The organism is Streptomyces sp. NPDC046379, from assembly GCF_055587785.1.
Map to the genome: position 1 here is coordinate 169,812 of NZ_JBVJFP010000013.1, position 89,356 is coordinate 259,167.

The following is an 89,356-nucleotide window of genomic DNA, read 5'->3' on the forward strand; positions in this document are numbered from 1 at the left end:
TCTCGGTCGCGTTCGTCAACCCCGAGGTGTACACGAACGTCGGCCTGGACAAGCGCGAGGCGATGGCCCAGGTCAAGGCCAGCGGCCACCGCCGGGAGGTCATGCAGACCGGGTCCAAGCGCCTGACCGACTTCCTGGACGACATCGGCGTGCTGCGCGGGGTCGGGCGACGGCTGTGGAAGTCGTCGGGGCTGCTGGCCTGAACGCGCCGCACGGGGGCGTCGTGTGGACGGCCGGTGGAGGACCTGCGGACGGACGTGCGGTTACGCTGCCGCCCATGACCCCGCAGGTCCCCACCCCCGCCTACCGCCGGCTCAGCGTCGAGGAGCGGCGCAGCCAGCTGCTCGACGCGGCACTCGGCCTCTTCGCGCACCGCGCGCCCGAGGAGGTCTCGCTGGACGACGTGGCGGAGGCGGCCGGGGTGTCCCGGCCGCTGGTGTACCGGTACTTCCCGGGCGGCAAGCAGCAGCTGTACGAGGCCGCGCTGCGCTCGGCGGCCGAGGAGCTGCGGCAGTGCTTCGACGAGCCCCGGATCGGGCCGCTGCTGCCCCGGCTGCACCGGGCGCTGGACCGCTATCTCGCCTTCGTCGACGGGCACGACACCGGTTTCGCCGCGCTGCTCCAGGGCGGCAGCGTGGTGGAGACGTCCCGGACGACCGCCATCGTGGACGGCGTGCGGCGGGCCGCCGCCGACCACATCATGAGCCACCTCGGCGTCGCCGACCCCGGCCCCCGGCTGCGGATGACGGTCAGGATGTGGATCACGGCGGTGGAGGCCGCCTCGCTGATCTGGCTGGACGAGAACAAACAACCGCCGCTGGAGGAGCTGCGGGACTGGCTGGTGGAGCAGTTCGTCGCGGTCCTGTCGGTGACGGCCCGCCGGGACCCCGCGACGGCGGCGGTGGTGCACGCCCTCGCCACGGAGGATGGCTGAGACTGGAGGGGTGAAGAGCGAAGACACCCCGTTCGAGGGCGGCCCGATGGACGGCCGGGTGCTGCCCGTGCTGCTGGGCATCACCGGGCACCCTCCCAAGACGTACCGCATCCCCGTCCCCGACCCGGCCGGCGGTCCGCCCACGGTCCTGGTCTACCGCCGCGTCTCCCTCGGCCAGGGCCGGCTGACCCGCCGCTGGAAGTACGTCCACGACCCGGAGGGCGAGACGGGCCGCCGCCGGAACCGGCCCTGGCGTTAAATCCCCGGGCGCGGGGCGCGCGGGGCCACGGCGATCCGCCCCGCTGCGAGGTTCCCCGCGCGGGGACACCGCCCTCGGCCGGATCGGCCCGTGCCCACCCGTCCGTCTCGTCCCGCCGCCACGCCGCCCGGCAAGTCGGACGACGCCCACGGGTGACCCCCTTACGCCATCCCGCGCACACCCGCCGCGCGGACCCGCCCGGGCGGCCGCATGCTCGCGGTGCGGAGCGGACCGTCCGCGTCGCACCGGAGGTGATGTCGTGTCAGGAAGGCTTCTGCGACTGGCCTGTACGGCGACCCTGGCCGCCCAGGCCGTGCTCGTGCCGCTGCCCGCCGCAGCCGCCCCCGAACCGGGCGGGCGGCCGGTCGCCGCGCTGCTGACGGACCTTCAGCGGCTGTACCGCGACGCCGAGAAGGCGACCGAGACGTTCAACGCCACAGAGGAGCGGCTGAAGCGGCAGCGCGCCGAGGTCGCCCGGCTCGACCGCGCGCTGGCCCGCGCCCGGCTCGCCCTGCACGACAGCCGGGGCGCTGCGGGCCGGCTCGCCCGCCAGCAGTACCAGGGCAGCACCGACATCTCCCCGTACGTCCGCCTGCTGCTCGCCCGCGATCCGCAGCACGCCCTCGACCAGGGCCATGTCATCGGGCGGCTGGCGCGGGGGCGGGCCGCGACGGTGCGGGAGCTGTCCGACGGTGAGCGCCGCGCCGACGCCCTGGCCCGCCGCGCCCGCGCCGCCCTCGACCGGCAGCTCACCCTCGCCGAACGGCACCGCAGGGCGAAGGACGACGTGCGCGACCGGCTGAACGCCGTCCAGCGCACGCTCGCCTCCCTGAGCGCCGAACAGCTCACCGCGCTGGCCGAGTTCGAGCGCAAGGGCATCGCGAGGGCGCAGCGCCGGTTCATGGCGTCCGGCGCGGTCGGCCGTACCGCCCGCACGCCCTCGCGAGCCGGGGAGCGGGCGCTGCGGCACGCGGTGCGCCAACTGGGGAAGCCGTACGCCTGGGGCGCGGAGGGGCCGGCGTCGTACGACTGCTCGGGGCTCACCCAGCGGGCCTGGGAGCGGGCCGGGACGCCGATCCCGCGTACCAGCCAGGAGCAGTGGGCCCGGCTGACGCGCGTCCCGCTGGAAGAGCTGCGCCCCGGCGACCTGGTCGTGTACTTCCCCGAGGCCACCCATGTCGCCCTCTACCTCGGCGACGGCCTGGTGGTGCACGCCCCGCGCCCGGGCGCCCGCGTCAAGGTCTCCCCCATCGCCGCCAACCCGGTCCTCGGCGCCGTGCGCCCGGACCCGGACGCCGCACCGCTGCCGCGCTACACGCCGCCGGAGCTGCCCGAGGGCGCCCGGGCCGGCTCGGACGAGGGGTACGCCGCTCCCGCGGCGGACGCCCCGGGCGAGGGCCGGACGGCGGACGCCCCGCGCGCGGATCAGGCGCCGGACGCGCCCGAGACCTCCATGAGGTAGGCCTCGGTCTTCTGCGGGTCGTAGAAGTACTCCTCGAAGTCCGCGGGGTTGTTGAACCCGTTGGCGAAACGGTCCGCCACCGGCTGGAGCTGCCCGGCCGCGCCGATCAGGTTCAGCACGTGCTCGGGCGGCGGCGCGAGCATGGCGTTGGTCCACTTGGTGACGTGCTGGGCCGTCTGCCAGTAGCGGTCGAAGGTCTGCTGCATCCAGGCCTCGTCGAACGGCTTGTCACCGTGCTCCAGGATCGAGGCGAGGTAGGTGGCGGCGCACTTGGACGCCGAGTTGGAGCCCTGCCCGGTGATCGGGTCGTTGGCGACGACCACGTCGGCGACGCCGAGGACCAGGCCGCCGCCGGGCAGCCGGCCGATGGGGTTGCGCACGGTCGGGGCGTAGCGGCCGGACAACGTGCCGCCCGCGTCGGTCAGTTCGACCTTGGTGGCCCGCGCGTACTCCCAGGGGAGGAACTTCTCCATGAGTTCCAGGGTCAGGGAGAGGTGTTCGGCGGGGTCCTTGACGCCGTTGAAGACGTCCAGCGGGCCGCCGGGTATGCCCTCCCAGAACAGGATGTCGGCGCGTCCCGAGGTGGTGAACGTCGGCATGATGAACATCTCGCCGACGCCCGGCACCAGGTTGCAGCGGACCGCCTCCATGTCCGGGTGCTCCGGACGCGGGCCCAGCCCGTGGACGTAGGCCACCGCGAGGGCGCGCTGCGGCTCGCTGTACGGGGAGCGGGAGGCGTCCCGGCCGAACATCTGCACGAGCTCGCCCTTGCCCGCGGAGACGAGCACCAGGTCGTACGCGCGGGAGAAGTAGTCCAGGTCGCCGACCGCCGCGCCGTGGATGACCAACTGGCCGCCGCGCTGCGCGAACGTCTCCATCCAGCCGGCCATCTTCACCCGCTGGTCCACGGACTGGGCGAACCCGTCGAGCCGCCCCACCCAGTCGATCGCGCGCTGCGTCGGCCCGGGGTCGTGCGAGCCGGGCGCGGCGACCGAGACGCCGAGGCCCTCGATCTTCGGGGCCTGCGACTCCCAGAAGTTGAGCTGGAGGTCGCGCTCGTGCTGCAGCGCCGTGTGGAACATGCACTGCGTCGACATGACCCGGCCCGAGCGGATCTCGTCCGCGGTCCGGTTCGACATCAGGGTGACCTCGTACCCGTGCGACTGGAGGCCGAGGGCGAGCTGGAGACCGGACTGGCCGGCTCCGACGACGAGTATCTTCCGCATGACGGGCTGTCTCCTACTCGGGGGTTTCGTCGAGCGCGTGGCCCACCAGGGCCAGGAGGGTCTCGATCACGGAGATCCGGCGGCGCGCATCCATGATCATTACAGGTATGTGCTTCGGGATCGTCAACGCCTCCCGCACATCCTCCGGCTCGAACAGCTCACTGCCGTCGAAGTGGTTGACCGCCACGACGTACGGCAGGCCGCAGCTCTCGAAGTAGTCGAGCGCCGGGAAGCAGTCCTTCAGCCGCCGGGTGTCGGCCATCACGACGGCGCCGATCGCGCCGCGCACCAGGTCGTCCCACATGAACCAGAACCGCTGCTGGCCCGGCGTGCCGAACAGGTACAGCACCAGGTCGTCGTCGAGCGTGATGCGGCCGAAGTCCATGGCCACCGTGGTGGTCAGCTTCTCCGGCGTGGCGCTCAGGTCGTCGGTCTCCTCGCTCGCCTCGGTCATCAGCGCCTCGGTCTGCAGGGGCGTGATCTCCGAGACGGCGGTGACCAGCGTGGTCTTGCCGACGCCGAAGCCGCCCGCCACCACGACCTTGGTGGCGATCGGCGCCCGGGTGCGGTCCGTCTGCCAGGACTTGAGATCCTCGTCGGGCTCGGCGACGAGGGGGGAGACGCCCCGAGCGGCGTCAGAGACGACGGAGTCCACTCAGCACCCTTTCCAGCAGCGCGCGGTCGGGCCGGCCCGTGCCGTGCCCGGTTCCCGTGCCGTACACACGGATCTTTCCCTGGTCCGCCAGGTCGCTCAGCAGCACCCGGACCACGCCGAGCGGCATCTTCAGCAGCGCGGCGATCTCGGCCACCGTGCGCATACGGCGGCACAGTTCGACGATGGCCCGCATCTCCGGCATCACCCGGCTGGAGAGCGAGCCGTTGGTCAGCTCCTTGCGCTCCTCGGGCGCCTCCAGCTCGGCCGTGGTCGCCACGAAGGTCTCCACCAGCAGGACGTGCCCGAAGCGGGTACGGCCCCCGGTGAGCGAGTAGGGGCGCACCCGGGCGGCCCTGCGGTCGCCGCCGCGCACCGGCAGCTGCTGTTTCGGCTTTCCGGGCCTGCTGCTGCTCATCGGGCACTCCCCGCCGAGTCGGACTCCAGTGATTTCCGCAGCTCACTGCGGAGTTCGGGCGTCAGCACATGCCCGGCGCGGCCCACGAACAGCGCCATGTGGTACGCGACCACGCTCATGTCGCAGTCGGCGGAGCCGTACACGCCGAGCAGCGAACCGTCGCTGATCGACATCACGAACAGGCTGCCCTCGTCCATCGCGACCATGGTGTGCTTCACGCCGCCGAACTCCAGCAGCTTGGCGGCGCCGATGGTCAGGCTGCCGATGCCGGAGACGAGCGTGGCGAGGTCCGCGGAGGAGCCGCGCGGGCCGGCGTTCCTGCCGTCCCGGGCCCGGCGTGCCTCCTCGTGCCGCCCTGGGTCGGACGAGAGGAGCAGCAGCCCGTCGGAGGAGACGACGGCGACCGAGAGGATGCCGGGCACCTCCTCGACGAGGTTGGTCAGCAGCCAGTGCAGATTGCGGGCCTCACTGCTCAGTCCGAAGGTACTGGGCGCGGTCAACTGCTTGCCTCCTCGACTGTGCCCCCCGTGGCTTCTTCGCTCCGTGCTGGTCGTGCGTGCGGCGCCCGGTCCGTGCGCCGCTCGGCGAGTTCCGCCTCGACGTCCCGGCGGCCGGCCTGCGCCCCCTGGTGGAATCCCCCCAGCCGGCGGCGCAGCGCCTCGGCGTCGACGCCCCCGCCGTGCGCACGGGGCGCCGCGGCGGGCGCGGTGATCTTCGGGGTGCGCTTGGGCAGCCCCTTGTCGGTGACGCGTTCCTCCCCCTCGTCGGGGGTGCGCTCGTGGGCGTCGGGACCGATGGCGTAGGGGTCCTGCCCGTCGCCGGGCGCGGCGGCCGGGGCGTGCGCTGCCGCCGGGGCGGGCTCCGGGTCCGGCTCGGTCGCGGGCGGCGCGGAGTCCGTCCCGGAGGCGCGCTCCGGCGCGGACGCGGTGTCCCGCTCGGCGGTCGGCTCCGGACCGGTTCCGGGGTCCGACGCCACCTCCGGGAGCAGCAGCTCCATCGTCGTCTCGGCGGGGCGTTCGGCGGGCTCGGCCGCCGTGTCCTCGGCGGACTTCGCCGTCACGGCCTCGGCGGATTCCCCGTCCTGCGCCTCCGCGTTCCCGGCCGCCTCAGCCGCCGCGGACTCCGGTGCTGCGGAGTCCCGGGCCGACCGCTCGCGTACGGCCTTCTCCGCCAGCGCGACCAGCGGGTCGCCGTCCTTCGGCCGCCCCGTCAGCACGTTGGAGTTGGCCTCCGCGTCGGCGCCGGGCAGCGAGAAGGACTGCGTGCCGGAGGACGGCTGCGAGGCCGACGGGACCGCGGCGGGCGTCCCCTCGGTGAGCAGGGAGCGCGGCAGGACGACGACGGCCGCGACCCCGCCCTGCTTCTGCTCGCGCAGCTGTACCCGCACCCCGTGCCGGTGGGCGAGCCGCGCGACGACGTAGAGGCCGAGCCCGAGCCCGTCCTCGGCCTCGTGGTCGTAGGGCGCGTCGGGGTCGAAGTCGGCGAGGCGGGCGTTGAGCCGGGTCATCCGCTCGTCGGTCATGCCGATGCCCTCGTCCTGGACGGAGAGCATGACCTCGCCGTTCTCCAGCAGCCAGCCGGAGACCTCGACGGGCAGGTCGGGCGGGGAGAAGGAGGTGGCGTTCTCCAGCAGCTCGGCCAGCAGGTGGCTGAGGTCGTCGGCGGCGAACCCGGCGATGTGCGCGTGCGGCGGCAGCGCTGCGATCCGCACCCGCTCGTACCGCTCGATCTCGCTGACGGCGGCCCGCACGACGTCGACCAGCGGGACGGGCCCGGCGTGGTGCTGACCGTGCTCGGTGCCGGCCAGCACGAGCAGGTTCTCGCTGTGCCGGCGCATGACGGTGGCGAAGTGGTCCAGCTTGAACAGCGTGGCGAGCCGCTCGGGGTCCTGCTCGCGCTCCTCCAAGCCCTCGATGACGGCGAGCTGCCGTTCGACCAGGCCCAGGGTGCGCAGGGCGAGGTTGACGAAGGTGCCGCCGATGCTCTCCCGCAGCCGTTCCAGGTGGGCGGTGGCTTCGGCGAGTTCGTCGCGCAGCTCCTCGCGGGCGTCGGCCATCTTCTGCCGCTGGCCGACCAGGTGCTTGCGGTCGGCCTCCAGCGTGTTGACCCGCTCCTGGAGGGCGACGGCCTGCGCGTGCAGGGCGTTGACGGAGCGGACGACCTGGGCGAACTCGTCGTTGCGGCCGGTGAAGCGGACCGGTTCCTCGGCGGCCGGGTGTTCGGCGCCGGCCAGCCGGGCGGAGCCCAGGCGCAGCACCGCGAGCGGGCGGGTGAGGCTGCGGGCCATGCCGGTGGCGACGCCGACGGCGAGCAGCATCAGGGCGCCGAGGACGGCGATGCGGATCTCCAGCGCGGTGACGTCGTCGTCGCGCAGCTGCTCCAGGGCGTCGGTGCGGCGCTCGTACAGGGAGGACTCCGCGCCGCGCATGAGGTCGACGCGGGCGGAGAGGGCGGCGTCCAGCTTGCCGGTGTCGGTGCCGAGTTCGTCGTCGGTGAGGGCGGGCTGGTCGGTGAGGGCGGCGAGGTACTTCTCGGCGCTGTTGACCTCGGGGCCGGTGACCGTGGAGTCGTAGGTGGTGCGGGCGGCCTTGGTCGCGGTGTCGGCGAAGCCGGCGAGGGCCGCGTCGGACCGCAGCCGGGCCTGCTGGGCGGCGGCGGTGAGCAGGGCGCGCTGCTTGGCGTCGGCGTCCGAGGTGGAGGCGACCTCGGTGGGCAGGCCGGTGACCGGGTCGATGACCGTCTCGGTGCCGCGCGGGACGCCGAGGGCGGCCAGCAGCAGGCCCCGGGCCGCGGCGGCCTGCTGGACGGCCGTGTCCAGCTCGGCGAGGGCGTACGCGCCGGCGCCGGCGCGGGGCGGCAGCCGCTCGGCGAGGTCCTCCGCGAGGCGGTGCAGCTCGGCGATGGCGTCCGAGTAGGCCTCGTGCGCCTCCAGAGCACTGCTCTTGCCGGTGAGCGCCGCTCTGCGCACGGCCGCGATGCCGTCGAGGTCGGAGCGCAGCGCGGCGGGCGTGTCGGTGTCGGCGCGCAGCTCCTCGACCTGCCGGTCCACCCGGGCGCTGCGCTCCTCGGAGGGCGCCTTGTCCTTGGGGCGGCCGGCGGCGATGTACGGGGTGACCTCGTCGCGCTCGTCGGCGAGGGAGTGCGCGAGGACGAGGGCGTCCTGCGTCTGCTCCGCCAGCGTCACCAGGTCCTGGCTGTCGCTCAGCTGCCCGGAGGCGGCGATCACCGAGGGCGCTCCCGCCCCGGCGATGGCGGCGGCCACGACGGCGACGGCCACGATCAGCCGGTTGCGTACGTGGGTCGGACGGCCCTTGCCGACCGGGGTGCTCTCGGCGCCCCCTTCCGAGGCCGCCTGCTTGCCTGTGCGCCGAGGCCGCGTCTTCTGCACCGGTGCTCGCATTCCTGACTCGTGTACCCATGGGCCCGGGTGACGTTCCGTCAACTGGTGTGCGCACCCGGTGCGGTTCCGGTCCCCGACCCTCCCAGTGCCGGTGGTCAGGGGTCGCACATCGCCCGACCCGCCACCCGAAGGAGTGAACATCCTCGGGGAGTTGGCGGGCAAGTTCCTCCGGCGTGTGCCAGGGCGCGGCGCGGCGAGCCGGTTGGACGTGGGCGGCGGGCTTTGGCAGTATTCGCCGCCACGCTTTCCCGGAGTGCTCCATTCCGACCCAAAACCGGCGACTGACCTGCGGGTGTGCAGCGTTTCCGTGACGACCGGCACCTGTTCGCGGGCGGTGTGAAGGGCTCGTGCAGACTGGCCGGATGCGCACGGAACTTGTCTCGGAGCCCGGCGACCCGCAGTACCCCAACGAGGACTTCGCCGGTGTCGGACTGCCCGCCTCCGGGCAGGGCGGTTCCCTGGTACTGCTGGACGGGGTGACCCCGCCGAGTGGCGGGACGGGCTGTCTGCATTCCGTTCCCTGGTACACGGCCAGGCTCGGCGGAGCGCTGACCGAACTGACCGTTTCCCTCCCGGATGTTCCGCTGGCCGAGGCCCTGGCGCGGGCGATCGCCCGTACCGCGGCGGCGCACGCGGAGGACTGTGACCTTTCTCACCCCCGCACTCCGCAGGCAACCGTCGCCGTGGCCCGCTGGTCCCCGGCGGCCGTCGAGTACCTGGTCCTGTCCGACTCCGTCCTGCTGGTCCGCGCCCCCGACGGCACGGTCACCCCGTACCTCGACGACCGGCTGGCCCGGCTGCCGCGCGCCGCCCTGGCCACCGACGCCCTGGTCGACGCCACCCTGCGCAACAGGGAGGGCGGCTTCTTCACGGCGGCGGCGGATCCGGCCGTGGCGGCGCGGGCGGTGACGGGAACCCTGCCGCGCGCGGAGGTGACGGCGCTGGCGGCGCTCACGGACGGGGCGGCGCGGTGGACGGAGACGTTCGGGGAGGGCGACTGGACGGACCTGTTCGCCTTCCTGGAGAAGCGGGGCGCGCAGGCGCTGGTGGACCGGGTCCGCGCGCTGGAGCGGGCCGACCGCGGGACCCGCGTGCGCCTCGGGCGCGGCAAGACCCACGACGACGCGACGGCGGCGCTGGTCCACCTGTGAGGCGCACCCTCCGGTGAGCCCCGCCTCCCGGTCGCCCCCTACGTCCCCTGCGTCACCTCTCCATGCCCACGTTCAGCTGGTGGAGCAGCCGGGCCAGCTCGGCGACCTCGCGGCGGTCCCAGTCGGCGAGCTGGCTGACGTACCGGGCACGGCGGGCCTCGCGGACGCGCTGGACGCGGGTGCGGCCCTCGTCGGTGAGGCGCACCAGGGACGCGCGCCCGTCGGCGGGGTCGGGTTCGCGCGCCACCAGGCCCAGCTCCTCCAGGGCGCGCAGCTGCCGGGACATGGTGGCCTTGCCGATGCCGATGTAGGCGGCCAGTTCGGTGGCCCGCTGCCGGCCGCACTCGTCCAGCCGCACCAGCAGCCCGTACGCGGCGCTCTCCAGGTCCGGGTGGACCGCGCGGGCCATCTCGCCCTGGTTGGCCCGCACCCGGCGCATGAAGACGGTCAGTTCCCGCTCCAGGGAGAGGAACTCCGGGTCCACACCGCCCGGCAGGCCGCCGTTCTGGTCCTCGCGCACGTCAGCACCCCTGCTCCGGTTTTCCCGCTGCTGAAAGTTCTCGTCAATGCCCCGCGTCGCCGCAGCTCCGCCAGTATTTCGCAGGCGTAGACCAACGGCGGCCACCGGCGCCCCTTCCCGGCGGCCCTCTCCGCGCGTAGCGTCACGACCGGGCCGCGTAGGCATGTACACGACACCAACCGAGTACGGACGGCCGTACGCGCACGACCGTCACCCCAACGGCCCGCACTCCCCTGCTCCCCCCACCGCGCACCACCGAGTCCACGGAGGCACGCTGATGCCCGTGCACAGACCCGGAACCACCCGCTCCCGCCGCCTCGCCCTCGCCGGGGCCCTGCTCGCCGCCCTCTGCCTCGTCCCCGCCGTCCTGTCCGCCCCGGCAGCGGCCGATGCCGACGACGTCCCCGCCCGCGGCACCGCGTACATGGGCATGGGCGTGCTGGCCCACGACGGAAGGCACGGTGTCCCCACCACCAGGGCCGTCCAGACCGAGGGCGTCGACGTCAGCGGCCACCAGGGCAACGTCGCCTGGACGACCCTGTGGAACAGCGGCGTCCGCTGGGCCTACGTCAAGGCCACCGAGGGGACGTACTTCAAGAACGGGTACTTCGCCCAGCAGTACAACGGCTCCTACAACGTCGGCATGATCCGGGGCTCGTACCACTTCGCCACCCCCGACACCACGACCGGCGCCGCCCAGGCCCACTACTTCGTCGACAACGGCGGCGGCTGGTCCCGCGACGGCCGCACCCTGCCCGGCGCGCTCGACATCGAGTGGAACCCGTACGGCGCCGCCTGCTACGGCAAGACCCAGGCGCAGATGGTCGCCTGGATCCGTGACTTCCTGAACACCTACAAGGCCCGCACCGGCCGCGACGCGGTGATCTACACCGCCACGAGCTGGTGGACCCAGTGCACCGGCAACTACTCGGGATTCGGCGCCACCAACCCCCTGTGGATCGCCCGCTACGCCTCCACCGTGGGCACGCTGCCGGCCGGATGGGCGTACTACACGATGTGGCAGTACACCTCGACCGGGCCGACGGTGGGCGACCACGACAAGTTCAACGGCGCCCTGGACCGGGTGCAGGCGCTCGCCTACGGCTGATGCCCGGGAGGTGAGCGGGGCCCGGTTCTCCCGCGCGGGAGAACCGGGCCCCGCAGCCGTCACGCCGCGACCGGCACCTCGGTGGTCGTGGTCGCCGGGGTCAGTGCCAGGTCCAGGACCTGGCGGACGTCGGTGACCGTGTGGACGTCGAGCTTCTCCAAAACCTCCGCGGGCACGTCGTCCAGGTCGGGCTCGTTGCGCTTGGGGATGATCACCGTGGTGACGCCCGCCCGGTGCGCGGCGAGCAGCTTCTGCTTGACGCCGCCGATGGGCAGCACCCGCCCGGTCAGCGAGACCTCGCCGGTCATGGCCACGTCCGTGCGGACCAGGCGGCCGGAGAGCAGGGACGCCAGGGCCGTCGTCATCGTGATGCCGGCGCTCGGGCCGTCCTTGGGGACCGCGCCCGCCGGGAAGTGGATGTGGACGCCCCGGTCCTTCAGGTCGCCGACCGGCAGTTCCAGCTCGGCGCCGTGGGAGCGCAGGAAGCTCAGCGCGATCTGCGCGGACTCCTTCATCACGTCGCCGAGCTGGCCCGTCAGGGTCAGGCCCGCCGCACCCGTCTCCGCGTCGGCGAGGGACGCCTCGACGTAGAGGACGTCACCGCCCGCGCCGGTCACCGCGAGGCCCGTGGCCACGCCGGGCACCGCCGTGCGCCGCTCGGCCGGGTCCTGGGCGGACTCGGGAACGTGGTGCGGCCGGCCGATCAGGTCGCGCAGATCGGCGTCGGTGACTGTGAACGGCAGCTTCCGCTCGCCCAGTTCGTGCTGCGCGGCGATCTTGCGCAGCAGCCGGGCGACCGAGCGCTCCAGATTGCGCACGCCCGCCTCACGGGTGTACTCGCCGGCGAGCTTGCGCAGCGCGCTCTCGTCCAGGGTCACCTCGTCCTTGCCGAGCCCGGCGCGCTCCAGCTGGCGCGGCACCAGGTGGTCACGGGCGATGACGACCTTCTCGTCCTCGGTGTAGCCGTCGAGGCGGACGATCTCCATGCGGTCGGCGAGCGCCTCGGGGATGGCCTCCAGGACGTTGGCGGTGGCCAGGAAGACGACGTCGGAGAGGTCGAGTTCGACCTCCAGGTAGTGGTCGCGGAAGGTGTGGTTCTGAGCCGGGTCGAGGACTTCCAGGAGGGCCGCCGCGGGGTCGCCGCGGAAGTCGGAGCCGACCTTGTCGATCTCGTCCAGCAGCACGACCGGGTTCATCGAGCCGGCCTCCTTGACCGCGCGCACGATCCGGCCGGGCAGCGCGCCGACGTAGGTGCGGCGGTGGCCGCGGATCTCCGCCTCGTCGCGGACGCCGCCGAGGGCGACGCGGACGAACTTGCGGCCCATGGCGTGCGCGACGGACTCGCCGAGGCTGGTCTTGCCGACGCCGGGCGGGCCGACCAGGGCGAGCACCGCGCCGCCGCGCCGTCCGCCGACGACGCCGAGGCCCCGCTCGGCACGCCGCTTGCGCACCGCGAGGTACTCGGTGATGCGTTCCTTCACGTCCTCCAGGCCCGCGTGCTCGGCGTCGAGGACGGCCTTGGCGCCCCGGATGTCGTAGGCGTCCTCGGTGCGCTCGTTCCACGGCAGTTCGAGGACGGTGTCGAGCCAGGTGCGGATCCAGGAGCCCTCGGGCGACTGGTCGCTGGCCCGCTCCAGCTTGTCGACCTCCTTGAGGGCGGCCTCGCGGACCTTCTCGGGCAGGTCGGCGGCCTCGACGCGGGCGCGGTAGTCGTCGGACTCCTCCCCCTCCTTCTCGCCGTTCAGCTCCCGCAGCTCCTTGCGGACGGCCTCCAGCTGGCGGCGCAGCAGGAACTCGCGCTGCTGCTTGTCGACGCCTTCCTGGACGTCCTTGGCGATGGTCTCGGCGACGTCCTGCTCGGCGAGGTGGTCGCGCAACTGCTGGGTGGCGAGCCGGAGGCGGGCCACCGGGTCGGCGGTCTCCAGCAGCTCGATCTTCTGGTCGGCGGTCAGGAACGGCGAGTAGCCGGAGTTGTCGGCGAGCGCGGAGACGTCGTCGATGGCCTGGACGCGGTCCACGACCTGCCAGGCGCCGCGCTTCTTCAGCCAGGCCGTGGCGAGGGCCTTGTACTCCTTGACGAGTTCGGTGACCTGTCCGGGCAGCGGGTCGGGCAGGGTCTCGTCGACGCGCGTGCCCTCGACCCACAGGGCGGCGCCCGGACCGGTGGTGCCGGCGCCGATGCGCACCCGTCCGCGCCCGCGGATCAGCGCGCCGGGGTCGCCGTCGGCGAGCCGTCCGACCTGCTCGACGGTGCCGAGCACGCCGGTGTTGGCGTAGGTGCCGTCGATCCTCGGGACGAGCAGCACCTTGGGCTTTCCGGGCTCCGACCGGGCGGCGGCCTGCGCGGCCTCCACCGCGGCCCTGACCTCGGCGTCGCTCAGGTCCAGCGGAACCACCATCCCGGGCAGGACGACCTCGCCGTCGAGCGGCAGCACGGGCAGGGTGAGCGGTGTGAACGGCGCGGACTCAGCAGCCATGATCTCCCCTTCGGCAGTCAAGTTGAGCTATGCCGACTCAATGCTCGACGGCGGCCCGATGTTCCCGGTCCGGCGTTCGCTCTCAGCGATCAGCTCGTCTGCCCCGCACCGTCACACCCCGTCAACTCCGGGTCCGCCCCTCGGTCGTCGTTCGGTCAACAGGCCACCGCGAAAGTGCCAGGATGGGCGGATGCCCACCGTCTACGACATCCCCGAAGTCCTGGACCGTCGCGAGGGGCCCTACGGCGAGGTCGTGCTGCGCCGTCACGGCGAGCTGCTGCAGATCATCGCCAACGGCTGCTTCCTGATGGACACCTCCGACGGCCGCTCGGAACGCCTGCTGGTCGACGCCGCGCTGGACGCCCTCGACGACCGCGCCGCACCCCGCGTCCTGATCGGCGGGCTCGGCGTCGGATTCTCGCTCGCACATGCCGCGGGCAACCCCCGCTGGGGCCGGATCACGGTGGTGGAGCGCGAGCCCGCGGTCATCGACTGGCACCGCGACGGACCCCTGGCCGCCCTCTCCCGCGACGCCCTCGCCGACCCGCGCGCCGAGGTGGTCGCAGCGGACCTCGTCGCGTACGTCAATGAGACTTCCGCCACGTTCGACGCGCTGTGTCTCGACATCGACAACGGGCCGGGATGGACCGTCACGGACGGCAACTCGGGGCTGTACTCCCCGGCCGGACTCGCAGGCTGCGCACGGGTGTTGAGGCCGGGCGGGGTGCTCGCCGTATGGTCGGCGCAGCCCTCCCCGCAATTCGAAGAAACCTTGCGGAATGCCGGATTCCGGCATGTGCGTACCGAAGAGATCCCCGTTGCCCGGGGCGTTCCCGACGTCGTGCACCTCGGCGTCCGACCTGGATAGCCGAGGTGCGGCGACTCCCCGTACGCTGCTTCCCTGACGCCGATCATTCAAGCGTCAAGCGCAGTCATGGGATCACCCCACGGATTCCGGAAAGCACACTTCAGGGGCGGGCGATGGAGCAGACACACACCTCCCACAGCGGCACGGCGGCGACCCCGGGCGCACAGCGCCGGGTGCTGGTGGTCGAGGACGACCCGACGATCGTCGACGCCATCGCGGCCCGTCTGCGCGCCGAGGGATTCCTCGTGCAAACGGCCGGCGACGGCCCGGCCGCGGTCGACACGGCCGAGGCGTGGCAGCCCGACCTGCTGATCCTCGACATCATGCTGCCCGGCTTCGACGGCCTGGAGGTGTGCCGCCGGGTGCAGGCCGCGCGGCCGGTGCCGGTGCTGATGCTCACCGCGCGCGACGACGAGACGGACATGCTGGTCGGGCTCGGCGTCGGCGCGGACGACTACATGACCAAGCCGTTCTCCATGCGGGAGCTGGCCGCCCGCGTGCACGTCCTGCTGCGCCGCGTGGAGCGGGCCGCGCTGGCCGCCGCCACCCCGCGCAGCGGCATCCTGCGCCTGGGCGAGCTGGAGATCGACCACGCGCAGCGCAGGGTGCGGGTGCGCAGCGAGGACGTCCACCTCACGCCCACCGAGTTCGACCTGCTGGTGTGCCTGGCGAACACCCCGCGCGCGGTGCTCTCCCGCGAGCAGCTGCTCGCCGAGGTGTGGGACTGGGCGGACGCCTCCGGCACCCGGACCGTCGACAGCCACATCAAGGCCCTGCGGCGGAAGATCGGCGCCGAGCGGATCCGCACGGTGCACGGCGTCGGCTACGCCCTGGAGACGCCGACGCCATGAGCCCGGACCGGGATGCCGCCCGCCGCAGCGCCCAGGGACCCTGGGGCGGCATCCGCCCGTTCTCGATCAAGACCAAGCTGGGCGCGCTGGTCGTCATCGCGGTGCTCATCACCACCGGCCTGCTGATGATCGCCGTGCGCACCGAGACCGAGCTGCGCTTCATCACCGTCTTCTCGATGATCGCCACGCTGCTGATCACCCAGTTCGTCGCGCACTCGCTGACCGCGCCGCTGGACGAGATGAACGCGGTCGCCCGGTCCATCTCCCAGGGCGACTACACCCGCCGGGCCAGCGAGAACCGCCGCGACGAACTGGGCGACCTGGCCGTGCGGATCAACCGCATGGCCGACGACCTGGAGGCCCAGGACCGGCACCGCAAGGAACTGGTCGCCAACGTCTCGCACGAGCTGCGCACGCCGATCGCAGGGCTGCGGGCGGTGCTGGAGAACGTGGTCGACGGCATCGCCGAGGCCGACCCCGAGACCATGCGGACCGCCCTGAAGCAGACCGAGCGGCTGGGCCGGCTGGTGGAGACGCTGCTGGACCTGTCCCGGCTGGACAACGGCGTCGTCCCGCTCAAGCAGCGGCGGTTCGAGGTGTGGCCGTACCTGTCGGGGGTGTTGAAGGAGGCCAACATGGTCGCGTCGGCCCGCGCGGGCATCGCCTCCGGGTCCGGCAGCCACACCCGCACCGACGTCCACCTGCACCTCGACGTCTTCCCGCCCGACCTCACCGCGCACGCCGACCCCGAGCGCATCCACCAGGTCGTCGCCAACCTGGTGGACAACGCCGTCAAGCACAGCCCGCCGCACGGCCGGGTCACCATCAAGGCGCGGCGCGGAGCGCGGCAGGACTCGCTGGAGCTGGAGGTCCTCGACGAGGGACCGGGGATTCCGCGCTCCGAGTGGCACCGGGTCTTCGAGCGGTTCAACCGCGGCGCGGTGACCCGCCCGCACGGACCGGGCAGCGACGGCGGCACCGGGCTCGGGCTGGCGATCGCCCGGTGGGCGGTGGATCTGCACGGCGGCCGGATCCGAGTGGCCGAATCCGAACGGGGCTGCCGGATTCTTGTCACACTCCCGGGCCTGCCGTCCGTGCCAAGTTGACGTAAAGTTCGAAGCGGAGCCACATGATCCATGAACGTCCGCGCTGACGGACACGTGTGATCAGGCAGGGGCCCGCGTCTCGTGCGCGCGCGGCCGGGGCCGTCGTACCCGTTTTCCCCGGGATCCCACCGGAACCGCGTTTGTTTCCCGCCATATTCAGCCCCGAAACACGGTTTCCGATGTGACTTACGCGACGATGAACGGGCCGGGCCTGACCTTCGCGGTCTTGGAGGCGTAGCCTTAATTCCCGCTGTCCATCACCTTGTGAAGCGGAAGAGGGCGGTTGCCGCCGTGTCGCCACAGTCCCCCAGTAACGCATCGAGTGTCTCGACCGAAGCCGACCAAGCGGGCAAGAACCCCGCCGCGGACTTCGGACCCAACGAGTGGCTCGTCGACGAGATCTATCAGCAGTACCTCCAGGACCCGAATTCGGTAGACCGCGCCTGGTGGGACTTCTTCGCCGACTACAAGCCGGGGGCCCCCGCGGCCTCGGCTCCGGCGGGCACCGCGGCCTCGGGGGCCGCGGAGACCACCACGGCTCAGCCCCAGGCCGCCCCCGCGGCCCCGGCCCCCCAGGCCGCCCCCGCTGCCCCGCAGCAGCAGACCGCCGCTCCGGCGCCGGCGCCCGCCAAGGCCGCGCCGGCCGCGGCCCCCGCTCGGGCCCAGGCTCCGGCCCCGGCGAAGCCCGCCGCCGCGAAGCCCAAGGCCGAGCCCGCCGCCGAGGCCCCCGAGGGCCCCGAGCTGGTGACGCTGCGCGGCCCCGCCGCCGCGGTCGCGAAGAACATGAACGCCTCGCTGGAGCTGCCGACCGCCACCTCGGTCCGCGCGGTCCCGGTGAAGCTGCTGTTCGACAACCGCATCGTCATCAACAACCACCTCAAGCGGGCCCGGGGCGGGAAGATCTCCTTCACGCACCTGATCGGCTACGCGATGGTGCAGGCCATCAAGGCCATGCCGTCGATGAACTGGTCGTTCGGCGAGAAGGACGGCAAGCCGACGCTGGTCAAGCCGCCGCACGTCAACCTCGGCCTGGCCATCGACCTGGTCAAGCCCAACGGCGACCGCCAGCTCGTCGTGGCCGCCATCAAGAAGGCCGAGACGCTGAACTTCTTCGAGTTCTGGCAGGCCTACGAGGACATCGTCCGCCGCGCCCGCGAGGGCAAGCTGACGATGGACGACTTCACCGGCGTCACGGTCTCGCTGACCAACCCCGGCGGCCTCGGCACCGTCCACTCCGTGCCGCGCCTGATGCCCGGCCAGTCCGTGATCATGGGCGTCGGCTCCATGGACTACCCGGCGGAGTTCCAGGGCACCTCCCAGGACACCCTGAACAAGCTCGGCATCTCCAAGGTCATGACGCTCACGTCGACCTACGACCACCGGGTCATCCAGGGCGCCGCCTCGGGCGAGTTCCTGCGCGTCGTCGCCAACCTCCTGCTCGGCGAGAACGGCTTCTACGACGACATCTTCGAGGCGCTGCGCATCCCCTACGAGCCGGTCCGCTGGCTCAAGGACATCGACGCCAGCCACGACGACGACGTCACCAAGGCCGCCCGCGTCTTCGAGCTGATCCACTCCTACCGGGTCCGCGGCCACGTCATGGCCGACACCGACCCGCTGGAGTACCGCCAGCGCAAGCACCCCGACCTGGACGTCACCGAGCACGGCCTCACCCTGTGGGACCTGGAGCGCGAGTTCGCCGTCGGCGGCTTCTCCGGCAAGTCGATGATGAAGCTGCGCGACATCCTCGGCGTGCTGCGCGACTCGTACTGCCGCACCACCGGCATCGAGTTCATGCACATCCAGGACCCCAAGCAGCGCAAGTGGATCCAGGACCGCGTGGAGCGCCCGCACGCCAAGCCGGAGCGCGAGGAGCAGCTGCGCATCCTGCGCCGGCTGAACGCCGCGGAGGCCTTCGAGACCTTCCTGCAGACGAAGTACGTCGGCCAGAAGCGCTTCTCGCTGGAGGGCGGCGAGTCCGTCATCCCGCTGCTGGACGCGGTGCTGGACTCGGCCGCCGAGTCCCGCCTCGACGAGGTCGTCATCGGCATGGCCCACCGCGGCCGGCTCAACGTCCTCGCCAACATCGTCGGCAAGTCGTACGCGCAGATCTTCCGCGAGTTCGAGGGCAACCTCGACCCGAAGTCGATGCACGGCTCCGGCGACGTGAAGTACCACCTGGGCGCCGAGGGCACCTTCACCGGACTGGACGGCGAGCAGATCAAGGTCTCGCTCGCCGCGAACCCCTCGCACCTGGAGGCGGTCGACCCGGTCCTGGAGGGCATCGTCCGCGCCAAGCAGGACATCATCAACAAGGGCGGCACGGACTTCACCGTCCTGCCGGTGGCCATCCACGGCGACGCGGCCTTCGCGGGCCAGGGCGTGGTGGCCGAGACCCTGAACATGTCGCAGCTGCGCGGCTACCGCACCGGCGGCACGGTCCACATCGTCATCAACAACCAGGTCGGCTTCACCGCCGCCCCGGAGTCGTCCCGCTCGTCGATGTACGCGACGGACGTGGCGAGGATGATCGAGGCCCCGATCTTCCACGTCAACGGCGACGACCCCGAGGCCGTCGTCCGCGTCGCCCGGCTGGCCTTCGAGTTCCGCCAGGCGTTCAACAAGGACGTGGTGATCGACCTCATCTGCTACCGCCGCCGCGGTCACAACGAGTCGGACAACCCGGCCTTCACCCAGCCGCTGATGTACGACCTGATCGACAAGAAGCGCTCGGTGCGCAAGCTCTACACCGAGTCCCTCATCGGTCGCGGCGACATCACCCTGGAGGAGGCCGAGCAGGCGCTCCAGGACTACCAGGGCCAGCTGGAGAAGGTCTTCACCGAGGTCCGCGAGGCCACCTCGCAGCCGGCCGCCGCGGTGACCTCCGACCCGCAGGCCGAGTTCCCGGTCGCCGTCAACACCGCGGTGACCACGGAGATCGTCAAGCGGATCGCCGAGTCCCAGGTCAACATCCCCGACCACATCACCGTCCACCCGCGACTGCTGCCGCAGCTGCAGCGCCGGGCGGCCATGGTCGAGGACGGCACGATCGACTGGGGCATGGGCGAGACGCTCGCCTTCGGCTCGCTGCTGCTGGAGGGCGTGCCGGTGCGGCTGGCCGGCCAGGACTCCCAGCGCGGCACCTTCGGCCAGCGTCACGCGGTGATCATCGACCGCAGCACCGGCGAGGAGTACACGCCGCTCCAGTACCTCTCCGAGGACCAGGCGCGGCTGAACGTCTACAACTCGCTGCTGTCCGAGTACGCGGCGATGGGCTTCGAGTACGGCTACTCGCTGGCCCGCCCCGACGCGCTCGTGCTGTGGGAGGCGCAGTTCGGCGACTTCGTCAACGGCGCCCAGACGGTGGTGGACGAGTTCATCTCCTCGGCGGAGCAGAAGTGGGGCCAGACGTCCGGCGTCGTCCTGCTGCTGCCGCACGGCTACGAGGGCCAGGGCCCGGACCACTCGTCCGCCCGCCCGGAGCGGTTCCTCCAGCTGTGCGCCCAGAACAACATGACGGTCGCCATGCCGACGTCGCCGTCGAACTACTTCCACCTCCTGCGGTGGCAGGTGCACAACCCGCACCACAAGCCGCTGGTCGTCTTCACCCCGAAGTCGATGCTGCGCCTGAAGGCCGCCGCGTCGAAGGCGGAGGAGTTCACCACGGGCCAGTTCCGCCCGGTCATCGGCGACGCCTCGGTGGACCCGGCGGCCGTCCGCAGGGTCGTCTTCTGCGCCGGCAAGGTCTACTACGACCTGGACGCCGAGCGTCAGAAGCGCGGCGTGACGGACACGGCCATCATCCGCATCGAGCGCCTGTACCCGCTGCCGGGCGCGGAGCTCCAGGCGGAGATCGCCAAGTACCCGAACGCCGAGAAGTACCTGTGGGCCCAGGAGGAGCCGGCGAACCAGGGCGCGTGGCCGTTCATCGCGCTCAACCTCATCGACCACCTGGACCTGGCGGTCGGCGCGGACATCCCGGCCGGCGAGCGCCTGCGCCGCATCTCCCGCCCGCACTCGTCGTCCCCAGCGGTGGGTTCGGCGAAGCGGCACCAGGCGGAGCAGGAGCAGCTGGTGCGCGAGGTGTTCGAGGCCTGAGCCGCCACTGGGCACGGCTGAACCGACGGGCGGGGCCCGTCCCCCGGCAGGGGGGCGGGCCCCGCCCGTTCGGGTGAACGCCGCATAACCTGGAGGCGTACGACCGCAGGCCGACCGGCCCAGCCCCAGGAGAACAGGCGTGTACTTCACCGACCGAGGCATCGAAGAGCTCGAGAAGCGGCGCGGCGAGGAGGAGGTCACCTTCGAGTGGCTCGCCGAGCAGCTGCGGACCTTCGTCGATCTGAACCCGGACTTCGAGGTGCCGGTGGAGCGGCTCGCGACCTGGCTGGCGCGGCTGGACGACGAGGACGACGAGTAGGCGGGGCCGCCCCGCGTCCCCTGGGGGAGACGGTGCCGCTCCGCGGACGGGTATCGCGTCACCCTCGCGAGTGTCTTGACTTTCCATGACCGCGATATATCGTGAAGAGTGAATGACGCGATATGGCGTGTCTAGGAGGTCTGCACCATGTCCGAATGGTCCGTCGCGGAGCCGACCAGGCTCACTTTCGACGAGCCCGTGCGCGAGCTTCAGGTACGGATCGTGAACGGCGCGGTGAACGTGGTCGGGACGGCTGAAGCCACCGCCCGCCTGGAGGTCGGCGACGTCGAGGGCCCGCCCCTGGTGATCACCCAGCGGGACGGCACGCTGACCGTGGCCTACGAGGACCTGCCCTGGAAGGGCTTCCTCAAGTGGCTCGACGGGAGGGGCTGGCGGCGCAGCGCCGTCGTCTCCGTGGCGGTGCCGGCCGGCACGCGCGTCGAGGTGGGGGTGGTCGGCGCCTCGGCGGTGGTCTCCGGCATCGAGGGGCGCGCCGAGCTGAAGGGCGTCTCCGGCGACTCGACCCTGGTGGGCCTGGCGGGTCCGGTCCGCGCGGACACCGTCTCGGGGAACGTGGAGGCGCAGGGCCTCAGCGGCGACCTGCGCTTCAACTCCGTCTCCGGGGACCTGACCGTGGTCGAGGGCGCGGGACCGGCCGTGCGGGCCGACTCGGTGAGCGGCTCGATGATCGTCGACCTCGATGCGGCGAGCGGCGCGACCGACGTCAGCCTGACCAGCGTCTCCGGCGAGATCGCGATCCGGCTTCCGCACCCGGCCGACGCGGAGGTGGACGCCAACACCGCGAGCGGGACCGTCTCCAACGCCTTCGAGGACCTCCGGGTGACCGGCCAGTGGGGCGCCAAGCGCATCACCGGCCGGCTCGGGGCGGGCACCGGCCGGCTGAAGGCCACGACCGTCTCCGGCTCCATCGCCCTGCTGCGCCGCCCGGAGGGCAGCCCGAACGACAAGAAGGTGCTCTGACATGCCCCCCGTCTTCGCGCACGGCCGCCTGCGCCTCTACCTGCTCAAGCTGCTCGACGAGGCCCCGCGCCACGGCTACGAGGTCATCCGCCTCCTGGAGGAGCGCTTCCAGGGCCTCTACGCCCCCTCCGCGGGCACGGTCTATCCGCGCCTGGCCAAGCTGGAGGCCGAGGGCCTGGTCACCCACACCACCGAGGGCGGCCGCAAGGTGTACGCCATCACGGACGCCGGCCGCGCCGAGCTGGCCGACCGCAGCGGGGAACTGGCCGACCTGGAGCTGGAGATCCGCGAGTCGGTGGCGGAGCTGGCCGCCGAGATCCGGGCCGACGTACGGGGCGCCGCGGGCGACCTGCGCCGCGAGATGCGGGCGGCGGCGAGCAAGGCCCGCGCGGAGGGGGGCGCCGCGGAGCCGGGGGAGAACGACGCGTGGCGCGCCGCCAAGGAGGAGCTGCGCCGCGTCAAGCAGGAGTGGAAGGACCAGGCCCGGCGCGCCAAGGACGAGAGCCGCCGAGCCCGTGAGGAGGCCGAGCGGGCCCGCCGCCAGGCCCAGGAGGCCCAGGACCGCATGCAGCGCATAGCCCAGCGGGTCCAGCAGCAGGTCCAGGACGGCTTCACCCGCGGCGACTGGCCGACGGGCCTGCGCGAGGGACTGTCCGAACTGGCGAAGGAGTTCGGCGACTTCGGCAGGACGCACGGCAAGGACTGGGGCAAGGACTTCGGCTTCGGCCGGTCGGCCACCGCCACGGACGACGTCCGCGCCGCCACGGAGGACGTCCGCGCCGGTGAGAAGGACGTCCCCGTCGGCGAGGAGCCGTCGTGGGCCCACGAGGCCCCGACCGACGACCCGGCCCGTGACCTGGAGCGCCTCCTGGACCGCTTCCGCGACGACATCCGCGACGCGGCCCGCGACCACGGCGTCACCCCGGCCCAGCTCCGCGAGGCCCGCCGCCACCTCTCCACGACGGCGGCCCACATCGGGGCACTGCTGCGCACGGAGAAGCGGTAACGACGGCCGCGGGAACCGCCCAAATGAGCGCGGGAGAAGGAGCGGCTTCTGGTGCGTGCGATCGCAAGGCACCGGAGCGCCCTCGTAGCGGAGCTACCAGGGCGGTTCGGCAACGCGGTTGGGGGTGCCCCCTCTGGGGGAGGGCGTGCCAGAAGCCGCGACGCCGCGGGCATTTGTCAGACACCCCCTAGGCGGGCCCCACGCGGCGGGGGGCATCAGGCGGCCGCGCGTCGCCCTCGCCGGGCACGCGCCGGCCGCCCGGGACGCGCGGCGCCACCGAGCAACCGTCGCGGCACGTTCACCCCGCGCGACCGGCCCACCGGCAGACGCCCGAGTACAGCCGGCCGGCGGTCGCCAGCCGGGTCGCGCCGGCGTCGAGCAGGGCGCAGACGGTGCGCAGCGGGCCTGCCGCGCACCGGTAGAGGCCGTCGACGCCGTGCGGCAGGCCCCGCCCACCGCCCCCGCCAGGCTCGCCCACCGGGCTCGTCCATCGGCCCACCAGGGTCGTCGCGGCCTTGACGCGACCGGGCCCCCGCATCTCACCCGGCGCGCCCGGCCCCGCCTCATCTCACCCCGCCTTGGCCGCGCTCCCCGCTCCCCCCTCCCCCAGCACCCGCGTCACCGACTCGTACGTCACCCCGTGGTCCGCGAGGACCTCAGCGGCGACGCCGGGGAGGGTCGTGAGGGCGAGCAGGATGTGCTCGTCGCCGATGTAGCGCTCGCGGCGGGCGAGGGCGACGCGCAGGGACTTCTCCAGCACGTCCTTCGCGTCCCGGCCGAAGGAAGGGCGACGGCGCCCCGGCCGCCACGCCCCCGACAGGGCCCCGACGCCGTGCGTCTCCTCCACCCGCGCGACGACCTCCGTGACGTCGATCCCCAGCCCGGCCAGCGCGTCCGCCTCCGCCTGCGTCAACCCCGCCCGCCGCCGCGCCTCCTCCAGCGCCCGCGTCACCGAGTCCGTGCGCTCGGCGAGCCCCAGCGCGGCCAGCGCGAACGCCCCCTTCCCCGCCCCGTGGTCCAGCAGCGCGAGCAGCAGATGCCCGGCGCCCACGGTCCCCGCCCCCGACCGCTCGCAGTGCTCCAGGGCGCCCTTCACCACGTTGCGGGCGTCCTTGGTGAACCGTTCGAACATCATCGCCTCCCGTACTTCTTGTGCACGGCCTGCCTGCTCACTCCCAGCTCCGCGGCGATCTCCTGCCACGACCAGCCCTGTTGGCGCGCACTGCGCACCTGCACGGCCTCCAACTGCTCCAGCAGCCGGCGCAGCGCGGCGACCGCCCGCAGACCGACCCTCGGGTCACGATCACCGGCCCGCTCGGCGAGATCCGTCGCATCCGTCATGGTGTCAACATAGGTTGACACCAGGGGTCGCGTCAACCGAAGTTGACAGCGCGGGCGGGAAAAACGGCGGACACGCAAACGGCGGGCCCGGAACCCCGGACCCGCCGTACGTCGACCCGCCGCTCAGGACGCCGTCAGGGCACCCTGACGGCCGTCAGAACACCCTCACGACCCCGTCAGCACGATCTTCCCGAACTGTTCGCCCGCCGCCAGCCGCTCGAACCCCTCACGGGCCCGGTCCAGCGGCAGCACCTCGTCGATGACGGGACGCACCCCCGTGGCGGCGCAGAAGGACAGCAGGTCCTCCAGTTCGTCCTTCGTCCCCATCGTCGACCCGACGACCTTCAGCTCCAGGAAGAAGATCCGCGTCAGCTCGGCGTGCGACGGCCGGTCCCCGCTGGTCGCACCGGAGATCACCAGCGTGCCTCCGGGCCGCAGCGACTTCACCGAGTGCGACCACGTCGCCGCGCCCACCGTCTCGATCACGGCGTCCACCCGCTGCGGCAGCCGCGCGCCCGGCTCCAGCGCCTCCACGGCCCCCAGTTCGAGCGCCCGCTTCCGCTTGGCCTCGTCCCGGCTGGTGGCGAACACCCGCAGCCCGGCGGCCCGGCCGAGCACGATCGCGGCCGTGGCGACACCACCGCCGGCGCCCTGCACGAGCACCGAGTCCCCGGGCCGCACCCCGGCGTTGGTGAACAGCATCCGGTACGCCGTCAGCCACGCCGTCGGCAGGCAGGCGGCCTCCTCGAAGGACAGTTCCTTCGGCTTGGGCAGGATGTTCCACGTCGGCACGGCGACGCGCTCGGCGAACGTGCCCTGGTAGCGCTCGGTGAGGATGGACCGCGGCTCCTTCGGCCCGACGCCGTGTCCGGTCTGGCCGATGACGGAGTGCAGGACGACCTCGTTGCCGTCCGCGTCGATTCCGGCGGCGTCGCAGCCGAGGATCATCGGCAGCCGATCCTCGGTGAGGCCCACACCGCGCAGGGACCAGAGGTCGTGGTGGTTGAGGGAGGCGGCCCTGACGTCGACCGCGCTCCAGCCGGGCGGGGGCTCGGGAGCCGGTCGCTCCCCCAACTCCAGGCCGGTGAGCGGCTGGTCGCGGTCGATTCGGGCGGCGTAGACAGCGAACATGGGAGCGACGATAGGGTTCCGCCCCGCCGCAGGGAACCGCGTGGCCCTGTGACACATGCCCTCTTGCCACCCGGACGGCCGTACGCCCCGGTAAAAACCCGCACAGGCCGGGCTCCGAATCCCCTCGACACCTGCTCGGCCTGCTCGACGCACACGGGAGGAGGCCCCGCCCGTTCTCGGGCGGGGCCTCCTCCAGGCCGGTTCGGCGGCTCGCCTCACGGCCTCACGGCCGTGCCGTCACCGTGTCACCGCCGCGCCACGCCCTCCGCCCGGGCCGCCGCGGCCACCGCCGCGGTGACCGCGGGGGCGACCCGCTCGTCGAACGGCGAGGGGATGACGTAGTCGGCCGCCAGATCGTCGCCCACGACGCCCGCCAGCGCCTCGGCCGCCGCGAGCTTCATGCCCTCGGTGATCCGCGACGCCCGCACCTGGAGCGCGCCCGCGAAGATGCCGGGGAACGCCAGCACGTTGTTGATCTGGTTCGGGAAGTCCGACCGCCCGGTCGCCACGACCGCCGCGTACTTGTGCGCCACCTCGGGGTGCACCTCGGGGTTCGGGTTCGCCATGGCGAAGACGAACGCGCCCTCGGCCATCGAGGCCACCGCCGCCTCCGGGACCGTACCGCCGGAGACGCCGATGAAGACGTCGGCGCCGGCCAGCGCGGCCTCCAGGGACCCGGTCAGCCCCGCCCTGTTGGTGAAGGAGGCGAGTTCCCGCTTGACCGGCGTGAGGTCGTCCCGGTCGGCCGAGACCACGCCCTTGCGGTCGGCCACCGCGACGTCCCCGACGCCGGCCTCGACCAGCATCCTGGCGATCGCGACGCCCGCCGCACCGGCGCCCGAGATGACCGCCCGCAGATCGGCGAGACCGCGCCCGCTGAGCCGCGCGGCGTTGCGCAGCGCGGCCAGCGTGACGACGGCCGTGCCGTGCTGGTCGTCGTGGAAGACCGGGATGTCCAGCCGCTCCTGGAGCCGGCGCTCGATCTCGAAGCACCGGGGCGCCGAGATGTCCTCCAGGTTCACGCCGCCGAAGGACGGGGCGAGGCGGACCACGGTCTCGATGATCTCGTCGACGTCCGTGCAGGCCAGGGCGATGGGGACGGCGTCGACGCCGCCGAACTGCTTGAAGAGGATGGCCTTGCCCTCCATCACGGGGAGGGAGGCCTCGGGCCCGATGTCACCGAGCCCCAGCACGGCCGTGCCGTCGGTCACGACGGCGACGACGGACGACTTCCACGTGTAGTCGTGGACCAGGTCCGGCTGCTCGGCGATCGCGGTGCACACCTTCGCGACCCCGGGCGTGTATGCGAGGGACAGGTCGTCCTTGTCGCGGACCGGCACGGTGGCCTGCACGGCCATCTTGCCGCCGCGGTGCAGCGCGAACGCCGGATCGAAGGAATCGAGGGGCTCCGCCCCGCCCTCCTGCTCCGTACTGCTGTCGCTGCGAGGATTGACGATCTCCGCTGCCACTTTGTCGTACCCCTTAAATCTTCATCGGTTGAGGGTGGGACCACTCCTGGTGAGGGGTGGGCGGGGACGCGCAGAGCCCTGTCGTTGATGCAGGTGGACGTCTGCGCGACGGGCGCGCCGCACACGCGCCCTGAGCCCCGGATGAGGGGTGTGAAGAACCTTCTTACCGGACCGAGGGTGCCGCCGACGAGTCCATAACGTGAAGGTCACCTCCCGGTGACATGACTCATACCCGGGCGACTGGACAGGTCCATATTCCAAGACGCCCCCGAAGATTCTCCGGCCGGAAGCACGGATTCCCGTAGATGGTCCGGTCGTGATGTACCGGATGGTGTGGTTCGGGGATCACCCGTTATCCGATTTTGACATGGGCGGTCACCTGAATGGTTCCGTCCGAATGGCAAGATGCCCTAATCACACGGGGTCGCGACACTCGAAGGCGTGTGTTCTTGTCGACCCACGGCATCTGCCGAACCCATCGGCCGGTGCCGGCCCCCATCGGCACACCACCCATCCGCCGGAGGAACCCACAATGACCGCAAGCACCACCCGTCGTCCGACCGCCGCGCGTTCCCGGCTAGCAGCGGTCGGTGCGATCGCGGTCGCAGGCACCCTGCTTCTCACCGGCTGCGGTGACCAGACGGAGGACGGCGGCTCGGACAGCGCGGACACCGCATCCGCCGCCGCGGCCCCGCTGGCCGACAAGCTGCCCAAGGAGATCCGCGACAAGGGCGTCGTGAAGGTCGGCTCGGACATCGCGTACGCGCCGGTCGAGTTCAAGGACGAATCCGGCAAGACGGTGGGCATCGACCCCGACCTCGCCGCGGCGATGGGCAAGCAGCTCGGCGTGACGTTCGAGTTCGAGAACGGCACCTTCGACACCCTTCTCGGCGGTCTGCGCTCCGACCGCTACGACATGGCCATGTCGGCCATGACGGACTCGAAGGAGCGGCAGCAGGGCATCGACCCCGAGACCGGCAAGCAGGTCGGCGAGGGCGTCGACTTCGTCGACTACTTCATCGCCGGCGTCTCGATCTACACCAAGAAGGGCGACACCCAGGGCATCGAGACCTGGGCCGACCTGTGCGGCAAGAAGCTGGTCGTCCAGCGCGGCACGACCTCCCACGACCTCGCCAAGGCCGAGGCGAAGAAGTGCCCCGCGGGCAAGAAGCTTGCCATCGAGGCCTTCGACAACGACCAGCAGGCCCAGACCCGCCTGCGCTCGGGCGGCGCGGACGCCGGTTCCTCCGACTTCCCGGTCGCCGCGTACGCGGTGAAGACCTCCGGCGGCGGCAAGGACTTCGAGCTGGTCGGCGAGCAGGTCGAGGCCGCCCCGTACGGCATCGCCGTCGCCAAGAACGACACGCAGCTGCGGGACGCGCTGCAGGCCGCGATGAACGCGATCATCGAGAACGGCGAGTACCAGAAGATCCTCGAGAAGTGGGGCGCCGAGGACGGCGCCATCGAGGAAGCCACCATCAACGGAGGCAAGTGACCGACGGCTCGGCCGGCGGCACTGAAAGGCAACACCCGTGACTGTTGACATCGACAAGTCGGACGGCCCGGCGGGCACCCCGCCGGCCGGCCCGGAGGCCATCAGGGCCGTCCCGGTCCGGCACTACGGCCGCTACGCCTCCGCGGCGATCGCCCTCGCCATCTTCGCCTCGCTCATCTGGGCGTTCGCGAACGGCGACATCAACTGGGGCGCGATCCCCGACTACTTCTTCAACGACCGCATCCTCACCGGCGTCCGCGAGACCCTCTGGCTGACGTTCCTGTCCATGGTCATCGGCATCGCCGGCGGCCTGCTGCTGGCCGTGATGCGGCTGTCGAAGAACCCGGTGACGTCGTCGATCGCCTGGTTCTACATCTGGTTCTTCCGCGGCACCCCGGTCCTGGTCCAGCTGTTCGTCTGGTTCAACCTGGGCTTCGTCTTCGAGTACGTGAACCTCGGCCCGTTCTACAAGGACGAGTGGTCGGACTTCATGACGCCGTTCCTGACGGCGCTGCTCGGCCTCGGCCTCAACGAGGCCGCGTACATGGCGGAGATCTGCCGCGCCGGTCTGCTGGCGGTCGACGAGGGCCAGACCGAGGCGGCGCACGCGCTCGGCATGAGCCATTCCAAGACGCTGCGCCGGATCGTGGTCCCGCAGGCGATGCGCGTGATCGTGCCGCCGACGGGCAACGAGGTCATCAACATGCTGAAGACCACCTCGCTGGTCGCGGCGGTCCAGTACTACGAGCTCCTGCGCTACGCCCAGGACATCGGCACGACCTCGGGCGCCACCGTCGAGATGCTGTTCCTCGCGGCGGCCTGGTACCTGATCCTCACCTCCGTCCTCAGCGTCGGCCAGTACTACGTGGAGCGCTACTACGCCCGCGGCTCCAGCCGCCAGCTGCCGCCCACCCCGTGGCAGCGGGTCCGTGCCCACCTGACGTCCTTCTCCAGCCGCAAGGGGGTCACGGCATGACGAACGCGATGGTCAAGGCCGAGGGCGTCCACAAGTCCTTCGGCCAGGTGGAGGTCCTCAAGGGCATCGACCTGGAGGTGAAGGCCGGCGAGGTGTTCTGCCTCATCGGCCCCTCCGGCTCCGGCAAGTCGACCTTCCTGCGGTGCATCAACCACCTGGAGAAGATCAACGCCGGGCGGCTGTACGTCGACGGCGAGCTGGTCGGCTACCGCCAGAAGGGCGACAAGCTCTACGAGCTGAAGGACAACGAGGTCGCGCTCAAGCGCCGGGACATCGGCATGGTCTTCCAGCGCTTCAACCTGTTCCCGCACATGACGGCCGTCGAGAACATCATGGAGGCGCCGGTCCAGGTCAAGGGCGTCGGCCGGCAGCAGGCCAGGGACCGCGCGATGCAGCTGCTGGAGCGCGTGGGGCTGGCCGACAAGGCCGGGAACTACCCCTCGCAGCTCTCCGGCGGCCAGCAGCAGCGCGTGGCCATCGCCCGGGCGCTGGCCATGGAGCCGAAGCTGATGCTGTTCGACGAGCCGACCTCGGCCCTGGACCCGGAGCTGGTCGGCGACGTCCTCGACGTCATGCGCGACCTGGCCGAGTCCGGCATGACCATGGTCGTCGTCACCCACGAGATGGGCTTCGCCCGCGAGGTGGGCGACAGCCTGGTCTTCATGGACGGCGGCGTGGTCGTCGAGTCCGGCGACCCGCGCCAGGTCCTGACCGACCCGCAGCACGAGCGGACGAAGGCGTTCCTGTCCAAGGTGCTGTGACGGCGAGCGCCACCGAGGGGCGGTACGGAGCCGGTCTCCGTACCGCCCCTCGCGCGTACTCTGCGGACCACCCGCCGGCCGGGTAATACGCTGGAATCAGCACCGCCCATTACGCCCACCGACCGTTACGTTGAGGACCGAAGTGGAACTGGCCTACTACTCGGACTACGCCGTGCGCCTCGTCAACAGCGAGGAGCCGGCCCGGGGCAAGGACGCGCTGACCTCGGTGGAGGCCGTCCGGGAGCTGTTCGTCAACCAGTCGGCGGCCCGCCGGGCGACCGAGGCGGACGTCACCCGGTTCCGGTCGGTGCGGGCGCGGCTGCGGGCGGTCTTCGAGGCGGCGGACGCCGGAGACGAGACCCTGGCGGTGGATCTGCTGAACTCGCTGCTGCTGGAGTTCCCGGTGAGCCCCCAGATCTCCGGCCACGACCTGCGTGACGACGACGGCCGCCCGCTGTGGCACATGCACCTGGCGGACCACCCGTCGAACGCGACCGCCGGCTACGCGGCCATCGCCGCGATGGGCCTGGCCTTCCACCTCACCGAGCACGGCGTGGACCGGCTGGGCCTGTGCGAGGCGGCCCCGTGCCGCAACGCCTACCTGGACACGTCCACCAACCGCTCCCGGCGCTACTGCTCCGACCGCTGCGCGACCCGCGCCAACGTCGCCGCCTACCGCGCCCGCAAACGCCTGGAGGCCGACCGGTCCGGCCGCACCGGCCTGACCGCCGAGAGCGCCCAGCGCGCCACCGCGAGCGGCGACCGCTGATCGGCCCGGCGCGGCCGGTACCGCAGCAGCACCCGCCCGAGGACCAGTTCCTCCGGTACGACGCCGTAGTCCCTGCTGTCGCCCCCCGCGTACGCGTTGTCCCCCAGCACCCACCAGCCGGCCTCCCGGCGCTCGGCGGCCCGCTTGACGACGAGCAGGTCCTGCTGGAAGGGATGGCGGAGCACGATCACGTCCCCCGGCCTGACCCGGGCGCCGTAGCGCACCACGAGCTGGTCGCCGTGGTACAGCGTGGGCACCATGGACGGCCCGGTCACCTCGGCCGGCCCATAGCGCGGCCCGCCCCGGCGCTCGCTCTCCTGCGACAGTTCCGGCATGCCCGGCACCTCCCCGGTCCGTTACTCCACCAGTCCCAGTCTCACCCCGGACTTTTGTCCTAAGCCCAAGGGGGCACCCGCGAAAACCCGTGGCGCAGGGAGTAATGTCCCACCTGAGAAGACGATCACGAGGAAGGAATGCTCCATGCTTTCCCGCCTGTTTGCCCCCAAGGTCAAGGTCAGCGCGCACTGCGACCTGCCCTGCGGCGTGTACGACCCGGCCCAGGCCCGCATCGAGGCGGAGTCGGTGAAGGCCGTGCAGGAGAAGATGGCCGCCAACGACGACCCGCACTTCCAGGCGCGTGCCACCGTCATCAAGGAGCAGCGCGCCGAGCTGGCGAAGCACCACGTCTCCGTGCTGTGGAGCGACTACTTCAAGGCCCCGCACTTCGAGAAGTACCCCGAGCTGCACCAGCTGGTCAACGACGCCCTGAAGGCCCTCTCGGCCGCCAAGGCGTCCACCGACCCGGCGACGGGCCAGAAGGCCCTGGACTACATCGCCCAGATCGACAAGATCTTCTGGGAGACGAAGAAGGCCTGACCCGAGGCCCTGTCCGCACGACCCGCGATCGGTGCACCATTGCAGGTCGCAGCGGCGACAACCGGGACGGCCCGACCGCGACAGGCGGTCGGGCCGTTCTGCGTTCCGGGTTCGTTCGTCGAGGTCCGGCGCGGCCCTACGCTTGCCGCCGTGAACAGACGCAGGCGGAAGAAGCTGGCGCGCCGGCTGGTCGGGGCGGCGGTGTTCGAGGACGTCCGTGCCGTGGGCGCGCTGGTGCGGGCGGGGGCCGATCCCGAGGGGGCCGACGCCGACGGCACCACGCCGCTCTACGCCGCCGCGGTCGGGGGAGCGGCCGAGACCGTCGCCCGGCTGCTGGAGGCGGGGGCGTCACCGAACCGGGAGAGCCGTGGGGAGACGGACGGCACCCCGCTGTGCGCGGCCGCCGCGTGGGGGCACGTCGACGTGGTGCGGCTGCTCCTCGCCCACGGCGCCGACCCGTTGCTGCGCGAGGACGACGGGGAGGGCCTGTCTCCCCTGGAGTGGGCCGAGCGCGGTGGTCACGCCGAGACGGCCGCGGTGATCCGCGCGGCCGGCGCCTGATCGTCGTACGGCTGCCTCACGGCCGGGCATCGGCGCCACCGGGTTCCCCGTCCCCCAGGCGGGTCGCCCGCGCGTACAGGTAGCGCTGTTCCGGCAGGCTGAGGGTGTGGCGCGCCGCCGGCTCGTAGGCGGCGCGTGCGGCGTCGTACGCGCCCGTGCGCTCCAGCAGGTGGGCCCGGACGGCGTCCAGGCGGTGGGAGACCGGGGTCGTGTCGCCCGCCAGGGCGTCGAGTTCGGCCAGGCCCGCTTCGGGGCCGTGGGCCATGGCGACCGCCACCGCGCGGTTCAGGCGCTCCACCGGGCCCGGCACGAGGCGGACCAGGACGTCGTACAGGCCCAGGATCTCCGCCCAGTCGGTCTCCTCGGCCGAGGGCGCCTCGTCGTGGACGGCGGCGATGGCGGCCCGCAGCTGGTACGGGCCCGGGCGGCCCGCCGACAGGGCGTGCGTGACCAGGGCGACGCCCTCCTCGATCGCCGCCCGGTCCCAGCGGTGCCGGTCCTGCTCGTCGAGCGGGACGAGTTCGCCGTGCGGGCCGGTGCGGGCGTCGCGGCGGGCGTCGGTGAGCAGCATCAGCGCCAGCAGACCGGCCACCTCGCCGTCGCCGGGCAGCAGCCGGTGCACGGCGCGGGTCAGCCGGATCGCCTCACGGGCCAGCTCCCGCCGCTGGAGGGCGGCGCCCGAGGTGGCCGTGTACCCCTCGTTGAAGATCAGATAGAGGGTGTGGAGCACGGCCGGCAGCCGCCGGGGCCAGTTCTCCGGCCGGCCGAAGCGCACCCCGCGCAGCTTCTGCTTGGCCCGGCTGATGCGCTGCGCCATCGTCGCCTCGGGGACCAGGTGGGCGCGGGCGATCTCCGCCGTCGTCAGGCCGCCGACCGCGCGCAGGGTGAGGGCGATCTGCGCGGGCTGGGTCAGGCCGGGATGGCAGCACAGGAAGAGCAGGGAGAGGGTGTCGTCCTCGCGCGGGGCCCGGTCCGCGCCGGGCGGCGGGACCGTGAACGCGTCCCTCGGGACGAGGGCCGCCGCCCGCTCCTCCCGCTGCCGGCGCGCCTCCTCGCTGCGCAGGGCGTCCGTCAGCCGCCGCGAGGCGACCCTGATCAGCCAGCCGCGCGGATTGTCGGGGACCCCGTGCGCGGGCCACTGCCCGGCCGCCGCGAGCGACGCCTCCTGTACGGCGTCCTCCGCGGCGTCGAAATGGCCGTACCGCCGCACGAGCGCCCCGAGGACCTGCGGCGCGTGACGGCGCAGCAGGTCCTCGATGCCGTACGGCACTCCCACGACGGTCGGCGGCCCGTGCTCAGCACAGGTCGCCGGAGCCGTCCTGGATGGGCCGGATCACCACCGGGTAGTCCTTGGTGCCCTCCGGGACGGGGCACCGGGTGATGCGGTCGGCGATCTCCGTGACCCGCTCCAGGCTCGCGCAGTCCAGGACCCAGTAACCGGCCAGCAGTTCCTTGGTCTCGCCGTACGGCCCGTCCGTGACCACCGTCCTGCCGTCCTCGCCGCGCGTGACGAACCGGGTCCGCTCGGGGTCGGTCAGGCCCTGGGCGTCGACGAGTTCGCCGGTCTCGGAGAGGTCGTCGTTGATCGCGCCCATGAAGGCGTACATGGCCTGCAGCTGTTCCTCGCTCCAGGCCGGCGCCTCCGGGGAGCCCTTGCCGCGCATCGCGTCGTAGTCCGCCTGCGATCCCTGCACCATGACCAGGTACTTCATGATTCCGCTCCTTCGGCCGGGCCGCCTCCGTCGGGCGGCTCTCACAGGGGACGTCGGAGCCGGTCCCGGATTCTCGACACGCAGCCGGGTTCCTTCGGGCTCTTTTTCCGTGGCGTGTCCCGCGGCGTGCTCGTGCTGTGGGGCGCCGGGACGGTCAGCCAGCGGTGGGGCCGGGCATGCGGTCGGCCTTGTTCCCGGCCGGCTCCGTGGTCCCGGCGCTCTCGGCGGATGCCGCGGGTTCCGGGGGTTCCGTGGTGTGCGGGTGCTGGTGTTCGTGCTCGCCGCCCTCGGCGTACGCCGCGCACTCCGGGTTCCGGCATGGGCCGGGGACCCACTTCGGCACCCATGCGCCCAGCGTCCTGTGACGCCGGACCACACTTTCGACGGGCTGTCCGCAGTCGGGACAGACGTGCTTTCCTCTGTCCATGTCCTCAGAGTAGGGCCGGGCGGGGCTCAGCGCTCCCTGCTGTACGTCCGCACCACCACACCGGGGCCGACCGTGCGCACCGAGTCCAGGGCGAACGCGTCCACCGCGAACCCGGAGCCGAACATCGGCATGCCGCTGCCCAGCACGATCGGGTACGTCTTGATCACCAGCTCATCGATCTCGCCGATCAGCTCACCGGCGAGCCGTGAGCCGCCGCAGAGGTAGATGCCGAGCGGGCCGTCCTCGGCCTTGAGCTCCCGGACCCTGCCGACCAGGTCGTCGGAGACGATCTCGACGTTCGGGTCGGGCGACCGGGTCAGGGTGCGCGAGGCGACGTACTCGCGCAGGTGGGCGTACGGACTGGTGACGCCCTCGTCGAGCGCGAGGTCGTAGCTGGCGCGGCCCTGGACGATGGTGTCGAACCGCTTGTTCGGCAGGTCGTCGACGCCGAGCGCCCGGCGGCTCCGGGTGGGCAGCGTCTCCGGGTACTCCGCCTTGACGTACTCCAGGAACTCCGCGTCCACGTAACGGAACATGGCGGAGGCGTCGCCGCCCGGGTCGCCGATGAACCCGTCGATCGAGCAGGCGATGTAGTAGGTGAGCTTTCGCAAGCTGTTCTCTTCTCGTAGGCTGCGGGCGTCCAACCACTTCGGTTGTCGTGCTTCAGTTGTAGTACTTCGACTGTAGTGGTGGCAAGGGGTTTCACGCCGGCAGTGCTCGGCCGAGGAAAGTGGGAGAGGGGATTCCGCATGGCGGGTAATCCGGAGCGCCGGGCGGCGCTCGTCGACGCCGGGATCGAGGTGCTCGCACGGGAGGGGGCGCGAGGGCTGACCTTCCGCGCGGTGGACGCCGAGGCCGGGGTGCCCGTGGGCACGGCCTCCAACTACTTCGCCTCCCGCGACGACCTGCTGCGCCAGATCGACGGGCGGCTGCACCGGCGTCTCGCGCCCGACCCGGAGGTGCTCGGCGACCTGATGACGGCGCCGAGGGACCGCTCCCTCGTCGCCGCCCTCATGCACGACCTGATGTCCCGCGCGACCGGCGACCGCACGGGCTATCTGGCGCTGCTCGAACTGCGGCTGGAGGCGACCCGGCGTCCGGAGCTGCGCGCCTCGTACACCGAGTCGGTGCGCGGGGACCTGGAGTTCGGCATGCGCTTCCACCGCGAGGCCGGGCTGCCGGGCGGCGACGAGACCGTGGCCGTCCTCTATCTGGCGATGCTCGGCCTGTGGGTCGACCACTTGACGCTGCCGGGCGTGCTGGACGGGGTGCTGCCCGGCGTTTCGGTGCCGGAAGGGCTGGTGGAGCTGATCGTGGGGGCGGTGGTGCCCGAGGGGTAGGGGGCGGCGGCCGGGAGGTGGGGCGGTGGTTGCCCAGGTACGGGGAGGAGGGCTCCGCTTCGGGGGGGTGTGGGTGTCAGGTGCTGGGCTCGCGCCACATCGGCTACGTCGGAGCCGTCGGGCAACCGCAAGGGCTGCCCGGGAGTGCGAAGCCGCGGCGCTCATACAGGCGGCGGCTGCCCCTGTCCGCCGGCCGACGTCTGCGCACGGCGGTTGAGCCCGGCTGCCGACGGCTGACACGGGTGGAGGCGGGGGACGGGGCCCGCACACCGTGGGGATGTGCGGGACCCGTCGGGGCCGGAGCCGTCGGCGGGCGTGCGGGGTCAGGAACCGCACGGTCCCGGTGGCTCCGGGGTCTGTCGGGTGCTCTCGGCTCTCAGGTGCTGCGCCGGGTCACGAGCTGTGCTCAGGTGGTGCGCCGGGTCACGAACGCCGCCAGGGAGAGCAGGCCGGCCGCCCGCTCCGGGTCCGGGAGCGCCCGGGCCAGCTCCCGCGTCGCCCGCGCCATGTGCGTGGCCGCCCGCTCCTGCGCCCAGGTCAGTCCGCCCGCCCGCTCCACGGCGCGGATCGCGGGGTCCAGGTCGCCGCGGTCGTACGGGAGCGCGTACAGCTCGGCGAGTTCGGCCGCCGCCGGGGTGCCCGACGTGAGCGCCGCGACCACCGGGAGGGACTTCTTGCGGGCGGCCAGGTCCGCTCCGGCCGGCTTGCCGGTGCGCAGCGGGTCACCCCATATGCCCATGATGTCGTCGATGAGCTGGAAGGCCAGCCCGGCCTCCCGGCCGAACCCGTCCAGCGCCTCGACGTCCGCGGCCGGCGCCCCGGCGTAGAGGCCGCCGATCGCGCATGCGCACCCCAGCAGCGCCCCGGTCTTCGCCTCGGCCATGGCGAACACCTCGTCGAGGGCGACCTCCGTGGGCTGCCGCCGCTCCAGTGCCGTGTCGGCCTGCTGACCGGCGCACAGTTCGACGACGCAGTCCGCGATCCGGGCCGTCGCGGTCAGGGACGCCGGGTGCGGGTCGCGGGCCAGGATGCGCTGTGCCAGCGCGTGGAGCGCGTCTCCGGTGAGGACGGCGTCGGCGTCGCCGAACACCGTCCAGGCCGTGGGGCGGTGGCGACGGGTGGTGTCCCGGTCCATCAGGTCGTCGTGGAGCAGGGTGAAGTTGTGCACCACTTCCAACGCCGCGGCGGCCGGTACCGACGCCGCCTCGGCCTCTTCCCCGCCGAAGGCGCGGGCCGCGGCGAGGACGAGGGCGGGGCGTATCGCCTTGCCGGCGCCGCCCGGACCGCCCGCACGCCCCCGGGCGTCGTCCGCGGGCCCCGGGCCGCCCGGGCTGCCGTCCGCGGCGCCGCCGGTGTGCTCCCAGCCGAAATGGTGGAGCGCGACCCTGCGCAGCGGGGCGGGCAGCGACTCCAGGGCCGAGCGCAGCGCGGGATCGACGGCCGCCCGTGCCCGCGCCAGGAGCGTCCTCGCCTCGTGCCCGTCGGCCGGCCCCGGACCCGGACCGCCGTCCGGGTGCGGCGCTGCGACGGCGCCCGGGCCCGCGGGCGCCGTCAAGGAGTCGGTCATCGGATCGAGTTCTCCCCTCGGAGAGTCCCCGGACGGCGGCCGTCCCACCGGGCGCACACTCCGGAGGTCTACCCGTCTGAAGGGCCTGGGACACGCCGGCACGGGACGCGTCACCTCCAGCGGCCGATCTCGACGTTCTCCAGGACCCCGAGCGCGTCCGGGACGAGGACCGCGGCCGAGTAGTAGGCGGTCACCAGGTAGTTGATGATCGCCTGCTCGTTGATGCCCATGAAGCGCACCGACAGGCCCGGCTCGATCTCGTCCGGGATGCCGGACTGCCTCAGTCCGATGACGCCCTGGTCCTCCTCGCCGAGGCGCATGGCGATGACGGAGGTGGTGCGGGCCTCGGTGACGGGAATCTTGTTGCACGGGTAGATCGGGACGCCGCGCCAGGTGGGGATGCGGGTGCCGCCGACGTCGATCGTCTCCGGGACCAGTCCCCGCCGGTTCAGCTCCCGGCCGAACGCGGCGATCGCGCGCGGGTGGGCGAGCAGCAGCCCGGTCCCGCGCCGGCGGCTGAGCAGTTCGTCCATGTCGTCGGGGCCCGGCACGCCGTCGTGCGGCTGAATGCGCTGGTCGTACTCGCAGTTGCGCAGGAGACCGAAGTCGCGGTTGTTGACCAGCTCGTGTTCCTGGCGTTCCCTCAACGCCTCGACGGTGAGCCGAAGTTGCTGTTCGGTCTGGTCCATGGGCTGGTTGTAGAGGTCGGCCACGCGCGTGTGGATGCGCAGCACGGTCTGGGCGATGCTCAGTTCGTACTCGCGCGGCCGGGCCTCGTAGTCGACGAAGGTGTGCGGGATCCGCGGCTCGCCGGTGTGGCCCGCGGCGAGGTCGATCTCCTTCTCGCCGTACGGGTTGGTGCGCTGGGCGGGGATGGACCGCTGCCGCCGCAGGTGCGCGCGCAGCGAGTCTGAGCGCGCCGCGACCCGCTCGACCTCCTGCCGGCTCAGCACCAGGACCGTGCAGGGGGTGACCGCCCGCACGGTGTACTCCCAGATGGCGCCCGGGTCGAGCAGGGCCTGCTCGCCGAGGTAGGCGCCGTCGGCGAGGACGCCGAGGCTCTCGTCCTCGCCGTAGGGCCCCGTGCCGATCTTCTCGACGCGGCCGTGGGCCAGCAGGTACACCTCGTCGGCCCGGCTGCCGAAGCCGGTGATCACCTCCCCGGGGGCGATCTCGCGCTGTTCGCAGCGCCGGGCCAGTTCGGTCAGCACGTCGTCGTCCGCGTACGCGCGCAGCGCGGGCAGCTCGGCCAGTTCGGCGGGGACGACCTCGACGCGGTCGCCGGTCTTGACGAAGGTGACGCGTCCGTCGCCCACGGCGTACGTCAGTCGTCGGTTCACCCGGTACGTGCCGCCCTGCACCTCCACCCAGGGCAGCATGCGCAGCAGCCAGCGGGAGCTGATCTCCTGCATCTGGGGTACGGACTTGGTGGTCGTGGCCAGGTTCCGTGCGGCCGCCGTGCCAAGGCTCTGCTGCGGCCCGTCCTGCTCCGCGCGGACCTCTTCGCCTACCGACATAAGGAATTGCCCTCCCGTCATGCCCTGGCGGCGGTCTGCCGCCGGGCATCGATCTCACGGGCAACCCTTCCATCACCCAGTGTGTTCGTTCCATTACCCGAAAGAGCGGGAATGGATCATTGCGGGCTGGGCATGCCCGCGAAACCGCCGCCTCCGGCCGTGACCGACAATGGAGCCGTGACCGGCCCCGACGCCCTCGCCGCCCTGGGTCCCCGGCTGCCCTCGCCGGTCCTGGAGGTGCGCGACGAACGGTTCGACCGGCGCGGGATCCGGCTGCTCCTCAAGCGCGACGACCTGATCCACCCCGACCTCGTCGGCAACAAGTGGCGCAAGCTGGCTCCCAACCTCGCCGCGGCCGACGGTCGTCCGGTGCTGACCTTCGGCGGCGCCTACTCCAACCACCTGCGGGCCACCGCCGCGGCGGGCCGCCTCCTGGGCCTGCCCACGATCGGTGTGGTGCGCGGCGACGAACTGGCCGGCCGGCCGCTCAACCCCTCTCTCGCTCGGTGCGCGGCCGACGGAATGCGCCTGCATTTCGTCGACAGATCGACGTATCGATGCAAGACCGAGCCGGACACGCTCGCGTCGGTGCTGCGCGCGGCCTCCGCCGAGGACGCCCTCGTCCTGCCCGAGGGCGGCAGCAACGCGTCCGCCGTGCGCGGCTGCCGGGCCCTCGGCGAGGAGCTGCGCCCGCTCGCCGACGTCGTCGCGGTCGCCTGCGGCACCGGCGGCACGCTGGCGGGCCTTGCAGCGGGCCTCGCACCCGACCGGAGGGCCCTCGGCATACCGGTCCTCAAGGGCGGCTTCCTCACCGACGGCATCAGGGCCCTCCAGCAGCGGGCCTTCGGCGGGCCGCGCGGCGACTGGCGCCTCGACGGCCGCTTCCACTTCGGCGGCTACGCCCGCACCACCCCCGAACTGCACGTCTTCGCCGACGACTTCGAGCAGCGCCACGGCGTGCCCGTCGAACGTCTCTATGTCGCCAAAATGCTGTACGCGCTGGCCGTCCTGGCCGAGGAAGGCGCCTTCGCCCGCGGGACGACGGTCGCGGCCGTCGTCACCGGCCGCCCGTTTCCCTGAGCACACCGCTTCCGCCCGCACGCGGCGCGCTGCTCCCCGCCCGCGCGCCGCCTTCCCGACGCCGCCGATGGTCCCGGGCGCTCCGCTTCACGTCGTCGTCTCCCGGTACGCCGCCGCCTCCTCCAGGTCGAGCCTGCGCAGCAGGGAGCGGAGCATCTCGTCGTCGATGTGTCGCAGGTCGCGCAGCTTGACGAAGACCTCGCGCTCGGCGCCGATCATCTCGCGCGCGAGCCGGCGGTAGGTGTCGTCGGCGGTCTCGCCCGTTACGGGATTGGCCTGGCCGAGACGTTCCCAGACGGCGTTGCGGCGGCGTTCCAGAACCGAGCGCAGCCGGTCGGCGAGGGGCTCGGGCAGGGCGTTGCGCTCGTCGGCGAGGAGGGCGTCGAGGCGCTGCTCTGCGGCGCGGGAGGCCTGCGCCTGGGCGTTGGCCTCGGCGAGGGTCTCGGCCTGCCGGTCCCGGCCGGGCAGTTCGAGCAGCCGGATCAGCGGCGGCAGCGTCAGTCCCTGGACGACGAGCGTGCCGATGACGGTCGTGAAGGTGAGGAACAGGATCAGGTTGCGGCCGGGGAAGGGCTCGCCGCCGTGGACGGTCACGGGGATGGAGAACGCGATCGCGAGCGACACCACGCCCCGCATCCCCGCCCACGAGATGACGAACGCGCCCTTCCATGTGGGGTTCTCCTCCCTCTCGCGGATGCGCGCCGACAGCATCCGGGGCAGGAAGGTCCCCGGGAACACCCACACGAACCGGGCCACGACGACCACCAGGAACAGCGCCACCGCGTACCAGGCGGCGTCCAGGCCCTCGTACTCCCCGAGCCCCTTGAGGACCACCGGCAGTTGCAGTCCGATCAGCGCGAACACCGCCGACTCCAGGACGAACGCGACCATCTTCCACACCGCCTCCTCCTGGAGGCGGGTCGCGAAGTCGACCTCCCACGCGCGGTGCCCGAGATAGAGGGCGACGACGACCACCGCGAGGACGCCGGAGGCGTGGAACTGCTCGGCGACGCCGTAGGCGACGAACGGGATCAGCAGGGAAAGGGTGTTCTGGAACAGCGCCTCCTTCACATGGGTGCGCAGCCAGTGCAGCGGGATCATCAGGACCAGCCCGACGCCCACACCGCCGATCGCCGCCAGCAGGAACTCGCCGATCCCGTCGGCCCAGGTGGCGCCCTCGCCGACGGCCGCCGCGAGGGCCACGCGGTAGGCGGTGATGGCGGTGGCGTCGTTCACCAGGGACTCGCCCTGGAGGATCGTGGTGATCCTCGACGGCAGGCCGACGCGGCGGGCGATCGCCGTCGCCGCGACCGCGTCCGGCGGGGCCACCACCGCGCCCAGCACGAGGGCGGCGGTCAGCGGCAGCCCCGGCACGAGCAGATAGGCCGCCCAGCCGACGGCGAAGGTCGCGAACAGCACGTACCCGACGGACAACAGCGCCACGGGCCGCAGTTGGGCCCGCAGATCGAGGTAGGAGCTGTCGACGGCGGCCGTGTGCAGCAGCGGCGGCAGCAGCAGGGGCAGCACGATGTGCGGGTCGAGCTCGTAGCCGGGGACGCCGGGGATGTACGAGACCACCAGTCCGGCCGCCACCAGCAGCAGCGGCGCGGGCACCGGGGTGCGCCGGCCCGCCGCGGCGATCGCCGCACTGCCCGCCACCAGCAGCAGCAGTGGCATCACGTCCATGATCTCGCCCGCCCTCGTATTCCGCGCGGCACCGCGCGCAGCCGTCGTAACCTGGCAATCATGAAACAGTGCACGCACGCCGACGCGCTGCCGCACCCGGAACCCGCTCCGCTCACCGACACCTGCCCGGAGTGCCTGGCCTCGGGCATGCATCCGGTGCAGTTGCGGCTCTGCCTCTCCTGCGGTCACGTCGGCTGCTGCGACTCCTCGCCGGGCCGGCACGCGACGGAACACCACAAGGAGTCCGGCCACCCGGTGATGCGGACGTTCGAACCGGGGGAGAATTGGCGTTGGTGCTTCGTCGATCACGTGCTCGTGTGAGCGGTCCGGTGTGAGTAGGGTGCGAGTCCGTCCCCTGCGGCCGGTATGCGGCACCGATCCGACGGTTCGCGCGTCTGACGTGTGGGTACGTCAATGCGGCGCGCGCTGTTCCCAATTGGGGCCGCCCACCCTCTAGCCACTGTGCGTATTCATGTGTTTACTATGAGTGACAGCAGGGGTTGGGGTCCCGGGGACAGGAATGTCGAGAGCGCGGTAGCGTCACCGCTGCACCACACGCGCGTTACCCCCGGGGGGCGACCCTCGGCCCTGTAGAGCTTGTACCACCTTGGAGGTGAGGGTGTCCCAGATCGCAGGCGAGCCCGCGACCCAGGACTTCGTGGAAGTCCGGCTGCCGGCCGCGGGTGCCTACCTGTCGGTGCTGCGGACGGCCACGGCCGGCCTCGCGGCCCGTTTGGACTTCACCCTCGACGAGATCGAGGACCTGCGCATCGCGGTGGACGAGGCCTGCGCGATCCTGCTGCAGCAGGCCGTGCCCGGCTCGGTGCTCAGCTGTGTCTTCCGGCTCGTCGACGACTCCCTGGAGGTCACCGTCTCGGCGCCGACCACAGACGGCCACGCGCCCTCGCGGGACACCTTCGCCTGGACCGTCCTGTCCGCCCTCGCGGGCAAGGTCTCCTCCGCCGTGGACGACGACAGAACCGTTTCGATCAGCCTCTACAAACAGCGCGGCGCGGGACCCGGGCCGGCGTGAGGGACGGGGACGGGCCGGTGCGGGACGAAGAGCGCGACACACGGGAGCTGCCTGCCGAGGACACCGGCGGCGCGGGCGGTGCGAGCGGTTTCCGGCGCATGGTGGACGGCATCGACGGCATCCCCGAGCAGGCCCGGCCGCATCCGGAGGACGACGCCGACGACACCGCGAGGGCCGGTCTCCCGGGCGACGGGCCCCTGGATCGGGAAGGCGCCGCGCGGGGCGCGTCCGACGAGGAGCGGCGGATCGGGGGCACCCCTGTCCGGGCCGAGACGAGGCCCTGGGGAAGGGCGACGGGCGGGACGATGAGCGAGCACGAGCGATACTCCGAGGACGAGGCGCCGGCCGCGCCGAGCGCGCAGGCGGTCACCCAGGTCACCCAGCCCGTCACCCAGACCTCACCGGCCGCGCATCCCGCTCCCCAGGACCGCAGCGGAGCGCGCGCCATGTTCGTCGAGCTGCGCTCGCTCCCGGCCGGCAGTCCGGAGTACGCCGAGCTGCGCAACCAGCTGGTCCGGATGCACCTGCCGCTCGTCGAGCACCTCGCCCGCCGGTTCCGCAACCGGGGCGAGCCGCTGGACGACCTCACCCAGGTCGCCACCATCGGGCTGATCAAGTCGGTGGACCGGTTCGACCCGGACCGCGGCGTGGAGTTCTCGACGTACGCCACCCCGACGGTCGTCGGTGAGATCAAGCGGCACTTCCGCGACAAGGGCTGGGCGGTGCGCGTCCCGCGCCGGCTCCAGGAGCTGCGCCTGTCGCTGACCACGGCGACGGCCGAGCTGTCCCAGCTGCACGGCCGTTCCCCCACGGTCCACGAGCTCGCCGAGAAGCTGGCCATCTCGGAGGAGGAGGTCCTGGAGGGCCTGGAGTCGGCCAATGCCTACTCCACGCTGTCCCTGGACGTCCCCGACACCGACGACGAGTCCCCGGCGGTCGCCGACACCCTCGGCGCGGAGGACGAGGCGCTGGAGGGCGTGGAGTACCGGGAGTCGCTCAAGCCGCTGCTGGAGGACCTCCCGCCGCGCGAGAAGCGGATCCTGCTGCTGCGCTTCTTCGGCAACATGACGCAGTCGCAGATCGCGCAGGAGGTCGGCATCTCCCAGATGCACGTCTCCCGCCTGCTGGCCCGCACGCTGGCCCAGCTCCGGGAGAAGCTGCTGGTGGAGGAGTAGGCCGGGACGACGTCCGGGTCCGCCGCCCGGGCAGCCTCCAGGTCCGCCTCCCCGAGCCGCGGCCGGCCGGCGCGCCCTACCGGCGCCTCCAACCCGGCCGCCCGCACCCGCGTCCACGCCCGACCGCGCCGGGCGTCCGCGCCGGGCGTCCCTCTACTACCGGGACCGCTTCTTACGCTGCTGCTTCCCGCCTGGCCTGCCGGTGTTCCCGGCGGGCCCGCCGCTCTTCGGGCCGGAAGCGCCGGAACCACCGGCTGCGCCGGATCCGCCAACCCCGCCGGAAGCACCGGCCCCTCCGCGTGCCTCCGTCGCGGGCGGCTGGGCCGCCTCGCCCGGGCCTCGGATGCCGAGGGCCCGGTTCGTCTCGGGGTTGACCAGGAGCAGCAGGCCCGCGACGGCCACGGCCGCCAGGGCGATTCCCGCGGGGATGGCGATGCTGTCGGCCTGGAGGAGGTTGTAGGCGACGGGCAGCGCGATGATCTGCATGAAGACCGCCGGGCCCCGGCTCCAGCGGCGTCGGCGCAGCAGCCCGCGGGCGGCGAGCAGCGGCAGCAGCGCCAGCACGAGCAGGGTGAGGCCCCCGGTCACGGCCTGCTGCCGGTTGTCCGCGCCGTCCGTCAGACCGAGCACGGCGATCCAAACGCCGCCGACCAGCAGGACGAGCCCTTCGAGCGCGACCAGCGCGGCGGCCGCGGTCAGCCGCACGGGACGGGGGCCCGCCTCTTCGGCGGCTTCGGGGCTGGGGTTGGCTTGAGAGCTCACGCCAGAAGGGTAGCCGTCGCGCCCCGGCCGCCCGTGTCGAGGTTCACGGCCCGATCCGGCCCCGAACCCCGGTCCGGCCTGTGCCCGGTACCACCCAGTAGGTACCCTGCCAGTCATGCGTGCACTTCTCGTGGTCAATCCGGCGGCAACCACTACGAGCGCACGTACGCGCGACGTCCTGATCCACGCCCTCGCCAGCGAGATGAAGCTGGAGGCGGTCACCACCGAGTACCGGGGGCACGCGCGTGACCTCGGCCGGCAGGCGGCGGAGAGCGACGAGATCGACCTGGTCGTGGCCCTCGGCGGTGACGGCACCGTCAACGAGGTCGTGAACGGACTGCTGCACGCCGGACCCGACCCGGACCGCCTCCCCGGCCTCGCCGTGGTCCCCGGCGGCTCCACCAACGTCTTCGCCCGCGCGCTGGGCCTGCCGAACGACGCCGTGGAGGCCACCGGCGCGCTGCTGGACGCGCTGCGCGAGGGTCGCGAGCGTACGGTCGGCCTCGGCCTGACCTCCGGCACGCCGGGCACCGAGGACGAGGCCGTGCCGTCGCGGTGGTTCACCTTCAACGCGGGGCTCGGCTTCGACGCCGGCGTGGTCGGCCGGGTCGAGCAGCAGCGCGAGCGCGGGAAGAAGTCGACGCACGCCCTGTATGTGCGCCAGGTGCTGCGCCAGTTGCTGGGCGAGCCGAGCCGGCGGCAGGGCCTGATCACTTTGGAACGCGCGGGTGAAGACCCGGTGACGAATCTCCTGCTGTGCATAGCGTCGAACACGGCTCCGTGGACCTTCCTCGGCAACCGGCCGATGTACGCCTCGCCCAAGGCGTCGTTCGACACGGGGCTGGACGTGTTCGGTCTCAGCCGGATGTCGACGGCCTCGGTTGCCCGGTATGGGACGCAGTTGCTCACTTCGTCCCCCGAGCGCGGACCCCATGGCAAGCACGCGGTCTCCCTGCACGACCTGACCGACTTCACCTTGCATTCGAAGGCGCCGCTGCCCCTTCAGATGGACGGCGACCACCTGGGACTGCGCACCAGCGTGACGTTCACAGGCGTACGCCGTGCACTGCGTGTGATTGTGTGAGCGGAAAACGCCAAAGTCCTTTCACTCGAACGTTTAGGCCAGGATCCACCCCATGGAAGTACGGCTGTGACCTAGTCGACACCGAGGAATCAAAAAAAACTTTTCGGAAGGGGTTGTATCCGCCGCCGAGGTTTGCGAGTCTCTACATGGCGATCGGGACGGCCCGCAACACCGGCCTCCAGAGATCACCGGAACCCCTCACAAACCACGGACCACGCCGGGAAGATCCGGCGGGCGGCCCTTCACTTGTTGAGGGATTCGTGAAAGCGTTCACATTCACAAGCACTAGCACGTAATACCCAAGGAGAGGTAGCAGCCATGGACTGGCGTCACAACGCCGTTTGCCGCGAGGAAGACCCCGAGCTCTTCTTCCCCATCGGCAACACCGGTCCTGCGCTGCTGCAGATCGAGGAAGCCAAGGCCGTCTGCCGCCGCTGCCCGGTGATCGAGCAGTGTCTGCAGTGGGCGCTCGAGTCCGGTCAGGACTCCGGCGTCTGGGGTGGTCTCAGCGAGGACGAGCGCCGTGCGATGAAGCGCCGCGCCGCCCGCAACCGGGCCCGTCAGGCCTCCGCCTGACACAAGCCACCCCGCTGACAGCCTGAGCTTGGCGGCGCGTACAGCGAGTACGCACTCCCCCGCCTCCGAGTCGCAGCGCGCAGTACCCTGATTGCGCTTACGCTTCAACGAGCACGGCGAGCACTGGCCTCGGACCGACAAGGTCCGGGGCTTTTTGCTGTGCCGGCACTTCCGTACCGGCGCTTCCGGCGCGCCCCACGTCTCCGGGCGTCACCGGCGCCGGAAACCACCGGCCTGCCGGACCACCGGCGTGCGCGGCTCACTTCTGCGGGCGCACCGGGATGTCCAGGACGACCTGCGTGCCCCGCTCCGGCGCCGGGACCATGTCGAACGTGCCGCCCAACTCGCCCTCCACCAGCGTCCGTACGATCTGCAGGCCCAGGTTGCCGGAGGTGTGCGGGTCGAAGCCCTCGGGCAGGCCGACGCCGTCGTCCTGGACGGTGACCAGCAGACGGGCCTCCTTGGTGGTGCCGCCGCGGACGGCCGAGACCTCGACGGTGCCGGTGTCGCCCTCGCGGAAGCCGTGCTCCAGCGCGTTCTGCAGCACCTCGGTGAGGACCATCGACAGCGGGGTGGCGACCTCGGCGTCCAGGATGCCGAAGCGGCCGGTGCGCCGGCCGGTCACCTTGCCGGGGGAGATCTCGGCGACCATCGCCAGGACGCGGTCGGCGATCTCGTCGAACTCCACGCGCTCGTCCAGGTTCTGGGAGAGCGTCTCGTGCACGATGGCGATGGAGCCGACGCGGCGGACCGCCTCCTCCAGGGCCGCCCGGCCGCGTTCGGACTCGATGCGGCGGGCCTGGAGGCGCAGCAGGGCGGCGACGGTCTGGAGGTTGTTCTTCACCCGGTGGTGGATCTCCCGGATGGTGGCGTCCTTGGTGATCAACTCCCGTTCGCGCCGCCGCAGTTCCGTGACGTCGCGCAGGAGCACCAGCGAACCGATGCGGGTGCCCTTGGGTTTGAGGGGGATCGCCCGGACCTGGATCACGCCCTCGGAGGACTCGATCTCGAACTCGCGCGGGGCCCAGCCGCTGGCCACCTTGGCCAGCGCCTCGTCCACCGGACCGCGGGAGGGGGCGAGTTCGGCGGTCGTACGGCCGAGGTGGTGGCCGACGAGGTCGGCGGCGAGGCCGAGGCGGTGGTAGGCGGAGAGGGCGTTCGGGGAGGCGTACTGGACGATGCCGTCCGCGTCGAGCCGGATCAGGCCGTCGCCGACGCGGGGCGAGGCGTCCATGTCGACCTGCTGGTTGGCGAAGGGGAAGGCGCCGGCCGCGATCATCTGGGCGAGGTCGGAGGCGCTCTGGAGGTAGGTCAGCTCCAGGCGGCTCGGGGTGCGTACGGTGAGCAGGTTGGTGTTGCGGGCGATGACGCCGAGGACGCGGCCCTCGCGCCGGACCGGGATGGACTCGACGCGGACGGGGACCTCCTCGCGCCACTCCGGGTCGCCCTCGCGCACGATCCTGCCCTCGTCGAGCGCGGCGTCCAGCATGGGGCGGCGGCCGCGCGGGACGAGGTGGCCGACCATGTCGTCCTGGTAGGAGGTGGGGCCGGTGTTGGGCCGCATCTGGGCGACGGAGACGTAGCGGGTGCCGTCGCGGGTGGGGACCCACAGGACCAGGTCGGCGAAGGAGAGGTCGGAGAGCAGCTGCCACTCCGAGACCAGCAGATGGAGCCACTCGAGGTCGGAGTCGTCGAGGGCGGTGTGCTGGCGGACCAGTTCGTTCATGGAGGGCACGTCTGTGAGCGTACCCGTGCGGTTGTACGACGCTGAACCGTACGGCCCGGGAGACACCCGCGGGCCGCGGCGCCTGGGAGGGACCCTCAACCCTCCCGGCACCGCAGCCCGGAGCAATCATCGGCCGTGGGGTGTGCGGTCCCGATCGGCCGAAGGATGAGGAGCCGGGGCAGTCAGGGCAGAGAGCTCCGGTTCCTCGGTCCGCCTTCCTGTGCGGGGAAGACGGAGGCTGTGCGTCCCGCTGCGATTCCCTACGATTGTGGACTAGACCAGTGTCCGTGTCCATGCGCCGGGAGCCGCTTGTTGCCGGGGCCGTGCGTCGGAGGCTGTGCGGTTGTTCGCGCTTGGAAGCGTAACCCGGCCGGGTGGCCAGCGGGGCCACTTGGCGAGGGGAATTTTGCTCGCGATCCCCACTTCTTCCGGACGCTCCCGAGCCCACGCCCGCAATGTCCGATCGACGCCGCTCACCTGATCGAAGCCCTGCTCAGAGGGGGTGCGCACGGGTCGGTCGTATACAGCCGGCGGACAGTTCGAGGGGCCCACGCGGCAGGTCCGGACGGCCGCCCCGCTCCCCCGCTCCGACCCCTGCTCTCCGCAGCCCCGTTCTGTTAGATTGGTCTAAACCACACGCCCCCTTTCGGGTGCCCCGAGCCCTCTCTCAGATCGGTAGGACCAGCGTGGAAGTTGTCATCGTCCCGGACGCCGAGGCCGGCGGCGAGCTGATTGCCGAGGCCATGGCGCAGCTGATCCGGCGCAAGCCCGACGCCCTGCTCGGTGTGGCCACGGGGTCGACGCCGCTGCCCGTCTACCGGGCGCTGGAGGCCAGGGTGCGGTCCGGCGCCGTGGACCCCGCGCGCGTGCGGGTGGCGCAGCTGGACGAGTACGTGGGGCTGCCGGCCGAGCACCCGGAGTCGTACCGCTCGGTGCTGCGGCGCGAGGTGCTGGAGCCCCTCGGCATCGGGACGGAGGCGTTCCTCGGGCCGGACGGCACCGCCGAGGACGTCGCGGCGGCCTGCGCGGCGTACGACCGCGCGCTCGCGGAGGCCGGCGGGGTGGATCTCCAGCTGCTCGGGATCGGGACCGACGGGCACATCGGGTTCAACGAGCCCTGCTCGTCGCTCGCCTCGCGCACCCGGATCAAGACGCTCACGGAGCAGACCCGCGTCGACAACGCCCGCTTCTTCGACGGTGACATCGACCAGGTCCCGCACCACGTCATCACCCAGGGCATCGGCACCATCCTGGAGGCGCGGCACCTCGTGCTGCTGGCCACCGGCGAGGGCAAGGCCGACGCGGTCGCCGCGACCGTGGAGGGACCGGTCGCCGCGGTGTGCCCGGCCTCGGCGCTCCAGCTCCACCCGCACGCGACGGTCGTCGTCGACGAGGCCGCCGCCTCGAAGCTGAAGCTCGCCGACTACTTCCGGCAGACGTACGCGAACAAGCCGGCCTGGCAGGGCATCTGAGCCGGCCGGCGGCTCACGCGCCGGCGATCTCGTCCTCCGCGGGCTCGTCCCGGGCCGTGAGGCCGGCCACCCACAGCGGCATCAGCCAGTGGACCACCAGGACGGCGACGAGGACGGGCGCGGCGTAGGCCCTGGGGGCGTGGCCGTCGATCGCGCCCGCGGTCAGCAAGGCGGCCACGGCCACCAGGAGGAGCAGCATCGTCACCCGGTGGGCGCGGGCCAGGACTCGGCGGCGCTCGGCGGCCTGCCGCTCGTCGAGGATGCGCTCGCGCAGTTCCAGCAGGCCGCGCGTGGCGCTGTTGATGATTCCCGTCGCGACCATCCAGGGCAGCAGGAGCAGCCCCGCCGCGACGAGGGCCCACACCGGCTCGCCCGGCGCGAGGAAGAGGTGGACGAGCAGCGCCCCGATGGCCGCGGTGAGCACGGCGTGGACGGCGACGACCAGGCGCCGGCGGGTTGCCGTGGCGTGGATCCGCCGCCCTCGGGGGTTGTTCATCAGCCGCAGCATGGTGCGGTCGTAGCCGGTCAGGCGCGTGGTCGTCATCGCTGGTTCCTCCCGTAGACCTCGTCCGTGAGCGGCGGGAACGGTTCGAGGGAGAACAGCGCCTCGACCGGCAGGGAGAAGAACCTCGCGATCCTCAGCGCCAGGTCGAGGCTGGGGTTGTACTGGCCCCGCTCGATGTAGCCGATGGTCTGGTAGTGGGCGCCCACCGCCTCGGCCAGGCTCTGGCGCGACACCTTCCGTTCCGCGCGCACCATCGCCAACCTGTTGTGCACCTGCTCACTCATGTATAAGAAGTACTACATGTGTGAGCAGGTGTGCAACGTGCTGCCCGGGTGAACGGGGGGAGGGGTCGGCCGTCAGGCTCCCGCGATGACCTCTGCCGCCGCCCGGCCGCAGACCTCGGCCGCGCCGTGGGTGGCAATGTGCAGGGCGCCGCGCGGCGGGGCCTGGGGGACGCCCATCTCGACCACGATCGTGTCGGGGCGGGCCGCCAGCAGGGCGTCGAGGGCGTCGGCCATCCAGGGATGGCGGTGTTCGTCGCGGACGACCGCCACGATCCGGCGGGCGCCCGCCTCCGCGAGGGCCCCGGTCGCCGCGTCCGCGCCGGAGAAGGCGCCGGCCCCGGTGCCGGGCAGCAGCGCGGCCAGCGCCGCTCCCAGGCCCCACGGCGTCTCGTCGCCGACGGCGATGTTCGCGACCGGCGTCAGCGCGGCGACGTACGGCGCGGCGGTGAGCGGCGTGAAGCCGTCCGCGCCGGAGACGCGCAGGGCGCGGCGGGCGGCGCGCAGGCCGACCTCGGTGTCGGCGGTCGGGCCCGCGGCGGCGGCCGAGGAGGTCGCCGTCCAACGGGCCAGGTCGCGCACCCGCTGGGCCGCGTCGGCCAGCCGTTCCTCGGGCAGCTCGCCGGAGCGCACCGCGGTGACCAGGGCGTCGCGCAGTCGCCGTACCGTCTCGTCGTCCGCGAGCCCGCCGCCCACGCAGATGGCGTCGGCGCCGGCCGCGACCGCGAGGACGCTGCCCCGCTCGATGCCGTAGGTGCCGGCGATGGCCTGCATCTCCATGCCGTCGGTGACGATCAGGCCGTCGTAGCCGAGTTCGCCGCGCAGCAGGTCGGTCAGGATGCGCCGGGACAGGGTCGCCGGGCGGTCCGGGTCGAGGGCGGGGACGAGGATGTGGGCGCTCATCACGGCCCGGGTGCCGGCGGCGATGGCCGCGCGGAAGGGGGCCAGCTCGCGCTCCCCCAGCACCGCCGGGTCCACGTCGATGCGCGGCAGCGCGTGGTGGGAGTCCACGGCCGTGTCGCCGTGGCCGGGGAAGTGCTTGGTGCAGGCCGCCACGCCCGCGGACTGCAGACCGGTGACGTACGCGGCGGTGTGCCGGGCGACCAGGGCGGGGTCGGCGCCGAAGGAGCGCACGCCGATCACCGGGTTGTCCGGGTTGGAGTTGACGTCGGCGTCGGGGGCCCAGTTGAAGTTGACCCCGCAGGCGGCCAGCCGGCGGCCCAGTTCGGCGGCCACCGCGCGGGTCAGCTCGACGTCGTCCACGGCGCCGAGCGCGTGGTTGCCGGGGAAGGAGGAGCCGGTGCGCACCTCCAGGCGGGTGACGTCGCCGCCCTCCTCGTCGATCGCGACCAGCACGTCGTCCCGCTCGGCGCGCAGCTGCGCAGTGAGCGCGGCGAGCTGCTCGGGAGTGGCGATGTTGCGGCCGAACAGGCCGACGGAGGCGAGGCCCTCGCCGAGCCGGCGCAGCACCCAGTCGGGCGCGGTGGTGCCGGTGAAGCCGGGCTGCAGGACCGTCAGCGCGTCCCGTGTGAGGGTGTCGGTGTCGCTGGCGAATGTCGTCATCGCGGGCGTTATCCCTTCACGGCGCCGGCGGTCAGGCCGCTGACGGCCCTGCGCTGCAGGAAGACGAAGAGGATCAGGACGGGTACGGCGAACAGGGACGACGCCGCCATGGTCGCGCCCCAGTCGTTGCCGAACACGGACTGGAAGCTGGTCAGCCACAGCGGCAGCGTCTGGGCCTCGGCCTCCTTGTTCAGCACCAGGACCAGGGGCAGCTCGTTCCAGGCGGTGATGAAGCCGAACATCGACGTGGACATCAGACCGGGCGCGAGCAGCGGCAGGATGACCCGGCGGAAGGCCTGGGCGCGGGTGCAGCCGTCGACCATCGCGGCCTCCTCCAGCTCCCGGGGCACGGCGGCGACGAAGCCGCGCAGCGTCAGGATGGTGAAGGGGAGGACCATCATCATGTAGAAGAGCGTCAGCGGGACGAGGCTGTTGAGCATCGACGCGTCCCGGACGATCATGTACATCGCGATGATCATGACTTCCCAGGGCGCCATCTGGGCGAGCATGAAGCCGACGACGAAGCCGCGCCGGCCCCGGAACCGCATCCGCGCCAGGGCGAAGGACCCGGCCAGCGCGATGACGAGGGAGAAGAGCACGGCGAGGACGGTGACGGTCAGCGAGTTGCGGACGAACGTCCAGAAGTGGTCGGCGCCGGTCGCCGTCTCGAAGTGGTCGAAGGTGACGTCGGTCGGGAACCAGACGGGCGTCTCCGAGATGATGTCGCCGGTCGGCTTGAACGCCGTGGCGAACATCCAGTACACGGGGAAGACGAAGCCGACGAACAGGACGACGGCCGTGACGTTGGGCCACACGCGGCCGAAGAGTGAGCGCTTCACAGCTCGTCCTCCTCTTGCTTGAGCACGATCCGCAGGTAGTAGGCGGTGAGGGCGAGCAGGATCAGGATGGTCAGCACGGCGATCGCCGCGCCCATGCCGTAGTGCTGGTTGCCGACGCCCTCGACGTAGGCGTAGACGGGCAGGATCTCGGTGAGCCGGTCGGGGCCGCCGCCGTTGATGGTGAAGACCTGCACGAACGCCTTGAAGATCCAGATGATCTCCAGGAACGTCGTCGCGTAGAGGAACGGGCGCAGGAACGGCAGGGTGACGGTGGTGAAGCTCCGCCAGGCGCCGGCGCCGTCCAGGGACGCGGCCTCGTACAGCTCCGAGGGGATCGTGGTGGTCGCCGCGTAGAGGTTGATCGCGACGAACGGGACGGACATCCAGACGATCAGCACGGTGACGACGAAGAACGTCGACATCTGGCTGCTGGTCCAGCTGTAGTCGGCCATCGAGTGCCAGCCGAGCTTGTCCAGCACCCAGTTGACGACGCCGAAGCGCTGGGCGAACAGCCACTGGTAGACGGTGGACGCGGCGACCACGGGCATCGCCCAGGCCAGCACGAGGCCGATCAGCAGGGTGACCCGCATCCGCGGTCCGAGCCGGGCCAGCAGCAGTCCGACCAGGGAGCCGATGACCATGGTCAGGACGACGTTGACGGCGGTGAACACGATCGACCGGACGGTGACCCGCCAGAAGTCCTCGCTGGTGAGGACCTCCCGGTAGTTGTCGACGCCGTTCCACTCGGTGACGCGCTGGATCAGCTGCGTCATGTTGAGGTTCTGGAAGGACAGCAGGATGTCCTTCAGCAGCGGCCAGCCCAGCAGCAGCACGGTGGCCGCGAGGGCGGGCAGCAGCAACAGGTACGGGGCGAGCGCGCCGGTGCGCGAGGCGGCTCGCTGGGCTGGCTTGCCGGATCCGGAGTCGTCGGCCTTGACGACGTCCGCGGGGCCGGAGGGCGGCCGTTCGGTCTGCACGGTCATGCTCGCCATCTCTTCTCTCGACCTGCGGTGTCACGGGAGCGGGGGCCGTACGGAAACGTGCGGCCCCCGCTCCCCGTTGATCACCCGCGCCGTCAGCTCTCCTGGGACAGACGCTTGTTGAACTCGTCCTCGACCTGCTTGGCGGCTTCGGCCGGCGACTTTCCGTTGAGCACGGCGGTCATGTAGGTCTTGACCGGGTTGGGCGCGTTCTCCACGGCGGCCCACTCCGGGATCAGCGGCGTGGTGCCACCGCCCGCGGCGGCCGGCGCCATGGCCTCGGCGGCGGGGTTGCCCTTGACGTTGGCCTGCAGCGACTCCTTGTTCGGGATGACGCCGTTGAGCTTGGCCAGCTGGCCCTCGTACTCGTCGGACAGGGCGATCTTCAGGAATTCCTTGGCGAGTTCCTGCTTCTGGCTGCCCGCGGCGACGGCGAGGTTGGAGCCGCCGAGGAAGACGCCCTCGGGCTTGTCGGCCGTCGCACCGGGGATGGTGAAGTAGCCGATCTCCTTCTCGATCTTCGGGTTGGCCTCGATCGCGATGCCGGCTTCCCAGCCCATGCCGATGAACGCGCCGACGTCGCCCTTGCCGAAGACCTCGCCCTGCTGCGGGGTGGCCTCGTCCTTGTCCTTGGGCGCCTTGGAGAGGGACTGGAACTTCTTGTAGGTCTCCATGGCGGCGGCGACCTTCGGGTCGGCCAGGTTGGAGACGTACTTGTCGCCCTCCTTCTTGACCAGTTCGCCGCCCTCGCCGACCACCAGGCCGACGAAGTGGTACCAGTTCTGGCCGGGCAGGTAGATCGGCTCGGCGTCGGTCTTCTCGCCGATCGTCTTCAGGGCGTCGTAGAACTCGTCACGGGTCTTGGGCGTCTCGGTGATGCCCGCGTCCTTCCAGACCTTCTTGTTGTAGATGACCACGCGGTTGGCGAAGTACCAGGGCGCCGCGTACTGCTTGCCCTCGTAGACGGAGGAGTTGTTCAGCGCCTCGGTCCACTCGCCGCCGATCTCGGCCTTCAGGTCGGCCAGGTCGGCCAGGCCGCCGGTCTTGGCGTAGGCCGGCGTCTGGGTGTTGCCGATCTCGAAGACGTCCGGCGGGTTCTCCTCGGACAGGGCGGTGGTCAGCTTCTGCTGGATGCCGTTCCACTGCTGGATCTCGAACTTGACCTTCGCCTTGGTCTTCTTCTCGAAGGCGGCGGCGACGTCCTTCTGCCACTGGTCGGGGGACGAACCGTCCATCACCCAGACCGTGAGCGTCTGGCCGGCGTAGCCGTCCGCTCCCGACTTGCCCTCGCTGCCGCCGTCGTCGCCACCGCACGCCGCGATGGACATCAGCATGCCCGCGACACCGATCGCGGATATCAGCTTGCGCTTCACGCCACCCTCCTCAGGGATGCTGCAAACCCCCCTCGTCCCCGCGATGTGACGTGGGCGCCGTGCGCACCGTCCGTGGGGCCGGGACCTGGACCAATGGTGTAGACCAGTACCGGGAGCTTGGCCCAGACCATATGGCGTGTCAAGGGTCACGGAACGCCTCTCACCAGCCGTTATGGGACCTACATATGCAGGAACCTTTAAGTAACAACCCGTCGAAAACAGCGCCCCGACACGACACACTGCGGGTAGACCACTTACCGTGAGATGGACTAGACCAACGAAGCGCGCCGACGGTATACAGAGGGGATCACGGAGCGTGCGGAGGACCTTTCCGCGCCGAGGCCGTGCCACGATGTGAGCCGTGACCGACGGATATGTCGGTCGTTTCGGCACCCGGAGCCGGGAAGGCAGAGCATGAGCACCGACGTCAGCAGTGCGGAGAACGAGGGTGGGGCGACCGTCCGTACCGCGCGCGTGCCCAAGTACTACCGCCTGAAGAAGCACCTGCTCGAGATGACCGAGACGCAGGCCCCCGGCACGCCGGTGCCCCCGGAGCGCACGCTCGCCGCCGAGTTCGACACCTCGCGCACGACGGTCCGCCAGGCCCTCCAGGAGCTGGTGGTCGAGGGCCGGCTGGAGCGCATCCAGGGCAAGGGCACGTTCGTCGCCAAGCCGAAGGTGTCGCAGGCGCTGCAACTGACCTCGTACACCGAGGACATGCGCGCCCAGGGCCTGGAGCCCACCTCCCAGCTGCTGGACGTCGGCTACATCACGGCCGACGACACCCTCGCCGGGCTGCTCGACATCACGGCCGGCGGCCGGGTGCTGCGCATCGAGCGGCTGCGCATGGCCAACGGCGAGCCCATGGCCATAGAGACGACCCACCTGAGCGCCAAGCGCTTCCCGGCGCTGCGCCGCAGCCTGGCCAAGTACACGTCCCTCTACACCGCGCTGGCCGAGGTGTACGACGTCCATCTCGCCGAGGCCGAGGAGACCATCGAGACCTCGCTGGCCACCCCGCGCGAGGCCGGTCTGCTGGGCACCGACGTGGGCCTGCCGATGCTGATGCTCTCCCGCCACTCCCTGGACCGCGAGGGGCGGCCGGTGGAGTGGGTGCGCTCGGTCTACCGCGGGGACCGGTACAAGTTCGTGGCCCGCCTGAAGCGGCCGCAGGACTGACCCCGGCCCCAGGAACGGGGGCGGCCCTCGGGCTCACGACCGCACCTCCGGAACGGACCTCGGAAAACCGCACGTCGAGTGCGTCGAGGGGTTCCGTTTGCGCCGGTCGCTGACCTAGATTGCCTGCGCATTGCAAACAGGTGATCAGTGAGGGGACGGGAGCCGCCATGTCGCAAGCCCCAGAAACCGGCAGAGGGCCGGTGGTGACGCCCGCGCGCGTCGTCATCGCCCTCTGCCTCACAGCGCCGTTCGTCGCCATGCTGTGGGTCGGGTCGTACGCCAGAACCGAACCGCAGTTCATCGGCATCCCGTTCTTCTACTGGTACCAGATGGCGTGGGTGCTCATCTCCACGGCGCTGACGATGGTCGCCTTCAAGCTCTGGCAGCGTGACCAGCGCGCCCGCGGCGGCCGGAAGGGCGGTGCCGCGCGATGAACGAGGGCGTCAACGGCGTCGCGCTCGCCGTCTTCATCTTCTTCTTCCTGGCCGTCACGGTCATGGGCTTCCTCGCCTCGCGCTGGCGCAGGGCCGAGAACGAGCACAGCCTCGACGAATGGGGCCTGGGCGGCCGGTCGTTCGGCACCTGGGTCACGTGGTTCCTGCTCGGCGGCGACCTCTACACGGCGTACACCTTCGTGGCGGTCCCGGCGGCGATCTACGCGGCGGGCGCGGCCGGGTTCTTCGCCGTGCCGTACACCATCCTGGTCTACCCGCTGATCTTCACCTTCCTGCCCCGCCTGTGGTCGGTCTCGCACAAGCACGGCTATGTGACGACGTCCGACTTCGTGCGCGGCCGGTTCGGCTCCAAGGGCCTGTCGCTGGCGGTGGCGCTCACCGGCATCCTGGCGACGATGCCGTACATCGCGCTCCAACTGGTCGGCATCCAGGCCGTGCTGGACGTCATGGGCGTCGGCGGCGGCGAGGACACCAACTGGTTCATCAAGGACCTGCCGCTGCTGATCGCCTTCGGCGTGCTGGCCGCGTACACCTACTCGTCGGGGCTGCGGGCGCCGGCGCTGATCGCGTTCGTGAAGGACACGCTGATCTACATCGTCATCGCGGTGGCGATCATCTACATCCCGATCAAGCTGGGCGGCTTCGACGACGTCTTCGCCAAGGCGGGCGAGGCGTTCGGCGAGACCAACCCGGCGACGGGCGCTCCGCGCGGGGCGCTGGTGCCGGGCGACGCGGGCCAGTGGACGTACGCCACGCTGGCGCTGGGCTCCGCGCTCGCGCTGTTCATGTACCCGCACTCGATCACCGCGACGCTGTCCTCGCGCAGCCGTGAGGTGATCCGCCGCAACACCACGATCCTGCCGCTGTACTCGCTGATGCTCGGCCTGCTGGCGCTGCTCGGCTTCATGGCCATCGCGGCCGGGGTCAAGGTGTCCAACGGGCAGCTGGCGATCCCGCAGCTGTTCGAGAACATGTTCCCGGACTGGTTCGCGGGCGTCGCCTTCGCGGCCATCGGCATCGGCGCGCTGGTCCCGGCGGCGATCATGTCGATCGCGGCGGCGAACCTGTTCACCCGCAACATCTACAAGGACTTCCTCAAGCCGGACGCCACGCCGGAGCAGGAGACCCGGGTCTCCAAGCTGGTGTCGCTGCTGGTGAAGGTGGGCGCGCTCGCCTTCGTCCTGACCATGGACAAGACGGTGGCCATCAACTTCCAGCTGCTGGGCGGCATCTGGATCCTCCAGACGTTCCCGGCGCTGGTGGGCGGCCTGTTCACGCGCTGGTTCCACCGCTGGGCGCTGCTGGCCGGCTGGGCGGTCGGCATGCTCTACGGCACGGTCGCCGCGTACGGCGTCGCCTCGCCGACGCAGAAGCACTTCGGCGGCTCGTCGAAGGAGATCCCCGGCATCGGCGAGATCGGCTACATCGGCCTCACGGCGTTCGTGATCAACCTGGCGGTGACGGTGGTCCTGACCTTCGTGCTGCGGGCGGTGAAGGCCCCCGACGGCGTCGACGAGACGCGCCCCGAGGACTACACCGCGGACGCCGGCGACCCGGGCGTCCAGGTGGAACTCCCGCCGGCCACCGCGGGATCGGCCCACTGACCGACGCACACCCCGGCGGGCCGTCGCAGGCAGGACCTGCGGCGGCCCGCCGTCGTGCACACTCCCCCCATGGACATCGTCATCCGCCCGGCGGAACCCGCCGAGTACGCGCCCCTCGGAGAGATCACCGCGCATGCCTATCTCCAGGACGGCCTCCTCGACTTCGGTGAGAGCGACGCGTACCTGGGCGAGTTGCGGGACGTGGCGAAGCGCGCCGCCCACGCCGAGGTACTGGTCGCCGTGCGCGACGGCGAGGTGCTCGGCGGCGTCACCTTCGTGCCCTCCGGCGGTCCCATGGCCGACATCGCGGAGCCCGGCGAAGCCGAGATACGGATGCTCGCGGTCGCGCACGCCGCACGCGGCCGGGGCGTCGGCGAGGCGCTGGCCCGCGCCTGCGTCGAGCGGGCGCGGAGCCTGACCGGCTGCAACGGCGTCGTGCTGTCCAGTCAGCGCACGATGCACGCCGCCCACCGCATCTACGAGCGGCTGGGTTTCGTCCGCACCCCGGAGCGCGACTGGAACCCCCTCCCGGACGTGGACGACGTCCTGCTGATCACCTACGCGCTCGCCCTGCGCTGACGCTCCTCCGACCCGACCCGACCCGACCCGGCCCGACCCGACCGCGGCCCGCCCTGACGCTTCGCCGTCCCCGCCTCCGGCACTCCCGCGCTCCGACGCGACACGGCGGGGCACAACATCTGGGGGTGCTTTCCGCGACCGACACAAGATGTATGCTCATGCTCGCTGCCGCCGCAGGGGAATCCGGTGCGAATCCGGAACTGTCCCGCAACGGTGTACACGCGTGTTCACGCACGCCTGTCGAGTCCGACGACCTGCCGGCAGCGCGCCCGGCCGACCGGCCCGGCGCATGACGTCCGGGCCTCGTGGAATGGGTCGGTGGACGCGACGCCGCGTGCGCTCGTGAGCTGCCCCGCCCTCGCAGGCCCCGTGCCGAGCGAGGGAGAGCCCCCACGTGACCATCGCGCCAGCGGATCCCGCTTCAGCGACCCAGGCGACACACACGACGCAGGCGACTCGGGCGTCGCAGTCGGCCCAGCCCGCCGACGACGCCCCCGGAGCCGCCCTGCTGCGGACCCTGACCGAGCTGACCGCCGACCTCCCCGGCGCCGACCCCGGACGGGTCGCCGCCGCCGCGCTGCGCGGCCGATCGGCGCACGCGGACGAGGCCGAACTGCGCGAACTGGCCACGGAGGCCGCCGCCGGCCTGATCTCCGAGGACCCCGCCCACTCGAAGCTCGCCGCCCGGCTGCTCACCCAGACCCTCCGCGCCGAGGCCGCCTCCCAGGGCGTCACCACGTTCACCGAGTCGGTCGCGACCGGTCACCGCGAGGGCCTCGTCGCGGACCGCACCGCGCGGTTCGTGCGCCTCCACGCCGACCGCCTCGACGCCCTGGTCGACCCGGCCGCCGACGACCGCTTCGGCTACTTCGGCCTGCGCACCCTGCACAGCCGCTACCTGCTGCGCCACCCGGTCACCCGCAAGGTCGTCGAGACGCCCCAGCACTTCCTGCTCCGCGTCGCCGCCGGCCTCGCCGAGGACGACACCGCGCGCGCGGTCGACGAGGTCGCCGCCCTCTACCGGCTGATGAGCCGCCTCGACTACCTCCCCTCCTCCCCCACCCTCTTCAACTCCGGCACCCGCCACCCCCAGATGTCGTCCTGCTACCTCCTCGACTCCCCGCAGGACGAGCTGGACTCGATCTACGACCGCTACCACCAGGTCGCCCGCCTGTCGAAGCACGCGGGCGGCATCGGCATCGCCTACTCCCGCGTCCGTGCCCGGGGTTCGCTGATCCGCGGCACCAACGGGCACTCGGGCGGCATCGTCCCGTTCCTGAAGACCCTCGACGCCTCGGTGGCCGCCGTGAACCAGGGAGGCCGGCGCAAGGGAGCCGCGGCGGTGTACCTGGAGACCTGGCACGCGGATATCGAGGAGTTCCTGGAGCTGCGCGACAACACCGGTGAGGACGCCCGCCGCACCCACAACCTGAACCTCGCGCACTGGGTCCCGGACGAGTTCATGCGCCGCGTCGACGCCGACGGCGCGTGGTCGCTGTTCTCCCCGTCCGACGTGCCGGAGCTGACCGACCTGTGGGGCGAGGAGTTCGACGCCGCCTACCGCGCGGCAGAGGAGAAGGGCCTCGCCCGCAAGGTCCTGCCCGCGCGGGAGCTGTACGGCCGGATGATGCGCACCCTCGCGCAGACCGGCAACGGCTGGATGACCTTCAAGGACGCCGCCAACCGCACCGCCAACCAGACCGCCGAGCCCGGTCACGTCGTCCACTCCTCCAACCTCTGCACGGAGATCCTGGAGGTCACCGACGACGGCGAGACGGCGGTTTGCAACCTGGGCTCGGTCAACCTCGGCGCCTTCGTGAGCGGCTCGGACATGGACTGGGAGCGGCTGGACGACACCGTCCGCACCGCCGTCGTCTTCCTCGACCGGGTCGTGGACGTCAACTTCTACCCGACCGAGGAGGCCGGCCGCTCCAACGCCCGCTGGCGTCCGGTCGGCCTCGGCGTGATGGGCCTCCAGGACGTCTTCTTCAAGCTGCGGCTGCCCTTCGACTCCCCCGAGGCACGCGCCCTGTCCACCAGGATCGCCGAGCGGATCATGCTGGCCGCGTACGAGGCCTCCGCCGATTTGGCCGAGCGCAGCGGCCCGCTGCCGGCGTGGGAGAAGACCCGTACCGCCCGCGGCGTCCTGCACCCCGACCACTACGGCGTCGAGCCCGCCTGGCCCGAGCGGTGGGCGGCGCTGCGCGAGCGGATCGCCGCCACCGGCCTGCGCAACTGTCTGCTGCTGGCCGTCGCGCCGACCGCCACCATCGCCTCCATCGCGGGCGTCTACGAGTGCATCGAGCCGCAGGTGTCCAACCTGTTCAAGCGCGAGACCCTCTCCGGCGAGTTCCTCCAGGTCAACCCGTACCTGGTGGAGGACCTCAAGCGGCTCGGCGTCTGGGACGCCCGCAGCCGTGAGGCGCTGCGCGAGTCGAACGGCTCGGTGCGGGACTTCGCCCGGATCCCCGAGGACGTACGGCGCCTGTACCGCACGGCGTGGGAGATCCCGCAGCGCGCCCTGATCGACATGGCCGCCGACCGCACGCCGTACCTGGACCAGTCGCAGTCGCTGAACCTGTTCCTGGAGACGCCGACCATCGGCAAGCTCTCCTCGATGTACGCGTACGCCTGGAAGCGGGGCCTGAAGACGACGTACTACCTGCGCTCCCGCCCGGCGACCCGGATCGCCCGCGCGGCACGGGCGGCCGTCCCCGCGCCGCCGGTCTCCTCCGACGAGGCCGTCGCCTGCTCCCTGGAAAACCCCGAGTCCTGCGAGGCCTGCCAGTGAAGACCAGCCAGAACCTGCTCGACCCCGGCTTCGAGCTGACCCTGCGCCCCATGCGCTACCCGGACTTCTACGAGCGCTACCGGGACGCCATCAAGAACACCTGGACCGTGGAGGAGGTCGACCTCCACTCGGACGTCGCCGACCTCGCGAGGCTGACGCCCGGCGAGCGGCATCTGATCGGCCGGCTGGTCGCCTTCTTCGCGACCGGCGACTCGATCGTCGCGAACAACCTGGTGCTGACGCTCTACAAGCACATCAACTCCCCCGAGGCGCGGCTGTATCTGTCGCGACAGCTGTTCGAGGAGGCCGTCCACGTCCAGTTCTATCTGACGCTGCTCGACACCTATCTGCCCGACCCGGAGGACCGCGCCGCCGCGTTCGCCGCCGTGGAGAACATCCCGTCCATCCGGGAGAAGGCCGAATTCTGCTTCCGGTGGATGGACTCGGTGGAGAAGCTGGACCGGCTCGAGACGCGGGCGGACCGGCGCCGCTTCCTGCTGAACCTGATCTGCTTCGCCGCGTGCATCGAGGGCCTGTTCTTCTACGGGGCCTTCGCGTACGTCTACTGGTTCCGCGGCCGGGGGCTCCTGCACGGCCTGGCCACCGGCACCAACTGGGTGTTCCGGGACGAGACGATGCACATGTCGTTCGCCTTCGACGTGGTCGACACCGTCCGTGCGGAGGAGCCGGAGCTGTTCGACGAGGAGCTGCGGGACGAGGTCACCGCCATGCTGCGGGAGGCCGTCGAGGCCGAGCTGCAGTTCGCGCGCGACCTGTGCGGCGACGGCCTCCCGGGGATGAACACCGAGTCGATGCGGCAGTACCTGGAGTGCGTCGCCGACCAGCGGCTGACCCGCCTCGGCTTCGCCCCGGTGTACGGCTCCGAGAACCCCTTCTCGTTCATGGAGCTGCAGGGGGTTCAGGAGCTGACCAACTTCTTCGAGCGGCGGCCCTCGGCGTACCAGGTCGCGGTGGAGGGCACGGTGGACCTGGACGAGGACTTCTGAGCCTTCGGCCGGGGATTCAGCTGCCGGTCGATCCGGCGCTCGTGGAACAGGCCCACGAGCGCCGGGGCGGCGAGGACGGCGGCGATGATCAGGACGGTCGCGTAGTCGCGGAATGCGTTCATGCGGTAAGTCTCGTCAGCGTGAGACGCTCCTGACAGTGGCAGGACTGACCGAGAACCTCGAATTCCTGCCAGCCGTACGGCACACTGGGGCGCATGCTCCAGAACGTGGCCGCCGTCCTCGTCGACGGTGTGAACCCCTTCGAACTCGGCGTCGTCTGCGAGGTCTTCGGCATCGACCGCAGCGACGACGGGCTGCCGGTGTACGACTTCGCGGTCGTCTCGGCCGAGGGACCGACGCTGCGTTCCAACGCCGGTTTCTCGGTGCAGGTCGAACACGGTCTCGACCGGCTGGAGTCGGCCGACCTGATCGCCGTGCCGGCCGGGTCCGCCTACGACACCCGGATCTTCCCGCCCGAGCTGCTGGCCGCGCTGCGCCGGGGCGTGGACCGGGGCGCGCGGGTGCTCAGCGTGTGCTCCGGCGCCTTCGTGCTGGGCGCCGCCGGGTTGCTGGACGGCCGGCGCTGCGCGGTCCACTGGCGGCACGCCGGTGAACTGTCCCGGCAGTACCCGAGAGCCGTGGTGGAGCCGGACGTGCTGTACGTCGACGCGGACCCGGTGATCACCTCGGCGGGCACCGCGGCCGGCATCGACGCCTGTCTGCACATCGTGCGCAAGGAACAGGGCCCCGAGGTCGCCAACCGGATCGCCCGGCGGATGGTGGTGCCGCCGCACCGGGACGGCGGCCAGGCCCAGTACATCGAGCGCCCGCTGCCCCGCTCGGAGGCCGACTCCGTCGCCGACGTGCTGGTGTGGATGGAGCGCAACCTCGACCGCGAGGTGACCGTCGAACAGCTCGCCGCCCGTGCCCTGATGTCGCCGCGCACCTTCGCCCGCCGCTTCCAGCAGGAGACGGGGACGACCCCGTACCGCTGGATCCTGCGCCAGCGCGTGCTGCTGGCCCAGCGGCTGCTGGAGGCGACGGACGAGACGGTGGACGCGATCGCCGGGCGTGCCGGGTTCGGCAACGCGGCGGCGCTGCGACACCAGTTCGTGCGGTCGCTGGGCACCACGCCGAACGCCTACCGGCGCACGTTCAGGGGCCCCGACTGCGATCCGCAGGCCGCCCGGCCGGGCGCCGGCAGGCGGCGGCTCACCGCTCCACCGGCCGCAGCAGCAGCCTGTGGGGACGGAGCGTGATGCCCACGCGGGTCGTGTCGTCGGAGCCAGGCACCTGTTCGAAGCGGTACCTGGTGGCCAGGGCCGCCGTCAGCAGGGTCAGCTGTGCCATGGAGAAATGGTCGCTCGGGCACTTCCGGTTACCCACGCTGAACGGGCTCATGGCATATTTGGGCACTTCCTTGGCACGTTCCGGAAGCCAGCGATCGGGATCGAACTCGAGGTGGTGCGCGTACGAACGCGGATCGCGCTGGATCGCATACGGGCTGTACACGATGTCGGCCCCGGCCGGAATGCGATAGCCGCCGAGTTCGGTGTCCCTGACCGCCCGCCGGGTCAATATCCAGACGGCCGGGCGCAAACGCATCGACTCGACGACGACATTGTTGGTGTGGGTGAGCCGGCGGACGTCGTCGAATGCGACGGGCCGGCCGCCGGTCACGGATTGGACCTCGTCCCGGATCCGGTCGGCCTGTTCCGGATGGACGGCGAGCACCTGGAGCAGCCACATCACCGTGGAAGCGACGGTTTCGCTTCCGGGGGTGAGTATCGCGACGACCTGGTCGTGGATCTCCTGTTCCCCGATCGGGTCGCCGTTGTCGTCCTTCGCTTCCAGCAATGCCGTCAGCAGATCGTCCGGCCTTTGACCGGATGCGCGGCGCTCGGCGACGATCTCGTCCACGAGGAGATGCAAATCGGCCAGTGCCCGGTTGAATTCCCGGTTGGCCGGAAGGGGCAGCCGGTACAGCGGGCCGAGCGGGATCACCATCCGGCGGTACATGCCGCGGAAGACGGTGGCGAGGGCGGTGCACAGCCGCTCGGCGCGCTCGTCCATGTACTGGCCCCGCAGCAGGCAGCGGGCGGCGATGCGGACGGCGACCCGGAAGGACTCCGCGGTGCAGTCGACGGTCTCGCCGGGCCGCCAGCGGGTGGTGAGGGCGTGCGCCTCCTCCTCCATGACCGATGCGTAGGCCGGGATGGCGTCGAGCCGGAACGCGGGCTGGACGGTGCGGCGCTGGCGGCGGTGGCGGGGACCGTTGGCCGTGGCCACGCCCTCCTTGCCGAGCAGGCCCTCCAGCGACTCCCACAACGGCCCGTCGATCTTGTAGTCGGGGCTCAGCGCCAGGGCGCCGGTCAGCTCCGGGGTGGTGACGGCGTACACCGTCTTGGGGCCGAGCCGCAGCCGGACCACGTCGCCGTGGTCGCGCAGCCGGGACATGAAGCGCAGCGGGTCGCGGACCAGCCGCAGCCCGTGCCCGAGGAGCGGCACCGCGCCGCCCGCGAGGGGAGGTGCGCCCAGCTCGGATTTCACGGCTTCGACGGTCATTTCTCACCTGCCGTTTCGTTGTCGACGTACGGGGGTGTGGACCGGTCGTCCCAGTTGTCGACCATGTAGCGGCCGGACTCGTGGTGGAACCAGTAGACGGAACTGAACCAGTTCCGCATGTTCCCGAGGCAGGCGCGTACGGCCTCGCTCAGTTCGGCGCCCCGGGCCGTTCCGTCGGCGAGCGAGTCGGCGAACGCGAGCGCTTTCCGCTCGGCCGCCAGGAATTCGCTCACACAGTTCTCGACACGTCGCCGCACTTCGGCGATCGCCTCTTCCAGATTCATTCCCTCATGCGCGATGAGGCTGATTCCGAGATTGTGCACCTCGTCCCCCGCGATTTCCTTGGGGAGCGAGCAGAGGTCGTTGTACCACGCGGCGAATTCCTGGCTGAGGAGCGCCGCCCGCCGGAATGCCGGATGTTTTCGCACCTGGTCCGGGAGTTCACGGCCGGCACTCGGCTCCAACAGGTCGGTCCAGATCCAGTGGGCGAAGGTGAGCCGGCGCAGGGCGAGGTACTCCTCGACGGTCGGGACGATCCTTTCGGTGCGGTTTCTGAATTCCCGGTCGTATGCCTCTATCACCTCGTGGAAGTGACGGGTGAAGCGGGCGTTCCAGGACCCGGGCAGGAACGAGAACAGCCTGAGCGCGCTGTCGGCCAGCCCGGCGACCAGCGGGTCCCGGTGGTGCAGGTGTTCCCGCGGGGAGTCCAGGGCCTGGTGCAGCCCCTTGCGCAGCCTGCCCCAGGCGGCCGGCCTGCGGTGGACGATGTACCGGTCGTGGCGGTCGTCCCAGACGAAGAACCACGCGCTGTAGTCGGCTATCGCCTGCAGGACCGGGTCGGGCGCGCCGAGGTAGTACCCGGCCATGAGATCCGTGTAGCACAGGCCATCGGCATATTCCTCGACCTTGTCCGCGGGCATGAGCCGCTTTTCCAGGAGCCAGGTGCGGGTCCTCTCCTGGAGCCTGGGCCAATACGGGTGCAGTTGCCGGGTAAACGCCGCCTCGATCTCCGGAAGGCGGAGCGACGGTGGAACGGCGATCGCTGTCGCGGTCGCTGTGGTGCTGTGTGAGAAAGCAGGCACGGACATACCCCTCTCAGCCGCCAGTCGCGCACTCCCTCGGATGAGCCGGGCGTGCGCCGTTGCGTATCACCGCACTCCCCATTCAGCACCACAACTGACCTTCCTGGGAACGGATTTGCTCCCTTCACTACCCCCCGGCGCCGAAATTCCCCTCTTGACAGACGAACGGCGCCTGTCCAGGACGATTCCCGGACAGGCGCCGTGCGGTGCGCGCGTGCTCAGTCGTTGGGGACGACGGGATAGCGGGGCTCGTTCTCGGCCATCTGCCGCAGCGCGTCCTTGCGTTCACGCTTGGACAGCCGGTCGATGTAGAGGTAGCCGTAGAGATGGTCCGTCTCGTGCTGCAAACACCGTGCGAAGTATCCGGTGCCGCGGACCTTGATCGGGTTGCCCCGCTCGTCCTGCCCGGTCACCTCGGCGTAGTCCGGCCGGGCGAGCGGCGCGTAGGCGGTCGGCACGGACAGGCAGCCCTCGTTGCTGTCGTCCAGCCGGCGCCGGTCGGCGGGCAGTTCGACGAGCTTCGGGTTGCACACCACGCCGACGTGCCGCACGCCCTCGTCGTCCGGGCAGTCGTAGACGAAGACCTTCAGGTCGACGCCGATCTGGTTGGCGGCCAGGCCCACGCCCTCGGCAGTGCGCTGGCTGGCGAACATGTCGTCCACCAGCTTCCGCAGCTCGTCGTCGAAGGTGGTGACGTCCTTGCACTCCTTGTGGAGCACGGGGTTGCCCACGACCGTGATCGGGCGGGAGGTGCCGCGCTCGCGGTACGCCTGCTCGCGCTCGTCGCAGTCCTCCGTGTCGATGACGAAGCCCTCGTCGTCCACGGGGAGCACGCCCGCGTGCTGCTGATCGGTGTCCTGCTGCGCCATGACCGACGTACGCCTTCCTGCGTTCCTGGAAATTCTGCGAGAGACAGCCTACGGGGGCCGGTCGGCGTCCCGGGCCGAGCAGGACTTATCCGGCCGTCGCGGACGGGCGGAGAGGCCGATGGGCAGCCAAGCGGGACGGCGGCCGACAGGCGCTAGCAGACCTCTTCCAGGTCCCGCCAGTCGCGCGAGTCCGGACTGTCCGCTACCCACCCGTCCAGCAGCCCCCGCACCAAAGACGCCGGCGCGGCCACCCCGCACTCGCGCTCCGGCACCCATGACTGCCCGTCGGTACGGTGCCCGAGCGGCCCCGGATGGCCGGGCTCGCTGTGGTCGTGCGGGTCGAGGTGCTCGCCGTCGCCCTCGTCGGACGGCATCCGCGACTCGGAGCACATCCGGCACAGCAGCCGCACGGAGGACGACCAGTCCTCGGCGGCGAACCCGGCGTCGGCGGCGAGCTGTTCCAGCGCGTCCCGGTCGGCCTCGGTCGCGGCCTCCAGCAGCACGACCCAGGTCGGCACGGGCGAGGGCGCCCACAGCTCGATCTCGTCGAAGACCGGGTAGGTGTGCCCGGCGGCCGTGGTGCGCTCGCCGTGCGGCACGCCGTCGTGCAGCACGACCTCGCCCCAGCGGCGCCCTGAGGACGGCAGCGGGATGGACAGCACCTCGATGCGGGCGGGGTCGAGCCGCCGCCCCCACACCACCTCGGCCTCGCCCTCGGGCGACAGCCGTACGGCCGCGCTGCCGAGGTCCATGCCGACGGGCTCGCCGGAGTCGGCGGCGCCTCCCCCGGCCTTCGGCCGGGAGGTGCCCCCAGGCACGTGCAGCCCGTAGGCCTGCCAGGCGCGGCGGGCCAGCGGCCAGTCCTGGAGGGCGGTGGCGGCGATGCCGACGTTCCACCAGTCGGGTGCGCCGGTCTCCCGGTCGAGCAGCGCGACGGCTCTGAGGCCCGCGGCGCGCGCCTGCTCCCAGTCGTGCCGGAACTTGTGCAGCAGGGCGAGGTTGAACCAGGACTCCGACAGCCACGGCTCCAGGTCGGCGGCCCGCGTCAGCAGCGCGCCCGCGTCCTCGTACCGGCCGTCGCCGATCAGCGTGAACGCGCGGTCGGTGGCCTGCCGCCAGGAGGCGGAGGGCCGGTGCCGTCCCTTGCCGAAGATCCTCACGATTCCCGCCTGCCGTTTTCGTGGGAGGGGCCGGCTGTGCCCCCGGACAGCCTCTCGAGACCCTCTCCCTTCGCATCCAACCACGTACGGCTGGAGGGGCGCTCATTACCCATGGGTTACCCAGCCGGGGGCGGGGTCAGACAACCGCGCGCGAGCACCCGGGCCAGCGCTTCGACGACCTCCGGGGCGTAGTCGCCCGCCGTCGCCAGGCGCAGTTCCTCCAGCGCCGTCAGGGGTCCGCCGGGGCCCGCGTCGCGTGCCTTCTCCTCGTAGGCGTTCACGGCACGGACGATGCGGGCGGCGAGCGGCTGCTCCGGGCAGGGGTCGGCCTGCCGTTCGACGATCACCGCGACCTGCGGGTCCACCCCGGTCTGCCGTACGACCGCGCCGCCGAGCAGGGCGATCCGGCGCTGCTCGGCGCCGGGCAGGGCGGCCGTGGCGCCGGAGGGCACCGGGTCGACCAGGCTGAGCTGACCGATGTCGTGCATCAGGGCCGCGTACTCCAGCACGGTCAGTTCGGGCTCGGTCAGGCCCAGGTCCCGGCCCACGGCCCGGCTGAGCGCGGCGACCCGGTGGGCGTGCCCGGACGGGGTGTACCCGGCGATCTCGGTGGCCCGGGCCAGGGAGGCGATGGTCTGCCGGTAGGTGGTGCGCACGGCGGCGTACCGGCGGAAGGCGACCTGGGCCAGCAGCAGGGGCAGACAGAACACGGGCAGCGCCCACAGCCCGACGACGCCGACCGCGAGCGCCATCACGGCGCCCGTCGCGCAGACCGCCGACCCGATGCCGAGCAGCCCGCGCAGCTCGTCGCGCAGCAGCGGGCCGAAGGGCCAGCGGGTGCGGGCGTGCGCGATCGCGGCGGCGAGGACGGCGTCGCACAGCGCGGTGAGCGCGAGCAGCGCGATCAGCAGCAGCGCGTAGGCGGAGCCGCTCCAGTCGTCGAAGACGCCCTGGTTGTACAGCGGCTGGAAGCACACGGCGGCGAACCCGACGGTGAGCGCCCGCCGGGCCAGGTGGTCGGGCGTGGGTCCGCGCCCGCGGGCGATGTGCGGCACGCTGCCGAGCAGCGCTGCGACGAGCACGACGGTGACGACCTGGGCGACGCCGTGCTCGGTGGCCCGCCCGCCGTCCGTCCCGAGCAGCGCGTACGCCAGCGCCCCGGCTGCCCCGAGCGGCGCGGGCTCCCTGCCCTCCGCGTCGGCCCGCCGGGCCAGTTCCCCGACGGCCACGAGCACCCCGAAGGCGAGGGCGGCGCCGCGGTCTTCGAGACCGGACCAGAGGGTGCTCAGGAAGCAGGTCAGGGCGAGGAGGGCGGCGCAGGCGCGGATGGCCCGGAGGGCGGGAGCTGCACGGCAGGCGGTCACGGCTCACGCCCCGAGCGGTGCGGGCACGCCGGGAGCGGCCTGCGGCACCGCAGAGCCGACGCGGGCGGGCGGTGCCGGCGGCGGACACTGGCCGGGGGTTGCGACGAGCGGACACGGGCCGACGCTGCCGACGAGCCGACGCAGGCCGGCGCTGCCGGTGAGCGGACACGGGCCCGGGGGTGCCGACAGGCGGACACGAGCCCACGCGGCCTACGGACGGACACAGGCCCACGACGGCCCTGCCGACGGACGGACACAGGCCCACGCGGCCGGCGAGCCGACGCAGGCCCGCCATGACGGTGTCGGCGAGCGAACATGCACCGGTGCTGCCGACGGACGGACACACGCCCGCCCTGCCGGCAGACGGACACAAGCCCGCGCGGCCGGCGAGCCGACGCAGGCCCGCCATGACGGTGTCGGCGAGCGGACATGGACCGGTGCTGCCGACGGACGGACACAGGCCCATGCGGCCGGCGGGGCGACACGGGCCCGTCGGCGGCGCGGGCCGGTGCGGTCATCGTTTCGCCTCGGTCCGCCAGGACGGCGCGGGCGCCGGAACACGGTCCCGGTCGCGGGGCTCGTCGGCGGTCACCGCCGGGTGCCAGCCGTCACGGTGCAGGGCGCGGACCAGCGCGGCGACCATCCGGGGGTCGAACTGCGCCCCGGCGCACCGCCGGAGCTCCTCCAGCGCGACCTCGACGGGGCGTGCCCGGCGGTAGGAGCGGGTGGACGTCATCGCGTCGAAGGCGTCCGCGACGGCGACGACCCGCGCGGACTCCGGTATCTGGCTGCCGGCGAGCCCGTAGGGGTAGCCGCTGCCGTCCAGCCGTTCGTGATGGTGGAGCACGGCGGCGCGGGCCTCGCCGAGGAAGGAGATGCCCCGCACCATCTCGTGCCCGTACTCGGGGTGCAGCTCGATCACCCGGCGCTCCTCGGGCGTGAGGGGCCCGTCCTTGCGCAGCAGCCGGGTCGGGACGCCGAGCTTGCCGACGTCGTGCAGGATGCCGGCGAACCGCAGGACCTCCACCCGGTCGTCGTCCAGGCCCAGCTCGCGGGCGATCATCATGGACGCCTGTCCGACGCGTTCGCTGTGGCCGCGGGTGTAGCCGTCCTTGATGTCGACGGCCTGGACCAGGGCCCGGATGGTGGCGTGATGGGCGGCGCGCTCGCGGTGGTACTGGGCGAACGCCCACCAGGACACGCCCATCGGCAGCAGCACGAGCAGCGCGGCGACGGGACCGCAGGGGCTGCGCCACAGTACGGCCATCATGAGCCCCGCCAGTCCGTGCACGCACAGCGGCGCCAGCGACCGCCCGAACAGGCCCCGCCACGCCCGCCGTACCGGCACCCGCTCGGCCAGCGCCAGGATGCCGCCGTCGAGCAGGGTGAGCACGGCGCAGAAGGCCAGGACCGCGGCGCCCGCGGGCAGCAGGACCCGGGGGAAGTCGGCGGCGACGACCGCGTCCCGTCCGCCGAGCGTCCAGAACACCCTCCCCGCACCCCAGACGGCGAGCATCAGTTCGGCCGCCCGCCACACCCGGCGCAGCCGCACCGGCCGCTCCTCGACCGGCGAGGTCAGCGCCCCCGGCAGCGCCACCAGCGCGGCGGCGGGCGGGGGCAGCAGGAACGCGGCGGCCAGCAGGACGGGGTAGAAGGTGCCGGGGAAGCGCCTGCGGGCGAGCAGCTCGCCGCCGGCGTACACGGCGGCCAGCAGCGCGGTCGCCCACCAGGGCGTGCGCAGGTCGGGCAGCGGGGTCAGGCACAGCAGCGCGCCGAGGACGGCGCAGGCGACGTAGACGCGTGCCCGTCCCGGAACCGCCTCCATGCCGACGCCCTCCCCGGTCCCCCGACCTGCTTCCAGGCTCCGGAGCCTAGGCGCGCGTGGGGGAGGGAGTGGACCGTAGTCCGCCGATTAGCACGTTCGGGTGAAAACGGACCCGAGGCCGGCGGCGGGTCAGGTCTCCTGGTGGGTGACCGGCGCGGCGGTCACGTCGTGCTCGGGCACCGACTGCCCGGAACGGATCAGGTCGATCCGGCCCATCACCTTGGCGCGCAGGTCGGTCGGCACGTCGTCATGTCCGCAGCACCGCTTCACCAGCTTCTTCACGGCCTGCTCCAGGCCGTACTTCTCCAGGCACGGCGAGCATTCCTCGAAGTGGTGCCGGAACTTGTCGCGGTCGCCTTCGGGCATCTCGCTGTCGAGGAATTCGTACAGATGGTCCAGGACCTCACTGCAGTCCGTCTCGTGCGGCTCTCCGCAGCTCATGAGCCCGAGCCTTTCGCTTCGTTCGACTCTCCGGCGCCGGCCGGGACCAGCCCGCGCTCTCGGGCGTAGTCCTCGAGCATGCCGCGCAGTTGACGGCGGCCCCGGTGCAGCCGGGACATCACCGTTCCGATGGGTGTCCCCATGATGTCCGCGATCTCCTTGTACGCAAAGCCCTCGACATCGGCGAGGTACACGGCGATGCGGAATTCCTCGGGGATCGCCTGCAGCGCTTCCTTCACGTCCGAGTCGGGCAGGTGGTCGAGCGCCTGCGACTCGGCGGAGCGCAGACCCGTCGACATGTGCGACTCGGCGCGGGCGAGCTGCCAGTCCTCGATCTCCTCGGCCGCGCTGCGCTGGGGTTCGCGCTGCTTCTTGCGGTACGAGTTGATGAACGTGTTGGTGAGGATGCGGTACAGCCACGCCTTGAGGTTGGTGCCTTCACGGAACTGGTGGAAGGACGCGTACGCCTTGGCGTAGGTCTCCTGCACCAGGTCCTCGGCGTCGGCCGGGTTGCGCGTCATGCGCAGCGCGGCCGAGTACATCTGGTCGAGGAATTCGAGCGCGTCCCGTTCGAAGCGCGCGCTGCGCTCCGCGGTCGACTCCGCGCCCGTGCCGCCCCGGCCCTCGGGCTGCTCCGCCTGGCCGTGTTCGGTCCCTGCGTCGGTACCGGGAACCGGACCCACCTCCTCAAGCGATGTCGTGAAACCGGCTGCGGTCCCACTCGAATCGGAGGATAGACGACGATCCGGTCCGCCCGCCGCCCGAATAGGGGCCGTCTTGGCCGCGTGCAGCACCGTCCAGTCCAGGTCGGCACGGCCGCTGCGGGCGGGGCAGAAGGTCGAACCCATGGGGCGGACTTCCTCTCCTACGACGTCGGCACTGGTCACCAGTGCTTCTGTCTCGCCTCAACAGTGTCCCGCGCCGCCGCATTCCCGCCCTTCAGCCGAGTGATCCGGCCCACGCCGCCACCGCGTCCGTGATGATCGACACGGCCTCCTCCTGCCCGATCGGCGCGCGTTTCGGCACGGCGAAGCCATGATCGCCGTACGGCACCTCGACCAGCTCGTGCGCGCCCTCGGGGAACTCCTCCGGCCTGCCGAACGGGTCGTTGCCGCCCTGGACGACGAGGGTGGGCACACCGGCGCCGAGGAGTTCGGCGGCGCGGGACTTCTCGGGGCGGCCCGGCGGGTGCAGCGGGAAGCTCAGCGCGAGGACGGCCGCCGCGCCCAGCTCGGCCGCCGTGCGGCAGGCCACCCGGGCGCCGGCGCTGCGTCCGCCGGAGATCACCGGCAGCCCCGGCACCGCCACCGCCGGCCAGATCGCCCGCCAGCCGGCGTCCAGTGTCCTCGGCGCGGGCGCGACCTTCTTGCCGGCCACCCGCCAGGGCTGCTCGACCAGCGCCACGGTCACGCCGTGCCGGGGCAGCTCGGCGGCGAGGGCCTGGAGGTCGCGGGCCTCGACGCCCCCGCCGGCGCCGTGGCTCACGGCCAGCACCAGCCGCGGGCTGGGCGCTGGACGCCAGGTGATGCGGGCGGGGCCGGCCTCCGTGTCGACCAGTTCGGACGCCTCGGACATCGCCGGGGTCGCTGGGCTCGCCGGGGTCATGGACGTCTCGGAGGTCTCGGTGGCCGCGGGGGTGCCGGAAGCCTCGGGAGTCTCGGCAGTCATGTCAGAAGAGTGTGCCCTCCACCGGCCCCTCCAGCTCCTTCAGCAGCTCCGGCCCGTTGTTGCGGACGTTGCTGACGGCCGTGGTGACCGGGTACGCCCGCATCAGACCGGGCGGGGGCGGCGCGAGCAGCTCGCGCAGGTCGTCGGGGTCGGTGCGGGCGGGGTCGAGCCAGTCGTCCCAGCGGTCCGGGGTGAGCATCAGCGGCATCCGGGGGTGGATCTCCGCGAGCGTGTCGGGGCCCTCCGCGGGGGCGACCGCCAGCGGCGAGTTCTCCGCCTCCGTCGTGATCACCGAGCAGGTCGCCCACCAGGCCATCGGGTGGTCGTCGGGCAGTGTGCGGTCGCGCCAGAACTCGTACAGCCCCGCCATCGCGAACACCGAGCCGTCGGCGGGCAGCACGAAGTACGGCTGCTTGCGCGGCCGCTTCCTCCGGCCCTCGACCTCCAGGTCCCGCTCCTGCTTGCCGGTGACCCACTCGTAGTAGCCGTCGGCGGGCAGGATGCAGCGCCGGGCGGCGAAGGCGCGGCGGTAGGCGGGCTTCTCGTGCACCGTCTCGGCGCGCGCGTTGATCATCCGGGCGCCGCCCTCGGGGGTCTTGGCCCAGGACGGGACCAGTCCCCACTTCAGCCGGCGCAGCTGCCGGACCGGGCGGGGATCGCCGGTGTCCTTCAGGGGGCGGTCCAGGACCGCGTAGACCTCCTTGGTCGGGGCCACGTTGTAGTCGGGCTCCAGGGTCTCCTCGGGCTCCCACTTCTCGACCTCGAAGATTCCCGCGAGATCCTCGGGCCTGCGACTCGCTGCATACCGTCCGCACATACGTGCCACACTGCCAGACTCCGCACGGCCAGAGGGAGCCACCACCGACATGGAAGCCATCGCCGCCGCCTCGCTCGCCTCCCTGTGGGACGAGGTCTCGGGGACCCAGCCCGATCCCGACCTGTGGGTGGTGATCGCCACGCTCGTCGCCGCGCTCGCGGCGGTCGTCCCGCACGTCGCGTGGCGGCTGTCGCGCAACGCCGTCACCATCGCCCACGAGGGCGGCCACGGCCTGGTGGCGCTGCTGACGGGCCGCACGCTGACGGGGATACGGCTGCACTCGGACACCAGCGGCCTGACCGTCAGCCGGGGCAAACCGCACGGCCTCGGCATGATCCTCACCGCGGCGGCCGGCTACACCGCTCCCCCGCTGCTCGGCCTGGGCGGCGCCGCGCTGCTGGGCGCCGGGCGGATCACGCTGCTGCTGTGGCTGGCGACGGCGCTGCTGGTGGCGATGCTGGTGATGATCCGCAACGCCTACGGCGCCCTGACCGTGCTGCTGACGGGCGGCACGTTCCTGCTGGTGTCCTGGCTCGCCGGGCCCCAGGTGCAGGCGGCGTTCGCGTACGCGGTGGTGTGGTTCCTGCTGCTCGGCGGCGTCCGCCCGGCCTTCGAGCTCCAGGCGAAGCGGTCGCGGGGAGGCGCGGGCGACTCGGACGCGGACCAGCTGTCCCGGCTGACGCACGCGCCGGCGGCGCTGTGGTTCCTCCTGTTCCACGTGGTGTCGCTGTGCTCGCTGATAGGGGGAGGCAGATGGCTCCTGGGGCTGTGACGCCCGGATGGCAGGACGCTCGCCGTGCACGGGCGCGGACGGGACGGCTCGCGTGACGGCCGGCCGCCGGGAGACAGGCGCCGCGCCCTCCTCGGCGGCATCGGCGCGGCCGGCCCCGCACCCCCCGGCACCCCGGGCGCGACCAGCCCCAACGGCGCCGCACCCGAGTCCCCGCCTCCTTATAAAGTGGGCCCCATGGCCCCGAACCGCGCAGAAACCGCCCTCTGGCTTGCCCCGCACGCGAGCGGAGCCGTCGACGCGACGGTCCACGTGCCCGGGTCCAAGTCGGTCACCAACCGCGCTCTCGTGCTCGCCGCCCTCGCCTCCGAGCCGGGCTGGGTGCGCCGCCCGCTGCGCTCCCGCGACACCCTGCTGATGGCCGGGGCGCTGCGCGCGATGGGCGTGGAGATCGAGGAGGGGATCGGTCCGGACGGCACGGGCGAGGCCTGGCGCGTGCTCCCCACCGGCCTGCGCGGCCCGGCCGCGGTCGACGTCGGCAACGCCGGCACGGTCATGCGCTTCCTGCCGCCGGTCGCCGCGCTCGCCGACGGCCCCGTCCGCTTCGACGGCGACCCCCGGTCGTACGAGCGTCCGCTGCACGGCGTGATCGACGCGCTGCGCGTCCTCGGGGCCCGGATCGACGACGACGGGCGCGGCGCGCTGCCGCTGACGGTGCACGGCGGGGGTGCGCTGGACGGCGGGCCGGTGGAGATCGACGCCTCGTCGTCGTCGCAGTTCGTCAGCGCCCTGCTGCTGTCGGGACCGCGGTTCAACCAGGGCGTCGAGGTCCGGCACATCGGGGCGACGCTGCCGTCCCTGCCGCACATCCGGATGACCGTCGACATGCTGCGCGCGGTCGGCGCCCAGGTGGACACCCCGGAGTCGGGCGGCGAGCGCAACGTCTGGCGGGTCACGCCGGGAGCCCTGCTCGGGCGGGACCTGACCGTCGAGCCGGACCTGTCCAACGCCCAGCCGTTCCTGGCGGCGGCCCTGGTCACCGGCGGCCGGGTGGTGATCCCGGACTGGCCCGCGCGCACCACCCAGCCCGGCGACCGGCTCCGGGAGATCTTCGCCGAAATGGGCGGTTCCTGCGAACTGACGGAATACGGGCTGGAGTTCACCGGTTCGGGTGGCATCCACGGTATCGACGTGGACCTCGGCGACGTCGGCGAGCTGACCCCGGGCATCGCGGCGGTCGCCGCCCTGGCCGACTCCCCCTCCACGCTGCGCGGCGTCGCCCATCTGCGGCTGCACGAGACGGACCGGCTGGCCGCCCTCACCAAGGAGATCAACGAACTCGGCGGCGATGTCACGGAGACCGCGGACGGCCTCCACATCCGCCCGCGCCCGCTGCACGGCGGGATCTTCCACACGTACGAGGACCACCGCATGGCGACCGCCGGCGCGGTCATCGGCCTGGCGGTCGAGGGGGTGCGGATCGAGAACGTGGCCACGACGGCGAAGACCCTGCCCGATTTCCCCGACCTGTGGACCGGGATGCTCGGGGCGTAGGGGTTCACCATGCGCCGCTACGGCAAGCACACCGACGAGGACGACATCCGCAGCCGCCCCAACCGCAAGGGCAACCGTCCGCGCACGCACATCCGCCCCAAGCACGAGGACGCCGCCGAGGGGATGGTCCTCACCGTCGACCGGGGCCGGCTGACCTGCCTCGTCGACGACCGGGTCGTCATGGCGATGAAGGCCCGCGAGCTGGGCCGCAAGGCCGCGGTGGTCGGCGACCGGGTGGCCCTGGTCGGCGATCTGTCCGGCAAGAAGGACACCCTGGCCCGGATCGTCCGCATCGCCGAGCGCACCTCGGTGCTGCGCCGCACCGCGGACGACGACGATCCCTACGAGCGCGTGGTCGTCGCCAACGCCGACCAGCTGGCCGTCGTCACCGCCCTCGCCGACCCCGAGCCCCGCCCGCGCCTGATCGACCGCTGCCTGGTCGCGGCCTACGACGGCGGTCTCACCCCGCTGCTGGTGCTGACCAAGTCGGACCTGGCCCCGCCGGACAAGCTGCTGGAGCTCTACGGCGACCTGGACATCCCCTACGTCGTGACCAGCCGCGAGGAACTGGAGAACGGCGACGCGGCGGACCGGGTGCGCGCCCAGCTGGAGGGCCGGGTCACCGCGTTCGTCGGTCACTCCGGCGTCGGCAAGACGACCCTGGTCAACGCGCTCGTGCCGGAGGAGCGGCGGCGTACGACGGGACATGTCAACGCCGTGACGGGCCGGGGCCGGCACACCACCACGTCGGCGCTGGCCCTGCCGCTGGCCGGCGCGGGCGGCTGGGTGGTCGACACTCCGGGCGTGCGGTCCTTCGGTCTCGCGCACATCGACCCGTCGCGGGTGATCAACGCCTTCCCCGACCTGGTGCCGGGCACGGAGGGCTGCCCGCGCGCGTGCAGTCACGACGAGCCGGACTGCGCGCTGGACCAGTGGGTGGCCGACGGCCACGCCGACCCCGCGCGCCTTTACTCGCTGCGCCGGCTGCTGTCCACGCGGGAGCGCACGGAGGAGGACTGACCTTCGGGTGGGTGACTGGCCTTCATGTGTTCGTCGACGCGTTGTTCGTCACCGCCCGGGGCAGGTAAGGGCATAATCGCTGGCGGCCCGGACGAGCGGCGAGCGGTCACCGGAACGTGGGGTACGGGGAGGACGACACATGGCGTGGCTGCTGGTCATCGTGGCCGGGTTGCTCGAGACCGGGTTCGCCGTCTGCCTGAAGCTGTCCCACGGGTTCACCCGGCTGTGGCCGACGTTCGCCTTCTGCGTCTTCGCCCTCGGCAGCTTCGGCCTGCTGACGCTGGCCCTGAAGAAGCTCGACGTGGGCCCGGCCTACGCGGTGTGGACGGGCATCGGCGCGACCGGGACGGCGATCTACGGGATGATCTTCCTGGGGGACATCGTCTCGACGCTGAAGATCGTGTCGATCAGTCTGGTGATCATCGGGATCATCGGGTTGCAGTTGTCGGGGTCGGCGCACTGAGGTGGGCTCGAAGGGGCGGTCCTCCGGAAGCGCGCCTTGATGGGGCGGTCCGACCGGGCGGCCGTGCACCGACGCTCGGATGATCAGAGCTCCCGCCCGGCGAGTGCGCCCCGTACGAGGTCCGCGACGCCGTCCTTCCCGGGCGGAGGGGCCGCCACGCAGGACAGGGCGAGCCGGACGACCAGTTCGCAGCAGCGGACCAGCTCGGCGGACGCGGCCGGCTCCCCGGAGCGGGCCGGCTCGGCGGACCGGACCGGTTCCCCCGGCCTGGCGTGCGCCGCGGCACGGATCCGCTCCGCGGTCGTGAACGGCTCGGCCGCAGCGGACGTCCGCCCGCCGGGCGCCGTCAGGGCCGCCACCGCGCGGTCGCGCACGAGCGTCACGAAGTCGCCGGGCGAGGGCAGCGGGCCGTCGGCGCGGCGCTGGGCGGGCACGACGGAGGAGGAGGGCACCGCCGCGAGGACGGGCGCGGGCACGCGGTCGTTCCAGCAGCCGGTGAGCAGGGCCCGTACCAGCGCATTCTCCCGGGCGGCCGACACCGTCCACTCGGCGGCGGCCACCAGCCGGTCACGGGGGTCGTCGTACGCGGTGAGGGCGCGGTCGACCCCGGCGAGACAGCCGTCGGCCGCCCGGCGGACCAGCGCGCGGGCGAGGCCGTCCTTGCTGCCGAACTCGTTGTAGAGGGTCTGCCGCGACACCCCGGCCGCCGCGGCCACGTCCACCATCCGCACCGCGGACCAGGGGCGGCGCGCGAGCGCCGTGTGGGCGGCGTCCAGCAGGGACTCCCGCGCTGCGGACATCATCGCCTCCCTCGGGGCGACCGACTCTGCGCCCAGGTTTGACGTGTACCGGAGCACTGTCAAGGGTTGGCGCAAGCCGCCGCGGTCCGCCGCCCGGCACGCCCCGCGGCATCCTGCGCCAACCGACCGCTCCCCTCAGCACCCTGCGGCGACCGACCGCCCCCCTCAGCACCTTGCGGCGACCGCCCCCCCCTCAGCACCCTGCGGCGACCGACCGCCCCCCTCGGCACCCTGCGGCGACCGTCCGCCCTCGCGGCAACCCGCGGTGGCATCGCACCGACCCCGCCGGATACCGTTCCCACATGCCCGACTATCTCGACGACCTGCGTCTCGCCCACGTCCTCGCGGACGCCGCCGACGCCGCGACGACCGCCCGGTTCAAGGCCCTCGACCTCAAGGTGGAGACCAAACCGGACATGACGCCGGTGAGCGAGGCCGACCGGGCGGCGGAGGAGCTGATCCGCGGCCAGCTCCAGCGCGCCCGCCCCCGCGACGCCATCCTCGGCGAGGAGTACGGCATCGAGGGCACCGGCCCGCGCCGCTGGGTCGTCGACCCGATCGACGGCACCAAGAACTACGTCCGCGGCGTCCCCGTGTGGGCCACGCTGATCTCCCTGATGGAGGCGGCGGAGGGCGGCTACCAGCCGGTCGTCGGCGTCGTCTCCGCCCCCGCCCTGGGCCGCCGCTGGTGGGCGGCGAAGGGCCACGGCGCCTTCACGGGCCGCAGTCTGTCCTCCTCGACCCGGCTCCAGGTCTCCCGGGTCGCCAAGCTGTCCGACGCCTCCTTCGCGTACTCCTCGCTGTCCGGCTGGGAGGAGCAGCACCGGCTGAACGGCTTCCTGGACCTGAGCCGCGAGGTGTGGCGCACGCGTGCGTACGGCGACTTCTGGCCGTACATGATGGTCGCCGAGGGCTCGGTCGACATGTGCGCCGAGCCGGAGCTGTCGCTCTGGGACATGGCCGCGAACGCGATCATCGTCACGGAGGCGGGCGGCACCTTCACGGGCCTCGACGGCCGCCCCGGCCCGCACAGCGGCAACGCGGCGGCGTCGAACGGCCTGCTCCACGACGAGCTGCTCGGCTACCTCAACCAGCGCTACTGACCCGCCTCGCCCAATCGCTGCCGCTCCGTCTCAACCAGCGCATTCGACACGGTGGGCGCGCCCGCAACACGCCTCGCGCGCCCTCTTGTTGACCCCCTCTTCGCCTGCCACTCTGAGGGTCCCCCCACTTGTGAACTTGTGAACCTCCGGACCGTCCCGGGGCGTTCTCAGGGCACACCCTTCAGGAGGTGGCACCCCACCATGCTCGTCCGCGACGCCATGAGCTCCGTGGTCCTCACCATCGGCCCCGCCCACACCCTCCGTCAGGCCGCCGCACTGATGTCCGCCCGCAGCGTCGGCGCGGCCGTGGTGTACGACCCCGATGCCGGCGGCATCGGCATCCTGACCGAGCGCGACATCCTCAACTCCGTCGGCCTCGGCCAGGATCCGGACGCGGAGCGCGCCCACGCCCACACCACCACCGACGTGGTGTTCGCCGCCCCGTCCTGGACCCTGGAGGAGGCGGCGACCGCCATGACGCACGGAGGTTTCCGGCATCTGATCGTCCTCGACCGCGACGAGCCGGCCGGCATCGTCTCGGTGCGCGACATCATCCGCTGCTGGGCGCCCGTCCGGCAGGCTTCGGTGCGCCGGCAGGTCCCCGCCTGAGCCGACGGCCCGCCGCGCCGACGGCGTACACGAACGGGCCGGGTCCCTGGACAGGGAGCCCGGCCCGTCGCCTCGGCAGGCGATCCAGTGCTGGTGTCAGCCGCGCAGGGCCTGGACCGCGGCGTCCAGCCGCTTGCCGAAGTCGGCGTCGGCCTGACGGAAGTTGTTGATCGCGCGCTCGACGATGTCCTCGCGCGAGACCTGCGAGAGGGAGCCCGCCAGGTTGTTCACCAGGCGCTCCTTCTCGTCCTCCGTCATCAGCCGGTAGAGGTTGCCCGCCTGCACGAAGTCGTTGTCCTCGGCGTGCACGGGGGCCTCGGTGTTGCCGGTGAGGCCGGTGACGGCGACCGGCTGCCACAGCGGACGGTCCGTCTGGGACGGGCCGCCGAAGCTGTTCGGCTCGTAGTTCTTCGCGCCCTTGTGGCGGCCGTCGTACAGGTAGCCGTCACGCGAGTTGGTGCGCGCCTCGGTGGCGTGCGGGCGGTTCACCGGCAGGTGGTCGGCGTTGATGCCGACGCGGTAGCGGTGGGCGTCGCCGTACGCGAAGAGGCGGCCCTGGAGCATCTTGTCCGGGGACGGGCCGATGCCCGGCACGAAGTGGGCGGGGCTGAAGATCGACTGCTCGACCTCGGCGAAGATGTTCTCCGGGTTGCGGTTGAGCTCCAGCTTGCCGAACCAGACCACCGGGTAGTCGGCGTGCGGCCACACCTTGGTCAGGTCGAACGGGTTGAAGCGGTACGTCGCCGCCTCGGCCACCGGCATGATCTGCACGCCGACGGTCCAGGTCGGGAACTCGCCCCGCTCGATGGCCTCGCGCAGGTCGCGCTGGTGGGAGTCGGGGTCCTTGCCCGCGAGGATCTCGGCCTCCTCGGCGGTCAGGTTCTTGATCCCCTGGTCCGTCTTGAAGTGGTACTTCACCCAGAAGGCCTCGCCGGCCTCGTTGTTCCACTGGAAGGTGTGGGAGCCGAAGCCGTCCATGTGGCGGTACGAGGCGGGGATGCCGCGGTCGCCGAACAGCCAGGTCACCTGGTGCGTGGACTCGGGCGACAGGCTCCAGAAGTCCCAGACGTTGTCCGCCTCCTGGGAGCCGGTGTACGGGTCGCGCTTCTGGGTGTGGATGAAGTCGGGGAACTTGATGGCGTCCTTGATGAAGAACACCGGGGTGTTGTTGCCGACGAGGTCGTAGTTGCCCTCCTCGGTGTAGAACTTCACCGCGAAACCGCGCGGGTCGCGGACGGCGTCCGCCGCGCCCAGGTTGCCGGCCACGGTCGAGAAGCGCAGAAAGACCTCGGTCTGCTTGCCCACCTCGGACAGGAACCCGGCGCGCGTGTACGGGGTGACGTCGGCGGTGACCGTGAAGGTGCCGTAGGCGCCGGCGCCGCGGGCGTGCACGACACGCTCCGGGATGCGCTCACGGTTGAAGTGAGCCAGCTTCTCCAGGAGCAGCTGGTCCTGGACGAGCACGGGGCCGCCGACGCCCGCGGTCTCGCTGTTCTGGTTGTCGGCGACCGGCGCGCCGGCCTCCGTCGTGAGCGGTCCCTGGGTCACGTGCGCCTCCTGCGTCATCACTGCATGTGTTGAACCTCGGCCAAAGCCAGGCTCGATCCTACAATGGACTTTGTCTAAGTCAAGCAAGACTCCAAAGTGACATCGGTTCGGGAAATAGTCCTCCCCTGCTGCTAGGCTGGTTTTCATGAGCGACCTTCTGGAACGGCTGCGCGGCCGCGGATGGCGGATGACCGCGCAGCGGCGCGTCGTGGCGGAGGTCCTCGACGGCGAACACGTCCATCTGACGGCCGACGAGGTCCACGCACGAGCCGTGGCCAAGCTGCCGGAGATCTCCCGGGCGACCGTCTACAACACGCTCGGGGAGCTGGTCTCCCTGGGCGAGGTGCTCGAGGTCAGCACGGACAGGCGCGCCAAGCGCTACGACCCGAACGCCCACCGGCCCCACCACCACCTGGTCTGCGCCCAGTGCGGCGCCATCCGGGACGTCCACCCCGGCGGCAACCCGCTGGCCGACCTCCCCGACTCGGAGCGCTACGGCTTCACGGTGTCGGACGTCGAGGTGACGTACCGCGGCCTGTGCCCGAGCTGCGCGACGGCGGCCTGACACGTCACGAGCGGCCCCCGGCATCCACTGGATGCCGGGGGCCGCTCGCTGCGGGTACCGGCCAGTCCCGCTTCGCTGTTCACTGACTGAAACACCGAGGGCCGGAACCCTCTAGGGGTTCCGGCCCTCGGCCTTGAGTAGCGGGGACAGGATTTGAACCTGCGACCTCTGGGTTATGAGCCCAGCGAGCTACCGAGCTGCTCCACCCCGCGTCGGTAAACGCAACATTACGTCAACGACGCGAACAAAGGCAAATCCGTTGTCGCGGGTGCGCGGGCGCGGTGCCCCGCCGGGTTTCCGGCCCGCCGGGGCACCCCGTACGACCCGGGTCCGCGCCGATCATCGTCGGTCTGCCCGAACCGAGCGCGAGCGGCGCACGGTCGCCCGAGCCTCTCAGCCGCCCGGACCGCGGACTCCGCCCCCGGATTCACCGGCCCGGCCATTCACCGGCCCGACCGGAGGCCGCGCGCCCGCCGAAGACCGAGGGCTCCACACCCGAAGGAGCCACGCCCCCGCAGGCCCGCCCCCGCCGAATACCGGAGGCCGCGCGCACCCGGAGGCACCTAGCCGCTGAGGGCTCGCGGTCAGCAGCTCCGGGGCGACCGCCGGGGAGCGCACCGGCAGCGGGCCTGAGCCGGGTGACGGCCTGAGCCGGCCGTCACCCGGCTCAGGCCGTCAGTTCCTCGCGGAGCGCGTCGCTCAGCCGGGCCGCGCGTTCGGCGACCTCCGCCGGGCCCAGGGCCACCGCCCGGTCGGCCCAGCGCTGTCCTTCCGCCAGCTCCCCGCGGCGCGCGTAGACGAGAGCGAGCCGCAGCGCGGCCCGTCCGTGGCCGGCGTCGGCCGCGCGGGTCCACCACACCGCCGCCTCGGGCTCGCTGCCCTCCCGGGCCAGCAGGAGCCCCAGGTTGAACGCCCCGTTGCGGGACCCGGCCTCGGCCGCCGCCCGGTACCACCGGGCCGCCTCGACCACGTCGCCCCGCGCCGCGGCGAGCATCCCGACCCGCACCTGGGCCCGCCGGTGCCCCTGGGCGGCAGCCCGCTCGTACCATTCCTCGCACTCGGCCTTCTGGTGCACCGCCTCCCCCAGCTCGTGCTGGGGCGCCGGAGGCCGCCGGGCGTCGAGCACGGCCGCCAGCCGGTACGCCGCCTCCGCGCTTCCCCCGCCCGCCGCGCACCGCAGATGCCGCTCGGCCTCCAGCTCGTCCCCCTCGCGCAGCCGGGCGATGCCGACCTGGAGCGCGGCCTCGGTGTGACCGGCCGCCGCCGCCCGCTCGTACCAGCGCAGCGCGTCCCGGTCCTCGCCCCTCCCGGCGTAGAGGATGCCCAGGTTGAAGGCGGCGTCGACGCTGCCGGCCTCGGCGGCCTTGGAGAACCACGGCTCGGCGCCGGTCTCGTCCCCGCCCTGGAGCAGCAGGATCGCCAATGCGTTGGCCGCCTCCCGGTGGCCCGCGTAGGCGGCCGTCCGGTACCACTGCTCGGCCTGCGTGGTGCGCCCCTGCTCGGCGCAGAGCAGCCCCAGGTTGTACGCGCCGTTGACGTCACCGGCGTCCAACGCCGCCCGGTACCACCGCTCGGCGGTCTGGGTCTGGCCGCGCTCGGCGTGCAGGGCGCCGAGCGCGTTGGCCGCGTTGCCGTCGCCCTCCTGGGCGGCCCGCAGCCACCACACGGCGGCGCTCTCCTCGTCGCCGGCGTCGCGCAGCAGGAACCCCAGCGCGCAGGCGGCGCGCGGCTCGCCGTCCTTGGCGGACGTCAGATACCAGCGCCCCGCCTCCTTCAGTTCGCCCCGCTTCTCCAGGATGGCGCCGAGGTGCAGCGCGGCCCGCCGGTGCCCGCGCGCGGCGGCCTGGCGGTACCACTGCTCGGCCTCCTCCTCGGCGGAGGACCCCGCGGAGGTCCCGCCGCCGTCGCCGCCGCTCTCGTGCACGTCCGCGGCCCTGCGGTCGAGGGCGCGCGCCAGCCGGTACGCCGCCTCCCGGTGTCCCCGCTCGGCCGCGACCCGCATCCAGTGCTCGGCCCCGGCGTCGGCGCGGTGTTCGAGCAGGTCGGCGAGGGCGTAGGCGCCCAGGACATGGCCCTGCTCGGCGGACTGTCGCAGCCAGTACTCGGCGGCCGGCTCGTCGCCGCGCTCCCGGTGGTGCCGTCCGAGGGCGTGCGCGGCGGCGGCCGATCCGGCGACGGCGGCGATCCGCCACCACCCGGCGGCCTCGTCGGCGTACCCGCGCTGGTGCAGCAGGACTCCGAGGTTGTTGGCGGCGGCGCGGTCGCCGGCTGCGGTCGCGGCGCGCAGATGGGGTTCGGCTCCGTCGAGATCACCGCGGCGCAGCAGCATGGCCCCCAGAACGCTCATCGCCTCGACGTCGCCGGCCTCGGCGGCGAGCCGCTGACGTGCCTCCTCGGCCGCTTCGCCGGTTTCGTCCCGGGTCTCCTCCTGGCCGGAAGGTTGCACAAATCGCCCTGTCTCGAACAGAGTTACTTTGTCCCCCATAACGTCCATCGTCGCACCACCCGCAACCCGGGTACACCTGGTATACCGCAGCCAGTGAGGTCACTTCAGCGTTTTGTCGACATGCCCACAGAGAGACAAGTCAAACACAGATCGGTCAACTCCCCACGGCGGCACGGCGATCCCACACATCGGCACATGCGTTCGTCACAGGCACGCGCACATCACGAAGGCCCGGATCCTCGAAAGGATCCGGGCCTTCGTGTTCAGTAGCGGGGACAGGATTTGAACCTGCGACCTCTGGGTTATGAGCCCAGCGAGCTACCGAGCTGCTCCACCCCGCGCCGTTGTTCTGCAACCGTACCACGGCGCGGGGGGAGCTTTTCGATCAGCTGCCCGGACTGCTGCTGGGACTCCCGCTCGGCCTCGGACTGCCGCTCGGCTTGGGATCACCGGCGTCCCCGCCGCCCGCGCCGCCACCGCCTCCGGAGGCCTTGGACTGAGCCTCCTCGGCCCGCTGCAGTGCCTTCTCCAGGTCCTCCTGGGCGCGGCCGTACGCCTCCCAGTCGCCGTTCTTCAGCGCCTCCTGGCCGGCCTCGAACGCCTTCTGCGCGTCGTCCAGGGCCTGCTGCACGGTCGGGTCGTCGGTCGTCGGCGGCGGAGGCGGCGTGTCCCCGTCTCCCTCGCCCTCGCCCTCGCCCGGCGGCTGGGTGGTCGACCCCTTCGCGCCGAACACCTTGTCGAGGGCCTCGTCCAGCGTGTCCTCGAAGGCCGTGTTGCCGCCGTAGCTCACCAGCACCTTGCGCAGCAGCGGGTACTGCAGGCCGCCGCCGCGGACGTACACCGGCTCGACGTACAGCAGTCCGCCGTCGAGCGGCACCGTCAGCAGGTTGCCGTACTCCACCTCCGAGTCGCCGCCTCTCAGCAGCCTGATGGACTCGGCGATGTCCTGTTCGGAGTTGAACTGGCTCTGGACCTGCTTGGGTCCGTTGACCGTCGTGCTCGTCGGCAGTTTCAGGATTCTGATCTTGCCGTAGTCGCTCTTGCCCGCCTCGGCGTCGACCGCCATGAAGGCGCTGAGGTTGTCGCGCCCGTTGGGCGTGAACGTCGTCGTCAGCGAGAACGCCTGTTCCTTCTGGTCGGGCATCCTCATGCTGAGGTAGTACGGCGGCACCGCGTCGCCCGACTTGTTGGTCGGGTCGTCCGGCACCTGCCACACCTCGCTGCCGCTGAGGAAGGTGTTGGCGTCCTTGACGTGGTAGCGGGTCAGCAGCTCGCGCTGGACCTTGAACAGGTCCTGCGGGTAGCGCAGATGGTCCATCAGCGACTGGTTGATCGCGCTGCGCGGCTCGACCGTGCCGGGGAACGCCTTCATCCAGGTCTTGAGAACCGGGTCCTTGGTGTCCCACTCGTAGAGCTTGACCTCACCGGTGTACGCGTCGACGGTCGCCTTCACCGAGTTGCGGATGTAGTTGACCTGGTTCTGCTGCGCCACGACCGCGCGCTGGTTGTTGGTCGCGGTCAGCGAGTCGGCCGTGGTGTCGCCGAGGGTGGTGCGCGAGGCGTACGGGTAGCCGTTCGTCGTCGTGTAGGCGTCGACGATCCACTGGATCCGCCCGTCGACGACCGCCGGGTAGGCGTCGCCGTCGATGGTCAGCCACGGCGCGACCGCCTCGACGCGCTCCTTGGGGACGCGGTTGTAGAGGATCCTCGAACCCTCGCCGATGGCCCCGGAGTACATGATCTGCGGCTCGTTGAACGCCACCGCGTACGCCGCCCGGTTGATCGGGTTGGAGAGGTTGACCCCGCTGTCGCCCTCGTAGCTGTAGGTCTTCTCGCCGCTGTCGTCGGAGTAGTCGATCTCCTTCTGGGGACCGCCGACGATCGAGTACGTGCTGGTCTTCTCGCCGTAGTAGATCCGCTGCTCGTACTTGGGCAGGTCGCCCTTGGACGGCAGGTCGGACTCGGTGAAGACCGGGCGGCCCTCGGAGTCGACGGAGGTGCCCTCGGCGGCGACCACGCCGTAGCCGTGGGTGTAGCGGAAGTGGTTGTTGATCCAGTTCTGCTTGTCGATGCCCGCGTAGTTCAGCTCGCGCAGACCGATGACCGTGTCCTGGTCCTTGCCGTTCGCGCTGTAGCGGTCGACGTCCAGGTTGGTCGGGAACGCGTAGTACTTCCGCATCTGCTGGAGCTGCTGGAAGGTCGGCGAGATGATGTTCGGGTCCATGATGCGGATGCTCGCCGTGCGGTCGACGTCGCTGCGCAGCTTGCTCGGCTCGGCGCCCTTGCCGGTGCCCGAGTACTCGGTGACCTGGGTGCCGTCGATGCCGTAGGCCTCACGCGTCGCCGCGAGGTTCTTCTCGACGTACGGCGCCTCCTTGGCCTGCTCGTTCGGCTGGACCTGGAACTTCTGCACGATCGCCGGGTACAGGCCGCCGATGAGGATCGCGGAGAGCACCATCAGACCGAAGCCGATCAGCGGGAGCTGCCAGGTGCGCCGCCAGATGGTGGCGAAGAACAGCAGGGCGCAGATGACCGCGATGCAGAACAGGATCGTCTTGGCCGGCAGATAGGCGTTGGCGTCGACGTAGCGCAGACCGGTCCAGTTGTCGGTGGCCTTGAAGTCGCTGGACTTGACCGCCAGCCCGTACCGGTCGAGCCAGTAGGCGACCGCCTTGAGCGCGACGAAGACGCCGATGAGCACCGACAGGTGACCGGTCGCGGCGGCCGTCGCCCGCGCGCCCGGGCTGGTGACCCGCAGCCCGCCGTACAGGTAGTGGGTGAGCGAGGCGGCGATCACCGAGAGGATCACGGCGGCGAAGCCGAAGCCCAGCAGGAACCGGTACCAGGGCAGGTCGAAGGCGTAGAACGAGACGTCCAGCTGGAACTGCGGGTCCTTCTGGCCGAACGACACGCCGTTGACCCACATCAGCCAGGTGCGCCACTGGCCGGAGGCGGAGGCGCCGGCGATCAGGCCCACCAGGGACGTGATCCCGAGCAGCAGCCACTTCTTGTAGGGCGCGACGCCCATGCGGTAGCGGTCCAGGCTCTGCTGCTCCATGGACATCGCGCTCAGCGGCGGGCGCAGCCGGTGGGCCAGCCAGATGTTGAAGCCGACGGAGAGCGCCATCAGCAGGCCGAAGACGAAGAACAGGCCGATCTTCGTCCACAGGGTGGTGGTGAAGACCGACGAGTAGCTCACCGACCGATACCAGAGCCAGTCCGTCCAGAACCCGGCGAACATCGTGAACGCCATGGCGAGCACGGCGAGCACGCCCAGGGTCATGAGCAGGGTCCGGACGCGCCGGGACGGGCGGCCCACTCTGATCCGTGGCCCCGTCGGGCCTCCGCCGCGGTCCGGCATCTGGAAAGCCAAGGTGGCACCTCGAAGTTCGCTGTTGGTCCGTCAGGCCCCCGGGTGTTCGCGGGCCGTGCGGAGGGCCATGTGATCGTAGGCCCTCACCTATGCAACTTACTCACGCTTTACTCGGTTCCCGATTCCGGGCCTGAACGAGGCAGGATTGTGACCATGTCCAACACTCCCATGGCGGCGAACCCGCTCACCCGGGCCGTACTCGAGATCGACGAGTACGTCTCCGGCCTCGGCTGGGACCAGCCCGCCCGCCTTTTCGCCCTGGTAGACACCGCTCGGCTGCGGGCCCAGGAACCCGCCCTCGCGCAGCAGCTCGGTCTGGGCGACGAGCCGGAGGCCACCGGTCTCACCCCGATCGAGCAGGACGAGGTTTCCACGGACAAGGCGCTCGACGAGTTCCTCGGCACGATCGCCTGGCCCGACGCCGTGGCCGGCTGCGCCCTGACGGTGGAGCGGCTGATGCTGCCGCCGTCCGCGGAGGCGCAGGTCCCGCAGGACCTGGACGAGGCGGCGCTGACGCAGTGGGTGGCGCGGCACCCGGAGCGCCAGGAGGTGCGGATGACGGTGGCGGTGCTGCGGGACGGCTCGCGCGAGTCGGCGCTGCGGCTGCGGGAGAAGGACTCGCCGACGGAGGTCCTCACCGGTTCGGACCTGGTGCCGGGACTGGCCCAGGCGCTGGCGGCGACGTTCGAGGACTGAGGGGCCGAGGGCCCGGTGCGCGGCGACGGAGGGCGCCCTCCGTCAGCCGCATACCCGAGGAAAACAACAACTCCGCGTAGGCGACGTTGCGGGCCTCCAACCGGCCCACCCAGCTCTCTCCCGGCCAGCC

At 72.0% G+C, this 89,356-nt stretch carries 83 protein-coding genes, 2 tRNA genes, 1 pseudogene and 1 riboswitch (1 of these 87 running past the window's edge); of the genes and pseudogenes, 42 read left to right on the top strand and 44 right to left on the bottom strand.

Translation table 11 applies throughout. The features are described from left to right. From ACZ6KF_RS23280 to ACZ6KF_RS23295, 4 genes are all read left to right on the top strand, one after another. Positions 1 to 203, top strand: partial view of an AurF N-oxygenase family protein gene (locus ACZ6KF_RS23280; RefSeq protein WP_469239883.1) — the 3' end only. It extends 736 nt beyond the left edge of the window; 203 of the gene's 939 nt are visible here — the last part of the coding sequence; the start codon falls outside the window, past its left edge; its stop codon occupies positions 201 to 203. Positions 204 to 277: 74 nt separating this feature from the next. Next, positions 278 to 934: a TetR/AcrR family transcriptional regulator gene (locus ACZ6KF_RS23285; RefSeq protein WP_356626594.1), complete on the top strand. Its 657-nt coding sequence runs from the start codon at positions 278 to 280 to the stop codon at positions 932 to 934. Next, positions 927 to 1,193: a hypothetical protein gene (locus tag ACZ6KF_RS23290; RefSeq protein ID WP_356626592.1), complete on the top strand. Its 267-nt coding sequence runs from the start codon at positions 927 to 929 to the stop codon at positions 1,191 to 1,193. The genes ACZ6KF_RS23285 and ACZ6KF_RS23290 overlap by 8 nt, the downstream gene beginning before the upstream one ends. 259 nt (positions 1,194 to 1,452) lie before the next feature. Beyond that, positions 1,453 to 2,655, top strand: a complete 1,203-nt coding sequence (locus ACZ6KF_RS23295; RefSeq protein ID WP_469157356.1) for a C40 family peptidase — start codon at positions 1,453 to 1,455, stop codon at positions 2,653 to 2,655. On the opposite strand, the gene ACZ6KF_RS23300 is transcribed toward ACZ6KF_RS23295, so the two are convergent. The 5 genes from ACZ6KF_RS23300 to ACZ6KF_RS23320 are packed head-to-tail and all read right to left on the bottom strand — an operon-like array spanning position 2,619 to position 8,339. Beyond that, positions 2,619 to 3,881, bottom strand: coding sequence for a styrene monooxygenase/indole monooxygenase family protein (locus ACZ6KF_RS23300; protein WP_356626588.1), 1,263 nt, complete (start codon positions 3,879 to 3,881; stop codon positions 2,619 to 2,621). The two genes, ACZ6KF_RS23295 and ACZ6KF_RS23300, sit on opposite strands and share 37 nt — an antisense overlap. Before the next feature lie 13 nt (positions 3,882 to 3,894). Then, positions 3,895 to 4,536, bottom strand: coding sequence for a GTP-binding protein (locus ACZ6KF_RS23305; protein WP_356626586.1), 642 nt, complete (start codon positions 4,534 to 4,536; stop codon positions 3,895 to 3,897). Then, on the bottom strand, positions 4,517 to 4,951 hold the full coding sequence (locus ACZ6KF_RS23310) for a DUF742 domain-containing protein (protein WP_356626584.1): 435 nt from the start codon (positions 4,949 to 4,951) through the stop codon (positions 4,517 to 4,519). Before ACZ6KF_RS23310 ends, ACZ6KF_RS23305 begins: the two co-directional genes overlap by 20 nt. Continuing rightward, positions 4,948 to 5,451 carry a roadblock/LC7 domain-containing protein gene (locus ACZ6KF_RS23315; protein WP_356626582.1) on the bottom strand — a complete coding sequence of 168 codons (504 nt, stop codon included), beginning with the start codon at positions 5,449 to 5,451 and terminating at the stop codon, positions 4,948 to 4,950. The genes ACZ6KF_RS23310 and ACZ6KF_RS23315 overlap by 4 nt, the downstream gene beginning before the upstream one ends. Next, the gene (locus tag ACZ6KF_RS23320) at positions 5,448 to 8,339 is read right to left on the bottom strand and encodes a sensor histidine kinase (protein ID WP_469239885.1); all 2,892 of its coding nucleotides are present in this window, start codon (positions 8,337 to 8,339) and stop codon (positions 5,448 to 5,450) included. Before ACZ6KF_RS23320 ends, ACZ6KF_RS23315 begins: the two co-directional genes overlap by 4 nt. A gap of 374 nt (positions 8,340 to 8,713) precedes the next feature. On the opposite strand from ACZ6KF_RS23320, the gene ACZ6KF_RS23325 reads away from it, so the two are divergent. Then, entirely contained in the window at positions 8,714 to 9,502 is a 789-nt protein-coding gene (locus ACZ6KF_RS23325) for a protein phosphatase 2C domain-containing protein (RefSeq protein ID WP_469239887.1), read from the top strand. Positions 9,503 to 9,554: 52 nt separating this feature from the next. Here the strand turns inward: ACZ6KF_RS23325 and ACZ6KF_RS23330 are convergent, their stop codons facing one another. Further along, complete coding sequence (locus tag ACZ6KF_RS23330) at positions 9,555 to 10,022, bottom strand: MarR family winged helix-turn-helix transcriptional regulator (RefSeq protein ID WP_469239889.1); 468 nt, start codon at positions 10,020 to 10,022, stop codon at positions 9,555 to 9,557. 277 nt (positions 10,023 to 10,299) lie between these two features. Between ACZ6KF_RS23330 and ACZ6KF_RS23335 the strand changes: the two genes are divergently transcribed. Then, positions 10,300 to 11,130: a lysozyme gene (locus ACZ6KF_RS23335; RefSeq protein WP_469157358.1), complete on the top strand. Its 831-nt coding sequence runs from the start codon at positions 10,300 to 10,302 to the stop codon at positions 11,128 to 11,130. 59 nt (positions 11,131 to 11,189) lie between these two features. Here ACZ6KF_RS23335 and lon read toward each other — a convergent pair whose 3' ends face one another. Then, a complete protein-coding gene (gene lon, locus ACZ6KF_RS23340) occupies positions 11,190 to 13,607 on the bottom strand; it encodes an endopeptidase La (RefSeq protein ID WP_469239891.1) in 2,418 nt (805 codons plus the stop codon). Positions 13,608 to 13,797: 190 nt separating this feature from the next. On the opposite strand from lon, the gene ACZ6KF_RS23345 reads away from it, so the two are divergent. The 7 genes from ACZ6KF_RS23345 to ACZ6KF_RS23375 all read left to right on the top strand — a co-directional run bounded on the left by ACZ6KF_RS23345 (position 13,798) and on the right by ACZ6KF_RS23375 (position 22,836). Beyond that, the gene (locus ACZ6KF_RS23345) at positions 13,798 to 14,475 is read left to right on the top strand and encodes a spermine/spermidine synthase domain-containing protein (protein WP_469239893.1); all 678 of its coding nucleotides are present in this window, start codon (positions 13,798 to 13,800) and stop codon (positions 14,473 to 14,475) included. A 113-nt stretch (positions 14,476 to 14,588) separates the two neighbouring features. Further along, positions 14,589 to 15,326: a response regulator transcription factor gene (locus tag ACZ6KF_RS23350; RefSeq protein ID WP_356626571.1), complete on the top strand. Its 738-nt coding sequence runs from the start codon at positions 14,589 to 14,591 to the stop codon at positions 15,324 to 15,326. Continuing rightward, entirely contained in the window at positions 15,323 to 16,432 is a 1,110-nt protein-coding gene (locus ACZ6KF_RS23355) for a HAMP domain-containing sensor histidine kinase (protein WP_356626569.1), read from the top strand. Before ACZ6KF_RS23350 ends, ACZ6KF_RS23355 begins: the two co-directional genes overlap by 4 nt. 291 nt (positions 16,433 to 16,723) lie before the next feature. After that, on the top strand, positions 16,724 to 20,530 hold the full coding sequence (locus ACZ6KF_RS23360; RefSeq protein ID WP_469239894.1) for a multifunctional oxoglutarate decarboxylase/oxoglutarate dehydrogenase thiamine pyrophosphate-binding subunit/dihydrolipoyllysine-residue succinyltransferase subunit: 3,807 nt from the start codon (positions 16,724 to 16,726) through the stop codon (positions 20,528 to 20,530). A gap of 139 nt (positions 20,531 to 20,669) precedes the next feature. Next, complete coding sequence (locus ACZ6KF_RS23365) at positions 20,670 to 20,849, top strand: DUF6104 family protein (protein ID WP_003992906.1); 180 nt, start codon at positions 20,670 to 20,672, stop codon at positions 20,847 to 20,849. A gap of 147 nt (positions 20,850 to 20,996) precedes the next feature. After that, the gene (locus ACZ6KF_RS23370; RefSeq protein ID WP_469157361.1) at positions 20,997 to 21,830 is read left to right on the top strand and encodes a DUF4097 family beta strand repeat-containing protein; all 834 of its coding nucleotides are present in this window, start codon (positions 20,997 to 20,999) and stop codon (positions 21,828 to 21,830) included. Between the two features lies 1 nt (position 21,831). Then, positions 21,832 to 22,836, top strand: coding sequence for a PadR family transcriptional regulator (locus tag ACZ6KF_RS23375; RefSeq protein WP_469239895.1), 1,005 nt, complete (start codon positions 21,832 to 21,834; stop codon positions 22,834 to 22,836). 298 nt (positions 22,837 to 23,134) lie between these two features. Here the strand turns inward: ACZ6KF_RS23375 and ACZ6KF_RS23380 are convergent, their stop codons facing one another. The 5 genes from ACZ6KF_RS23380 to ACZ6KF_RS23400 all read right to left on the bottom strand — a co-directional run bounded on the left by ACZ6KF_RS23380 (position 23,135) and on the right by ACZ6KF_RS23400 (position 26,777). Next, entirely contained in the window at positions 23,135 to 23,314 is a 180-nt protein-coding gene (locus tag ACZ6KF_RS23380) for a hypothetical protein (protein ID WP_469239896.1), read from the bottom strand. Between the two features lie 90 nt (positions 23,315 to 23,404). Continuing rightward, the gene (locus ACZ6KF_RS23385; RefSeq protein ID WP_356626812.1) at positions 23,405 to 23,968 is read right to left on the bottom strand and encodes a Clp protease N-terminal domain-containing protein; all 564 of its coding nucleotides are present in this window, start codon (positions 23,966 to 23,968) and stop codon (positions 23,405 to 23,407) included. After that, the gene (locus ACZ6KF_RS23390; protein WP_356626564.1) at positions 23,968 to 24,177 is read right to left on the bottom strand and encodes a helix-turn-helix domain-containing protein; all 210 of its coding nucleotides are present in this window, start codon (positions 24,175 to 24,177) and stop codon (positions 23,968 to 23,970) included. Before ACZ6KF_RS23390 ends, ACZ6KF_RS23385 begins: the two co-directional genes overlap by 1 nt. A gap of 165 nt (positions 24,178 to 24,342) precedes the next feature. Beyond that, the gene (locus tag ACZ6KF_RS23395; RefSeq protein ID WP_356626562.1) at positions 24,343 to 25,308 is read right to left on the bottom strand and encodes a zinc-binding dehydrogenase; all 966 of its coding nucleotides are present in this window, start codon (positions 25,306 to 25,308) and stop codon (positions 24,343 to 24,345) included. A 245-nt stretch (positions 25,309 to 25,553) separates the two neighbouring features. Next, positions 25,554 to 26,777 (bottom strand): NAD(P)-dependent malic enzyme, encoded by a 1,224-nt coding sequence (locus ACZ6KF_RS23400; protein WP_356626560.1) that lies wholly within the window; start codon positions 26,775 to 26,777, stop codon positions 25,554 to 25,556. Positions 26,778 to 27,309: 532 nt separating this feature from the next. On the opposite strand from ACZ6KF_RS23400, the gene ACZ6KF_RS23405 reads away from it, so the two are divergent. The 4 genes from ACZ6KF_RS23405 (at position 27,310) to ACZ6KF_RS23420 (ending at position 30,778) form a co-directional block, all read left to right on the top strand. Next, positions 27,310 to 28,272: an ABC transporter substrate-binding protein gene (locus ACZ6KF_RS23405; RefSeq protein ID WP_356626559.1), complete on the top strand. Its 963-nt coding sequence runs from the start codon at positions 27,310 to 27,312 to the stop codon at positions 28,270 to 28,272. 37 nt (positions 28,273 to 28,309) lie between these two features. After that, positions 28,310 to 29,248 (top strand): amino acid ABC transporter permease, encoded by a 939-nt coding sequence (locus tag ACZ6KF_RS23410; protein ID WP_356626557.1) that lies wholly within the window; start codon positions 28,310 to 28,312, stop codon positions 29,246 to 29,248. After that, entirely contained in the window at positions 29,245 to 30,009 is a 765-nt protein-coding gene (locus ACZ6KF_RS23415; RefSeq protein ID WP_356626555.1) for an amino acid ABC transporter ATP-binding protein, read from the top strand. Before ACZ6KF_RS23410 ends, ACZ6KF_RS23415 begins: the two co-directional genes overlap by 4 nt. Positions 30,010 to 30,151: 142 nt before the next feature. Then, the gene (locus ACZ6KF_RS23420) at positions 30,152 to 30,778 is read left to right on the top strand and encodes a CGNR zinc finger domain-containing protein (protein ID WP_356626810.1); all 627 of its coding nucleotides are present in this window, start codon (positions 30,152 to 30,154) and stop codon (positions 30,776 to 30,778) included. Here the strand turns inward: ACZ6KF_RS23420 and sodX are convergent. Then, positions 30,682 to 31,113 carry a nickel-type superoxide dismutase maturation protease gene (gene sodX / locus ACZ6KF_RS23425; protein ID WP_356626554.1) on the bottom strand — a complete coding sequence of 144 codons (432 nt, stop codon included), beginning with the start codon at positions 31,111 to 31,113 and terminating at the stop codon, positions 30,682 to 30,684. The two genes, ACZ6KF_RS23420 and sodX, sit on opposite strands and share 97 nt — an antisense overlap. 145 nt (positions 31,114 to 31,258) lie before the next feature. Here sodX and sodN point away from each other — a divergent pair, with 145 nt between their 5' ends. Together sodN and ACZ6KF_RS23435 are read left to right on the top strand one after the other, a co-directional pair. After that, positions 31,259 to 31,654 (top strand): superoxide dismutase, Ni, encoded by a 396-nt coding sequence (gene sodN, locus ACZ6KF_RS23430; RefSeq protein ID WP_067129094.1) that lies wholly within the window; start codon positions 31,259 to 31,261, stop codon positions 31,652 to 31,654. 150 nt (positions 31,655 to 31,804) lie between these two features. Beyond that, the gene (locus tag ACZ6KF_RS23435) at positions 31,805 to 32,215 is read left to right on the top strand and encodes an ankyrin repeat domain-containing protein (RefSeq protein ID WP_469239897.1); all 411 of its coding nucleotides are present in this window, start codon (positions 31,805 to 31,807) and stop codon (positions 32,213 to 32,215) included. 16 nt (positions 32,216 to 32,231) lie between these two features. Here the strand turns inward: ACZ6KF_RS23435 and ACZ6KF_RS23440 are convergent, their stop codons facing one another. The 3 genes from ACZ6KF_RS23440 to ACZ6KF_RS23450 all read right to left on the bottom strand — a co-directional run bounded on the left by ACZ6KF_RS23440 (position 32,232) and on the right by ACZ6KF_RS23450 (position 34,965). Then, positions 32,232 to 33,485, bottom strand: a complete 1,254-nt coding sequence (locus tag ACZ6KF_RS23440) for an RNA polymerase sigma factor (protein ID WP_469239899.1) — start codon at positions 33,483 to 33,485, stop codon at positions 32,232 to 32,234. Positions 33,486 to 33,510: 25 nt separating this feature from the next. After that, the gene (locus tag ACZ6KF_RS23445; protein ID WP_356626548.1) at positions 33,511 to 33,927 is read right to left on the bottom strand and encodes a YciI family protein; all 417 of its coding nucleotides are present in this window, start codon (positions 33,925 to 33,927) and stop codon (positions 33,511 to 33,513) included. Between the two features lie 453 nt (positions 33,928 to 34,380). Further along, positions 34,381 to 34,965, bottom strand: a complete 585-nt coding sequence (locus tag ACZ6KF_RS23450; RefSeq protein WP_469239901.1) for a dihydrofolate reductase family protein — start codon at positions 34,963 to 34,965, stop codon at positions 34,381 to 34,383. A 138-nt stretch (positions 34,966 to 35,103) separates the two neighbouring features. Between ACZ6KF_RS23450 and ACZ6KF_RS23455 the strand changes: the two genes are divergently transcribed. Next, complete coding sequence (locus ACZ6KF_RS23455; protein WP_469239903.1) at positions 35,104 to 35,694, top strand: TetR/AcrR family transcriptional regulator; 591 nt, start codon at positions 35,104 to 35,106, stop codon at positions 35,692 to 35,694. Positions 35,695 to 36,100: 406 nt separating this feature from the next. Here ACZ6KF_RS23455 and ACZ6KF_RS23460 read toward each other — a convergent pair whose 3' ends face one another. Both ACZ6KF_RS23460 and ACZ6KF_RS23465 read right to left on the bottom strand, forming a co-directional pair. Beyond that, on the bottom strand, positions 36,101 to 37,261 hold the full coding sequence (locus tag ACZ6KF_RS23460; protein WP_469239905.1) for a polyprenyl synthetase family protein: 1,161 nt from the start codon (positions 37,259 to 37,261) through the stop codon (positions 36,101 to 36,103). Between the two features lie 110 nt (positions 37,262 to 37,371). Next, positions 37,372 to 38,778, bottom strand: coding sequence for a family 2B encapsulin nanocompartment shell protein (locus tag ACZ6KF_RS23465; RefSeq protein WP_469239907.1), 1,407 nt, complete (start codon positions 38,776 to 38,778; stop codon positions 37,372 to 37,374). A gap of 177 nt (positions 38,779 to 38,955) precedes the next feature. Here ACZ6KF_RS23465 and ACZ6KF_RS23470 point away from each other — a divergent pair, with 177 nt between their 5' ends. Further along, the gene (locus ACZ6KF_RS23470) at positions 38,956 to 39,858 is read left to right on the top strand and encodes a 1-aminocyclopropane-1-carboxylate deaminase/D-cysteine desulfhydrase (RefSeq protein ID WP_469239909.1); all 903 of its coding nucleotides are present in this window, start codon (positions 38,956 to 38,958) and stop codon (positions 39,856 to 39,858) included. An 87-nt stretch (positions 39,859 to 39,945) separates the two neighbouring features. On the opposite strand, the gene ACZ6KF_RS23475 is transcribed toward ACZ6KF_RS23470, so the two are convergent. Next, positions 39,946 to 41,544 carry a Na+/H+ antiporter gene (locus tag ACZ6KF_RS23475; RefSeq protein ID WP_469177276.1) on the bottom strand — a complete coding sequence of 533 codons (1,599 nt, stop codon included), beginning with the start codon at positions 41,542 to 41,544 and terminating at the stop codon, positions 39,946 to 39,948. A 60-nt stretch (positions 41,545 to 41,604) separates the two neighbouring features. Between ACZ6KF_RS23475 and ACZ6KF_RS23480 the strand changes: the two genes are divergently transcribed. The 3 genes from ACZ6KF_RS23480 to ACZ6KF_RS23490 all read left to right on the top strand — a co-directional run bounded on the left by ACZ6KF_RS23480 (position 41,605) and on the right by ACZ6KF_RS23490 (position 43,752). Continuing rightward, positions 41,605 to 41,865 carry a UBP-type zinc finger domain-containing protein gene (locus ACZ6KF_RS23480; protein ID WP_356626536.1) on the top strand — a complete coding sequence of 87 codons (261 nt, stop codon included), beginning with the start codon at positions 41,605 to 41,607 and terminating at the stop codon, positions 41,863 to 41,865. 298 nt (positions 41,866 to 42,163) lie between these two features. Continuing rightward, a complete protein-coding gene (locus tag ACZ6KF_RS23485; protein WP_351923228.1) occupies positions 42,164 to 42,577 on the top strand; it encodes an ATP-binding protein in 414 nt (137 codons plus the stop codon). Then, a complete protein-coding gene (locus ACZ6KF_RS23490) occupies positions 42,574 to 43,752 on the top strand; it encodes an RNA polymerase sigma factor SigF (RefSeq protein ID WP_469157373.1) in 1,179 nt (392 codons plus the stop codon). The genes ACZ6KF_RS23485 and ACZ6KF_RS23490 overlap by 4 nt, the downstream gene beginning before the upstream one ends. A gap of 324 nt (positions 43,753 to 44,076) precedes the next feature. Here ACZ6KF_RS23490 and ACZ6KF_RS23495 read toward each other — a convergent pair. Beyond that, positions 44,077 to 44,514, bottom strand: a pseudogene (locus ACZ6KF_RS23495) (hypothetical protein); the annotation flags it as partial. Positions 44,515 to 44,629: 115 nt separating this feature from the next. Here ACZ6KF_RS23495 and ACZ6KF_RS23500 point away from each other — a divergent pair. Both ACZ6KF_RS23500 and ACZ6KF_RS23505 read left to right on the top strand, forming a co-directional pair. Continuing rightward, entirely contained in the window at positions 44,630 to 45,598 is a 969-nt protein-coding gene (locus ACZ6KF_RS23500; RefSeq protein WP_469157374.1) for a diacylglycerol/lipid kinase family protein, read from the top strand. 318 nt (positions 45,599 to 45,916) lie between these two features. Next, on the top strand, positions 45,917 to 46,174 hold the full coding sequence (locus ACZ6KF_RS23505) for a WhiB family transcriptional regulator (RefSeq protein ID WP_003992873.1): 258 nt from the start codon (positions 45,917 to 45,919) through the stop codon (positions 46,172 to 46,174). Between the two features lie 259 nt (positions 46,175 to 46,433). Here ACZ6KF_RS23505 and ACZ6KF_RS23510 read toward each other — a convergent pair whose 3' ends face one another. After that, positions 46,434 to 47,900 carry a sensor histidine kinase gene (locus ACZ6KF_RS23510; protein WP_469157565.1) on the bottom strand — a complete coding sequence of 489 codons (1,467 nt, stop codon included), beginning with the start codon at positions 47,898 to 47,900 and terminating at the stop codon, positions 46,434 to 46,436. Between the two features lie 686 nt (positions 47,901 to 48,586). On the opposite strand from ACZ6KF_RS23510, the gene nagB reads away from it, so the two are divergent. After that, on the top strand, positions 48,587 to 49,372 hold the full coding sequence (gene nagB, locus ACZ6KF_RS23515; RefSeq protein WP_356626531.1) for a glucosamine-6-phosphate deaminase: 786 nt from the start codon (positions 48,587 to 48,589) through the stop codon (positions 49,370 to 49,372). Between the two features lie 13 nt (positions 49,373 to 49,385). Here the strand turns inward: nagB and ACZ6KF_RS23520 are convergent, their stop codons facing one another. The 6 genes from ACZ6KF_RS23520 to ACZ6KF_RS23545 form a co-directional block, all read right to left on the bottom strand. Continuing rightward, complete coding sequence (locus tag ACZ6KF_RS23520; RefSeq protein WP_356626530.1) at positions 49,386 to 49,916, bottom strand: hypothetical protein; 531 nt, start codon at positions 49,914 to 49,916, stop codon at positions 49,386 to 49,388. Then, positions 49,913 to 50,161, bottom strand: coding sequence for a helix-turn-helix transcriptional regulator (locus ACZ6KF_RS23525; RefSeq protein ID WP_356626529.1), 249 nt, complete (start codon positions 50,159 to 50,161; stop codon positions 49,913 to 49,915). The genes ACZ6KF_RS23520 and ACZ6KF_RS23525 overlap by 4 nt, the downstream gene beginning before the upstream one ends. A gap of 72 nt (positions 50,162 to 50,233) precedes the next feature. Then, positions 50,234 to 51,721 (bottom strand): glycoside hydrolase family 3 protein, encoded by a 1,488-nt coding sequence (locus ACZ6KF_RS23530; protein WP_469239911.1) that lies wholly within the window; start codon positions 51,719 to 51,721, stop codon positions 50,234 to 50,236. An 8-nt stretch (positions 51,722 to 51,729) separates the two neighbouring features. Continuing rightward, positions 51,730 to 52,560 (bottom strand): carbohydrate ABC transporter permease, encoded by an 831-nt coding sequence (locus tag ACZ6KF_RS23535; RefSeq protein ID WP_356626527.1) that lies wholly within the window; start codon positions 52,558 to 52,560, stop codon positions 51,730 to 51,732. Next, entirely contained in the window at positions 52,557 to 53,543 is a 987-nt protein-coding gene (locus ACZ6KF_RS23540) for a carbohydrate ABC transporter permease (protein WP_356626525.1), read from the bottom strand. The genes ACZ6KF_RS23535 and ACZ6KF_RS23540 overlap by 4 nt, the downstream gene beginning before the upstream one ends. Before the next feature lie 92 nt (positions 53,544 to 53,635). Beyond that, positions 53,636 to 54,913: an extracellular solute-binding protein gene (locus tag ACZ6KF_RS23545; RefSeq protein ID WP_356626524.1), complete on the bottom strand. Its 1,278-nt coding sequence runs from the start codon at positions 54,911 to 54,913 to the stop codon at positions 53,636 to 53,638. Between the two features lie 414 nt (positions 54,914 to 55,327). On the opposite strand from ACZ6KF_RS23545, the gene ACZ6KF_RS23550 reads away from it, so the two are divergent. The 6 genes from ACZ6KF_RS23550 to ACZ6KF_RS23575 all read left to right on the top strand — a co-directional run bounded on the left by ACZ6KF_RS23550 (position 55,328) and on the right by ACZ6KF_RS23575 (position 62,528). Further along, positions 55,328 to 56,092 (top strand): GntR family transcriptional regulator, encoded by a 765-nt coding sequence (locus ACZ6KF_RS23550; protein WP_356626523.1) that lies wholly within the window; start codon positions 55,328 to 55,330, stop codon positions 56,090 to 56,092. Between the two features lie 167 nt (positions 56,093 to 56,259). Beyond that, entirely contained in the window at positions 56,260 to 56,526 is a 267-nt protein-coding gene (locus ACZ6KF_RS23555) for a DUF3311 domain-containing protein (RefSeq protein WP_356626521.1), read from the top strand. Next, positions 56,523 to 58,151: a monocarboxylate uptake permease MctP gene (mctP, locus tag ACZ6KF_RS23560; protein ID WP_469239913.1), complete on the top strand. Its 1,629-nt coding sequence runs from the start codon at positions 56,523 to 56,525 to the stop codon at positions 58,149 to 58,151. Before ACZ6KF_RS23555 ends, mctP begins: the two co-directional genes overlap by 4 nt. 69 nt (positions 58,152 to 58,220) lie before the next feature. Next, positions 58,221 to 58,730: a GNAT family N-acetyltransferase gene (locus ACZ6KF_RS23565; RefSeq protein ID WP_469177271.1), complete on the top strand. Its 510-nt coding sequence runs from the start codon at positions 58,221 to 58,223 to the stop codon at positions 58,728 to 58,730. Between the two features lie 152 nt (positions 58,731 to 58,882). Next, positions 58,883 to 59,006, top strand: a riboswitch (cobalamin riboswitch). Positions 59,007 to 59,124: 118 nt separating this feature from the next. Beyond that, positions 59,125 to 61,521, top strand: a complete 2,397-nt coding sequence (locus ACZ6KF_RS23570; protein WP_469239915.1) for a ribonucleoside-diphosphate reductase subunit alpha — start codon at positions 59,125 to 59,127, stop codon at positions 61,519 to 61,521. A gap of 50 nt (positions 61,522 to 61,571) precedes the next feature. After that, a complete protein-coding gene (locus tag ACZ6KF_RS23575; protein ID WP_469157566.1) occupies positions 61,572 to 62,528 on the top strand; it encodes a ribonucleotide-diphosphate reductase subunit beta in 957 nt (318 codons plus the stop codon). Here the strand turns inward: ACZ6KF_RS23575 and ACZ6KF_RS23580 are convergent. Then, positions 62,441 to 62,650, bottom strand: a complete 210-nt coding sequence (locus ACZ6KF_RS23580; RefSeq protein ID WP_356626516.1) for a hypothetical protein — start codon at positions 62,648 to 62,650, stop codon at positions 62,441 to 62,443. The two genes, ACZ6KF_RS23575 and ACZ6KF_RS23580, sit on opposite strands and share 88 nt — an antisense overlap. Positions 62,651 to 62,743: 93 nt before the next feature. Here ACZ6KF_RS23580 and ACZ6KF_RS23585 point away from each other — a divergent pair, with 93 nt between their 5' ends. Next, positions 62,744 to 63,787, top strand: a complete 1,044-nt coding sequence (locus ACZ6KF_RS23585; RefSeq protein ID WP_469157377.1) for a GlxA family transcriptional regulator — start codon at positions 62,744 to 62,746, stop codon at positions 63,785 to 63,787. Here ACZ6KF_RS23585 and ACZ6KF_RS23590 read toward each other — a convergent pair. The 10 genes from ACZ6KF_RS23590 to ACZ6KF_RS23635 all read right to left on the bottom strand — a co-directional run bounded on the left by ACZ6KF_RS23590 (position 63,741) and on the right by ACZ6KF_RS23635 (position 74,319). Next, entirely contained in the window at positions 63,741 to 65,093 is a 1,353-nt protein-coding gene (locus ACZ6KF_RS23590) for a bifunctional albaflavenone monooxygenase/terpene synthase (RefSeq protein WP_356626514.1), read from the bottom strand. The two genes, ACZ6KF_RS23585 and ACZ6KF_RS23590, sit on opposite strands and share 47 nt — an antisense overlap. After that, a complete protein-coding gene (cyc1, locus tag ACZ6KF_RS23595) occupies positions 65,090 to 66,175 on the bottom strand; it encodes an epi-isozizaene synthase (protein ID WP_469157378.1) in 1,086 nt (361 codons plus the stop codon). The genes ACZ6KF_RS23590 and cyc1 overlap by 4 nt, the downstream gene beginning before the upstream one ends. A 218-nt stretch (positions 66,176 to 66,393) precedes the next feature. Further along, complete coding sequence (gene def, locus ACZ6KF_RS23600) at positions 66,394 to 67,044, bottom strand: peptide deformylase (RefSeq protein ID WP_356626511.1); 651 nt, start codon at positions 67,042 to 67,044, stop codon at positions 66,394 to 66,396. Positions 67,045 to 67,196: 152 nt separating this feature from the next. Further along, positions 67,197 to 68,204, bottom strand: coding sequence for a tetratricopeptide repeat protein (locus ACZ6KF_RS23605; protein ID WP_356626510.1), 1,008 nt, complete (start codon positions 68,202 to 68,204; stop codon positions 67,197 to 67,199). Positions 68,205 to 68,320: 116 nt separating this feature from the next. Further along, the gene (locus ACZ6KF_RS23610) at positions 68,321 to 69,568 is read right to left on the bottom strand and encodes an HD-GYP domain-containing protein (protein WP_356626508.1); all 1,248 of its coding nucleotides are present in this window, start codon (positions 69,566 to 69,568) and stop codon (positions 68,321 to 68,323) included. Between the two features lie 514 nt (positions 69,569 to 70,082). After that, positions 70,083 to 71,393 carry an HD-GYP domain-containing protein gene (locus ACZ6KF_RS23615; protein ID WP_356626507.1) on the bottom strand — a complete coding sequence of 437 codons (1,311 nt, stop codon included), beginning with the start codon at positions 71,391 to 71,393 and terminating at the stop codon, positions 70,083 to 70,085. 129 nt (positions 71,394 to 71,522) lie between these two features. Beyond that, positions 71,523 to 71,834, bottom strand: coding sequence for a mycothiol system anti-sigma-R factor (rsrA, locus tag ACZ6KF_RS23620; RefSeq protein ID WP_356626506.1), 312 nt, complete (start codon positions 71,832 to 71,834; stop codon positions 71,523 to 71,525). Further along, the gene (gene sigR, locus ACZ6KF_RS23625) at positions 71,831 to 72,517 is read right to left on the bottom strand and encodes an RNA polymerase sigma factor SigR (RefSeq protein WP_190161734.1); all 687 of its coding nucleotides are present in this window, start codon (positions 72,515 to 72,517) and stop codon (positions 71,831 to 71,833) included. Before sigR ends, rsrA begins: the two co-directional genes overlap by 4 nt. 256 nt (positions 72,518 to 72,773) lie before the next feature. Continuing rightward, positions 72,774 to 73,409: an alpha/beta hydrolase family protein gene (locus ACZ6KF_RS23630; protein WP_469157567.1), complete on the bottom strand. Its 636-nt coding sequence runs from the start codon at positions 73,407 to 73,409 to the stop codon at positions 72,774 to 72,776. A 94-nt stretch (positions 73,410 to 73,503) separates the two neighbouring features. After that, on the bottom strand, positions 73,504 to 74,319 hold the full coding sequence (locus ACZ6KF_RS23635; protein ID WP_356626504.1) for an SOS response-associated peptidase: 816 nt from the start codon (positions 74,317 to 74,319) through the stop codon (positions 73,504 to 73,506). A gap of 49 nt (positions 74,320 to 74,368) precedes the next feature. Between ACZ6KF_RS23635 and ACZ6KF_RS23640 the strand changes: the two genes are divergently transcribed. From ACZ6KF_RS23640 to ACZ6KF_RS23655, 4 genes are all read left to right on the top strand, one after another. Beyond that, entirely contained in the window at positions 74,369 to 75,091 is a 723-nt protein-coding gene (locus ACZ6KF_RS23640) for a M50 family metallopeptidase (RefSeq protein ID WP_469157380.1), read from the top strand. 195 nt (positions 75,092 to 75,286) lie between these two features. Further along, entirely contained in the window at positions 75,287 to 76,603 is a 1,317-nt protein-coding gene (gene aroA / locus ACZ6KF_RS23645; protein ID WP_356626501.1) for a 3-phosphoshikimate 1-carboxyvinyltransferase, read from the top strand. Between the two features lie 9 nt (positions 76,604 to 76,612). Next, the gene (rsgA, locus tag ACZ6KF_RS23650; protein ID WP_469157381.1) at positions 76,613 to 77,623 is read left to right on the top strand and encodes a ribosome small subunit-dependent GTPase A; all 1,011 of its coding nucleotides are present in this window, start codon (positions 76,613 to 76,615) and stop codon (positions 77,621 to 77,623) included. Positions 77,624 to 77,762: 139 nt separating this feature from the next. Then, a complete protein-coding gene (locus ACZ6KF_RS23655) occupies positions 77,763 to 78,086 on the top strand; it encodes a DMT family transporter (RefSeq protein WP_469239918.1) in 324 nt (107 codons plus the stop codon). An 83-nt stretch (positions 78,087 to 78,169) separates the two neighbouring features. Here the strand turns inward: ACZ6KF_RS23655 and ACZ6KF_RS23660 are convergent, their stop codons facing one another. Then, positions 78,170 to 78,886 carry a TetR/AcrR family transcriptional regulator gene (locus ACZ6KF_RS23660; RefSeq protein WP_356626497.1) on the bottom strand — a complete coding sequence of 239 codons (717 nt, stop codon included), beginning with the start codon at positions 78,884 to 78,886 and terminating at the stop codon, positions 78,170 to 78,172. A gap of 302 nt (positions 78,887 to 79,188) precedes the next feature. On the opposite strand from ACZ6KF_RS23660, the gene hisN reads away from it, so the two are divergent. After that, positions 79,189 to 79,989 carry a histidinol-phosphatase gene (gene hisN / locus ACZ6KF_RS23665; RefSeq protein ID WP_356626495.1) on the top strand — a complete coding sequence of 267 codons (801 nt, stop codon included), beginning with the start codon at positions 79,189 to 79,191 and terminating at the stop codon, positions 79,987 to 79,989. A gap of 201 nt (positions 79,990 to 80,190) precedes the next feature. After that, complete coding sequence (locus ACZ6KF_RS23670; RefSeq protein ID WP_469239920.1) at positions 80,191 to 80,598, top strand: CBS domain-containing protein; 408 nt, start codon at positions 80,191 to 80,193, stop codon at positions 80,596 to 80,598. A gap of 96 nt (positions 80,599 to 80,694) precedes the next feature. Here ACZ6KF_RS23670 and ACZ6KF_RS23675 read toward each other — a convergent pair whose 3' ends face one another. Next, positions 80,695 to 82,146, bottom strand: a complete 1,452-nt coding sequence (locus tag ACZ6KF_RS23675) for a catalase (protein WP_356626493.1) — start codon at positions 82,144 to 82,146, stop codon at positions 80,695 to 80,697. A 145-nt stretch (positions 82,147 to 82,291) separates the two neighbouring features. Between ACZ6KF_RS23675 and ACZ6KF_RS23680 the strand changes: the two genes are divergently transcribed. Continuing rightward, positions 82,292 to 82,711, top strand: coding sequence for a Fur family transcriptional regulator (locus ACZ6KF_RS23680; protein WP_356626491.1), 420 nt, complete (start codon positions 82,292 to 82,294; stop codon positions 82,709 to 82,711). A gap of 138 nt (positions 82,712 to 82,849) precedes the next feature. Here the strand turns inward: ACZ6KF_RS23680 and ACZ6KF_RS23685 are convergent. From ACZ6KF_RS23685 to ACZ6KF_RS23700, 4 genes are all read right to left on the bottom strand, one after another. Next, a tRNA-Met gene (locus ACZ6KF_RS23685) sits at positions 82,850 to 82,923 on the bottom strand. Between the two features lie 455 nt (positions 82,924 to 83,378). Then, positions 83,379 to 85,205: a tetratricopeptide repeat protein gene (locus tag ACZ6KF_RS23690; RefSeq protein WP_469157383.1), complete on the bottom strand. Its 1,827-nt coding sequence runs from the start codon at positions 85,203 to 85,205 to the stop codon at positions 83,379 to 83,381. A 219-nt stretch (positions 85,206 to 85,424) separates the two neighbouring features. Further along, positions 85,425 to 85,498, bottom strand: a tRNA-Met gene (locus ACZ6KF_RS23695). Positions 85,499 to 85,542: 44 nt separating this feature from the next. Then, entirely contained in the window at positions 85,543 to 88,518 is a 2,976-nt protein-coding gene (locus ACZ6KF_RS23700; protein ID WP_469239930.1) for a UPF0182 family membrane protein, read from the bottom strand. Between the two features lie 165 nt (positions 88,519 to 88,683). Here ACZ6KF_RS23700 and ACZ6KF_RS23705 point away from each other — a divergent pair, with 165 nt between their 5' ends. Then, positions 88,684 to 89,226: a PPA1309 family protein gene (locus tag ACZ6KF_RS23705; RefSeq protein WP_356626488.1), complete on the top strand. Its 543-nt coding sequence runs from the start codon at positions 88,684 to 88,686 to the stop codon at positions 89,224 to 89,226. Positions 89,227 to 89,356 lie beyond the last annotated feature (130 nt).

What these genes read in the sequence shown, in the direction of transcription:
- ACZ6KF_RS23285 (WP_356626594.1), top strand. Translation starts at nt 278, where the DNA reads ATGACCCCGCAGGTCCCCACCCCCGCCTACCGCCGGCTCAGCGTCGAG.
- ACZ6KF_RS23290 (WP_356626592.1), top strand. Translation starts at nt 927, where the DNA reads ATGGCTGAGACTGGAGGGGTGAAGAGCGAAGACACCCCGTTCGAGGGC.
- ACZ6KF_RS23300 (WP_356626588.1), bottom strand. Translation starts at nt 3,881, where the DNA reads ATGCGGAAGATACTCGTCGTCGGAGCCGGCCAGTCCGGTCTCCAGCTC.
- ACZ6KF_RS23310 (WP_356626584.1), bottom strand. Translation starts at nt 4,951, where the DNA reads ATGAGCAGCAGCAGGCCCGGAAAGCCGAAACAGCAGCTGCCGGTGCGC.
- ACZ6KF_RS23325 (WP_469239887.1), top strand. Translation starts at nt 8,714, where the DNA reads ATGCGCACGGAACTTGTCTCGGAGCCCGGCGACCCGCAGTACCCCAAC.
- ACZ6KF_RS23335 (WP_469157358.1), top strand. Translation starts at nt 10,300, where the DNA reads ATGCCCGTGCACAGACCCGGAACCACCCGCTCCCGCCGCCTCGCCCTC.
- lon (WP_469239891.1), bottom strand. Translation starts at nt 13,607, where the DNA reads ATGGCTGCTGAGTCCGCGCCGTTCACACCGCTCACCCTGCCCGTGCTG.
- ACZ6KF_RS23345 (WP_469239893.1), top strand. Translation starts at nt 13,798, where the DNA reads ATGCCCACCGTCTACGACATCCCCGAAGTCCTGGACCGTCGCGAGGGG.
- ACZ6KF_RS23350 (WP_356626571.1), top strand. Translation starts at nt 14,589, where the DNA reads ATGGAGCAGACACACACCTCCCACAGCGGCACGGCGGCGACCCCGGGC.
- ACZ6KF_RS23355 (WP_356626569.1), top strand. Translation starts at nt 15,323, where the DNA reads ATGAGCCCGGACCGGGATGCCGCCCGCCGCAGCGCCCAGGGACCCTGG.
- ACZ6KF_RS23370 (WP_469157361.1), top strand. Translation starts at nt 20,997, where the DNA reads ATGTCCGAATGGTCCGTCGCGGAGCCGACCAGGCTCACTTTCGACGAG.
- ACZ6KF_RS23375 (WP_469239895.1), top strand. Translation starts at nt 21,832, where the DNA reads ATGCCCCCCGTCTTCGCGCACGGCCGCCTGCGCCTCTACCTGCTCAAG.
- ACZ6KF_RS23385 (WP_356626812.1), bottom strand. Translation starts at nt 23,968, where the DNA reads ATGTTCGAACGGTTCACCAAGGACGCCCGCAACGTGGTGAAGGGCGCC.
- ACZ6KF_RS23390 (WP_356626564.1), bottom strand. Translation starts at nt 24,177, where the DNA reads ATGACGGATGCGACGGATCTCGCCGAGCGGGCCGGTGATCGTGACCCG.
- ACZ6KF_RS23395 (WP_356626562.1), bottom strand. Translation starts at nt 25,308, where the DNA reads ATGTTCGCTGTCTACGCCGCCCGAATCGACCGCGACCAGCCGCTCACC.
- ACZ6KF_RS23405 (WP_356626559.1), top strand. Translation starts at nt 27,310, where the DNA reads ATGACCGCAAGCACCACCCGTCGTCCGACCGCCGCGCGTTCCCGGCTA.
- ACZ6KF_RS23415 (WP_356626555.1), top strand. Translation starts at nt 29,245, where the DNA reads ATGACGAACGCGATGGTCAAGGCCGAGGGCGTCCACAAGTCCTTCGGC.
- sodX (WP_356626554.1), bottom strand. Translation starts at nt 31,113, where the DNA reads ATGCCGGAACTGTCGCAGGAGAGCGAGCGCCGGGGCGGGCCGCGCTAT.
- sodN (WP_067129094.1), top strand. Translation starts at nt 31,259, where the DNA reads ATGCTTTCCCGCCTGTTTGCCCCCAAGGTCAAGGTCAGCGCGCACTGC.
- ACZ6KF_RS23445 (WP_356626548.1), bottom strand. Translation starts at nt 33,927, where the DNA reads ATGAAGTACCTGGTCATGGTGCAGGGATCGCAGGCGGACTACGACGCG.
- ACZ6KF_RS23455 (WP_469239903.1), top strand. Translation starts at nt 35,104, where the DNA reads ATGGCGGGTAATCCGGAGCGCCGGGCGGCGCTCGTCGACGCCGGGATC.
- ACZ6KF_RS23460 (WP_469239905.1), bottom strand. Translation starts at nt 37,261, where the DNA reads ATGACCGACTCCTTGACGGCGCCCGCGGGCCCGGGCGCCGTCGCAGCG.
- ACZ6KF_RS23465 (WP_469239907.1), bottom strand. Translation starts at nt 38,778, where the DNA reads ATGTCGGTAGGCGAAGAGGTCCGCGCGGAGCAGGACGGGCCGCAGCAG.
- ACZ6KF_RS23475 (WP_469177276.1), bottom strand. Translation starts at nt 41,544, where the DNA reads ATGGACGTGATGCCACTGCTGCTGCTGGTGGCGGGCAGTGCGGCGATC.
- ACZ6KF_RS23480 (WP_356626536.1), top strand. Translation starts at nt 41,605, where the DNA reads ATGAAACAGTGCACGCACGCCGACGCGCTGCCGCACCCGGAACCCGCT.
- ACZ6KF_RS23500 (WP_469157374.1), top strand. Translation starts at nt 44,630, where the DNA reads ATGCGTGCACTTCTCGTGGTCAATCCGGCGGCAACCACTACGAGCGCA.
- ACZ6KF_RS23505 (WP_003992873.1), top strand. Translation starts at nt 45,917, where the DNA reads ATGGACTGGCGTCACAACGCCGTTTGCCGCGAGGAAGACCCCGAGCTC.
- ACZ6KF_RS23510 (WP_469157565.1), bottom strand. Translation starts at nt 47,900, where the DNA reads ATGAACGAACTGGTCCGCCAGCACACCGCCCTCGACGACTCCGACCTC.
- ACZ6KF_RS23520 (WP_356626530.1), bottom strand. Translation starts at nt 49,916, where the DNA reads ATGACGACCACGCGCCTGACCGGCTACGACCGCACCATGCTGCGGCTG.
- ACZ6KF_RS23525 (WP_356626529.1), bottom strand. Translation starts at nt 50,161, where the DNA reads ATGAGTGAGCAGGTGCACAACAGGTTGGCGATGGTGCGCGCGGAACGG.
- ACZ6KF_RS23530 (WP_469239911.1), bottom strand. Translation starts at nt 51,721, where the DNA reads ATGACGACATTCGCCAGCGACACCGACACCCTCACACGGGACGCGCTG.
- ACZ6KF_RS23540 (WP_356626525.1), bottom strand. Translation starts at nt 53,543, where the DNA reads ATGACCGTGCAGACCGAACGGCCGCCCTCCGGCCCCGCGGACGTCGTC.
- ACZ6KF_RS23550 (WP_356626523.1), top strand. Translation starts at nt 55,328, where the DNA reads ATGAGCACCGACGTCAGCAGTGCGGAGAACGAGGGTGGGGCGACCGTC.
- ACZ6KF_RS23555 (WP_356626521.1), top strand. Translation starts at nt 56,260, where the DNA reads ATGTCGCAAGCCCCAGAAACCGGCAGAGGGCCGGTGGTGACGCCCGCG.
- mctP (WP_469239913.1), top strand. Translation starts at nt 56,523, where the DNA reads ATGAACGAGGGCGTCAACGGCGTCGCGCTCGCCGTCTTCATCTTCTTC.
- ACZ6KF_RS23565 (WP_469177271.1), top strand. Translation starts at nt 58,221, where the DNA reads ATGGACATCGTCATCCGCCCGGCGGAACCCGCCGAGTACGCGCCCCTC.
- ACZ6KF_RS23575 (WP_469157566.1), top strand. Translation starts at nt 61,572, where the DNA reads ATGCGCTACCCGGACTTCTACGAGCGCTACCGGGACGCCATCAAGAAC.
- ACZ6KF_RS23580 (WP_356626516.1), bottom strand. Translation starts at nt 62,650, where the DNA reads ATGAACGCATTCCGCGACTACGCGACCGTCCTGATCATCGCCGCCGTC.
- ACZ6KF_RS23585 (WP_469157377.1), top strand. Translation starts at nt 62,744, where the DNA reads ATGCTCCAGAACGTGGCCGCCGTCCTCGTCGACGGTGTGAACCCCTTC.
- ACZ6KF_RS23590 (WP_356626514.1), bottom strand. Translation starts at nt 65,093, where the DNA reads ATGACCGTCGAAGCCGTGAAATCCGAGCTGGGCGCACCTCCCCTCGCG.
- def (WP_356626511.1), bottom strand. Translation starts at nt 67,044, where the DNA reads ATGGCGCAGCAGGACACCGATCAGCAGCACGCGGGCGTGCTCCCCGTG.
- ACZ6KF_RS23615 (WP_356626507.1), bottom strand. Translation starts at nt 71,393, where the DNA reads ATGGAGGCGGTTCCGGGACGGGCACGCGTCTACGTCGCCTGCGCCGTC.
- rsrA (WP_356626506.1), bottom strand. Translation starts at nt 71,834, where the DNA reads ATGAGCTGCGGAGAGCCGCACGAGACGGACTGCAGTGAGGTCCTGGAC.
- ACZ6KF_RS23630 (WP_469157567.1), bottom strand. Translation starts at nt 73,409, where the DNA reads ATGTCCGAGGCGTCCGAACTGGTCGACACGGAGGCCGGCCCCGCCCGC.
- ACZ6KF_RS23635 (WP_356626504.1), bottom strand. Translation starts at nt 74,319, where the DNA reads ATGTGCGGACGGTATGCAGCGAGTCGCAGGCCCGAGGATCTCGCGGGA.
- ACZ6KF_RS23640 (WP_469157380.1), top strand. Translation starts at nt 74,369, where the DNA reads ATGGAAGCCATCGCCGCCGCCTCGCTCGCCTCCCTGTGGGACGAGGTC.
- aroA (WP_356626501.1), top strand. Translation starts at nt 75,287, where the DNA reads ATGGCCCCGAACCGCGCAGAAACCGCCCTCTGGCTTGCCCCGCACGCG.
- rsgA (WP_469157381.1), top strand. Translation starts at nt 76,613, where the DNA reads ATGCGCCGCTACGGCAAGCACACCGACGAGGACGACATCCGCAGCCGC.
- ACZ6KF_RS23655 (WP_469239918.1), top strand. Translation starts at nt 77,763, where the DNA reads ATGGCGTGGCTGCTGGTCATCGTGGCCGGGTTGCTCGAGACCGGGTTC.
- ACZ6KF_RS23660 (WP_356626497.1), bottom strand. Translation starts at nt 78,886, where the DNA reads ATGTCCGCAGCGCGGGAGTCCCTGCTGGACGCCGCCCACACGGCGCTC.
- hisN (WP_356626495.1), top strand. Translation starts at nt 79,189, where the DNA reads ATGCCCGACTATCTCGACGACCTGCGTCTCGCCCACGTCCTCGCGGAC.
- ACZ6KF_RS23670 (WP_469239920.1), top strand. Translation starts at nt 80,191, where the DNA reads ATGCTCGTCCGCGACGCCATGAGCTCCGTGGTCCTCACCATCGGCCCC.
- ACZ6KF_RS23680 (WP_356626491.1), top strand. Translation starts at nt 82,292, where the DNA reads ATGAGCGACCTTCTGGAACGGCTGCGCGGCCGCGGATGGCGGATGACC.
- ACZ6KF_RS23690 (WP_469157383.1), bottom strand. Translation starts at nt 85,205, where the DNA reads ATGGACGTTATGGGGGACAAAGTAACTCTGTTCGAGACAGGGCGATTT.
- ACZ6KF_RS23700 (WP_469239930.1), bottom strand. Translation starts at nt 88,518, where the DNA reads ATGCCGGACCGCGGCGGAGGCCCGACGGGGCCACGGATCAGAGTGGGC.
- ACZ6KF_RS23705 (WP_356626488.1), top strand. Translation starts at nt 88,684, where the DNA reads ATGTCCAACACTCCCATGGCGGCGAACCCGCTCACCCGGGCCGTACTC.